The organism is Ensifer sp. Root1252 (assembly GCF_001425885.1).
GTDB lineage: Bacteria > Pseudomonadota > Alphaproteobacteria > Rhizobiales > Rhizobiaceae > Ensifer > Ensifer canadensis.
The window spans coordinates 1-112,932 of the sequence record NZ_LMDT01000004.1 but is presented as its reverse complement, the minus strand read 5'-3'; the positions used below and the strand labels follow the sequence as shown (position 1 = coordinate 112,932).

At 61.9% G+C, this 112,932-nt stretch carries 108 protein-coding genes and 1 pseudogene (1 of these 109 only partly in view); 32 read left to right on the top strand and 77 right to left on the bottom strand.

Annotation, left to right across the window (positions count from 1 at the left end; translation table 11 throughout):
* Positions 1-423: the final stretch of an LLM class flavin-dependent oxidoreductase gene (locus tag ASD02_RS06940; RefSeq protein ID WP_057205908.1), read on the top strand. The gene continues 600 nt to the left of window position 1, outside the view; the window shows 423 of its 1,023 coding nt (coding positions 601-1,023); its start codon lies beyond the left edge, outside the window; it ends in the stop codon at positions 421-423.
* Positions 424-615: 192 nt separating this feature from the next.
* Here the strand turns inward: ASD02_RS06940 and ASD02_RS06935 are convergent, their stop codons facing one another.
* Positions 616-1,047 (bottom strand): OsmC family protein, encoded by a 432-nt coding sequence (locus tag ASD02_RS06935; protein ID WP_057212719.1) that lies wholly within the window; start codon positions 1,045-1,047, stop codon positions 616-618.
* Between the two features lie 72 nt (positions 1,048-1,119).
* Positions 1,120-1,413: a hypothetical protein gene (locus tag ASD02_RS37995; RefSeq protein WP_107027870.1), complete on the bottom strand. Its 294-nt coding sequence runs from the start codon at positions 1,411-1,413 to the stop codon at positions 1,120-1,122.
* Here ASD02_RS37995 and ASD02_RS06930 point away from each other — a divergent pair.
* Positions 1,370-2,728 carry a dicarboxylate/amino acid:cation symporter gene (locus ASD02_RS06930; protein WP_057220394.1) on the top strand — a complete coding sequence of 453 codons (1,359 nt, stop codon included), beginning with the start codon at positions 1,370-1,372 and terminating at the stop codon, positions 2,726-2,728. The two genes, ASD02_RS37995 and ASD02_RS06930, sit on opposite strands and share 44 nt — an antisense overlap.
* A 466-nt stretch (positions 2,729-3,194) precedes the next feature.
* Entirely contained in the window at positions 3,195-3,662 is a 468-nt protein-coding gene (locus ASD02_RS06925; protein WP_025429703.1) for a GNAT family N-acetyltransferase, read from the top strand.
* 213 nt (positions 3,663-3,875) lie between these two features.
* Here the strand turns inward: ASD02_RS06925 and ASD02_RS06920 are convergent, their stop codons facing one another.
* The 3 genes from ASD02_RS06920 to ASD02_RS06910 all read right to left on the bottom strand — a co-directional run bounded on the left by ASD02_RS06920 (position 3,876) and on the right by ASD02_RS06910 (position 6,937).
* Positions 3,876-4,094 carry a hypothetical protein gene (locus ASD02_RS06920; protein WP_057205904.1) on the bottom strand — a complete coding sequence of 73 codons (219 nt, stop codon included), beginning with the start codon at positions 4,092-4,094 and terminating at the stop codon, positions 3,876-3,878.
* A gap of 33 nt (positions 4,095-4,127) precedes the next feature.
* Positions 4,128-6,080 (bottom strand): hypothetical protein, encoded by a 1,953-nt coding sequence (locus tag ASD02_RS06915; RefSeq protein ID WP_057212717.1) that lies wholly within the window; start codon positions 6,078-6,080, stop codon positions 4,128-4,130.
* Between the two features lie 521 nt (positions 6,081-6,601).
* Positions 6,602-6,937 carry a hypothetical protein gene (locus ASD02_RS06910; protein ID WP_025429700.1) on the bottom strand — a complete coding sequence of 112 codons (336 nt, stop codon included), beginning with the start codon at positions 6,935-6,937 and terminating at the stop codon, positions 6,602-6,604.
* A gap of 223 nt (positions 6,938-7,160) precedes the next feature.
* Between ASD02_RS06910 and ASD02_RS06905 the strand changes: the two genes are divergently transcribed.
* Positions 7,161-7,598: a hypothetical protein gene (locus ASD02_RS06905; protein ID WP_057212715.1), complete on the top strand. Its 438-nt coding sequence runs from the start codon at positions 7,161-7,163 to the stop codon at positions 7,596-7,598.
* 117 nt (positions 7,599-7,715) lie between these two features.
* Here ASD02_RS06905 and ASD02_RS06900 read toward each other — a convergent pair whose 3' ends face one another.
* On the bottom strand, positions 7,716-9,050 hold the full coding sequence (locus ASD02_RS06900; RefSeq protein WP_057212713.1) for a PLP-dependent aminotransferase family protein: 1,335 nt from the start codon (positions 9,048-9,050) through the stop codon (positions 7,716-7,718).
* A gap of 86 nt (positions 9,051-9,136) precedes the next feature.
* On the opposite strand from ASD02_RS06900, the gene ASD02_RS06895 reads away from it, so the two are divergent.
* Positions 9,137-10,153, top strand: a complete 1,017-nt coding sequence (locus tag ASD02_RS06895; protein ID WP_057205899.1) for a threonine/serine dehydratase — start codon at positions 9,137-9,139, stop codon at positions 10,151-10,153.
* A gap of 2 nt (positions 10,154-10,155) precedes the next feature.
* Positions 10,156-10,569, top strand: coding sequence for a VOC family protein (locus ASD02_RS06890; RefSeq protein WP_057206150.1), 414 nt, complete (start codon positions 10,156-10,158; stop codon positions 10,567-10,569).
* Positions 10,570-10,606: 37 nt separating this feature from the next.
* On the opposite strand, the gene ASD02_RS06885 is transcribed toward ASD02_RS06890, so the two are convergent.
* The 8 genes from ASD02_RS06885 to ASD02_RS06850 all read right to left on the bottom strand — a co-directional run bounded on the left by ASD02_RS06885 (position 10,607) and on the right by ASD02_RS06850 (position 20,648).
* Positions 10,607-11,824, bottom strand: coding sequence for a CoA transferase (locus tag ASD02_RS06885; RefSeq protein WP_057212711.1), 1,218 nt, complete (start codon positions 11,822-11,824; stop codon positions 10,607-10,609).
* Entirely contained in the window at positions 11,821-12,876 is a 1,056-nt protein-coding gene (ugpC, locus tag ASD02_RS06880) for a sn-glycerol-3-phosphate ABC transporter ATP-binding protein UgpC (RefSeq protein ID WP_057205894.1), read from the bottom strand. The genes ASD02_RS06885 and ugpC overlap by 4 nt, the downstream gene beginning before the upstream one ends.
* 78 nt (positions 12,877-12,954) lie before the next feature.
* A complete protein-coding gene (locus ASD02_RS06875) occupies positions 12,955-15,063 on the bottom strand; it encodes an ADP-ribosylglycohydrolase family protein (RefSeq protein ID WP_244494184.1) in 2,109 nt (702 codons plus the stop codon).
* 17 nt (positions 15,064-15,080) lie between these two features.
* The gene (locus tag ASD02_RS06870) at positions 15,081-16,265 is read right to left on the bottom strand and encodes an ADP-ribosylglycohydrolase family protein (RefSeq protein ID WP_057212708.1); all 1,185 of its coding nucleotides are present in this window, start codon (positions 16,263-16,265) and stop codon (positions 15,081-15,083) included.
* A complete protein-coding gene (locus ASD02_RS06865) occupies positions 16,252-17,676 on the bottom strand; it encodes an extracellular solute-binding protein (protein ID WP_225906381.1) in 1,425 nt (474 codons plus the stop codon). Before ASD02_RS06865 ends, ASD02_RS06870 begins: the two co-directional genes overlap by 14 nt.
* Before the next feature lie 49 nt (positions 17,677-17,725).
* A complete protein-coding gene (locus tag ASD02_RS06860; protein WP_025429690.1) occupies positions 17,726-18,622 on the bottom strand; it encodes a carbohydrate ABC transporter permease in 897 nt (298 codons plus the stop codon).
* The gene (locus ASD02_RS06855; RefSeq protein ID WP_057212705.1) at positions 18,622-19,599 is read right to left on the bottom strand and encodes an ABC transporter permease subunit; all 978 of its coding nucleotides are present in this window, start codon (positions 19,597-19,599) and stop codon (positions 18,622-18,624) included. The genes ASD02_RS06860 and ASD02_RS06855 overlap by 1 nt, the downstream gene beginning before the upstream one ends.
* Positions 19,600-19,601: 2 nt before the next feature.
* Positions 19,602-20,648, bottom strand: a complete 1,047-nt coding sequence (locus tag ASD02_RS06850) for a LacI family DNA-binding transcriptional regulator (protein WP_057220393.1) — start codon at positions 20,646-20,648, stop codon at positions 19,602-19,604.
* Positions 20,649-21,410: 762 nt separating this feature from the next.
* On the opposite strand from ASD02_RS06850, the gene ASD02_RS06845 reads away from it, so the two are divergent.
* The 4 genes from ASD02_RS06845 (at position 21,411) to ASD02_RS06830 (ending at position 25,383) form a co-directional block, all read left to right on the top strand.
* Positions 21,411-22,229, top strand: coding sequence for a hypothetical protein (locus tag ASD02_RS06845; RefSeq protein WP_057212703.1), 819 nt, complete (start codon positions 21,411-21,413; stop codon positions 22,227-22,229).
* 50 nt (positions 22,230-22,279) lie between these two features.
* A complete protein-coding gene (locus tag ASD02_RS06840; protein WP_057212701.1) occupies positions 22,280-23,377 on the top strand; it encodes a carboxynorspermidine decarboxylase in 1,098 nt (365 codons plus the stop codon).
* Between the two features lie 143 nt (positions 23,378-23,520).
* Positions 23,521-24,762, top strand: coding sequence for a saccharopine dehydrogenase family protein (locus ASD02_RS06835; protein ID WP_057212699.1), 1,242 nt, complete (start codon positions 23,521-23,523; stop codon positions 24,760-24,762).
* Between the two features lie 369 nt (positions 24,763-25,131).
* Positions 25,132-25,383, top strand: a complete 252-nt coding sequence (locus tag ASD02_RS06830) for a hypothetical protein (RefSeq protein ID WP_156407905.1) — start codon at positions 25,132-25,134, stop codon at positions 25,381-25,383.
* 132 nt (positions 25,384-25,515) lie between these two features.
* Here ASD02_RS06830 and ASD02_RS06825 read toward each other — a convergent pair whose 3' ends face one another.
* On the bottom strand, positions 25,516-26,424 hold the full coding sequence (locus ASD02_RS06825; protein ID WP_057212742.1) for a LysR family transcriptional regulator: 909 nt from the start codon (positions 26,422-26,424) through the stop codon (positions 25,516-25,518).
* A gap of 171 nt (positions 26,425-26,595) precedes the next feature.
* On the opposite strand from ASD02_RS06825, the gene ASD02_RS06820 reads away from it, so the two are divergent.
* Both ASD02_RS06820 and pepT read left to right on the top strand, forming a co-directional pair.
* On the top strand, positions 26,596-28,131 hold the full coding sequence (locus tag ASD02_RS06820) for an MFS transporter (RefSeq protein WP_051509261.1): 1,536 nt from the start codon (positions 26,596-26,598) through the stop codon (positions 28,129-28,131).
* Positions 28,132-28,339: 208 nt separating this feature from the next.
* Positions 28,340-29,572 (top strand): peptidase T, encoded by a 1,233-nt coding sequence (gene pepT / locus ASD02_RS06815; protein ID WP_057212695.1) that lies wholly within the window; start codon positions 28,340-28,342, stop codon positions 29,570-29,572.
* Between the two features lie 134 nt (positions 29,573-29,706).
* Here the strand turns inward: pepT and ASD02_RS06810 are convergent, their stop codons facing one another.
* From ASD02_RS06810 to ASD02_RS06690, 25 genes are all read right to left on the bottom strand, one after another.
* Positions 29,707-31,329 carry an ABC-F family ATP-binding cassette domain-containing protein gene (locus ASD02_RS06810; protein WP_025429680.1) on the bottom strand — a complete coding sequence of 541 codons (1,623 nt, stop codon included), beginning with the start codon at positions 31,327-31,329 and terminating at the stop codon, positions 29,707-29,709.
* 143 nt (positions 31,330-31,472) lie between these two features.
* Positions 31,473-33,497 (bottom strand): beta-N-acetylhexosaminidase, encoded by a 2,025-nt coding sequence (locus tag ASD02_RS06805; protein ID WP_038577992.1) that lies wholly within the window; start codon positions 33,495-33,497, stop codon positions 31,473-31,475.
* A gap of 20 nt (positions 33,498-33,517) precedes the next feature.
* Positions 33,518-33,994: a GNAT family N-acetyltransferase gene (locus ASD02_RS06800; RefSeq protein WP_025429678.1), complete on the bottom strand. Its 477-nt coding sequence runs from the start codon at positions 33,992-33,994 to the stop codon at positions 33,518-33,520.
* 22 nt (positions 33,995-34,016) lie between these two features.
* Positions 34,017-34,946: an ABC transporter ATP-binding protein gene (locus tag ASD02_RS06795; RefSeq protein WP_025429677.1), complete on the bottom strand. Its 930-nt coding sequence runs from the start codon at positions 34,944-34,946 to the stop codon at positions 34,017-34,019.
* A 5-nt stretch (positions 34,947-34,951) separates the two neighbouring features.
* Positions 34,952-35,767, bottom strand: coding sequence for an ABC transporter ATP-binding protein (locus tag ASD02_RS06790; protein ID WP_025429676.1), 816 nt, complete (start codon positions 35,765-35,767; stop codon positions 34,952-34,954).
* Entirely contained in the window at positions 35,764-36,666 is a 903-nt protein-coding gene (locus tag ASD02_RS06785; RefSeq protein ID WP_057212692.1) for an ABC transporter permease, read from the bottom strand. Before ASD02_RS06785 ends, ASD02_RS06790 begins: the two co-directional genes overlap by 4 nt.
* A complete protein-coding gene (locus ASD02_RS06780) occupies positions 36,663-37,646 on the bottom strand; it encodes an ABC transporter permease (RefSeq protein ID WP_025429674.1) in 984 nt (327 codons plus the stop codon). Before ASD02_RS06780 ends, ASD02_RS06785 begins: the two co-directional genes overlap by 4 nt.
* Positions 37,647-37,666: 20 nt before the next feature.
* On the bottom strand, positions 37,667-39,295 hold the full coding sequence (locus ASD02_RS06775; protein WP_244494183.1) for an ABC transporter substrate-binding protein: 1,629 nt from the start codon (positions 39,293-39,295) through the stop codon (positions 37,667-37,669).
* 545 nt (positions 39,296-39,840) lie between these two features.
* Positions 39,841-41,196, bottom strand: coding sequence for an aspartate aminotransferase family protein (locus ASD02_RS06770; protein WP_057220392.1), 1,356 nt, complete (start codon positions 41,194-41,196; stop codon positions 39,841-39,843).
* A 41-nt stretch (positions 41,197-41,237) separates the two neighbouring features.
* Entirely contained in the window at positions 41,238-41,681 is a 444-nt protein-coding gene (locus tag ASD02_RS06765; protein ID WP_057212688.1) for a GNAT family N-acetyltransferase, read from the bottom strand.
* Positions 41,682-41,736: 55 nt separating this feature from the next.
* On the bottom strand, positions 41,737-43,692 hold the full coding sequence (locus ASD02_RS06760) for a hydantoinase B/oxoprolinase family protein (RefSeq protein WP_057205873.1): 1,956 nt from the start codon (positions 43,690-43,692) through the stop codon (positions 41,737-41,739).
* A complete protein-coding gene (locus ASD02_RS06755) occupies positions 43,685-45,724 on the bottom strand; it encodes a hydantoinase/oxoprolinase family protein (RefSeq protein WP_057212686.1) in 2,040 nt (679 codons plus the stop codon). Before ASD02_RS06755 ends, ASD02_RS06760 begins: the two co-directional genes overlap by 8 nt.
* A 125-nt stretch (positions 45,725-45,849) precedes the next feature.
* Positions 45,850-46,821: a helix-turn-helix domain-containing protein gene (locus tag ASD02_RS06750; RefSeq protein ID WP_057205869.1), complete on the bottom strand. Its 972-nt coding sequence runs from the start codon at positions 46,819-46,821 to the stop codon at positions 45,850-45,852.
* Positions 46,822-47,061: 240 nt separating this feature from the next.
* Positions 47,062-48,429, bottom strand: coding sequence for an amidase (locus ASD02_RS06745; protein WP_057212684.1), 1,368 nt, complete (start codon positions 48,427-48,429; stop codon positions 47,062-47,064).
* Positions 48,430-48,440: 11 nt separating this feature from the next.
* Positions 48,441-49,661: an extracellular solute-binding protein gene (locus tag ASD02_RS06740; protein WP_057212682.1), complete on the bottom strand. Its 1,221-nt coding sequence runs from the start codon at positions 49,659-49,661 to the stop codon at positions 48,441-48,443.
* Entirely contained in the window at positions 49,658-50,737 is a 1,080-nt protein-coding gene (locus ASD02_RS06735) for a GTP-binding protein (protein WP_057205863.1), read from the bottom strand. The genes ASD02_RS06740 and ASD02_RS06735 overlap by 4 nt, the downstream gene beginning before the upstream one ends.
* Positions 50,730-51,062 (bottom strand): hypothetical protein, encoded by a 333-nt coding sequence (locus tag ASD02_RS06730; protein ID WP_025429664.1) that lies wholly within the window; start codon positions 51,060-51,062, stop codon positions 50,730-50,732. Before ASD02_RS06730 ends, ASD02_RS06735 begins: the two co-directional genes overlap by 8 nt.
* Positions 51,063-51,121: 59 nt before the next feature.
* Entirely contained in the window at positions 51,122-52,003 is an 882-nt protein-coding gene (locus ASD02_RS06725) for a polysaccharide deacetylase (protein WP_057212680.1), read from the bottom strand.
* A gap of 91 nt (positions 52,004-52,094) precedes the next feature.
* Entirely contained in the window at positions 52,095-53,201 is a 1,107-nt protein-coding gene (locus tag ASD02_RS06720) for an ABC transporter ATP-binding protein (protein WP_057205859.1), read from the bottom strand.
* Between the two features lie 74 nt (positions 53,202-53,275).
* Positions 53,276-54,508, bottom strand: coding sequence for an extracellular solute-binding protein (locus ASD02_RS06715; RefSeq protein ID WP_057205857.1), 1,233 nt, complete (start codon positions 54,506-54,508; stop codon positions 53,276-53,278).
* An 80-nt stretch (positions 54,509-54,588) separates the two neighbouring features.
* Positions 54,589-55,362: an SDR family NAD(P)-dependent oxidoreductase gene (locus ASD02_RS06710; RefSeq protein WP_057205855.1), complete on the bottom strand. Its 774-nt coding sequence runs from the start codon at positions 55,360-55,362 to the stop codon at positions 54,589-54,591.
* A gap of 14 nt (positions 55,363-55,376) precedes the next feature.
* Positions 55,377-56,123: a glucose 1-dehydrogenase gene (locus ASD02_RS06705; RefSeq protein WP_057220391.1), complete on the bottom strand. Its 747-nt coding sequence runs from the start codon at positions 56,121-56,123 to the stop codon at positions 55,377-55,379.
* A complete protein-coding gene (locus ASD02_RS06700) occupies positions 56,123-56,968 on the bottom strand; it encodes an ABC transporter permease (protein ID WP_025429658.1) in 846 nt (281 codons plus the stop codon). Before ASD02_RS06700 ends, ASD02_RS06705 begins: the two co-directional genes overlap by 1 nt.
* 2 nt (positions 56,969-56,970) lie before the next feature.
* Entirely contained in the window at positions 56,971-57,870 is a 900-nt protein-coding gene (locus tag ASD02_RS06695) for an ABC transporter permease (protein WP_025429657.1), read from the bottom strand.
* 60 nt (positions 57,871-57,930) lie between these two features.
* Positions 57,931-59,007 carry an ABC transporter ATP-binding protein gene (locus tag ASD02_RS06690; protein ID WP_025429656.1) on the bottom strand — a complete coding sequence of 359 codons (1,077 nt, stop codon included), beginning with the start codon at positions 59,005-59,007 and terminating at the stop codon, positions 57,931-57,933.
* A gap of 563 nt (positions 59,008-59,570) precedes the next feature.
* On the opposite strand from ASD02_RS06690, the gene ASD02_RS06685 reads away from it, so the two are divergent.
* Positions 59,571-60,581 (top strand): GntR family transcriptional regulator, encoded by a 1,011-nt coding sequence (locus tag ASD02_RS06685; RefSeq protein WP_057212678.1) that lies wholly within the window; start codon positions 59,571-59,573, stop codon positions 60,579-60,581.
* 94 nt (positions 60,582-60,675) lie between these two features.
* On the opposite strand, the gene ASD02_RS06680 is transcribed toward ASD02_RS06685, so the two are convergent.
* Genes ASD02_RS06680 through ASD02_RS06660 form a run of 5 tightly spaced genes read right to left on the bottom strand, consistent with a single transcriptional unit; the run spans position 60,676 to position 64,929 of the window.
* Positions 60,676-61,647: a biotin-dependent carboxyltransferase family protein gene (locus ASD02_RS06680; protein WP_057212675.1), complete on the bottom strand. Its 972-nt coding sequence runs from the start codon at positions 61,645-61,647 to the stop codon at positions 60,676-60,678.
* Positions 61,637-62,512, bottom strand: coding sequence for a carboxyltransferase domain-containing protein (locus ASD02_RS06675; protein ID WP_057212673.1), 876 nt, complete (start codon positions 62,510-62,512; stop codon positions 61,637-61,639). The genes ASD02_RS06680 and ASD02_RS06675 overlap by 11 nt, the downstream gene beginning before the upstream one ends.
* Complete coding sequence (locus ASD02_RS06670; RefSeq protein ID WP_057220390.1) at positions 62,512-63,897, bottom strand: acetyl-CoA carboxylase biotin carboxylase subunit; 1,386 nt, start codon at positions 63,895-63,897, stop codon at positions 62,512-62,514. Before ASD02_RS06670 ends, ASD02_RS06675 begins: the two co-directional genes overlap by 1 nt.
* The gene (locus tag ASD02_RS06665) at positions 63,894-64,136 is read right to left on the bottom strand and encodes an acetyl-CoA carboxylase (protein ID WP_057205843.1); all 243 of its coding nucleotides are present in this window, start codon (positions 64,134-64,136) and stop codon (positions 63,894-63,896) included. Before ASD02_RS06665 ends, ASD02_RS06670 begins: the two co-directional genes overlap by 4 nt.
* Before the next feature lie 16 nt (positions 64,137-64,152).
* On the bottom strand, positions 64,153-64,929 hold the full coding sequence (locus ASD02_RS06660) for a 5-oxoprolinase subunit PxpA (protein ID WP_057212669.1): 777 nt from the start codon (positions 64,927-64,929) through the stop codon (positions 64,153-64,155).
* Positions 64,930-65,215: 286 nt separating this feature from the next.
* Here ASD02_RS06660 and ASD02_RS06655 point away from each other — a divergent pair, with 286 nt between their 5' ends.
* Positions 65,216-66,142 carry a LysR family transcriptional regulator gene (locus ASD02_RS06655; protein ID WP_057212667.1) on the top strand — a complete coding sequence of 309 codons (927 nt, stop codon included), beginning with the start codon at positions 65,216-65,218 and terminating at the stop codon, positions 66,140-66,142.
* Positions 66,143-66,166: 24 nt separating this feature from the next.
* On the opposite strand, the gene proC is transcribed toward ASD02_RS06655, so the two are convergent.
* The 6 genes from proC to ASD02_RS06625 are packed head-to-tail and all read right to left on the bottom strand — an operon-like array spanning position 66,167 to position 73,349.
* A complete protein-coding gene (gene proC / locus ASD02_RS06650; RefSeq protein ID WP_057212740.1) occupies positions 66,167-66,988 on the bottom strand; it encodes a pyrroline-5-carboxylate reductase in 822 nt (273 codons plus the stop codon).
* A gap of 48 nt (positions 66,989-67,036) precedes the next feature.
* Positions 67,037-68,569: an AMP-binding protein gene (locus tag ASD02_RS06645; RefSeq protein ID WP_057212666.1), complete on the bottom strand. Its 1,533-nt coding sequence runs from the start codon at positions 68,567-68,569 to the stop codon at positions 67,037-67,039.
* Between the two features lie 21 nt (positions 68,570-68,590).
* Positions 68,591-70,357, bottom strand: a complete 1,767-nt coding sequence (locus ASD02_RS06640) for an ABC transporter permease subunit (protein ID WP_057212664.1) — start codon at positions 70,355-70,357, stop codon at positions 68,591-68,593.
* Positions 70,354-71,433, bottom strand: a complete 1,080-nt coding sequence (locus ASD02_RS06635; protein ID WP_025429645.1) for an ABC transporter ATP-binding protein — start codon at positions 71,431-71,433, stop codon at positions 70,354-70,356. The genes ASD02_RS06640 and ASD02_RS06635 overlap by 4 nt, the downstream gene beginning before the upstream one ends.
* Before the next feature lie 11 nt (positions 71,434-71,444).
* The gene (locus ASD02_RS06630) at positions 71,445-72,521 is read right to left on the bottom strand and encodes an ABC transporter substrate-binding protein (protein WP_057212662.1); all 1,077 of its coding nucleotides are present in this window, start codon (positions 72,519-72,521) and stop codon (positions 71,445-71,447) included.
* A 57-nt stretch (positions 72,522-72,578) separates the two neighbouring features.
* Positions 72,579-73,349: an enoyl-CoA hydratase/isomerase family protein gene (locus ASD02_RS06625; protein ID WP_025429643.1), complete on the bottom strand. Its 771-nt coding sequence runs from the start codon at positions 73,347-73,349 to the stop codon at positions 72,579-72,581.
* 148 nt (positions 73,350-73,497) lie between these two features.
* Here ASD02_RS06625 and ASD02_RS06620 point away from each other — a divergent pair, with 148 nt between their 5' ends.
* Positions 73,498-74,322, top strand: coding sequence for an IclR family transcriptional regulator C-terminal domain-containing protein (locus ASD02_RS06620; RefSeq protein WP_025429642.1), 825 nt, complete (start codon positions 73,498-73,500; stop codon positions 74,320-74,322).
* 22 nt (positions 74,323-74,344) lie between these two features.
* On the opposite strand, the gene ASD02_RS06615 is transcribed toward ASD02_RS06620, so the two are convergent.
* On the bottom strand, positions 74,345-74,842 hold the full coding sequence (locus ASD02_RS06615) for a substrate-binding domain-containing protein (protein WP_057212661.1): 498 nt from the start codon (positions 74,840-74,842) through the stop codon (positions 74,345-74,347).
* On the opposite strand from ASD02_RS06615, the gene ASD02_RS38920 reads away from it, so the two are divergent.
* The 3 genes from ASD02_RS38920 (at position 74,841) to ASD02_RS06600 (ending at position 78,075) form a co-directional block, all read left to right on the top strand.
* Complete coding sequence (locus ASD02_RS38920) at positions 74,841-75,239, top strand: hypothetical protein (RefSeq protein ID WP_057212658.1); 399 nt, start codon at positions 74,841-74,843, stop codon at positions 75,237-75,239. The two genes, ASD02_RS06615 and ASD02_RS38920, sit on opposite strands and share 2 nt — an antisense overlap.
* A 242-nt stretch (positions 75,240-75,481) precedes the next feature.
* Positions 75,482-76,636: an amidohydrolase gene (locus ASD02_RS06605; protein WP_057212656.1), complete on the top strand. Its 1,155-nt coding sequence runs from the start codon at positions 75,482-75,484 to the stop codon at positions 76,634-76,636.
* Positions 76,637-76,896: 260 nt separating this feature from the next.
* Positions 76,897-78,075, top strand: a complete 1,179-nt coding sequence (locus tag ASD02_RS06600; RefSeq protein ID WP_057220389.1) for an IS110 family transposase — start codon at positions 76,897-76,899, stop codon at positions 78,073-78,075.
* Between the two features lie 369 nt (positions 78,076-78,444).
* Here ASD02_RS06600 and ASD02_RS06595 read toward each other — a convergent pair whose 3' ends face one another.
* The 4 genes from ASD02_RS06595 to repA form a co-directional block, all read right to left on the bottom strand.
* Positions 78,445-79,599 (bottom strand): RHE_PE00001 family protein, encoded by a 1,155-nt coding sequence (locus ASD02_RS06595; protein WP_025429638.1) that lies wholly within the window; start codon positions 79,597-79,599, stop codon positions 78,445-78,447.
* Between the two features lie 1,333 nt (positions 79,600-80,932).
* Positions 80,933-82,240, bottom strand: a complete 1,308-nt coding sequence (gene repC, locus ASD02_RS06585) for a plasmid replication protein RepC (RefSeq protein ID WP_057212653.1) — start codon at positions 82,238-82,240, stop codon at positions 80,933-80,935.
* A 155-nt stretch (positions 82,241-82,395) separates the two neighbouring features.
* On the bottom strand, positions 82,396-83,400 hold the full coding sequence (gene repB / locus ASD02_RS06580) for a plasmid partitioning protein RepB (RefSeq protein WP_025429635.1): 1,005 nt from the start codon (positions 83,398-83,400) through the stop codon (positions 82,396-82,398).
* A 3-nt stretch (positions 83,401-83,403) separates the two neighbouring features.
* Positions 83,404-84,600 carry a plasmid partitioning protein RepA gene (gene repA / locus ASD02_RS06575; RefSeq protein ID WP_025429634.1) on the bottom strand — a complete coding sequence of 399 codons (1,197 nt, stop codon included), beginning with the start codon at positions 84,598-84,600 and terminating at the stop codon, positions 83,404-83,406.
* 402 nt (positions 84,601-85,002) lie between these two features.
* On the opposite strand from repA, the gene ASD02_RS06570 reads away from it, so the two are divergent.
* A complete protein-coding gene (locus tag ASD02_RS06570; RefSeq protein WP_025429633.1) occupies positions 85,003-85,182 on the top strand; it encodes a hypothetical protein in 180 nt (59 codons plus the stop codon).
* Between the two features lie 447 nt (positions 85,183-85,629).
* Here ASD02_RS06570 and ASD02_RS38915 read toward each other — a convergent pair whose 3' ends face one another.
* The gene (locus ASD02_RS38915) at positions 85,630-85,911 is read right to left on the bottom strand and encodes a hypothetical protein (protein ID WP_057220388.1); all 282 of its coding nucleotides are present in this window, start codon (positions 85,909-85,911) and stop codon (positions 85,630-85,632) included.
* On the opposite strand from ASD02_RS38915, the gene hutC reads away from it, so the two are divergent.
* On the top strand, positions 85,801-86,529 hold the full coding sequence (gene hutC, locus ASD02_RS06560) for a histidine utilization repressor (protein ID WP_057206141.1): 729 nt from the start codon (positions 85,801-85,803) through the stop codon (positions 86,527-86,529). The genes ASD02_RS38915 and hutC overlap by 111 nt on opposite strands.
* A gap of 39 nt (positions 86,530-86,568) precedes the next feature.
* Here hutC and ASD02_RS06555 read toward each other — a convergent pair whose 3' ends face one another.
* The gene (locus ASD02_RS06555; protein WP_057212650.1) at positions 86,569-86,994 is read right to left on the bottom strand and encodes a low affinity iron permease family protein; all 426 of its coding nucleotides are present in this window, start codon (positions 86,992-86,994) and stop codon (positions 86,569-86,571) included.
* A gap of 117 nt (positions 86,995-87,111) precedes the next feature.
* Between ASD02_RS06555 and ASD02_RS06550 the strand changes: the two genes are divergently transcribed.
* Both ASD02_RS06550 and ASD02_RS06545 read left to right on the top strand, forming a co-directional pair.
* Positions 87,112-87,753, top strand: a complete 642-nt coding sequence (locus tag ASD02_RS06550) for a hypothetical protein (RefSeq protein WP_025429629.1) — start codon at positions 87,112-87,114, stop codon at positions 87,751-87,753.
* Between the two features lie 153 nt (positions 87,754-87,906).
* Positions 87,907-88,545, top strand: coding sequence for an alpha/beta family hydrolase (locus ASD02_RS06545; RefSeq protein ID WP_025429628.1), 639 nt, complete (start codon positions 87,907-87,909; stop codon positions 88,543-88,545).
* 45 nt (positions 88,546-88,590) lie between these two features.
* On the opposite strand, the gene ASD02_RS06540 is transcribed toward ASD02_RS06545, so the two are convergent.
* The 12 genes from ASD02_RS06540 to ASD02_RS06485 form a co-directional block, all read right to left on the bottom strand.
* Positions 88,591-89,811 (bottom strand): adenylate/guanylate cyclase domain-containing protein, encoded by a 1,221-nt coding sequence (locus tag ASD02_RS06540; protein WP_244494186.1) that lies wholly within the window; start codon positions 89,809-89,811, stop codon positions 88,591-88,593.
* Between the two features lie 213 nt (positions 89,812-90,024).
* Complete coding sequence (locus tag ASD02_RS06535; RefSeq protein WP_057212646.1) at positions 90,025-91,488, bottom strand: HAMP domain-containing sensor histidine kinase; 1,464 nt, start codon at positions 91,486-91,488, stop codon at positions 90,025-90,027.
* Positions 91,485-92,159 carry a response regulator transcription factor gene (locus ASD02_RS06530; protein WP_057212644.1) on the bottom strand — a complete coding sequence of 225 codons (675 nt, stop codon included), beginning with the start codon at positions 92,157-92,159 and terminating at the stop codon, positions 91,485-91,487. Before ASD02_RS06530 ends, ASD02_RS06535 begins: the two co-directional genes overlap by 4 nt.
* 87 nt (positions 92,160-92,246) lie before the next feature.
* Complete coding sequence (locus tag ASD02_RS06525; RefSeq protein WP_025429624.1) at positions 92,247-92,630, bottom strand: hypothetical protein; 384 nt, start codon at positions 92,628-92,630, stop codon at positions 92,247-92,249.
* A 101-nt stretch (positions 92,631-92,731) separates the two neighbouring features.
* The gene (locus tag ASD02_RS06520; protein ID WP_025429623.1) at positions 92,732-93,037 is read right to left on the bottom strand and encodes a hypothetical protein; all 306 of its coding nucleotides are present in this window, start codon (positions 93,035-93,037) and stop codon (positions 92,732-92,734) included.
* 425 nt (positions 93,038-93,462) lie between these two features.
* Positions 93,463-93,651, bottom strand: coding sequence for a hypothetical protein (locus ASD02_RS06515; RefSeq protein WP_057212641.1), 189 nt, complete (start codon positions 93,649-93,651; stop codon positions 93,463-93,465).
* 83 nt (positions 93,652-93,734) lie between these two features.
* Positions 93,735-93,953, bottom strand: coding sequence for a hypothetical protein (locus ASD02_RS06510; protein WP_128090555.1), 219 nt, complete (start codon positions 93,951-93,953; stop codon positions 93,735-93,737).
* A gap of 173 nt (positions 93,954-94,126) precedes the next feature.
* Entirely contained in the window at positions 94,127-94,606 is a 480-nt protein-coding gene (locus tag ASD02_RS06505; protein ID WP_025429620.1) for a DUF1801 domain-containing protein, read from the bottom strand.
* Positions 94,607-94,617: 11 nt separating this feature from the next.
* On the bottom strand, positions 94,618-94,830 hold the full coding sequence (locus ASD02_RS06500) for a hypothetical protein (RefSeq protein ID WP_025429619.1): 213 nt from the start codon (positions 94,828-94,830) through the stop codon (positions 94,618-94,620).
* 76 nt (positions 94,831-94,906) lie between these two features.
* Entirely contained in the window at positions 94,907-95,317 is a 411-nt protein-coding gene (locus ASD02_RS06495; protein WP_025429618.1) for an SRPBCC domain-containing protein, read from the bottom strand.
* Positions 95,314-95,640 (bottom strand): metalloregulator ArsR/SmtB family transcription factor, encoded by a 327-nt coding sequence (locus ASD02_RS06490; RefSeq protein ID WP_025429617.1) that lies wholly within the window; start codon positions 95,638-95,640, stop codon positions 95,314-95,316. Before ASD02_RS06490 ends, ASD02_RS06495 begins: the two co-directional genes overlap by 4 nt.
* Before the next feature lie 144 nt (positions 95,641-95,784).
* Positions 95,785-96,189, bottom strand: coding sequence for a VOC family protein (locus ASD02_RS06485; protein WP_025429616.1), 405 nt, complete (start codon positions 96,187-96,189; stop codon positions 95,785-95,787).
* A 214-nt stretch (positions 96,190-96,403) separates the two neighbouring features.
* Between ASD02_RS06485 and ASD02_RS06480 the strand changes: the two genes are divergently transcribed.
* On the top strand, positions 96,404-97,243 hold the full coding sequence (locus ASD02_RS06480; protein WP_057212639.1) for an APH(3'') family aminoglycoside O-phosphotransferase: 840 nt from the start codon (positions 96,404-96,406) through the stop codon (positions 97,241-97,243).
* A 129-nt stretch (positions 97,244-97,372) separates the two neighbouring features.
* On the opposite strand, the gene ASD02_RS06475 is transcribed toward ASD02_RS06480, so the two are convergent.
* The 4 genes from ASD02_RS06475 to ASD02_RS06460 all read right to left on the bottom strand — a co-directional run bounded on the left by ASD02_RS06475 (position 97,373) and on the right by ASD02_RS06460 (position 101,335).
* Entirely contained in the window at positions 97,373-97,633 is a 261-nt protein-coding gene (locus tag ASD02_RS06475; RefSeq protein WP_063978395.1) for a hypothetical protein, read from the bottom strand.
* An 893-nt stretch (positions 97,634-98,526) separates the two neighbouring features.
* Positions 98,527-99,015 (bottom strand): heme-binding protein, encoded by a 489-nt coding sequence (locus tag ASD02_RS06470; protein WP_057212636.1) that lies wholly within the window; start codon positions 99,013-99,015, stop codon positions 98,527-98,529.
* 116 nt (positions 99,016-99,131) lie between these two features.
* Positions 99,132-99,731, bottom strand: coding sequence for a response regulator (locus tag ASD02_RS06465; protein ID WP_025429612.1), 600 nt, complete (start codon positions 99,729-99,731; stop codon positions 99,132-99,134).
* Positions 99,728-101,335: an ATP-binding protein gene (locus tag ASD02_RS06460; RefSeq protein ID WP_156407904.1), complete on the bottom strand. Its 1,608-nt coding sequence runs from the start codon at positions 101,333-101,335 to the stop codon at positions 99,728-99,730. The genes ASD02_RS06465 and ASD02_RS06460 overlap by 4 nt, the downstream gene beginning before the upstream one ends.
* A gap of 431 nt (positions 101,336-101,766) precedes the next feature.
* On the opposite strand from ASD02_RS06460, the gene ASD02_RS06455 reads away from it, so the two are divergent.
* Positions 101,767-102,075: a hypothetical protein gene (locus ASD02_RS06455; RefSeq protein WP_025429610.1), complete on the top strand. Its 309-nt coding sequence runs from the start codon at positions 101,767-101,769 to the stop codon at positions 102,073-102,075.
* A gap of 140 nt (positions 102,076-102,215) precedes the next feature.
* On the opposite strand, the gene ASD02_RS06450 is transcribed toward ASD02_RS06455, so the two are convergent.
* Complete coding sequence (locus ASD02_RS06450) at positions 102,216-102,755, bottom strand: ribonuclease H (protein ID WP_057205818.1); 540 nt, start codon at positions 102,753-102,755, stop codon at positions 102,216-102,218.
* Between the two features lie 210 nt (positions 102,756-102,965).
* Positions 102,966-104,525 (bottom strand): ABC transporter substrate-binding protein, encoded by a 1,560-nt coding sequence (locus ASD02_RS06445; RefSeq protein ID WP_057220387.1) that lies wholly within the window; start codon positions 104,523-104,525, stop codon positions 102,966-102,968.
* Between the two features lie 635 nt (positions 104,526-105,160).
* Here ASD02_RS06445 and ASD02_RS06440 point away from each other — a divergent pair.
* Positions 105,161-105,550 carry a hypothetical protein gene (locus ASD02_RS06440; RefSeq protein ID WP_057220386.1) on the top strand — a complete coding sequence of 130 codons (390 nt, stop codon included), beginning with the start codon at positions 105,161-105,163 and terminating at the stop codon, positions 105,548-105,550.
* A gap of 297 nt (positions 105,551-105,847) precedes the next feature.
* Here ASD02_RS06440 and ASD02_RS06435 read toward each other — a convergent pair whose 3' ends face one another.
* Positions 105,848-106,867 carry a substrate-binding domain-containing protein gene (locus ASD02_RS06435; protein ID WP_025429608.1) on the bottom strand — a complete coding sequence of 340 codons (1,020 nt, stop codon included), beginning with the start codon at positions 106,865-106,867 and terminating at the stop codon, positions 105,848-105,850.
* Between the two features lie 362 nt (positions 106,868-107,229).
* Between ASD02_RS06435 and ASD02_RS06425 the strand changes: the two genes are divergently transcribed.
* The 7 genes and pseudogenes from ASD02_RS06425 to ASD02_RS06400 form a co-directional block, all read left to right on the top strand.
* Positions 107,230-108,492 carry an ABC transporter substrate-binding protein gene (locus tag ASD02_RS06425; RefSeq protein ID WP_057212624.1) on the top strand — a complete coding sequence of 421 codons (1,263 nt, stop codon included), beginning with the start codon at positions 107,230-107,232 and terminating at the stop codon, positions 108,490-108,492.
* 186 nt (positions 108,493-108,678) lie between these two features.
* Positions 108,679-109,665: a sugar ABC transporter permease gene (locus tag ASD02_RS06420; RefSeq protein WP_057212622.1), complete on the top strand. Its 987-nt coding sequence runs from the start codon at positions 108,679-108,681 to the stop codon at positions 109,663-109,665.
* A complete protein-coding gene (locus ASD02_RS06415; RefSeq protein WP_025429604.1) occupies positions 109,665-110,495 on the top strand; it encodes a carbohydrate ABC transporter permease in 831 nt (276 codons plus the stop codon). Before ASD02_RS06420 ends, ASD02_RS06415 begins: the two co-directional genes overlap by 1 nt.
* Before the next feature lie 11 nt (positions 110,496-110,506).
* On the top strand, positions 110,507-111,535 hold the full coding sequence (locus ASD02_RS06410; protein ID WP_057212620.1) for an ABC transporter ATP-binding protein: 1,029 nt from the start codon (positions 110,507-110,509) through the stop codon (positions 111,533-111,535).
* Positions 111,536-111,649: 114 nt separating this feature from the next.
* A pseudogene (locus ASD02_RS06405) lies at positions 111,650-112,302 on the top strand (ThuA domain-containing protein); the annotation flags it as partial.
* 1 nt (position 112,303) lies between these two features.
* Positions 112,304-112,534, top strand: a 231-nt coding sequence (locus tag ASD02_RS39550; protein WP_210178306.1) for a ThuA domain-containing protein, incomplete at its 5' end; no start/stop codon positions are given.
* 5 nt (positions 112,535-112,539) lie between these two features.
* Positions 112,540-112,932 (top strand): Gfo/Idh/MocA family oxidoreductase (locus tag ASD02_RS06400; RefSeq protein ID WP_162255901.1); only part of this gene is annotated, 393 nt, incomplete at its 3' end.

The following is a 112,932-nucleotide window of genomic DNA, read 5'->3' as shown; positions in this document are numbered from 1 at the left end:
ATGAACCTGCAGAGTTCGACCCTGAAGGACGATGAGACCGGCGAGCCGTTCCACGTCCAGCAGGCAGCACAGATCCGCGCCTACCGGGAGGCGTGGAAGGAAGCGGGCCACACCCGCACGCCGAGGGTTTCCGTCAGCCGCAGCATCTTCGCCATCGTCGATGATCGCGACCGCGCATATTTCGGCCGAAGCGGCAAGGAACAGGATACGATCGGCTTCATCGACGAGAACACAAGGGCAATCTTCGGCCGGTCTTATGCGGCCGAGCCTGATGTGCTCATCAAGCAGCTCGCCGGGGATGAGGCCGTCGCCGAAGCCGATACGCTGCTGCTGACGGTGCCGAACCAGCTCGGCGTCGACTACAATGCGCACGTCATCGAGGCGATCCTGAAGCACGTGGCGCCCGCACTCGGCTGGCGTTGAGCGACAAGACGCGTTCGTTCGCACCGGCGATCGAATTCGACTGGCATGAAGATATCCGCGTGCGCCGACCTACCGCATGTTTCCTTAAATCCAATTCGATTTCAGGATAAAGTTGCGGCCATTCAAAGTGCTGCAGTGACCTTTGCGCGTCCAATAAGACGCGCGGCGCTGTCGTCGGCGCACACGGGCTTCTCATGCCAAACTGACGTCGAGTGTTATCGGAACCGCACCAAGTGCCTTTGACACCGGGCATCCCGCTTTCGCCTTGTTTGCCAGCTCAGTGAATTTTGCCAGATCCGCGCCCGGCACACGGCCCTTCAACGCCAGGTGGATAGCCGTGATGGCAAAGCCATCGGCGACGGACTCAAGCGTGACCTTGGCGGTCGTCTCCATGCTGTCGGCCGTCAGGCCAGCCTCCCCAAGGATCAGTGACAACGCCATGGTAAAGCAACCGGCGTGAGCCGCACCGATGAGTTCCTCCGGGTTGGTACCCGCGACGCCTTCGAAGCGCGTTGCAAAACCATACGGATACTCCTTGAGCGCGCCGCTCTGCGTCGAAATCTGACCCTTACCGTCCTTGAGACCGCCGGCCCATTTCGCCGATCCTGTGCGATTGATCTGCATGCTCTTCTCCTCAGGGTGAAATCCACAGGCACCAGATAGAGCAGTGGCGTCGGATTGGTATGTGTGGATAGCTTACGCTGCTACCCGCCAGCGCCCGAATACACGGCTTGCGGCCCAGCAAACGGGCGCAACGTAACGGATTGCCGGTTTCGCCCCTCCGCCATGCACCGTGGCCAAGCGTTCAACCGGGAAAATTATTCCACCTATGATTGGTCCCGAGCCAAACGGTTGCTTATCCTCTGTCACAACCTTGACTAATTTGTCGCCGTTGCGGAAGTTTCCTCCCGAACGCTCTGCTCCATCAATCAATCGAGTGTGAATCGTGTCCCAAGCCACTATCAAATCCCCGCCGAAGCCGTTTTTCATGTCCTTCGGTTTCCAAGTTCTGGCAGCCATGGTCATTGGACTGCTGCTCGGCCTCATCGCCCGAAACATGGGCGTCGATGCGGCCGGCAACCCCAACTGGTTGACCGTGACGCTCCAGACGATCGGCTCCATCTTCGTGCAGCTTCTGCGCGCGTTGGTCCCGCCGCTCGTGTTCACGGCGATCGTTGCCTCCATTGCCAATCTGGCGACGCTTCAGAATGCAGCGAAGCTCGTCTGGCAAACCCTCCTCTGGTTCGCGATCACCTCGTTCATCGCTGTCATCATCGGCATCGCGCTCGGCCTCATCATCCAGCCAGGCGTCGGCTCGGCGGTGTCGCAGGAGGCTGCCAAGGCGCCGTCCTATGCCGGCTCATGGCTTGATTTCCTCAAGGGCCTGGTTCCCGGCAACATGCTGGGCCTGGAGGCAAGCACCAAGCTGACGGAAGGAAGTGCCAGTACGTCGTTGAATTTCAACGTGCTGCAGATCCTCGTTGTTTCCATCGCCTTTGGTGCCGCCGCGCTGAAAGCAGGCGAAGCGGCCAAGCCCTTCCTTGCCTTCAACCAGTCGCTTCTCGCGATCGTCCGCAAGATCCTCTGGTGGGTCATTCGCCTGACGCCGATCGGCACCACCGGCCTGCTCGGCCGCGCCGTGGCGCAATATGGCTGGGGAACGCTGGCGCAACTCGGCTGGTATGCAGCTGCTGTCTATATCGGCCTCGCCATCGTGCTCTTCGTCGTCTATCCCGCGCTGCTGATCGCGCATGGCCTGAAGCCATCGCGCTTCTTTGCCGGTGCATGGCCGGCAATCCAGCTCGCGTTCGTCTCGCGCTCCTCTGTCGGCACCCTGCCTGTCACCGAAACCGTGACGGAGAAGAGCCTCGGCGTGCCGCGCGAGTTTGCCGCCTTTGCCGTCCCGCTTGGCGCTACGACCAAGATGGATGGTTGCGCGGCGATCTACCCGGCAATCTCGGCGATTTTCATCGCGCAATTCTTTGGCGTACCGCTCGGGCTGCAGGAATATGTGCTGATCATCTTCGTTTCCGTGCTCGGCTCGGCCGCGACTGCCGGCCTGACGGGGGCGACCGTCATGCTGACGCTCACCCTGTCGACGCTTGGCCTTCCGCTCGAAGGTGTCGGCCTGTTGCTTGCCATCGACCCGATCCTCGACATGGGCCGCACTGCCGTCAACGTCGCCGGACAGGCGTTGGTGCCAACGATCGTCTCCAAGCGCGAAGGCATTCTCGACGAGACCGTCTACAATGCCGGCAAGTCCATAGAGGATCCGGAACCGGCTGTAGGCCTCCAGACGGCCTGATTGGATTCACACCCAGAGGAAGCCGGCATCTCGCCGGCTTCTTGCTAAACCGCTCGGTGCCTCGGATCATTTGCGGCAGTCTCGTTCTCACATGAGTGCTGGTTCAAGCTTCCACCGGCACGGTTTGGCGCGCGCCAGCCAAACCGCCTGCATTATCCTGAGGTTGAGCAGCGCTTGTCGCACGACCGCGATGTTGCAGTTCGAGGAACCTGCGCACGCACCGGCTTCTAAGGTGGCTGCAACGCCTCGCATCGATAGCGTCAGTGAAGCAGGACCGAAGGTCGGCTACCCCAAATCGTGGCAGATCATTCCGAACTCAAGACTGGCGGATTGCCGGTAATACTCGCGCTTCAATCAGCGCGTTTGAATTACTATCAGCAATACCGTAGAGTTGTTATCTGCCAGCGATTGGAATACTGAATGGCCGTGATTTCTGCCTTAACAGCACGTGACAAGCGGAGCTTGAATGCCGGTCATCTTCCAACGGATAAATGAAGACCACGCGTTGCGGGCGGCGGCCATCATCGTGAAGGCATATATCGGGCCGCCTTGGAACGAGGCGTGGACCTTGGAGAGAGCGACGGCACGGATGGGCGAGTTGTCGACCACTCCCGGTTGGCTCGGCGTCGGGGCATTGGAAAATGGCGCGTTGCTTGGCTTTGCGATCGGCCTCCCCCATACGTCGGCGGCCGGCAGGGGCCTGTACATTCCTGAAATCGCGGTTCTGCCTTCTCACCAGGGACGTGGCATCGGCAAGCAACTGCTAAGATTTCTTGAGGCTGAAGCCTTGAGTTCCGGCTTTTCGAGCGCGTGGCTTTTGTCGCAAAGTGAGGGCGCCACTGCCGAATACTATAAGGCGAGCGGCTACAATCAGGCTACGAAGCTCAGGATTTATTCAAAGCCGCTAAAGTGGAGTCCTGAGTCAGCGCGCTGATGATTTGTGATGTAACCGGCCCGTGCCTGAGTTCGCTTGGATGATTGCTAGGCATCCCCCGCGCTGCATACGCTCTGGCGCCAGCAGTCCAAACTCGGGGCGTACCAAGTCACGCCGAGGCTTCACACCAGCATTGCGCTGCACCTTGACCCCATGGCCGAGACAATCCACGCCTTCAGCCAGGCTTGTGCTGCCGTTTTTTAAGCCGGCGCCCTACCCTTCGTAGTGCCCCGACGACGCGGCGGCAGCCGACTTGACGACCAACGCCACGTCGGCCCCCTTGATCACGCTCACCCCGGCGGCACGTAGATCGGCAACCGTCTTCAGTCCCCCGGCCTTCGGTGAATCCAGCGGCTCGACGCTGCGAGCCTTCAGATCGACAATCCAAAGGCCGTCCTCACCTTCGATACCTATCACAACAACTTTGGCCATCCGTATTCCCCTCTCACTATGGATCTGCTCGGTCTAAAATCCTGCCCTCTTCAAGCCTTCTCTGTAGAGGTCCTTGTGCCATTGTTCCTTGCTGGGAACGGCGGCAAGCCACGTGTCCAGGTCGAAATTGGGGTTGGCTTCGCGCACCCGGCGAACAAAGACACGCGCTCTGTCCCTATGGCCCAACATCGCCCAGTTCGCGGCCGAGAGCCTGTCGGCCAGGCTCGGATCGGCCATACGTCCGATGTAATCCAGCGATGTCTCGAATTCACTCAACGCGTAGTTCGCACCTGCGGCGGTCCAGAGATAGGAGTCCGGGCTCAACGGATTGAGCTCAATCGCATGTTCGATCTTTTCCAACGCCTTGCCGGGAAGCGAGCAATGGACGAGTGTATCGGCATGGTCGGCAATGATATCGGCATAATGGGGACCAAGCGTCTCCGCGAGTTCCATTGCTTCCGCGCTTTCATCGAAAGCCCCCTGCAACAGCTTGGCCACGCCGAACTCGCGATAGCCGTCTGCCAGATTCCGGCGGGCCCCGATGGCACGCGTAGCAAACACCTCGGCCGCCTTCAGCAGTTCGAGGTCGCCACGTGCCGTCAGCAGCCATTCCTTTGAGTAGGTCCTGGCGATCGAACTCAGCGCCGGCGCAAAATCGGCGCTCGCATGGAGTGCGGTCTTCATCTCCTTGCGGGCGCGCCGCAGGTCCGGCAGCGTCAGCCGGTTCAGGTGCCGTCGTCCCACGAGATAGCTGTGGTACGCTGCCGGATTCAGCTCGCGATAAAGACGCGCCGCCTCATGCCGCTCGATCTCGCTTGAAACCGAAAGCGCGATGTTTCGTGCGATCACACGCCGGGTGGCGACGAGTTCCGGATGGCTCAGGCTGAACCTTTCCGCCCACACGACTTCATTATCGGGAAAGAAGATGAGCTGGACGAACAACGTCCCTTCGCTTGTCTGACTGCTGATCCGGCTGTCGAGGATGTAGTTCAGAGAAAATCGCTCAAAGAAATCAGCCTGGTCCTCAAGCTGGCGCCCGATCCGGACGGCAGAATGGTGGGCGATCACCTGAAGGCTGTTGAAGGCGCAAAACCCGATGGTGATGTCCTCGATCAGGGCGCTCGCGATGAAGCCAAAGTCCGGGCGCCCGACATAGTCGCTTGGAGGCAACAGCACCAGACGAGGGATTGCATGACGGTGCGTTTGTCCAGATCCAGTCTGAAAATCAGGTTCGGACATGCTGGCGGCACGAGCGTACGGCCGTGCGACCGGTCCAGGTCCGGCATCCCGGCTCGCCAAGGTGTTCACGAGATCGGCACCTCGTGCAAGCGCATCGCGTCGCCTCTCGAGAATTTTCCTGAGGTGGTCGACTTGCTCTTCGGCTTGAAAGATTTCGACAAGCAACTGCAACGTATCGGGATTCGGATCCGCGTATTCCGCCTCGATGAGCAATATCCCCGCATCCTTGAGAACGTCAGCCTCTTCCTCCGAACGCGGCGCGCGCGCCGCTTTTCGCAACAAAGCTTTGAGAAGGGTATTTTGGCGGTCTTTCTGTTCCGCGAGCCAGCCATAAAAAGCGCGGCTCTGACAGCCGACCGCCCCCAGGAATGACCTGTGCATCAGCGTTGCAAGGCTGCGGAGCTGGGGCAAGGGATCGGCTATTTCGCTATCGGTCGCCGGATCCATGTCCGATGACAACGACGCGCGATCCATATGGATCATGCTACTGGTAAAGGAGAGGAATTGCGCTCCAATTTCGTCCTGGCGGACCTTTATCCTGGAAATCAACTTGCGCATGTTCACGAGCGGAACGGCACTGTCTTCGTTGCCCCACAAGAATGCGGCCATCACCGTTCGGTGTTCGGCTCCATCTTTGGTCGTGAGCAAATAAGCGAGAAGTAACAAACCTTTCTCGGGATAGGCAACTTGCCTTCCCTCTGAATCGACGAGCCTCAAGCCCCCAAAGGTTTGCAGCAAGAAAGCCATTTGTACCTTTAAGCCGTTCCGCCAATATTGATTGGCATCCGCGTGCCGAAAAAAATTCAACAGCAGTATCTAAGCCCTTCGGCCACTAATCTAGGAAGCGATTGGACAAACGATTGCGCGACAGAGTTTGTCTTAATACCTCACGCAATTCAACCGGGAATTTACTGTGGGAGAAGGGAGTTTCCATAGCTTACCAGCACCAATGGGTAATCGACAGGCGATCTATTCTACGTTCCACTCCAGGTTTTATTCCAATTTTTGACGCAACGACAGGGAATCGCGGCCGATGTCCCGCGGCGAAGGCCCTGATCGCTCTCTGCGTTCATCGAAAGCACCAATGCTGCAGCGGGGCTTGGCTGCTTGGCGCCACGGCTTGACCGAAGACCGCCAATGCACGCTCAGGGTGACTTGGCGCTCCGAGCCTATCGCGCTTGCGCAGTTACGGTTGTCATGCCGGCGGCATGTCCCTGTATCCGGGCACGCGTCAAGGCTCTCGGCACGCCCTCAGGGTTGGACGGCGCTTATTCGATACCGGATGCAGCCGGCTCATCCGTTGGATCCGGTTCGGATTGCAACTCCTCCGCCGGCAAATCTCGTCTCAATGTCGCAATCTCTTGTCTGCCCCAGGCTTCGGCTCGATCCATCAGCGAGCGCATCTCGCTGTTGAGAGCATGCGAACGCATGACGTCGTCTGCATGGCTGGTATTGGTGCGCGGATCGTAAAAGCTACCGATGTCCGCACCGGCGGCGCGTCTGGCCTGCTCCAGCTGCGCTCGTAGCTCGGATAGCTCAGCCTTTGCCGCGAAATATCGTCTCATCACGTCGATGAGTTCGCGGTCGCGTGCCTTTGTCTTCATGGAAGCCTCCCTCAATACGCAGCCTGAGTGATCCCACAAGATGTCAAAATCTGGGTACTTCGCCCATGCGGGCGTGTTGCCTGTGGACGGATTGTCGCGGCGCCGGATTGGCAGCGGGTCACGAAGCATCATCGTGATTGGACTTCGCGCCCAACAAGAGTCACGCTTTCGGTAGGGTGAAATGGGCTGGCGCAGAGCATCTATCGTCTAAATGGAGGCCACAATGAAGCACCATACACGCGAGCAATTGCAAGTCTTTGCACAAATCGAACCGGAATACCGGCCGCTGAGCATGTCTCGCAGGGAACGCCTCGAACGTTGGGCGGAGGTTCTCGAGCAGAGCCCGTCCCGACACCTGGCGACATTGTATGAAACCGAACACCAGTCCGCTGCCGTGCGCGATACATTGCGCAGCGACGGCTCGCCGATCTCCGTCGCGTTCGAAGATACCGTACTGCGTGCCGCAGGCATGGAAAACGACACCTACGGCGAGGCCCTCAGGTTCTTCGAGTTGCGCGACTGGCAGCTGCACGGCGTGATCTGCTACTGCCACTTCGGTGCAACGGTGAACGCGCAGACGGCCGCAGAACTCGTCAGGTCGATCTCGACTGGCGAACGCAGCGGCCTATTCGCCCGGCTGCGCGCGCTGTTCGTCGGCTGACGCGAGCCGCATTTCACTGTTGTGAGATGCTGCGCGGCAGGATGGTAGTTCGCTGATGTAGAGATGTTGGCGAGATTAAAAGCGCCGGGCCATGCCCCCGCTTGCTTCAAGTCTTCGTCACTCGATCTCGGCGTCGCCAGGCACCGAGGCCAGCAGGGATCGGATCACGTGAAGCCCGCGCTCCAGGTCCTTGAGCGGCGGAGCGGAGATCGCGACGCGCACCGCGTTTGGTGCACGCCCTGGGATGGCACTAAACACGCCCGCAGGCGTGATGGCGACGCCTTGTACAGCGGCCGCCGAAACGAACGCCCCGGCACTCCAGATCTCCGGCAGTTCGAGCCAGATATGAAAGGCGTTGCTTTCCGCCGACGGCGACACGGGGCCGAGAATGCGCGCCGTCAGCAACTGCCGATCGCGCCCATCCTTCCGCTTCAGCTCCGAAACATGGGCGGCTGTGCCGTCAGAGATCCAGGATAGCACCAAGCGCATTGATAGGGACGACGCCATCCAGCCTCCGGCACGCATGACCGCGGCAATGCGATCCTTGACCTGCGGCGGCGCGACGACAATGCCAACGCCAACGCCCGGACCAAGCCGCTTCTGCATGCTGTTGACGTAGACGACACGCTCCGGCGCATAGGCCGCAAGCGGTGCCGCGTCGGAAAGGAATGCAAAGGCAGCGTCCTCGATGCAGAGCAGCCCGGTCTCCTCGAGCGCCTCGGCGAGGGCAGTTCGTCGTGCGTGCGACATCGAAAAGCCGAGCGGGTTATGGATGGTCGGCTGGATGTAGATCGCATCGAGCGGCTTCGCGCGAAGCACCCTGATAAGCGCCGCAACGTCGACGCCGTCACCGTCGATCTCAAGCGGCACGAGCTGCAAGCCGAGCCGAGCCGCCATGCGGATGACCGACGGATAGGTCAACGGCTCGACACCGATGCGATCGCCAGGTTTGCAGACAGCTGCCATGGCGCATGCAATCGCTTGGCGTCCTCCACCGGCAAGAAGGATGCCGTCAGGCCTCGGGGACCAATGATCGTGCGCGAGATAGCGCGCGACGATCTCGCCGACGCCCTTTGGCCCGAAGGGACCGAGAGCGTCCATGGCGTCAAAGAGTGTTGCCGGGTTGGCCATGTTCTTGAACGCCGGCGCCATCAGGGCCGCCTGCTCCAGGGAACCCGATGTCGCCAGTTGCAAATCGATCGGCGCGTCGGCGATCTCGCTGATCCGCGCAGATTGCAGCCGGTCCGGCGTCCTGACGAAGGTCCCACGCCCGACTTCGCCGATAACCAGACCGCGGCGAACGAGTTCGGCATAAACACGGCTGGCGGTCGAGACCGCTATTCCTCTCTCATAGGCAAAGGTTCTTTGCGGCTGCAGCCGCGAACCGGGCGGCAGCTTTCCAGAGGCGATCTCGCCGGCGACAACGTCGGCGACGGCGCGGTAATCCAGCATCTCAAATGCTCCGAGGGCAATAAACCAATTGAACTCTTATGGCATCGGTGCATTTGTAAAACAAATTGCAGCGCCGGATCAATGTCATGCCCTTCTCCACCGTCCCGACAACTTCCCTGCCAACTCTACACGATGTCGAAGCGGCCGCCCGCCGTATCGGCAAATACTGCATCGAGACGCCCCTGCTGGAATCGCCATATCTCAATCAGAAATATGGTGGCCGGTTGCTGCTCAAGGCTGAAAGCCTGCAGGTCACGGGTTCGTTCAAGCTGCGTGGCGCGGTCAACAGGGTAGGGTCGCTGACCGACGACGAACGGCGGCGTGGCGTCGTCGCCCGGTCTTCCGGCAATCACGGCCTTGCGATTGCCTATTGCGCCGGCCTGATGGGCACATCAGCCGTGGTCGTCGTGCCGGAGACCGCACCGGCGGCAAAGGCCGAACGGATCGCGGCCTATGGAGCACGCGTCGTGAAGGTTCCGATGAAAGACCTCGCCGACGTGGCAGCTGAAATCACGCGTCGCGAGGATCGGGTGCTTATACCGCCGGCCGACGATTTCTGGGTGGTTGCCGGTGCCGGCACCGTCGCGCTTGAAATGGCGGAACAGGCCGCGAGGCTGAATGCCCAGATCGATGTATTGCTGACCTGCTGCTCCGGCGGCGGACTGACCGCCGGTTGCCTGCTGGGGTTGAGCAAGGCGTCTCCGTCCACCAAGGTTTATGGCGTCGAGGCCGTTGGGTTCGAGAAGATGGCGAAATCGCTCGCAGCCGGCAAACGCATCAACCTGGCACCAGGCGGCCATTCGATCTGCGACGCCATCAGCGGGCTCTACATGGCAGAGATTCCCTTCGAGATCATCAGACCTGATCTGGCCGGTACGCTTGCTGTCACGGATGACGAAGCAAAGGAGGCCATGCGCGTGGCCTTCAGCGAATTCGGCTTGGCTCTCGAGCCTGGAAGCGCTGTCGCGTTGGCGGCTGTGCTCGCCCGCAAGATACCGCTCGAGGGACGTACGTTTGCCGTCACGCTATCCGGCCGGAACGTCGATTTGGATCTTGCCGGCGCCATCCTGGCGAGTGGAGAGCCAACGGTCGGCAGGGCATGAACATGTTCAGCCACGTCACGGTTGGTTGCAGCGACCTTGATCGTGCCTCCGTCTTCTACGACGCCGTTCTCGCGCCTCTTGGTCTTGTCAGGCGAACAGTTGCTCCGGATGGCGGACCGGCTGCAGCGTGCTGGATCGCATCAGGTCAGGCATTGCCGCGCTTCTACGTCTATGAGCCGTTCGACAGGAAGCCTGCCAGTGTGGGAAACGGTAGCATGGTCGCATTTCTCGCGCCGACACCTGCGGCGGTCGACCAGGCCCATGCTGCCGGCCTTGCGGCCGGCGGTACGGACGAGGGCGTTCCCGGTCCGAGGCCGCACTATGGAGATGGCTACTACGGTGCATATCTGCGCGACCCCGACGGCAACAAGGTGCATGTCGTCTGTAGAGATGACCTTCTGCCCCTTTTACCGTAACGGTCCGAATGGCCGGCGCGTAAAGCGGGACGCAGCCTTATCGGCCTGCTCCGGCAACGATCGCCGCCGCTATCGTGGCATTAAACCCCACTTCTGCCAGCACCTCGGCCGTATGTTCACCAAGCGCCGGTGCCGGACGCCGGAAGCGTCCCGGTGTTTCGGACATGCGCGGCACGATGTTGTGCATGGGCAGCGCACCGTGCTCCGCATCATCCAGCGATACGATCACCTCGCGCTCGGCAAAATGTGCGTCCTCGGTGGCGTCGGCAATGTTGTAGATCGGCCCGACCGTTGCGCCACTGTCGCGCATGGTGGCAAGGGCTTCGTCATGCGAGCGCACGGCAAACCAGGCTCCGATGGCGTCATCGACCAAATCGCGATGCTTGAGGCGTTCGCTGTTGGAGCGGAAGCGCGGATCATCGTTCATGTCGGCCCGGCCGATGATCTCGAATATCCGCCGGGCGACCGCCGGCGTCGAACCGGAGAGCGCGACGTATTTGCCATCGGCGCAGCGGTAGACGTTGCGCGGGCATGCGGTGTTCGAGGCGCTGCCGATGCGTTCCTTGACCGTGCCGTTGAGCGCGTAGATGCCGGCCTCGGGGCCAAGCACGGAAAAGATCGGCTCCAGCAGCGACAGGTCGATGACCTGCCCGCGCGCTCTGCCCTTTTCGCGCGCAAAGAGCGCCGTCATCGTCGCCGACATGCCGTAGACACCGGCGATCATGTCGGCGAGCGCGAGCGGCGGCAGCACAGGTTCGCGGTCGGGAAAACCGGTGCGGTAGGCATAGCCGCTCATGCCTTCGACGATGGTGCCGAAGCCGGGAAATTCCGCATAGGGGCCTGTCTGCCCGAAACCGGATATGCGCACGACGACGAGATCGGGATTGCGCGCGAGCAGCGCCTCCGGGCCAAAGCCCATCTGTTCGAGCGTTCCCGGGCGAAAATTCTCGATGAAGACGTCGGCGCTCGCAACCAGCGCCCAGAGTGCCTCGCGGTCGGCCGTTTCGCGCAAATTCAGGACGACAGAGCGCTTGTTGCGCCCATAGGTCTTCCAGAACAGCGACAGGCCTTCGTCTTTCCATTCGCGCAGCGGATCACCGGCCGGCGGTTCGATCTTGATCACGTCGGCGCCGAAATCGGCAAGCTGCAGCGACAACATGTTGCCGGCGACGAGACGCGAAAGGTCGAGAACCTTGACCCCTTCGAGAGGCCCCTCGGCGTTCGGATCCCAGTGTTTCCTGGCAAATTCGCTCATTGGATGCGCCCGCCGGTCTTGTCGTCGAACAATAGGATATTGGCGGTGTCGAAGCCGATCGTCACGTTCGCGCCCGATTGCAGTAATGCGCTTTCGCCGAGAACCACGGTGATATCCGTGGTCTCGAGTCGCAGCATGACCTCCTGTGCCTCCCCGGTCGGCTCGACCAGCACAACCTCGGCGGCGATGCCGTTGTCGGCAAGCTGGATGTGTTGCGGGCGGATGCCGTAGACGACCTTGCGCCCCTGTGCGAGCCCATGGCCCGAAGGCAGCGGCAGGCGGGCGTCGTCGGCAAGCCGTAGCATCTGGCCGTCGACCTCGCCACGCAAGAGGTTGATCTCAGGCGAGCCGATGAAGCTGGCAACGAACAGGTTCTGCGGGTTTTTGTAAAGCTCCAGCGGCGGCCCCATCTGCTCGATCTTGCCACCGTTCAGAACCACGATCTTGTCGGCCATGGTCATGGCCTCGGTCTGGTCGTGGGTGACATAGATCGTGGTCTTGCCCAGCCGCTGGTGCAGCTTCTTGATCTCGCCGCGCATCTTCACCCGGAGCTTGGCGTCGAGATTGGAGAGCGGCTCGTCGAACAGGAAGGCACGCGGATCGCGCACGATGGCGCGCCCCATGGCCACGCGCTGACGCTGACCGCCCGACAATTCGCGTGGAAGCCGTTCGAGCAGATGCCCAAGGCCAAGGATGTCGGCTGCTTCATCGACGCGACGCTTGATCTCGCTCTTCGAAACGCCGGCGAGCTTCAGCGCGAAGCTCATATTGTCGGCCACCTTCATGTGCGGATAGAGCGCATAGCTCTGGAACACCATGGCAAGGTCGCGCTCCTTGGCCGGCATGTCGTTGACGATCCGGCCGCCGATGGTGATTTCGCCGGCGCTGATGTCTTCCAGCCCCGCGATCATCCGCAGCAGCGTCGACTTTCCGCAACCGGACGGGCCGACCAGCACCACGAATTCGCCGCTGCCCATGTCCAGCGAAATATTATCGAGCACCGGCAGGCTGCCGTAGCTCTTTCCCACATTCCGCAGTTCGATCTCGGACATGGTTTCTCCTCCCAATTGATAGGCCGATGCGGTTCTGGCCCGCCGGCCCGTTGGACCGGCAGGCAGGATCAAACCCGCTCAGGCGGACTCGATAATCTCGAACGTTCCGACGCTCATGCGACCGAGCGCGCCGAGGCGAAGGCCGGCCATGCCATAGGCAAACTGGTCATCGCTCGCCTCGATCAACGGCTTGCCGTCGATGGCAAAGGACAGCGCATCGCCCTTTACCGAAAACGCGAAACCGTAGCTCTTGCCGAGCTCACGCTTGAACGGGGCGCGCGCGAGAACGGTGGTGCCGAAATCCTCCTTGAGGATGACGACGTCGTCGCCGTCGAAGCCTGCGGCATAGAACCGGCTGGTGCCCTGCACGCGGGCCGTCACCAGTTGCGACGGCCCGGTAAGCGGCTTGATATCCGCCAGGACCTCGACGTCGCGGGCGTAGTAATGGCCCGTCCACATATCGGCATCGCTGGCCGTATGGGCGTGAATGCGGCCGTCCTGCAGCGTCCAGTGACCACGGTTCCAGGTAAAGCGCGAGATCGCACCCCACTCCTGCACTTCGGTCTTGGGGTCGATGACAGTCTTGCCAGCACCCTCGATCTTGAAATCGGCGAGGAACAGGCGGCCGAGGAATTTCAGACGGCCGAAATACTCGACCTGGATGCCGACCTCGTCGATCGCTTCGGCACCTTCCGGCACGGTGAATGCGTAGTCCTGCCAGCCTTCGTGGTTGGGAACGTGCCACGCACCGGTCTCTTCGATCGCGCCTGACATCGCGCGGCGGATATAGGGCGCGACGCGCAGGTTGCCGTCACCGTTCCACGGATCGAGCCATAGCTTGAACGACACCTTCTGGCCGGCATCGACCAGCGGCGAGAACATCGGACGATAACGCTCGTCGTCGAAATCGGAGCGGCGATAGAACGGCTTCCAGAAGATCCGACCGCCCTGGCCGCGCTCAAGCCGGTCGAGCTGGATTTCGAGCGAGCCGCGCGAGCCTTCAGCCTGTCTTTCAACCGAGCCCTTGAGGCTGATCTGGTTGAAACCCTCGGTGCGGAAACCATGGGTCGAGCCCGGCAGGTCGAAATCGAAGCGGACGCCGCGGCGGGTAAAATCCGCAAGCCAAAGGGCCGGCACATCGTCTTCGCGCAGTTGCAGCGCCAGCACGGTCAGTTCCCGGGCAAAGGAGGGAATATCGACGATGTTGATCGAGCCGACGACGCCGGAGGCGACGATGAAGTCGTTGATTGGCTTGCGGTACTTGTCCCAACCCGGCTGCAGCCCTTGGAACGTGCCTACGATGGCACCGGCATTGCCGGCGTTGCAGTCGGTATCCCAGCCGGCCATGGTCGCGATCTCGGCGGTGCGCGGCAGATCGCCTTCACCGTAGAGGATCGCCATGACGGTGACACCGGCGTTCGGGATGATGTGGCAGACGCCGGGATAGCGATCATAACCCCATTCGGCTGTCAGCATGTCACGGCAGGCGCGCCAGTTGCCGGGGTTGGCTTTGTGAAAGTCGATGACGGCCTGCACTACCTGGGCATAGGTCGAATTCGCGTCGATGGTTGCCATGGCAGCGTCGATCACCTCGGCGATCGACGTCGCCTCGAATGCCTTGGCGATTGCGGCGGCGCAGAAGCGCGCGCCATTCAGGCCGTCGCCGTCATGGGCGACGCTTGCCGCACGGGCAGAAGCGTCGGCCGCCTTCTGCGGCTCGCCCGGATGCACCCATCCCCAGCTGTCGATGAAGATCTGGCCGCCGATCTGTTCGGCAACGGTTGCGCCGTTCTGGGCGATCGATCCTGACTGCGGCGCGGGGATGCCGGCGCGCAGGTTGCGGTAGGCGGTGTGTTCGGTCGAGACGCCGAAACCGCCCCACCAGTACATGCCATGCTCTTCGGCGGCATAGTTCACCCAGGTCTTGCCGACATCGGCGGCACTGGCCTTGAGGCCATAGTCGCGCAGAGCACGGATGAAGTAGACCGGGCCGTTGGTGTCATCGTCGGCGGCAAAATTCTTGAAATCGCGCAGGTACTGGGTGACTTCGCCATAGGCCTTCTGGACGCGCTCATAGCTCCAGATCGTCGGTTCGACCGGTGCGCCAAGGCGAACGCCAATGGCCTTGCCGATGAAACCGGCATAGATCTTCTCGTAAATCGTCTCTTTGCTGAGCTTGGGCATCATGCGTCTTTCGTTATCAATCAGAATGTGAGGGCGGCGCGGAAGCTGGTCCGCCGGTCGGCGGCCGCCTGGTCGGCGGCCTGGATGGTTGTCGCCGTTTCGGTGAACCGATCGGCGGCGGCGGTGAGGTTCAACTTATTGACCTGATCGAGCAGGGCGTGGTCGGCAATGTCGATGACGCCTTCGCCGTGCATCGCGCCAAGAATCGCGCCGGCCATGACGCCGATCGAGTCGGTATCGCGGCCGGAATTGATGCCATCCTCGATCGACCGGCGGAAATCGCCGTCGTTGAACAGGCAGAATCCAAGTGCCAAAGGCAGTTCCTCGATCGAGCCGAGGCGGCTTGGCTGATAGGCGGCAGTCAGCCGCCCTGCCTTGGCGGGCGTGTGGTTGACGTCGTCGCCCATGGGAGAATAGGGCGCGATGGCCGCATGAAACGCGGCAACGACGGTCTGATAGTCCGCACCCTGCGCCTTGAGCTTGCGGGCAACCTCGGCGATGTCAGCAATGGCGTTGCGCGTGCCGTCCTTGGCCAGTGCCAGAACCGCTTCGATCACACCTTCGATATCCGTTCCCGGGATGAAGGCCGCGGCGACTGCAGCGGCAAACGCGCCCGCTGCCTCAAGCCCGAAGCTTTCCTGATGCCCGGAGGCAAACGCGATCGCCTCGTCATAGGCGGCCTTCGGATCGCAGGCATTGACGACGCCGATCGGCGCCACGTACATCGCCGCGCCGCAATTGACCATGTTGCCGATGCCACCTTGCCGCGGATCGCACGAGGTAAGCTGGTGGCGCTGGAATATCCACTTCTCGGGATAGAACAGCCGCTCGATCAGCATCGCTTCTCGCTGCAGTTCCGGCACGTAGCGCGGCACCCAGGCGATCTGCTTGACCATGCCATCGGCCATGTCCCAGGCATCGAGATGCCTGCGGACCTCGCCATAGATATCCATCAGGCAGAGCGTCATCAGCGTGTCGTCGGTGACGATGCCGTTGCCACGCACCCGGCCGTTGCGGGCCGTGGCATCCAGCGACATCTTGTGCCACTCGGTGTTAAGCGACGTCACCCGCCCATACTTGGCCGCGATCTCCGCGGCCGGCAGCTTTTCGACCGGCGCCCCCATGGCGTCGCCGAGCGCGACGCCATGGATGAGCGCGCGGACCCTCCCCTTCAGGGAGAGCCCTTGAACGCTACTTTTCTGCATCTAGAACTGTCCTTGCATACTCGTTGAGACGTTTTCCCCCTGCCGCTTCCCACTCCGCGACATACTGGTCCCACTGATCCATCTTGGCGGCGCCGGAGATGAACTTGTAGACCCAGGACCGATAGACGTTTTCGGTCGCGTCGAGATCGGCCGCGTAGTCCGCCGGCCACACGAAGGTGTTGTCCGGCTTGAAGTCCTTCTGGATCGTCGCCAGCGACTGCTGCGCCGCTTCGGACTGCCAAACGACGGGTGGGGTCCAGTTGGCCGCAACCATGAAACGGGCGTACCAGGTCGCGATCTTGTCGGTGACTTTGTAGCTGTCGCCGTCCTTGGTGTATTCCTGACCCTCGAAGCCGAGGCGATCGAACATCTGGCCTTCGGGGCTCGCCATGAAGTCGAGCAGCTTCATCACTTCGGCCTTGTGCTCGGAGATGGCGGAAATCGCCAGCCCGCGCGATTCCTTGGAGACGTCGACCGCTGCAAGGCCCTGCCCGCCCGGTCCCTTCGGTGGCGCCAGAAGCACCAGTTCGGTACCCGGATGGACCTGGCGCATCTTGCCGCCATAGATGTCGATGACTTCGCCGGAGGAGCCGAAGATCACGCCCGCCCGGCCGGTGTAGAACTTGTCTTCCTTCACGTCGAACTTGGTGGTGATGTATTCGGGATCGTAGAGGCCCTGCTCGCGCAGCGAGGCGTAGAAGGCGATCTTATCCTTCTCTTGGGAGGTGATGCGCGACTGCACCCACTCACCGCCTGCGTTCTTCATCCAGGTTCCGGTGATGCCGAAGGCCTGGTTGAAGATCGAATCGAGCTCGTTGGTGTTGTCGGCCGTGGTCACGCCGTAGCTGTCGGCGACGCCATTGCCGTCGAGATCACCGTCCTTGATGGCCTTGAACAAAGTCACATAGTCTTCGACGGTTTCGGGCGCCTTGAGGCCGGTCTTTTCCAGCCAGTCCTTGCGGATCACCGGCTGGGGTCCGCGCACCGGATAGACGTAGAGCAGGTAGGGATAGTTCTTGAGGCGCTCGACATTGTGCGGCCACAGCGCGTCCTTCAGGTACTTGGTGTCGGCCAACATCGGGCCGAGGTCTTCAAGCACGCCCTGCTCGACCATCTTGGCGTCGCCACCCTGAAAATAGATCAGGTCGGGGATATCGCCAGAAAGCAGCATGACCGACAGCTTGTCGGCATAGCCGGAAGACGGCAGGTCGACGAGTTCGATGTCGAGATCGGTGCCCTGCGCCCGCAACGCTTCCTCAATACGCTGCAGGTGCTTGACGTCGTCTGGGTTGGACGGGGTGAAGTCCTTGGACACAACCCGGATCTTGACCGGTTCGGCCATTGTCGGGGCGGCGGCACCAAGGCTGAGCGCCAGGGCTGTCGATGCCAGCAGGACCATTTTTCTAAGCATTTCGTCTCCTCCGTTTAGATAGGCTTCTTTGTTGTGTCTCGTGTCGTCGTCAGCCCTTGAGCGCGCCGCTCATGGTTCCCTTAGTGAAGAATTTCAGGATCAGCGGGTAGATCGCCAGGATCGGTACGATGGTCAGAAGGATCATCCCGGCCTTGAGCGACCTCAGATCGATCTGGCTCGCGCCGGTATTGTTGCTGGCGTTGTTGGCGCCGACGATCGCAACCTTGTCGCCGTCGATCACGAACTGGCGCAGCACCACCTGCAGCGGCCATTTGCCCTGATCGTTCAGATAGATCATCGCGCGGAAGAACTCGTTCCAGTGAAAGACGAGATAAAACAGCGAGATGGTCGCGAGCGCCGGCTTGGCGAGCGGAAGGACCAGATGCCAGAACACTTGGAAAGGGTTGGCGCCATCGAGTTCGGCGGCTTCCAGCAGCTCCTTCGGGATTTCCTCGAAGAAGCGGATGAGGATGATCAGGTACCAGGCGTTGACCGCCTTGAAGAGGATGACAGACCAGTAGCTGTCGAGAAGGCCGAGGCGCTTGTTGACGAAGTAGTCCGGAATGATGCCGGGCTCGAACACGATGGTGACGAGAACGAAGATGAACAGCGCCTTGCGGCCCGGCAGACCGGGCCTCGAAAGCCCCCAGGCCATCAGCGCGGTACCGACGACGCCGATCACGGTACTGACGGCGGTGATGAAGATCGAGTTGAAGATGCCGCGCTGCACATTGGGGTGCTGCAGGAGAACGCTCCAGACCTCGAAGGAGAAGCCCCTGGGTATGATGGTCAGCCCGCTCATGCCCGGCACCTTTGCCGGCTCGGACAGCGAGACGGCGAGCAGGTTGAGGATCGGCTGGACCGTGACGACGACGAGCAACAGCAGCGTCGAAACGATGATCGCATATTCGATGCGTTCGATCGGGGTCTTGCGTGACAGGGCCATTACCAGACTCCCTTCCCGGTCAGGCGTTTGGAAACGAAGTGGGCAATCACGATCATCATCGTGCCGAGCACGGCCTTGAACAGGCCGGCGGCCGTTGCCAGCGAGTATTCGCCGGTCTGCAAACCGATGCGGTAGACATAGGTGTCGACGATATCGATCTTGCTGCGCACTACGTCGTTGGAGAGGTTGATCACCTGGTTGAGGTCGGCGTTGAGGAACATGCCGGCGTTGAGGATGAACAGCGTCGCGATCGTCGGCACGATGCCCGGCAGGGTGACATGCCTGATCTTCTGCCAGCGGTTGGCGCCGTCGATCTCGGCTGCGTCATAGAGCTGCTGGTCGATGGCGATGATGGCGGCGAGATAGAGCAGGCTGTCCCAACCGGCCGAACGCCAGATTTCCGTGAAGACGAGTACCCAGCGGATAGCGCCGGTATCGGTCATGAACGATCGGGGCGCCATGCCGGCCATGCCCATGAGATTGTTGACGGCACCGTCGGTCGGCGACAGCGCCGCAATGAAGATGCCGGCGATCACCACCCAGGACAGGAAATGCGGCAGGTAGATCGCCGACTGGATGAACTTGCGCAGCGACCCGCCGCGAACCTCGTTCAGTAGCAGCGCGACGATGATCGGCACCGGCAGGAAGAACACCATCTTCATCGCCGAGATGATCAGCGTGTTGGCCAGCACCTGCCAGAACACCGGCGAGGAGAACAGCACTTGGAAATGCTTGATGCCCACCCAGATGTTGGGCGGCACGATCCGGACCTGTTCGAAGGCGATGCGCGCCTCCCAGATCGGCAGGTAATGGAAGACGAGGAAGAACAGGATGCCCGGCGCCATCATGACGTAATAGGGCCACCAGCGCCGCCAGCCGTCGGCGGCGAGCGCAACGCGTCCCGTCCTGCGGCGTGCGCTTGATTTGGGAACGTTCCCAAACTTAGGCGAGATCACCGCCTCGTCACGATTGGTCATTCCTACCCCCTCCCGGAGCTTGCTGCGCGTCTGGGCTGGTCAAGCGACAGATCGGCCAACGAGCCGCGCTCGATCAGCCGGCATGGCATGAACACCCGGCCATGCTCGGGACGGCCGGCGATTTCATCGAACAGGCAGTCGACGGCGCGCACGCCGATCTCACGCCCGGGCTTGGCAACCGTCGTCAGTCCCGGCCAGGAAAAAGCGCCTGCGGGAATGCCGTCGAAACCGAGGATCGAGACATCCTCCGGGCAGCGAAGCCCGGCTTCGCGGACTGCGACCATGGCGCCAAGCGCCATCAGATCGTTGGCGGCGAAGACCGCGAGATGGCCGACCCGGTCGCGTTGCAGCAGCCGCATCATCGCCGTGCGCCCGCCTTCGACGGTATATTCACCGTCTTCCATTGGAAGTGCTGTCGGGTCGATGTCGCGGTCGACGCAATGTTCGTGGAAAGTCCGCAGAAACCGGGCCCGCGCGATACGCGACTTCGGCCCCAGGATCAGCGCCGGCGCATGATGCCCCTTGGAAACCAGATGGTCCATGCCGAGCCGTACCGCCTGGGCGATATCGGAACCGACACTGGAGGTCGCCGGAAAACGCTCGGCACTCGAGCCGATCAGCACGAAGGGCAGTCCGAACCTGTGGAGATCGTCGAAATTGTCGGCCACCGGATTGATAATCGCGCCATCGACGCGTGCCTGCCGCAGGGCCCGGAGGTGGCTGGCTTCGCGGCTGTGATCCCAATCGGAAGAAAACACCAGCAGCGAGGCCCCGTTTTCGACCGCGCGATCCTGCGCACCGCGCGCCACCTCGGCCCAGAACGGGTTGGTAATGTCAGGGATGACGAGACCAAGCAAACCGGTGCGGCCGGACCGCATGCCGACGGCGAGATCGTTGCGCTCATAGCCGACGGCACGGGCCGCATCGAGAACCCGCTCGCGCGCCTCGTCCGTGACATTGGACGCGCCGGAGAGTGCCCGGCCGGCGGTGCTCTTGGACACCCCTGCCTTGCGCGCGACGTCAATGATCGTCGGCCGCCTCCGCTGCATCAAACACGCCCTCCCATGGCATGAACTCGTGGGAACGTTACCACGGAGATTTCGGGTCCGCAAGTCCACCCCTTCGGATGCGGCTTTGCCAGCGGTCGAACACAGAAAAAGAAAAAGGCCACCGTTCAGGACGGCGGCCTCAAATTGAGAGGTGTATAACCTCCAGAGGGAACATCGCTATCGCAGCCGGGAGGATGGCTGCACGTCAAGCGACCCTGATAATGTGACAGCTCGGGCGCCGGTTCTCAATCAATGCAAAACCAGAACGGAAGCCAGAGCGGGATCGCTCTTCCAATAATCGCACGGCGGCCGCGATTTTGTTCCATCTCGTGAGGCTCCCGTCTCACCTTCAGATCCGAGCACGGCCAAACCAGCGTCCACCGTATTTCCGTTCAATTCGGCCGCTGCGCCGCAGTCAGCAACCTTGCTGGGCTGAGACCGGACGGGGGCGGCTGGCACCATTGGGCGGAAGGGCATGGGGAAAGTGCGGCGGTTCCGCACATCCGGCGCATCGCCTTGACATACGCGCCGTCGCAATTACGATAGTGGCATGCTGATCGTGACTTCATATGCCCTTCGAGAACCCGCGCGCCTGAAAACGGGATCGTAACCCGGCCGCGGCTTTTGTCGTACGCGACCGGGGTATGTCACTCCATCCCAGCTATCTCTCTTTTGGCTGAGACGATGAAATCGATCGCCGGCTCGTGCCGCCTTGTGCGGACTTCCTGATAGCGAGCAGGCCCTTAGTTCTCGACAGCGTATATGAAAAACATCCCGCAAATTGACAGCTGGCACTCGGGCCTGTTCACCGAGCTCGAAATCGTCACCGCATTCGGCGAAAGTCGGGCAGCGCTCGGCGAACTTTTCGATTGCGACATGCTGAGGGGCGCGCGACGCCCGGCCGACGCAGGCGATCCGGAGTGCTTCGACCTGTCGGCAACGGCGCGTGTCAGCCTTGCCATCCTCCACGCCCTCTGGCGCGCCGCTGGTCTGCCGCTTTGCGTAGCCGAGCAAGCGCTTTCGAACTGGCCGCAAATCGCGGTCTCGGTCGCACGTATTGTCGACTTCGAGCGCGAAGCTTGGGAGGACAGATGCGCAAGCCGCGAACCGGCATCCGCCGCAGATCCCTTCCAGTTCTTCGGGCCGTTTGCCGAAGAGCCTCTGCCCGTCGGCAGGATCGACGAATATATCGACGTGATCGACGGACGATATCTGCTGTGGCGCAAACCGAAGGACGATCCGCACAGGATCGGGACGGCGATCCACGCCAGCCAGGAACGCCTTCTTCTCGACCCGCAGGATGCGGCCGCTCAAGCCGACTTTCTTGAGGCCGCGGCCTTTCTCCGGCGACCCGCCGAGCACGAGCTGATCTGGTTGGGCTCGACGGGAGACGAAGTGTTCCAACCGACGTCGGCGCCAAGCGGTTCTCACGCTCCCGAGCGCTTGCCCACCTCCATCCTGTTGGGCGACGCTGGCAGGGCGGCGACATTGGCCACGAATTACCGCTCGAAGCGCTCGGTCAATATCTCGCTTGCCGCCCGCGCCATGAAACGACGGGCACTCGGGTTGCACATCAGATAGCCCTAGTCCTTTCACCGACACCGCGAGCTTTTGAAGACACAAGGCACATCATGATCCAGACCCCCTATTACTTGATCGACAAGGCGAAGCTGCTTCGAAACATGGAGAAGATCGCTTACGTGCGCGACAAATCGGGGGCCAAGGCGCTCCTCGCGCTCAAGTGTTTCGCCACCTGGTCGGTCTTCGATCTGATGCGCGAATACATGGATGGCACGACCTCTTCGTCGCTCTATGAGGTGCGGCTCGGGCGCGAGAAATTCGGCGGCGAAACCCATGCCTACAGCGTCGCCTATGGCGACAACGAAATCGAAGAGGTGATCGGCCATGCCGACAAGATCATCTTCAACTCGATCGGCCAGCTGGACCGTTTCGCGGACAAGGCATCCGGCCTCGCCCGCGGCCTGCGCCTCAATCCGGGAATGAGCTCATCCAGTTTCGACCTTGCCGATCCCGCCCGCCCCTTCAGCCGGCTCGGCGAATGGGATGCGGCCAAGGTCGAGGCCGTCATGGACCGCATCAGCGGCTTCATGATCCACAACAACTGCGAGAACAAGGACTTCGGCCTGTTCGACCGGATGCTGTCGGAGATCGAGGAAAAGTTCGGCGCGCTACTTTCCCGCGCCGAGTGGATCAGCCTAGGCGGCGGTATTCACTTCACCGGCGACGACTATCCGGTCGATGCCTTCTGCGAGCGCCTGAAGGCCTTTTCCGGCTGCCATGGCGTCCAGGTCTATCTCGAGCCGGGCGAAGCGTCGATCACCCGGAGCACGACGCTCGAGACCACCGTTCTCGACACGCTCAACAACGGCAAGGATCTGGCCATCGTCGACAGCTCGATCGAGGCGCATATGCTGGACCTCTTGATCTACCGCGAAAGCGCAAAGGTCGAGCCCAATGCTGGCCCACACAGCGTCATGATCTGCGGCAAATCCTGCCTTGCCGGCGATATCTTCGGCGAGTTCCGCTTTCCCGAGCCATTGAAGGTCGGCGACCGCGTCTCGTTCCAGGATGCGGCCGGCTACACCATGGTCAAGAAGAACTGGTTCAACGGCGTCGGCATGCCATCGATCGCCATCCGAGACCTTGACGGCAGCGTCAGGCTTGTCCGCGAATTCACCTTCGCCGACTACGAACAGAGCCTTTCCTAAAGCATCCCGCCTTTAAGTGGAATCACTTAAGGCGGATAAGATGCTTTAGAATCAAAGGGCTATAGCGCCCTTAGCGCGTTCGTCTGAACGCACGGCGCTCTAGGCTCGTCATATCCCCAAGGGAAAAGGAGACATCCCCCGAAATGAAAAAGAACGTTCTCATCATCGGCGCCGGTGGCGTGGCTCAGGTCGTGGCGCACAAATGCGCACAGAACTGCGATGTACTGGGAGACATCCATATCGCATCCAGAACGGTCGAAAAGTGCCGCGCGATCGTCGATTCCGTGCGCGAGAAAAAGAGCCTGAAAACCGAAGTGACGCTCGAGGCGCATGCGCTCGACGCCATGGATGTCGAGGCGACAAAGGCGCTGATCGAAAAGACCAGGGCCGGCATCGTCATCAATGTCGGCTCCGCCTTCGTCAACATGTCGGTGCTGCGTGCCTGCATGGATACCGGTGCTGCCTACATGGACACCGCGATCCATGAAGACCCGAAGAAGATCTGCGAGACGCCGCCGTGGTACGGAAACTACGAATGGAAGCGCGCGCAGGAATGCAAGGAAAGGGCCGTCACCGCCATCCTCGGCGTCGGCTTCGACCCGGGCGTGGTCAACGCCTATGCGCGCCTCGCCAAGGATGAGTATTTCGACAAGGTTACCGCCGTCGATATCGTCGACATCAATGCCGGCAGCCACGGCAAATATTTCGCCACCAACTTCGATCCGGAAATCAACTTCCGCGAATTCACCGGCGTCGTCTATTCCTGGCAGAACGGCCAGTGGCAGACCAATTCGATGTTCGAGGTCGGCAAGGAATACGATCTGCCGGTGGTCGGCAAATGCAAGGCCTACATGACCGGCCATGACGAGGTTCATTCGCTGGCAAAGCATATGGACGGCGCCGACGTCCGCTTCTGGATGGGCTTTGGCGATCACTACATCAACGTCTTTACCGTCCTGAAGAACCTCGGCCTGCTGTCGGAACAGCCGGTAAAGACGGCCGAAGGCCTCGAGGTCGTGCCGTTGAAGGTGGTCAAGGCGGTGCTGCCGGATCCGTCGTCGCTGGCTCCGAACTATCAGGGCAAGACCTGCATTGGCGATTTCGTCAAGGGCCTCAAGGACGGGCAGGAACGCGAAGTCTTCATCTACAACGTCGCCGACCACAAGGACGCTTTCGAAGAAGTCGGATCGCAGGGCATCTCCTACACCGCCGGCGTACCGCCGGTCGCCGCCGCCATGCTGATCGCCTCGGGCGAGTGGGACGTGAAGCAGATGGTCAACGTTGAAGAACTGCCGCCGCGCCCGTTCCTCGACATCCTCAACCGGATCGGACTTCCGACCCGCATCAAGGATGCGGACGGCGACCGCGCATTGACGTTCTCCTGAAACAATAAGTCGAACCATCTCCGGTCGGTCGTCATTTAGGGCGGCCGGCTGGCATATGGACGAAGCCCAGTCATCGCCAGGTGATTGGGCTTCCAACGTTTCTACAGATTTCTCGGCGCGGCACGTCGATGAATCGACCCGGCGAGCGAAACGCTTCGTTAACGCGATTCACTTAGCTGCCCGTACCCCGGCGTCTCGCCGGCCAACCACGTATGAGTTCCAACTGACATGCCCCCATTGACTGCCCCGGTTCACAGTTTTCATCAAAAGATTGCATCGTTTTGCGAGCTCCGGCTTGCCCGCGCCCTTCCCAAGCACGACTACGACAACCTCCGTCACTACATGCTTGATTTCGTTAACCGGCGGGCAATGCCGCCTCAGACCGGCAACAAGCTCGACTGGAAGGAAATCGGCCTCGCCTGCGATCTCGACGACGACAGCCTGCGGATCACCAAGCGCCTGGCCAAGCACGGCTTCGAGGCCATCATTCGCTGGCTGAAGGGGCCGAGCGCCAGCAAGCCCGACAGAAAGGCGCCGGCCGCCCAGGGCTGGGTCAAGGCGCCTGCGGCACCGGCGCGCAGGATCGGCTTGGAGCAACGGCGTTTCGCCACCACGCGGTAATTTCCGCCCATGGCGTCCCCGAAATCGCTTTTGATTCAGGCCGGTACGCTGCAGACTTCAGCGCTGTGGCTTTTTGAACCGTTACATAACGGCAGCGGGCAGGGCCTCCACGATCAGTCTCGCCCGCCGCACTCAGCATGCCGAAAGCTCGATCTTCGGCCAGGTCTTTTGGACCGATGGGTCGGTCTCGATCGCTACCGAATGCCGCTCGCGGAAGGCGGCAGCAAGGGTTTGCAGGGCCTTGCGGGATCGCGCGTCGGTCAGGGTCGAATGCAGAACGATCTCCGAGGACGGAAGCGGCGGCAGGCCAAACTGTTTGCTGACTTCGATCGTGTCGGAGGGCGCAAGGCGACAGGAGAATGGGCCGACGGCGAGCCCCGCCGAGACTGCAGCGTTGACAGCGGTCGACACGCCGACGAACACCTCCACCCAGGGAACGCCGGCCGCGTCGAGCGCGCGCGTGGCGATGTCGCGCACGCCGCAGAGCGGCGCCAGCGCTGCCAGTCGCAGCGGCTCACCCGGCCCGCGCTTGAAGCCGGGTGAGGCGAACCAGCCGAAATGTTCCGGCCCAAGCGTCTCGCCATCGCGCCGGTCTTCGTCACGCCGGATGATGACGGCATCGAGCTCTCCGCGGTCGAACGCGCCAAGCAGGTTTCGCGATGTCTCGAGCCTGACCTCGATGCACAGGCCGGGGTCATGGGCATAGAGCCGCGCCAGCAATGTCGGCACTTCCGGGCCGGCGACGTGGGCAGCAATGCCGAGGCCGAAGCGGCGACGTGTCGACGACAGCCCTGCCAGCGCGCGCTCATGGGCGGCGAGGAATTCGCGCGCGCCCTCGATGAAGACAGCGCCCTGCGCCGAAAGGCGAACCTGCCTCGGCGTGCGCTCGAGCAGCCTGACGCCGAGCCGATCTTCGAGCCGTTTCAGCTTGACGCTGATTGCCCCTTGCGTGCTGCCGAGGAACTCCGCAGCGCGGGTAAAGCTTTGAAAATCGGCAATCGCGACAAAGGCCTGAACCGCGTCCACATCCAGAGTCGTCATCGCAACCATCCGATTTTGTTATCTCTGAAATACTTAACCATCCAATTCAGTTGTGATCAAGGCCAGACTATGGTGCCCCGGTCCCCAAGCGATTTCAATTCGGGCGGAGCGCGTGGAAAGGCCGGAACCGGTTTTCCGCGATGCCCGCCAAAGCATCGAAAGACCGTGAGCATGAACCAACCCATAACCCGCCGCAGTGCGCTGGCACTGGCAGCCGTCTGCCTCTCCTCGCTGATGTTCGGCCTGGAGATTTCCAGTATTCCAGCAATCCTGCCGACGCTGGAGCAGGTGCTCGGCGCAGATTTCAAACAGCTGCAATGGATCATGAACGCCTACACCATCGCCGTCACGGCGGTTCTGATGGGAGCAGGCACATTGGCCGATCGCTACGGCCGCAAGCGCATCTTCGTCGCCGGCATCATCGCCTTCGGCATCGCCTCGCTGATCTGCGGGCTGACCGACAACATATCAGTATTGATCGTCGCCCGCTTCCTCCAGGGTATGGCCGGCGGCGTGATGCTCATCTGCCAGATCGCCGTCCTATCGCAGCAGTTCCAGTCCGGCCGCCAGCGCGGGATCGCGTTTAGCTGGTGGGGCATCATCTTCGGGATCGGCCTCGGTTTTGGTCCGATCGTCGGCGGCGCGACGGTCGCGCTCTTGAGCTGGGAATGGGTGTTTCTCGTCCACGTCCTGCTTTCAGGCGTGACGGTGGCGCTTGCGCTCGCAGGCGTCAAGGAATCGCGCGATCCTGGCGCCGAGAGCCTCGACGTCGCCGGCATCGTGACGTTGTCGGCCGCGGTCTTCTGCATCGCCTATTTCATTACCCAAGGCCCCGAACTCGGTTTTGCCAGCCCGACCGCACTGTCAATCCTCGGCATTGCCATCGTCAGCCTGATCGGCTTCGTGATTGCCGAAAAAGTCAGCGCCCGGCCGATGTTCGACTTTTCGGTGTTCCGCATCCGCAGCTTCTCAGGTGCGCTGTTCGGTTCGGTGGGCATGAACATCAGCTTCTGGCCGTTCATGATCTATCTGCCGATCTGGTTCCAGGCGGGCCTCGGCTATGACGGCGTCACCGCCAGCATCGCCCTGCTCGCCTACACGCTGCCCCCGCTTATCGTCCCGCCTTTTGCCGAACGGCTGATGCTTCGCTTTCGTCCAGGGATCGTCATCCCGGCCGGCCTGTTCACGATCGGTCTCGGCTTCCTCATGATGAAGATCGGCAGCAGCGTTGAGAATGCCAGCTGGCTAACGATGCTGCCGGGGTGCGTGCTGGCCGGCATTGGCCTCGGCTTCACCAATACCACGGTGACCAACGCCGCGACCGGCGCGGTCGCCGCGGAGCGCGCCGGCATGGCCTCGGGCATCGACACCAGCGCGCGGATGATCTCGCTGGCGATCAACATCGCGCTGATGGGGCTGATCCTGGTCGAAGGCGTGCTGTCTTCGCTGCAAAGCTCGCTTTTCGGGCGAGTGACCGACACCGAGCTGCGTACGCTCGCCGAGAAGATCTCGGCCGGCGGCATGCTGACTTCGGACTATGGCCTGTCGGAGACGGTCATCCATACGGCGCTCGGCGAGGGTTTCGGCTGGGTCATGCTCTATGGCGCCATCGGTGTCTGGCTGTCGGCCGCCGCAAGCCTGCTCGTCTTCGGTCTCCGCGCCAAGACGGAAGCGGTGCTTGCGTGTTCGACGGCGAAATCGTCGTAACACACGTAGCCGACTAGTCACCGAGGGCAAGGCAGCGCATCGGGCCAGATAGACTGGCCCGATGGACCATGGATGGCGGTCCGCGCCGTAATCCGACCTCTGCCTCGCCGACAAAACGCGTCGGCGCGGCGAAAAGTCCATTCACGGGCACGCCGGCGACGGTTATATCGTGACCATCGTTGACGCAGATATATTGGACACGTTGCTTATGACCGACACTGTTATCGATCGCTTCCTTCGTTACGTCGTTATCGACACTCAATCGGATGCCAAGTCGAAGACCACGCCCACCACCGAGAAACAGAAGACGCTCGGCCGACTGCTGGTCGAAGAGCTGCTGGCAATGGGCGTATCGGACGCGCATCTCGACGAACACGGCTATGTCTACGCAACAATTCCCTCAAACGTCGACAAGCCGGTTCCGGTCATCTGCTTCTGTTCTCATATGGACACGGCACCGGATTTCACCGGTACCAACGTCAAGCCGCAGATCGTTAGGAATTACCAGGGCGGCGACATCCGGCTAACGGGCGACCCGCAGCAGGTCATTCGCGTCAGCGAGCATCCTGTGCTGCTCGACCAGATCGGCAATGACATCATCACCACCGATGGCACGACGCTCCTGGGTGCCGACGACAAGGCCGGCGTTGCCGAAATCATGTCGGCAGCACAGTTCCTGATGGACAATCCCGACGTCAGGCACGGCACCATCCGCATCCTGTTCACCCCCGACGAAGAAGTCGGCCGCGGTGCCGACAAGGTCGACCTGAAGAAGCTCGGCGCCCAGTTCGGCTATACCATCGACGGCGAAACCGCCGGCCATATCGAAGACGAGACCTTCTCCGCCGACGGTGTCGAGATCGCCATTTCAGGCGTTGCCATCCATCCGGGCTTTGCCAAGGGCAAGATGGAGAATGCCATCAAGATCGCCGGCGCCATCATCGATCGCCTGCCAAAGGACATCGCCCCTGAAAGCACGGAAGGCCGCGAAGGCTTCATTCACCCGACCGGCGTCACCGGCACGATGGAAAAGGCCAGCCTCAGCCTGATCGTCCGCGAATTCGAGGACGAGGGCCTGGCGACCAAGGAAGCCATGCTCGAAGGCATCGTCAAGGACGTGATCGCCGCCTATCCGGGGTCATCCTACACCTTCGAGGTCAAGCAGCAGTACCGCAACATGAAGGCCATTCTCGCCCGCAACCCCGAGATCGCCGACAATGCGCTCGAAGCGGTGCGACGTGCGGGCATGACGCCGGTGCGCGGCAGCATTCGCGGCGGTACCGACGGCTCGCGCCTGTCGTTCATGGGCCTGCCCTGCCCCAACATCTTCGCCGGCGGCCATGCCTTCCACTCGCCGCTGGAATGGGTGAGCCGCCAGGACATGGAACGGGCGGTCAAGACATTGGTCGAGCTGGCAAAGGTCTGGGAAGAGCGCGCCTGAGGCTGGTCATCCGAGCGAGCGCAGCTTTTTTCGAGATAGGATCGTCGGAAGCAGAAAGAGCCGAAGCACGCGCAACGTGCTTCGGCTCTTGTCGTTTCGGAGATTCGTCACGGCGACGCCGCGACACAGCGAAGTCAGCTGCGCAGACCCGGCGCTTCCTGGCCGGTGCGGGCGACATATTCGGTGTAACCGCCGCCATATTGATGCACGCCGTCCGGCGTCAGCTCCAAAACGCGGTTTGACAGCGCCGCCAGGAAATGGCGGTCGTGCGAGACGAACAGCATCGTGCCCTCGTACTGCGCCAACGCCTTGATCAGCATTTCCTTGGTGTCGAGATCGAGGTGGTTGGTGGGCTCGTCGAGCACCAGCAGGTTCGGCGGATCGAACAGCATCATCGCCATCACCAGCCGCGCCTTCTCGCCGCCCGAAAGCACCCGGCATCTCTTCTCGACGTCGTCGCCTGAAAAGCCGAAGCAACCGGCCAGCGCCCTGAGCGGACCTTGCCCTGCCTGCGGGAATGCATCTTCCAGCGACTGGAAGACCGTGCGCTCGCCATCGAGCAGATCCATCGCGTGCTGGGCGAAATAGCCCAACTTGACGCTGGCGCCGAGCGCCACACTGCCCTCGTCCGGATCGGTCGAGCCTGTCACCAGCTTCAAAAGCGTGGACTTGCCGGCCCCGTTGATGCCCATGATGCACCAGCGCTCGCGACGACGCACCATGAAGTCCAGACCCTCATAGATGCAGCGCTCGCCATATTTCTTGTGCACGTTCTTGAGGTTGACCACGTCTTCGCCTGAGCGCGGCGCCGGCCGGAACTCGAACGTCACGGTCTGACGGCGCTTGGGCGGTTCGACCCGGTCGATCTTTTCGAGCTTCTTGACCCGGCTCTGCACCTGGGCTGCATGCGAGGCGCGCGCCTTGAAGCGCTCGATAAACTTGATCTCCTTGGCGAGCATCGCCTGCTGACGCTCGAACTGCGCCAGCTGGTGCTTTTCGTTCTGCGCCCGCTGCTGCTCGTAGAAGGCATAGTCGCCGGAATAGCTGTTGAGCGAGCCGCCATCGATCTCGATCACCTTGGTGATGATCCGGTTCATGAACTCGCGATCGTGCGAGGTCATCAGCAGCGCGCCTTCGTAGCCCTTGAGGAAGGCCTCAAGCCAGATCAGGCTTTCCAGATCCAGGTGGTTGCTCGGTTCGTCGAGCAGCATCACGTCAGGGCGCATGAGCAGAATGCGGGCGAGCGCGACGCGCATCTTCCAACCGCCAGAAAGCGCGCCGACGTCGCCGTCCATCATCTCCTGGGAGAAGCTGAGGCCCGCCAGCACTTCGCGTGCACGGCCTTCCAGCGCGTAGCCGTCGAGTTCTTCATAGCGTGCCTGCACCTCGCCGTAGCGCTCGATGATCGCATCCATCTCGTCGAGACGGTCGGGGTCGACCATGGCGGCTTCAAGCGCGTGCAGCTCGGCGGCAACCGTGCTCACCGGCCCGGCACCGTTCATCACCTCGGCAACAGCGCTGCCCCCCGACATCTCACCGACATCCTGGTTGAAGTAGCCGATCGTCACGCCCTTATCGACGGCGACCTGGCCTTCGTCCGGCATCTCTTCTCCGGTGATCATCCGGAAGAGCGACGTCTTGCCCGCACCATTGGGGCCGACGAGGCCGACCTTCTCGCCCTTGTTGAGGGCTGCGGATGCCTCGATGAAGAGGATCCGGTGGCTGAGCTGCTTGCTGATATTCTCGATACGAATCATATTTTAGGGGCCCGAAACGTTGCGGCGCCCTTATGTCACGGGTGACAGTCGCGCCGCAAACGTTGATTCGCGACGTCTGCCCACCCAAAAACGCACGGGAAACGGGGCATCAAACGGCTTTGACACCCCGTTCAGCCACAGGATTACTGGTCGGAGTAAAAGCCGTAGAGAACCGGCATCAGCCCGACCAGCGCCTCGAAGCGTTTGAAATTCTTGCGCTCCGGGCGGGTCCAGCCGGTTTCGGCCAGCGCCGACAGCCGCGGGAACACCAGGCGGTCGAACACACCGCGGTCGGTCATCGGCTCTGACCAGATGCAGCATTGCAGCCCGCGCAGATGTTTCTTCTGGGCGTCGGTCCAGCCTTCGATCGGGTCGAACAGGTAGAGTTTTTCCGGGTCCGACCAGCCGGCCCAGCTGCCGCCGGGCTCTGACCAGGCCGGGCTGTTGGCCATGTCGAGATAGTAGACCTGTCCCGGGCAAACGACGATGTCGTAGCCTTCGCCGGCAAGCTCGGCATTGGCTTCGACCGTTCGCCAGCCGAAGAGCAGCGACTTCTGCTTGTCGATGACGTTGCCATGGGCCGCCTCCTGCCAGCCGCCGGTAACGCAGCCACGGCTTGCGAGGAACCCCTGGACGCGCGCCAGGAACTCCGCCTGCAGCACGGCGGCACCCGATCCGTCGATCTCGTCGGCCCCGTGGGTGTTGGTGACGACATTGAGCCGCTTGGCGTGGGTCGTCGCCACCTCTTCGCCAGCCACCGCCCGCAACCGCTCAAGTGCCTCTGGCGAGCCCGACCAGGCGCCGAGCGGCACCTCATCGGCACCGACATGGATGATCTTCGACGGGAAGAGTTCGATCAGTTCGTCGAAGACGACTTCGAGCACACGATAGGTTTCTTCGCGCGCCGGGTTGAGGCAATTGTCCGGGAAGCCCTGCACGGAATAATAGCTGCCGGCTTCGTTGGGATCGCGCAGCTCCGGAATGGCCTGCAGCATCGCGAAGGAGTGTCCGGGCACGTCGATCTCCGGCATCACCTCGATCCCCAAGGTTTCCGCCAATGCAACGATCTCGCGAACGGCTGCCTTGGTGTAGTAACCGCCCGTCACCTGCGGGCCGGAGCCGAGCAACGGCGGGATCTTGCGGCCATGGCCGCGCCAGGCACCGACCTCGGTCAGCGCCGGATAGGCGTCGATCTCGATCCGCCAGGCCTCGTCGTCCGAGAGGTGCCAGTGGAAGCGGTTGAGCTTGTTCCAGGCCATCAGCCGCAGGAACCGCGAGACCTCGGCGGTGCTGTAGAACTGGCGGGCAACGTCGAGATGCGTGCCGCGCCAGCCGAGCGCCGGCTCGTCCCGAATCTCGCCGCCTGCCGGAAACAGGAATGTGCCGGGATGAAGCTTAGCACCCCGCAGGATCTGCCCGAGCGTGATCAGGCCATAGAGGAGACCGGTGCGCGTGCCGCCGGTCACAGCGACGCCAGCTAGCGAGAAGCGGATGACATAGGCTTCCTCCGCAAGGTCGCCCGAAAGCGATAGCGCGGCCGGAAGGCCGCCTTCCGCTACCGGCCGAACAAGTCCTTCGACCGGAAACAGGCTCCCCGTCAGCTCGGCAAATGCGCGTGCTGCGGCTTCGGCTTCTGCCCCTTCCGGCGCAAGGTCGAGCCCTGATGGCGGCGTCAGGCGGCCGGAGACGGATACGTCCTGCGGCCAGGGCACGACCGAAACGGCAACCGGTGCTACCTTTGGCACGGGATAGATGACCGCGCCACGTTTCAGCTCGGCGTTGTCGCCGTGGGCGCGCGACGGCACGACCGAGATCGGCGCGGTGCTGCCGTCGGCAAGGACGAGATAGGCGGAGTTGGCTCCGTCGGTCCAGTGCTGCGGCTCGAAGCTCATACCGTGCGCCTTCACGATCCACACGCTTCCCGGCTGAAGCACCAGGTCAGCCGGCGGCGCGAACTCGGAATAGTTGGAAAGCCGGCTCAACAACTCTCCGCCTTCGACGGCGGCGGCAGGGTCGATGCGTGCAGGTCCCGAAACGCAAAGTCGAAAATCCCGAAGCGGGCGATCGGAGGCGTTCGTCAGTGTCAGCGAATAAACCGCTGGGGTGTCCGTCTTTGCCGGCGTCCAGAGCGTTTCCAGACGGAATACCGGTTTCGTAGCGATCGTCATCATCATCATCTCCAGAAGGGTTAGTCGTCGATCTTGAGCATGCCTGCATAAATGCCGGGCGCGGAATTCGGGATTGGCATGGCGCCGACGGTCCGCTCGTAAAACGCCGACGGACCAACATCGCCGATGATGGCATAGGCGTAGCCCATCGTCTTCAAATCGAGCAAAGAAGCAAGCAGCAACGCGTGGCCTATTCCTTCGCCGCGTGCTGCTTCATCGACGCCGGTCGGGCCGAAGAACCCGCGCGCGATCGCCTCGTGACAGGCAAAGCCGATGAGCTTTCCATCACGCGTGGCGAGAAGGCAGGTTGGCGGCTGGCGGGTGAGCGCGACGGCGGTCTCGCCGGCCCAGCCCGATCCGAATTTTTCCCGGACCCACGCGATCACCAGCTCGAACTCGGGTGCCAGGGCACGCCTGATCGTCACCCCTGCCGCATCCATCCGCTGGTCGAGGTCGGGCTTTGGGCGAAGCAGAGACAGATTGACGAGATAATCCATGAGCAAACCTGTGATGTTGGAATTAGGCGACGCCGAGTGCGCGCACGAAGTGGTTGGGACCGACCTGTTCGACCACGCTCGAGACCGGCCGGCTGATGCGGCGAACCTCTTCGGCGTGACCGAGAAAGCGGGCGCTGGCGCCGGGCACGAACGGGCGATCCGGGTCGGGCACGGCGGAGAGCAGCAGCTGCGTATAGGGGTGGCGCGCATCACCGATCACGGCTTCCGTCGCGCCCCACTCGACCATCTGGCCCGCAAACATGACGACGACGTCTTCGGCAATATGCGCGGCGGTGGCGATATCGTGGGTGATGTAGAGCATGGCGAGATCGCGATCGCGCTTGATGCCGGCCAAGAGTTCGAGGATGTCGAGGCGGATCGAGACGTCGAGCATCGATGTCGGCTCGTCGGCAACCAGAACGTCGGGCCGAACCGCAAGCGCCCGGGCGATGTTGACGCGCTGGCGCTGTCCGCCGGAAAGCGCGTGCGGAAACTTGTGTGCGGTCAAGCCGGGATCGAGGCCGACATCGCTCAAGAGCGTGTCGACCGCTTCGCGCAATTGCGCCCTGCCCCTGGCATGCCCGTGAAGGGCGAGCGGTCTTGCCAGATGATGATAGACCGTGAACACCGGGTTGAGTGAGGCGAATGGGTCCTGAAACACCATCTGCACCGCGCGGCGATAGGCCTTCTCTGCAGCCGCACTACCGGTGGCGGTGATATCGCGGCCACGAAATTGCATCGACCCCGCCGTCGGGGCGTCCATGCGCGCAATGATGCGGGCGCATGTCGTCTTGCCGCAGCCGGATTCGCCAACCAGCGCCAGCGCCCGCCCCGGTCTCAACGCCAGCGAGATACCGCGCAGCGCCTCGACGTGACCAAAGCTGCGGGTGATCGCATCGAGCTGGACGATGGCGTCCGTCGGCACGGGCGCAAGAGGGGAAGCAACGGGCATGACGTTCATTCTACGGCCCCCACTCTCTTGACGGAAGCAGGCAGCTGCGGAATGGCGCCCCAGAGCTTGCGGGTATAGTCGTGAGCCGGCGCACGGCTGATCTGACGGACGTCGCCGACCTCGACCAGTTCGCCTTTCAGCATCACACCGATGCGATGGCAGAGCTGCGCCATCAGATGCAGGTCGTGGGTGATGAACAGGACAGAGAAGCCATGGGTGCTCTGAAGATCAACGACCTGCTCCAGGATTTCGCGCTGCACCACCACATCGAGCGCCGTCGTCGGCTCGTCCATGATGATCAACTGGGGCCGGAGCGCAAGGCAGATGGCAATGACGATGCGCTGTCGCATGCCGCCGCTGAACTGGTGCGGATAGTCATCGAGCCGGCTGGCCGGGATGCCGACCAGGCGAAACATCTCCTCGGCCCGCGCCCGTGATTGTGCCCGGGTCGCGCCGGTGTGCCGGTGCAGCACGTCATGGAACTGCGCCTCGACCCGCATCAGCGGGTTGAGCGAGTTCATCGCGCTTTGGAACACCATGCCGATGCGCCGCCAGCGTACGTCCTGCAAGGCCGTCTCCGGCATCTGCAGCAGGTTGCGGCCCTCGAGCAGGATTTCGCCGCCGGCCACCCAGGCCGGCGGTTTCGACAGGCGGGTGATCGCGTAGGCAATCGTGCTCTTGCCGCAACCGGACTCACCGGCAAGTCCGAACAGCTCACCGCGGTTGATGTCGAAGGAAACGTTCCTGACCGCACGAAAGGCGCCGTCGTCGAGCAGGTAATCGACATCGAGATTGCGGACCTGCAGCAGCGGCTCGCTCATCGTCCCACCTCCGGCGCGCGGTTACGCCGCCTGTTGAGCCGCAGCCAACGGCTGAGCGCAGGGCCGGAACGAAGCTGCGGATTGGCAATCTCGTCGAAAGTGAAATTGAGAAGCGCGAGGCCGAGCCCGACCAGCGCGATCCCGGCCGCCGGCGCACCGATATCCCACCAGGCGCCGATGATGATCGCCGACGAGTTCTGGGCGTTGTAGAGCATCGTGCCCCAGGTGACGCGCAGCGGATCGCCGAAGCCGAGATATTCGAGCGTCGTCTGGGCGACGATGGCGTAGATGATGCTGCCGACGACGTTGATGCCGATCAACGGCACGAGGTTGGGCAGGATCTCGACAAAGATCACCCGCCAGTGCGGCTCGCCGACCATGCGGGCGGCAACGACGAATTCGCGGTTGCGCAGCGCCAAAGTCTGCGAGCGGGTCATGCGGGCGCCCCAAGGCCAGGAGGTGAGCGCGATGATCGCCATGATCGCCAGCGGCCCGACCGTGCCGGCGAAGGACGCGAGCAGGATCAGCAGCGGTATGTTGGGAATGACCAGCACGGCGTTGGTCGCGAGATCGAGCGTGGCATCGGTGCGCCCGCCGAAATAGCCGGCCACCAGCCCGACGATCGTGCCGAGTGCTGTGATCGCAAGGCCGGTCGCAAAACCGACGGCGAGCGACGGACGTGCACCCCAGACGAATTGGGAATAGACGTCGCGCCCCATCTTGGTGGTGCCGAAGACATGCTCGACCGTTGGCGGCTGATGCGAGCGCCCGACCCGTTCGCCGGGATCGCCGGGGGCGATCAGCGGCGCCAGAAGCGCCATCAGGCAAAGCGCGACGATGATGGCGAGACCGGCAACGGCCTTCTTCTGCCGCCATAACAATGTAAGACCCGAGGTCATGCGCGCCCCTCCCGGATACGCGGGTCGACGACGCCGTAGAGAATGTCGACAAGCAGGTTTGCCCCGAGCGTGGCCATCGTCATCAACAGCAGCTGCCCCTGGATGACGGGATAGTCGCGCGCGACGCTGGCGGTATAGAGCGTGAGGCCGAGGCCGGGATAATTGAAGACGATTTCGGTCACGATCGATCCGCCGAACACGGCGCCGAGCATCAGCGCGAGGTTGGTCAGCACCGGCAGCATGGCATTGCGGGCGGCATAGCCGAACATGACAGCGGATTCGGACAGCCCCTTGGCGCGACCCATGGTGACATAATCCTCGCCGAGCACGGAGATCATGCTGGAGCGCATGGTCGTCTGGAACTCGCCGATCAGGTAGGGAGAGAGCGTCAGCACCGGCATGATCGCATGCAGAAAGACACTGCCGAAGTAAGTGAAATTGAACCCCGGATCGAGGCTCGGATCGTAGGCATAGCCGACCGGCAGCAGGCGAAGGGTGACGCCGAAGATGAACAGCGTCGCCAGCGCGATGATCACGGGCGGCACAGCGATCATCACCACCGAGAACGGCGAGACGAAGCTGTCGAACCGGCCGCCGCGACGCCAGGCTGCCAAGGCTCCAAGCGAGACCCCGATCGACAGCGAAAAGACGATTGCGGTTACCACCAGGAACGCCGTCCAGCCGGCCGACCGCCCGAGAACCTCGAGCACCGTTTGCGGGTAGTACTTCACCGATACGCCGAGATCGAAATGCGCCAGCCCGACTATGTAGTCGACGAACTGTTGCCACATCGGCTGTTCGATGGCGCCGAACCGCGCCTTGATCGCCTCGATCGCCGCGGGCGTTGCCCGCGGTCCGAGCTGGGCGATCATGCTGTCGACGGGGCTACCCGGCATCAACCGGGGAACCGCAAAGTTCATCACGATCGCAAACAGGAACGCGACGCAGTAGACGGCAAGCCGTCGGCGAGGAAGTCGCATCAGTCAGCCCTTCCCTGAGCCTATTCGGCCGGCTTCAGCCGCAACAGATGCATCAACCGCATGCGGTTGTTGTCGTGATCCTCGGGGTTCATCGCGGGCTCTTCCTTCGAGACCCATCCGGTGAAGCGCTTGGTCGAGAACTGGTACCAGGTCGGACCGTTGAAGACGGGAACGACGGGCAGATTGTCGGCAACGATCAGCTGCACCTGGTCGAACAGCTTCTTGCGGTCCTCGTCCGTCGTCGCCCGGCGATATGCGTCAAACACCTTGTCGAGTTCCGGATTGGAGTAGCGCGAAGGCGCGCTGGTGATCCGTCCGCCGAAGGCGGTCGACAGCGATTGGAAATAGCCGCGGAAGGGGGTCGGCCCGTCGGCGCGCGAATTCATCACGGCCTCGAATGAGCCGTCGAGGATCTGCTTCTGCCATTGCTCGTATTCGGGCGTGGCCACCGAAGCATTGATCCCGATCTTGCGCAGGCCTTCGGTGGCGATCTGGACCGCATCGATCCAGTCGGTCCAGCCGTTGGGGACGATGATCGGGAAGGTGATGGGTTTGCCGCTCGGCGTCGTGCGGAACCCTTCGCCGTCCTTCTTGTAGCCGGCATCGTCGAGCAGCTTGTTGGCCCTGTCGATGTCGTAGGCGAGCCATTCGTCCTGGGCGCCCTCGGCCGCCTTGTTGCGCCAGCTATCAAAGCGAGGCGGCAGGCCGCTCGCATGCGCATTGACGACGGGATAGCCGAAGCCGGCAATGTCGACCATGGAAACGCGATCCATCGCCAGGCTGAAGGCGCGGCGGAAGGTCATGTCGTTGAAGGCTTCGGCGTTGCCGGCATTGGCCGACTTGAGGTTCATCTGGAAGGAAACCGTTTCGGCCGGTGGCTGCCAATAGGCATTGTGCTCCGGGTCGAGGCCGACATAGGTCTTGTCGATCTGCGGCAGGAACGAGCCGAACCAGTCAAGGCCCCCCTCGGGCAGAAGCGCCAGCATCTGGTCATTGCCGGCAATCTGCGGCAGTTTCAGGCAATCGACCTTCAGGGTCGCTGCGTCCCAGTAGTTGGGATTGCGGCATTGCTCGTAGACCTGCGGCGTGAAGCGGCGGATCTCGGTCATCGGGCCGGAACCGACAGGCTTCTCGTTCTTGAAGGCGAGCGGATCGGCAACATCCTTCCAGATATGCTCGGGCACGACAGGAAAGTCGGCGAGCGATTCCGGGAAATGTGTATCGACGCCCTTGAGGTTGATCTTAACCTCCGTGGGCGACACCGCCTCGACCGAAGCGACACTCTCGCCGACGCCGACGATGTCGACCGCCGGGTTCTTGAGCATCAGTTCGAGGGTGAATTTCATGTCGGCCGATGTCAGCGGCTTGCCATCCGACCACTTGACGCCATCGCGCAGCGTATAGGTGATCGACTTCAGATCGTCGGCAAACTTGTAGCCGGTTGCCAGCCGCCAGACCGGCTTGCCGCTGTCATAGTCGTTGAAGATCACGAGCGGCTCATAGACGAAGTCCATGGTGCTTTGGCGCCGCCCGCCCAGGTCGAACGGGTTGAAGTTCTGCACCCAGCTCGTCTGCTCTTCGATATGCATGGTCAGAACGGACTCGGCCTGCGCCTGGCCCGCTGCAAGCATGGCGAATGACGCGGCCATGACCCCGCCGAACACCCTTGCCGAAACTCTGCTGATGATGTTTCCGGTCCCCGTTACAATTGGTCTGGACCGCATTTCCTCGACTGCCGGCATGACGAACTCCCCTCCAGGTTTCGATGACGCATTTAATAAGTCAAGTAATTTGACTTAATGATATGTCCAGGATTGAACGCGTGTCAATCTGCGTCTTTTCGCTACGACTAAGGATGAAGAAGCGGTCGAGGACAGGCATCATTGCTGAGGCTTCGATCGCCGGCGGCGCGGATGCCAATGGCTGGAAGCCGGCTCAATGAAGGCATCGCAGCCATCAAGATCTCTGCGATTGCAGCGACTTGGGGGTACGGCAAACGGGACTGTCGAGCGCGAGCTGCAGCCGACCGGGTCGCTGTTCGTCGGATATCGGTTCTGATCGAAGGGCGATGGCTCACAGGTATGGTCGCCACGTCATGGCGGCCTCTGGCGTTCCTGATTTCGTCGTCGTGAAGACGCCCGCAGCCCGGCGTACCGTGAGCCCGCACTATGATGCGGGCCCGATGCCGGGATGCTTATGCCGCCGCCTGCCTACCGAGTTGCTCAAGGCTCGCCTCGACGATATCGAACATCTCGTCGATCTCGGCGGCGGTGATGATCATCGGCGGGCAGAAGGCGATGGAATCGCCGATGTTGCGGCAGATCAGGCCGTTCCTCTGCAGGATCGCACCAACCCGCGCGCCCGTCGCGCCTGCGGCCGCCCCATCCGCCGCCTCGAGTTCGAGCGCACCGATGAGGCCGACGCCGCGCGCTTCGACAGCCAGCGGATGCCGTTCGAGCGCATTGAGCCGACCGAGGAAATGCGGCGCAAGACGGCGGACATTGCCGACCAGGTCCTTCTCCTCGATGATCGCCAGGTTTTCGAGCGAGACTGCAGCGGCGACCGGATGGCCGCTGGCGGTAAATCCATGCCCGAGCGCACCGATCCGATCTGCCTCATTGGCGATCGGCTCGTAGACGTTGTCGTTGATCATGAGAGCCGCGATCGGCTGATAGGACGATGACAGCTGCTTGGAGAGCGTCATGATATCCGGCCGCATGCCGAAGGTCTCGGATCCGAACATGTTGCCGGTGCGCCCGAAACCGCAGATCACCTCGTCGGCAATCAGCAGGATATCGTATTTCCGCAGCACGTCCTGGATGGCCACCCAATAGCCCTCCGGCGGAACGATGACGCCGCCGGCCCCCATAACCGGCTCGCCGATGAAGGCGGCGATCGTCTCCGGCCCCTCCTCGAGGATGAGCGCCTCCAGCTCTTCTGCACAGCAGCGCGAAAAGGCAAGCTCATCCTGCCCCGGCTCCGCACCGGTGCGATAATGCGGGCAGGTCGTGTGCAGGATGTTGGGAAACGGCAGATCGAACGATCGATGGTTGTTGGGGAGGCCCGTCAGGCTGGCGCTCAGCGCCGTCACGCCGTGGTAACCCTTGATGCGCGAGATGATCTTTTTCTTTTCCGGTTTGCCTAGCGCGTTGGAGCGATACCAGACCAGCTTGATCGCTGTATCGTTCGCCTCGGATCCGGAGTTGGCGAAGTAAACCTTGGACATCGGCACCGGCGCCATGCCGACCAGCTTCTCCGCCAGATCCGCCACCGGCCCGTGCGATTTCTGCGAGAAGGTATGATAGTAGGGTAGCCTCGCCATCTGGCTGCGCGCGGCTTCGACCAGCCGTTTCTCGCCGAAGCCGACGGCCACGCTCCAAAGCCCGGCCATGCCCTCGATATAGCGCTTGCCGCTGTTGTCGAAGACGTGGATGCCCTCGCCGCGGTCGATGATCAGCGGCCCTTCCCGCTCCAGCTTGCGCGGATTGGTGTAGGAATGGAGATGGTAGGCCATGTCCCGCGCTTCGGTGGAATTAGGCTGTGCGGTCATCGGCGTCTCCCGTTTTGATGCATGATCACTCTGGTGCGTGGTTACAAGGCGATATCATAGGTCAGCCAATCCGTTCTGGTGGCCAGCTGATCATAAAGGCCGCGAGCCCGGTAGTTGTTGTCGCGCGTGATCCAGCGGATGACGGACCAGCCGCGCTCTCGCCCGATTTCGGCAACGGCGCGGATCAGCGCCGGTGCTGCGCCGCTGCCGCGCGCCTCGGGCGCAACGAAGAGATCGTCGAGAAAACCCCCGCGCGCCGCCATCAGCGGCCGGATATATTCGCGAAAATGGGTCAACCCGATCGGGCGACCCGAGCCATCGAGCGCCAGCCGGCATTCGAGCTGGCCGTCGCGGATCCAGCTCCACACCCGATCCCGCATCTCGTCGGTCTGATCAACCCCGTAGAAGGCGGCAAATCCCGCATGAAGCTCGTTCCATGCGGACCTATCGGCCTCAGCGGCCGCAACGATCGTAACACCCGCCATGACATCCCCCCGTATTCGGGTAGGCGAACCGCCCACCCACCAAGCATTTGCGTTGCTACTGCCAGGCAGCCACTGAGCGTTTGCGATACATGTTGCGAAACTGTTCGGTGGAGACGGGTAGCAGATCGCCCGTATCCCAGTCGAGGATCACGGCATAGCGGCGCACCGCGTCGAGCGCATTGATTTCCCCCGCCTTGAACTTTGCCGAGACCTCGGCCGGATCTGCGCCCAGCCAACCCAACCGGTCTGCCCGGATCTGTCGCCGCAGTTCGGCCGTCGCGGTGGCATCGATCTCGTAGGCGCAGATTTCCGGATCGACGGGATCGATGACGACGCCATAATCCTTCGCCGCCCGCTCGACCGAGACGTAGTCGTCGATGACATCGGCCAGCACCCGTTGCGGATCGCGCTCGAGCGGATCGCCGAAGCCGCCGCCGCCCGCGGTCGGGCGCGAGAAGACGTCCCCCGCCTCGATTGCCACATCGGAGAAAGTAGCGCCGAGCCATTCCGTCTTGCCGGTCTTTTCACGGGTCAGCGTTAGCCCGTGCGGCATCGACGGCAGCCCGCCCTCGATGCCCCAAACGATGGCGCGCTCGCGGTCGCAGATATAGGAAATGACGGTATTTTCGGCTTCGAGCATGCGGGAAGTCTTGAGCACACCGGCACCGCCGCGCCACTTTCCGGGGCCGGCAGAATCCGTCAGCACCTCGAACTCGGTGGTCAGGATCGGATTTGCCCGTTCCTGTCCCTCGACCGGCTGGGCCATCAGGCCGGTTCCGAAGCAGGCCGTCGTCACATTGCAGCCGTCCATGCCGTTGCGCCCGCCCCAACCGCCGGGAAGCCAGTCGTAGAACATGAAGATCGGCTTTTCCGCGGCGCGTGCATCACGCCCGCCGGTCAGCAGGTATTCGAGGTTGAAGGCACAGGCGATGGCGCGCTCCGGGATGATCTTCGACCAGATCTCGTAGATCGCGTTCATGATCTTCTCGAAGGGCATGAGGAAGCCGGTGACGGCCACCGGCCACTTCGCATCGACGATCGAGCCTTCGGGCGCGATGATTTCGAACACCCGGTAGAAGCCGCTGTTGAGCGGCAGGTCGGGGAAGAAGGTCTTCATCCCCGCGGCGACCGCCGAGAAGGTCGCGCCGAAGGCGGAATTGTAGATCGAGCCGATGGTCGGGTGGCTGCCGGTGAAGTCGTAGATCGCCCGGTCACCCCTAATCGTCAGCTTGACCTTGATCGGGATCATGCCCTCGTTGCCCGCCGGATCACGGTCGATGAAGTCCTGCGTTTCCCATTCGCCGTCCGGCAGTGCGGCGATCCGCTGGCGCATGGCGCGCTCGACATAGTCCTGCACGGCGCCGAGCCCCTGTTTCACCGTGCCCTCGCCGTATTTGCCGACCAGCCGCAGGATCTCGCGCTCGCAGACCTGGGTCGCCTGCGCCTGGGCATGGATGTCGCCGATGATCGAGGCGGGGTCGCGGGTGTTGGAAGCGATGAGGTGGGCGACATCCTTGCAGAACCGCCCCTTGTCGAACAGGCGGATCGGGGTGATGCGCATCCCCTCCCTGAACATCTCCTTGGCGGCGACATCAAAGGAGCCTGGGACGCTGCCGCCGAGATCCGACCAGTGTCCGTTCGACTGGCTGAAGGCGATGATCCTGCCGTCGACGAAGATCGGCCGGATCAGCCGGACGTCGTTGAAATGCGTGCCGCCGGCATAGGGATCGTTGATGGCGTAGACGTCGCCGGGATGCATGTCGCCATCGAAGGCGCGGATGACGTCCTTGCAGGTGAAATGCAGGGTGCCGACATGGACCGCAATATCCTGGTTACCTTGAGCTGCCGAATTGCCTTCGGCATCGTGAAGGGCACTGGAGAAGTCGCGGTTGTAGATGACAAAGGAATAGCAGGTTCTCAGGATCTGCTCGGCCATCTGATCGACGCTGGTGATGAAGGAGTTCTTCAGGACCTCGAAGGTCACCGGGTCAAGGTTTTGCTGTTCAGACATTCGCTTCACCTTCGATGCGGATGATGATGTTGAGATAGGTGTCCACTTCCGCGGTCGTTCCCGGCGGGACGACGACGGTCGAATCGAGTTGCTCGACGATGGCAGGGCCCTTGAAGACGAACCCTGCGGGCAAGGTTTCGCGATCGTAGACGGGCGTATTGAGCGCGGCCTCGGCTTCAAACCATACGCTCCGCCGCGTCTTCGGCTCGGGGATCACTCCCGTCGGCTCGTGGCGTGCCAGCGACGCCTTCGGCACCATGCCGACGGCCTTCAAGTTGATGCGGAACAGGCTGACCGGCGTTTCGTCGCGACGGAAATTGTATTCGCGCTGATGCTCACGGTGGAAGGCTTCGACCAGCGGCGCGATGTCGGTGACCGGCGCTGGTGCGGTGACGGAGAGCGAACGCCACTGCCCGAGATACATCATGTCGATGCTGCGCTGGAGCACCACGTCCTTAGCCGCGACACCTTCATGGGCGAGCCGCTCCGATGCTTCCTGTTCGAGGCGGAGGAAGGCCTCTTCGATCGCCGTTGCGTTGGCGTCGGCGGCCGCCTTCAGGTAGCTTTCGGAAAAATCGTGCTGCATGTCGACGAGCAGGCAGCCGAGCGCCGAAGTGACGCCGGGGTTCGGCGGAACGATGACCGCGGGGATCGAAAGTTCGCGAGCGATCGCCGCGCCATGCAGGGCTCCGGCACCGCCGAAGGCGACGAGCGCAAAATCGCGTGGATCGTAGCCACGGCTGATCGAGATCAGCCGCACCGCGTCCGACATATTGGCATTGGCAACACGGATGATCGCATCGGCGGCCGCATGCGGCTCTAGCCCGAACGGCTCGGCGACCCCTTCGCGGACGGCCTCGAGGGCAAGGTTCGCGTCAAGCGTGATCTTGCCGCCGGCAAGGCTGGTACCGAGGCGACCGAGCACGACATTGGCATCGGTGTTGGTCGGCTGCCGGTTGCCCTTGGCATAACAGGCAGGGCCTGGATTGGCGCCGGCCGATTGCGGACCGTTGCGCAGCGATCCGGCCTCGTCAGTCCAGGCAAGCGACCCGCCGCCGGCACCGATCGTCAGAACCTCGATCGAGGAGAAGCGGATCGGATAGCCGAATTCGATGAACCAGTCCTTGGTGATGCGCGACTGGCCGTCATAGGCGAGCGACACGTCGGTCGAGGTGCCGCCCATGTCGAGCCCGATCGAATTGCGGAAGCCGCAGAGCTCGGCGATGTATTTGCTGGCGATAGCACCGGCAGCAATGCCGGAACCGGCAAGCCGTGCGGCAAAGTCCTCGACGCTCTTCGGGGTCATTACCCCACCGCCTGTGTGCAAAAGCAGAAGATCGCGTTCATAGCCTTCCTGCTGCAGCCGCTTGCCGAGCCGCGATGTATAGTCGACGACAACGGGGCTTAAGGCCGCATTGGCGACGGTCGTGGAGAACCGCTCATGCTCGAAGATCTCGGGCAGGACTTCCGACGAGGTCGACACCGGCACGCCGGGCATCACCTCCATCAAGATTTCCTTCATGCGGCGCTCGTTGGCGCCGTTCATGAAGGCGTTCATGAAGCAGACGGCGACGGCCGCGACATTGCGGCGCTTGAGAATGCGTGCGACCTCCCGGGCCTCGTCTTCGTCGAGCGTGGCGACGATCCCGCCCTGCGCGTCGACACGCTCCGTCACCACCAACCGGTCGCGCCGCGGCACATAGGGCGGCACTACGTCCTTGTAGGTATCCCAGAGGTCTTCCTTGTTGGCGCGGCGGATCTCGATGACGTCGCGGAAACCTCTCGTGCAAACCATCGCCGTGCGCGGCAGGCGCCGCGTGATCAGGGCGTTGGTGGCAACGGTGGTGCCATGCGAAAACAGCGCCACCTTCGACAGGTCGATGCCGGCTTTTTCGACGCCAGACATGATCCCGTCGATCGGATCGGCGGAGGACGACGTCTTTTCGACCCGGATCCGGCCCGTGGTCTCGTCCATGATGCAGATGTCGGTAAAGGTGCCACCGACATCGACCGCAACTCGAAGGTTCTGCAAAATCCGTCTCCTGTCTTTCATCCGTTTAAAAGCGGGCATCCGTTGAAAATCGGGCAAGGCTTCGCCCTTCGCCCGGTCGGGCGTGCGACCGCCTCACGTCTGTCTGGGGTTTGTCGCCGTCCGGCTCAGCCGGGGCTGCTCGGGCTCGTCAGATGGGAGCGCTCGCGCGCTTCGCTCGGGCTGTAGCCGAAATGCGCCTTGAAGTGGCGGCTCAACTGCGCGTGGTCGCTGAAGCCGAGTGCATAGGCGATTTCCGAAACCAGCTTGCGGCAGGTGGGATCGCGCAGCATCTCGTCGCAGCGCAGAAGCCGCTGGACCCGGATCCAATGGCACACGGACGTGCCCTGCCTCTTCATCAGTTGGTGCAGGTAGCGCACCGAGATGCCGCAGGCATCGGCGATCACCTGCGGACCGAGATCGGCCCGGGCGAGATTGGCGCGAATGTAGCTCTCGACGCGATGCAGGTGGCCGACCTGAACCGAGCCTGCGTCCGACGTCAGCATGCGTTCGTCGGAGATCAGCGACATCGCGAGGATATCGACCAGGTGCTTGCCGGTCATGTCGCGGGCGGGCGCATCCATCTCGACAAGCCGCGGCGCAACAAGCCGGATCATGTCGACGAACAATGCGCCGGTGCCACGGGTGGAATCGAAGCTGAGCGACGCGATACGTTCGGGAAGGCCGACACGCGGACGCAGCGTGGCAATCGGCACCTTCAGCACCCAGAGCGTGTTCTTGGCCGTATAGCTGAATTCGTACGGCAGATGGCTGCGCTCGACGAGGAAGGCCCCCGGCTTGCAGCGCACTGCCTTACCGGCCTGCTCGAAGCTGATCTCCGCCGTCTCCGGCACGGTGATCAGATAGCTTTCTTCGCGCTCATGCAGCAGGTGCCGTTTCTGTCGGCGATAGAGCAGCCCGTCGGATTCAAGCCGCGACAGCGATACCGCGCCGAGATCCCAGACGTTCAACTCGCCGGAAAACTCCGCCGAGTTCTGGAAGCGCAGATCGAGCGGGAAGTAGGTGCTCGATACCGCCTCGTCCCAATAGCGCTTGCGCTCGAACGCAACCGTGCCTGCCGTGGAATAACTCACGTCCATGCGAAGCTCCCATCCAGTCCGCCGTCCGTCTGCTTCAGCTGTTCCCGTGTTGCCAAGGCGACGGCCGATCGCGGCCTATTCTTCCTGACCGGCTGCCTTGAATGTCGCGGCCTCTTCAGGGCCTTTGCGACCGGCGTTTCCGGAAGGTCGTCAAGCAGTAGACTATCTCTTTCCCGCCCCGGCTAGTCGCAAAGTGCGCTCGCTCTTGTCGGTAGGCGTAGTTTCCGAGCGACCTGCCCCTCAATCGGCACGAACGATTGCCTCGGCCGCAAGCGCCATCGACAACAGATGCGCATCGTGATGCGGCTGGGCGGAAAGCAGCAGGCCGACCGGCATACCGGCGGCGCCAATGCCGCACGGTAGAGAGACGCCGCACCAGTCAAGGAAATTGCCGATCGAGGTGTTGCGCAGGGTCCGGGCGTTGGTTTCGACGAACAGGGCGTCGTCATTGAGAAGCGGCGCCGTGGGTGGCGCCACATGGGCAACGGTGGGATAAGCGACAAGCTCGTTCGACCCAATATGGGCGGCGATCTCGGCGATCAGCGCCTCCCGCGTGTTTAGCGTCTCGACATAATCGGAGAGGCTTATGTTTTGCCCGAGCCGGGCCCGTGCCACGACGCGCTGGTCCATCGATGCCGCCTGCGACCCTTCGAGCCGGTCGCGATGGAGCGCGAAGGCCTCGGCCGTGACCAGCGGTCCGTGCCGCGCCATGGTCTCGAAAATGCGCTCGAATGCCGGAAACGGCTGGCGGCGCACACGGGCGCCGGCGCGCTCCAGCCGCCCGAGTCCGGCTTCGAAAGCGGAAACGACACCGTCTTCGGCACCGTCGAAAACCACCGTTGTCGGCACCACGAGCGACAGGCCATCGAGACTGCCCCGCCGGATTTCCGGCGCGGGCAGACCTCGCATCGCCGCATCGACCCAGACGGCGTCCTGCACCGTCCGGCAGAGGGGACCGAGCGAATCGAGGCTCTTGGCGAGCGGAAAGACGCCACGCATGGAATAGCGGCCGCGCGTCGCCTTGTAGCCGACGATACCGTTGAAGGCGGCCGGAATGCGGATGGATCCGCCCGTATCCGTGCCGATCGAAACCGGCACGAGGTCGGCGGCTACGGCGGCACCGGAGCCGGAGGACGAACCGCCCGGCAGGCGGTCGACATCGCGCGCCCGCGGATTGCGCGGCGTGCCGTAATGCGGGTTGATGCCGAGCCCGGAGAAGGCAAATTCGCTCATGTTGACGCGACCAACGCTGACCATGCCGGCATGGCCGAGCGCGGTCACCATCGCCGCGTCCTCTTGTGCCGCCGGCGCGTCCTTCAGCACCACCGATCCCGCCGTCGTCGCCACGCCTTTGATGGCAAACAGGTCTTTCCACGCAACGGGAATTCCGTCGAGCAACCCAAATGAACGGCCGGCGGCGATGCGCCGGGCGGAGGCCTCCGCCTCCCGCATCGCCCGCTCCGGCAGAATCGTGGTGAAGATCGCTTGGTCGTCGTGACTGCGGATCCGCTCAAGCGTCCAGCGTGTCAGCTCACGCGGATCGAGCGCACCGGACTGCAGCAGCACTGACAGCTGCGCGATCGACCGTCCACTGAAGTCCTGCGTCATCCCGTTTCCCTCTATCGTTCGACCAGCTGCATCCAGCGGCGAACCAGATAATTGTGCTCGTCCATGGTGGTATTCCAGACCGCGATGCAGTTGGCGCGCTGCCAGTAGGAGCCGCCGCTCCTGACCGATCCTGCCCGAATGCGTATGGTGCCGTCCGGGCCCGGCAGGTCGCATGCCGCCGGCAGGCCGCCGTACCAGTAGTCCCATTCGGCCACCGACATGAATTGCCTCGAACGCTCCGGCGTCGAGATGTAGTAGCCTTGCCGCGCCACGACCGAGCCCGGCCAGCCGGATATCCACCAGTTGAGATACTCATAGGCGACGTCGCGCATGCGGCCCGACAGATGGCGTGCGAGACACAGGCCGCCATGCCAGGCACGATATCCCTCAGCCGGCACCGCCTGTTCCACCGGAACGCCCTGGCCGTTGAGGATGCTGATGCCCGTCGACCACATGCTCTGGATATCGGTCTCGCCGCGCACCATCAGCCGCGCTGCATCCTCGGCCGTCCGCCAGAAGGCGCGGAAATAGCCGTTCTTCTTGCGCTCCTCAAGCAGACCGATCAGCCGGTCGATCTCGTCAACAGTCATGGCGCCGATATTGTCGAACGACATCAGGCCGGATGCCTGCGCGGCAAGGGCTGCATCGAAGATACCGATCGCCGGCTCGTCGACGAGGGCTGCGCGTCCGGCCCAGCGCTCGTCGAGCAGCGCCGCCCAGCTGTTCATCGAAACCGTATTGGGGGCAACGTCGGTCCTGTAGGCGAAGCTGTCGAAATTATGCGTCGTCGGCAGCATCGAGATCGTGCTCGACGGCGTGTCGCCCAGTTCGAGATTGGGCTGCACGAACAGCTTCTTTACCGGCGCATCCCCCTGCCCCAGCCTGGCATTCGGGCCGATATGGCCGGTCTTCGTCAGATCGTTGATCTGGTCCCAGAGCGCGATGCGGCCAATCTCGATCGGCTGGATCGCCCGCCAGTACCAGACGATATCCAGATTATGGAAACACTGGTCGTAGATGTCGTAACTATCCGGCTCCTGCGCCGCCTTGTGCTGAGTGGTCAGGAAGTCGTTGTTGTCGAATACGACCTCGATGCCGAGATCGGCCTCGGCGCGAACCCGCAACTCCTCGAGCAGAGAAATCGCCGTGCCAAGCACGCGCAGGCGTGGGCGACCGGAGAGATGGAGGGATGGCGTCGCCATCGTCGCTTGGTCAGGCAGGTGCTTGTTCATGAAGACGACTGACGTTCCTGAAGACTGCGTTTCGGGACGGCCGCATCCTCGACGGAGGACCGGTCGAGGGCAAAAGCCTCGAACGACCGTTTCAGCAGTTCGACATCCAGACCGTCAACAATAAACACGATGCGCGAGCGGCGATCTTCGTCCGGCCAGCGCTCCATATGAACAGGCGTGTGGACCAAATGCTGAACGCCATGAATGGCGACAGGGCGCTCCTCGCCTGCGATGTTGAGAATGCCCTTCACCCGCAGCACCTTCTCGCCGTGACGGTTGAGCAGCATTGTCAGCCAGAGGCCGAAAGCCGTCCAGTCGATGGCGCGCTCCACGGTCATGACGAAGGAGGTCACCGCGGACTGGTGCACGGAGCCTTCCGCCGTTGCCAATTGAACCGGCGCCTCGCAATAGAAACCGCTGGTCGATTGCAGCGCGGCGGCGCGCAGGCCGAGGTTCTCGTCGACAAGCTCGGCAACGGCGAAGGACAGATCGGTCGCCATCAGCAGCGGCGCGTCCGGATTGATGTTGCGCAATTTCTCGACAAGACGGGCGACATCGGCCGGCAGCGCCAGATCGGCCTTGGTGACGACCAGCCGGTCTGCAACAGCAGCCTGCCGGTTGGATTCGACATAGGTGCCGAGTTGGCCGAGCCCGTTGACGGCATCGACGGTGGTGATGACGTTGCCCGGGCGGAAATGGTGGCGCAGCACCGGGTCGGATTTGATCGTCGACAGCACCGGGAACGGATCGGCAAGCCCGGTGCTTTCGACGACGATGCGGCGGAAAGGCGGAACCAGCCCGCGCTCCCGCTTCGAATGCAGATCCTTGATGGCATCGGCAAGCTCGCCGCGCACCGTGCAGCAGAGACAGCCCGATTGTAAGAGCACCATGGTATCGTCGATGCGCTCGACAAGATGATGGTCGAGCCCGACCTCTCCGAATTCGTTGATGAGGACCGCTGCATCCGAAAGAGCCGGATCGGCGAGCAGTCGCGCAAGCAGAGTCGTCTTGCCGGAGCCGAGGAAGCCCGTGAGCAGGTTGATCGGGGTCAGCAGCGGGATCTGCGGCTCAGTCATCGATCGCGGCCTCAGCAGCAGTAACCAGGGCCACATCGAGCGGATCGCAGGGACGGCCGCAAAGCCGTTCGGCGGCCGGCCAGAGATGACCGAGATCCTCGATGATCTCAGTCTTGCCCGTCCGTGTGGACAACACGAAGGACGCGCCCTGCCAATCGGAGATGGTCAGACCGAAGCGCGCCAGCATTGCATTGGCGATGCGCACCCGGTTGGCGCGCTCGCGCCTTCGATCGATGCGCTCGACATTGCGGGTATAGACGCCTGGCCGCGCCACCGCATCGGCCCAGTGTTCGTTGCCTCCAAGGACGCCGCAGAGAGAGCACATCGTTTGATCCAATCGGTGTAAAAAGCGGGGACGGCGCTCGGACCGCCCCCGTCAGTCGCTCACTTCTTGCGCGGGAAGCGCTTGGCGAAATCGTCGGCGATCTCGTTCATGGTCACGAACTTCACGCCCGGATGCTTGATCATGTGGGCATAGAGCCGCTCCAGCATCATCAGCACCTGCGGCCGCCCGGCAACATCAGGATGGATCGTAATCGGAAAAACCGCATAGTCCATCTCGCGATAGACCCAGTCGAACTGATCACGCCACATCTGCTCGATGTCGCGCGGATTGACGAAGCCGTGGCTGTTCGGGGCCTTCTTCATGAACATCATCGGCGGCAGGTCATCGAGATACCAGGAGGCCGGAATTTCGATGAGATCGGTCTCCTTGCCGCGCTGCAGCGGCACCATCCATTCGGACGGCTTCTTGGAGTAGTCGATCTTCGTCCACTTGTCGCCGACGCGGACATAATAGGGCGTGAAGTCGTCATGCATCAGCGAGTGATCGTACTTGATCCCGCGTTCCAGCAGCAGCTCGTTGGTGACGTTGGAGAACTCCCACCATGGCGCGACATAGCCGGTCGGGCGCTTGCCCGAGAGCTTGGTGACGAGATCGATGCTCTTGTCGAGGACTTCGGTCTCCTGCTCGCGCGTCATGGCGATCGGGTTTTCATGGGTGTAGCCGTGAATGCCGATTTCGTGGCCGGCGTCCGCCACAGCCTGCATCTGTTCCGGGAACGTCTCGATCGAGTGGCCGGGAATGAACCAGGTGGTCTTGATGCCGAAGCGTTCGAACAGTTTCAACAGTCGCGGGCTGCCGACCTCGCCGGCAAAAAGGCCGCGCGAGATATCGTCGGGCGAATCCTCGCCCCCGTAGGACCCGAGCCAGCCGGCGACCGCGTCGACGTCGACGCCGAAGCTGCAGAGGATTTCCTTGGCCATGGTATGTCTCCTTCGTGTTTTCTCTTCTCGTAAGTCAGAGCGGGATGCGGGCGGAAAACCGCACACATTGTTCCTCATCCCGCTCGCGTGATCAGGCTGGGATGACCGTGGCTTCGCCCGGCTGCCAGCTCAAAAGAATGTCCGCGCCTACGGGGAAGGCGTCGGGCTGGTACTTGTCGACATGGGCTTCGAGCGAAACGGTGCGTCCGTCCGCAAGTCCCGCCGTCAGGTGGGATACATGGCCGACCACGTCGAAGCGGCGCACACTGGCGCTGACGACGTTGCCGCCGACCGCATGGGCAATCTGGTCACGCGAAACCAGGGCCGCCGGATGCACCTCGATCGCTTCGGCCGGGATGACGACATTGACCCGTGACCGCTTGGAAAGGGCCCCGTTCGGCCGGCCGGAAAGCTGCCCGAGCGGCGTCGAAACCAGCGTCCGGTCGTCCGATGCGCCTTCGACTTCGCCCTGGAAGATCGTGTTGTTGCCGATGAACTGGGCAACGAAGGCGGTGTTTGGCCGGGTGTAGAGCTGGTGTGGCGGGCTGATCTGCTCGACCCTGCCCTGGTTCATCACCACGATACGGTCGGAAAGCGCGAGCGCCTCGGACTGCGCATGGGTGACGAAGACGAAGGTGACGCCGAGCGTTTTCTGCAGCAGCTTCAGTTCGTTCTGGATCGCCTTGCGCAGATTGGCGTCGAGCGCGCCCAGCGGCTCGTCGAGAAGCAGAATATCCGGTTCAACGACAAGACCGCGGGCAAGCGCGATGCGCTGGCGCTGGCCGCCGGAGAGCCGGTCCGGCTTCTTCTCGGCGATGTCCTCGAGCCCAAGCGTTGCCAGGATACGATCGACCTTGGCGTCGCGTTCGGCTTTGGCCATGCCCTTGACGTCGAGCCCGTAGCCGACATTGCGGCGCACGGTCATGTGCGGAAAGAGCGCGTAGCTCTGAAAGATCATCGACGTCGGCCGGTGTTCCGGCCGGATGTCGTTCATACGCTTGCCCTTGATCAGCATCTCGCCGGAAGAGATCTGCTCGAAGCCGGCGATCATGCGCAGCGTCGTCGTCTTGCCGCAGCCGGACGGGCCGAGGAACGCGATGAACTCGCCCTTGGAAACCGACAGGTTGAAATCGATCACGGCGGGGGTGCCGTTGTCGTAGACCTTGCCGACATTGTTGAGTTCGAGGTCGAAGATCACGGTCGTTCTCCGGTTCTAATAGCGGATGCGTTGGGGGAAAGGCCGGGGCGGGTTTGCGCCCCGGCCGTCCTTCATCAGGCGTTGAGGAATTCGTCCCACTTCTGGATCAGGTGGTCGTATTCGTCCGGCCACTGGTGCCAGTAGGCGACGTTCTTGGCGCGTTCTTCGAGCGAGCCGCCGTCGCGCAGGTCGCCTTCCTTGATGCCGCGCTCCTCGGCGCCGACCCAGGGTTTGCCCTCGTACCAGAAGGCATATTTCTCCGGCGCCATGACGTTCTTGATGTTGGTCGACGGCGAGTAGTAGCCCTGCTCGGAGACGGTGATGCCCGGCTCGCCCGAAAGCCAATAGTCGGCATAGGCAATGACCGCCTCCTTGTTGGCAGTGCCAGCAATCATCGCCGGACCAATCGCCCAACCGCGATAGCCTTCCTTCGGCACGGCGTAGCGGCAGGGCTTGCCCTGCGCCTTGACCGCCATGACCGCCGGCTGCCAGGCGTCGCAGACGACCATTTCGCCCGACGCCATGAGGTTGACGAGTTCACCGAAATCGCCCCAGAGCGCGCGGAACTGGCCTTCCTTCTTCTTGGAAATCAGGAAGGCGGCAGCCTCGTCGATTTCGGCTGCGGTCGCATTGCCCGGGTTCTTGACGTCGGAAAGGCCGAGCGAGTTCATCGCCATCATCGCCTGGCCGATCGCGATCAGCGGGTCGGTGTTGATGCCGGACTTGCCCTTCCACTTCGGATCGAAGATCGCGGTCCAGCTGTTGGCTTCCTCGGCCGAGAGCACATCGGGATTGTAGCCGATGGAATCGTAGTTATAGACGGCGGGCACCATGTTCAGCGCCGTCTGGCTTTCGTCTGTCCAGATCTGGCCGATGATCTGCGCGCTACGGTCCCACTTGTCACTGGCGGTCGTGAAGGTATCCCGGATGTTGGCCCAATTCTTCAGCGCCGAGGCCGGGATGGGCTCGACATTGTTGGTCATGACGATCGACGGCAGGCGCTCGGCGATGATCTCCCAGCAATCATAGTCCTTGGAGCCGGAGAGGATCTTCGTCTGAGCGTCCGGGAAAGTTGCTGCCGTTCCGGACGTGCCGCCGACGCCGGCAGCAGCCTTGAACTGCTCGAGGATGCGCTCCTGAACGGTGACCGAAAGGCCGATGGTGCGCAGCTGCTGGCCTGCGAGGTCGGCGGCCTGCGCAAAGGCAGCGCGCGACGACAGGAACGGCGTGCCGCCGCCCATCGCCAGCGCCATCATCCCGGCGGATCGTTTGAGGAGGGAGCGGCGATTGATTTCCATATTTGGCATTGTCTCTTCTCCAGTTGTTGTTGTTCCCCGGAGCCCGTTTGCCACGCGCCCCATGTTCATTCGCCGCATCGCGCAGCGTTTCAGTAACGCCCCACCAGGAGGCCCCCATCCACAACCAGCACCTGACCGGTCATGTATCTCGCGCTGTTGGATGCCAGGAACGCGATCACGTCGGCGATATCCTCAGGCGTTCCGAGCCTTTTCATCGGGATGAAGGCGGCAGCGGCTTCCGCGCCGTCAGGACCGAGCGAGTTTTCCTCCGAAAGCAGCTGGGCTGTGCGGATGTAGCCAGGCGCAACGCCGTTGACGCGAACCCCGTCGCCGGCAAGCTCAACGGCAAGCCCACGCACTAGACCGACGACGCCGGACTTGGCGGCGGAGTAATGCACGTGCTCGTCCCAGCCATAGGCAACGCCCATGATCGAGGAGAGCGCGACGATGCTGCCCTCGCCGCGCTGGCGCATGCCGGGTGCGACGGCACGCGCCAGTCGGAAGATGCCCTTGAGGTCGATGTCGAAGGTCAGATCCCACTTGTCGTCGGTCAGCCTGGCAAGCGGGGTGCGATGGGCAATGCCGGCATTGGCGACGACGACATCGATGCGACCGTGGCGTTTTTCCAGATCAGTGACCAGCGCGTCGGTCGCCGACGTCGAGCGGACGTCGTAGTAGGCGAACTCGGCGGAGCCGCCGGCATGCCGGATGGCGTCGACCGTGGCCGATGCCTCACGCTCGAGAATATCGGTCACGACGACATGGTCGCCTTTGGCGGCAAAAGCTCTGGCGGTCGCCTGGCCAATGCCGATGCCGGCACCGGTGACGATGACAATGCGGGACGTCTTGGGAGGATTTGGCATTTTCATCTTTCCTGTCAGAGCATCACGTCGCCGGAGTTCGGTCCGAGCGTCTGGCCGACGAACAGGCTCGCCGACGGCGAGGCCAGAAACGCGACCGTCGCGGCGATTTCGTCCGGCTCGCCGAAACGCCCGAGCGGCAGCTGCGCCTTCTTGGCCGCGCGCCAATCCTCGGACAGCCCCATGACCAGCGGCGTATTGATGGGGCCGGGCGCGACCGCATTCACCCGCACGCCGCGGCTCGAAACCTCGCGCGCCAGCGCCTTGGTCATGCCGATGATCGCGGCCTTGGCCGACGAGTAATGCACGAGTTCGACGCCACCGATCTGGCCGAGCTGCGAGGCCATGTTGACGATCACACCCTCGCCGCGGGCAAGCATGGCCGGCAGCACCGCCTTGGTCATCAGGAAGGTGCCGCGCACATGCACCGCAAACATCCGGTCGAAATCGGCGACCTCGAGATTCTCGAACAGCGCCTGATGGGCGATGCCGGCATTGTTGACGAGCAGCGCCACGGGGCCGTGGAATTGCGCTGCCTTCTCGGCCGTCGCGGCGGCGTCGGCTTCGCTTGATACGTCGCCTGATATCGCGAGCGCCACTCCGCCGGCAGCAGCGATCTCGTCCGCAACCGCTTCGCAGCGCTCCGGCGAGAGATCATTGACGACGACGGCATAACCGTCGGCCGCCAACCGCAGCGCGATGGCGCGACCGATGCCGGAACCGGCACCGGTGACGATTGCCGAACCAAGAGCAGAGCTGGCCATCACGCCTCCTCCTGGATCGCCATACGCTTGGCGCGGCGCACCGAAAGCATCATCAGCGCCGCATAGGTGCCGAGCAGCGCGAAGGAGAACAGCGTCGTCAACACGCCGAAGGCAAAGACGTTCGGATGCACTTCGACGGAGAAGGTGCCGTAAATTGCCAGCGGCAGCGTCAAGTCGCGGCCGGAAGCGAAGAGCGTGCGCGAGAACTCGTCATAGGAGAGCGTGAAGGCAAAGAGCATGGCGGAGAGCACGCCGGGGAAGATCAGCGGGAACGTCACCTTGCGGAAGGTGCGCGCCGGCGTGACGCCGAGCGACCAGGACGCCTCCTCCATGCTCGGATCGAACCGGTTGAAGATTGCCAACATCACCAGGAATGCGAAGGGGAAGGTGTAGACCACGTGCAGCACGAAGGCCGTGCTCCACCAGTGACGGTCGACGCCGAGCGTATTGGCGACGAGCGCCATGCCGAGGCCGACAAGCACGCCCGGCACCATCATGCCGAGAACGATCAGGTAGAAGACCACGCCCGAGCCGCGGAACTTGCGGCGGAAGGCCTGGGCCGCCGAGACACCCAGCACCGTCGAGACGATCATGGTCATCACCGCAAGCCCCAATGAGCGGACCAGCGCCTGCTCGATCGGCAACGGTGCGATGCGCGACGGCGGCGTCAGGCCGAAGAGGTGCTTGTACCAATAGGTCGACCATTCGATGATCGGAAACTGCGGCCCGCCTTCCGGCCCCGTCTGGAAGGACAGGATGGCAAGCACGACGAGTGGGCCATAGAGGAAGACGAGGAAGAGCGCTGTGTAGGCGCCAAGGCTGAGTTTCATGCCGCTGGCATTCATGATCAGAGCTCCTTCCTGAGATCGACGACCCTGAGCAGCGCGGCCACGACCGCGCCCATCAGGATGGTAAGCACGACCCCGGCGACCGCCGCGAAGGCCCATTTCAGCGAACCGACCTGGGTGACGATGATGTTTCCGAGCAGGTTGACCTTGCGGCCGGAGAGGGCGGCCGAGGTTGCGAATTCACCGAGAACCATGACGGAGACGAAGATCGCCCCGACGACCACGCCCGGCATCGACAGCGGCAGGATGATCGTGCGGAAGATCCGCCAGAAGCCGGCACCGAGATCCTGCGCGGCCTCGATGATCGAGGTGTCGATACGGCCGAGCATGAAGGCGATCGGACCGACCATGAAGACGCAGTAGATCTGGGTCATGCCGATGATCACCGACAGTTCGGAAAACAGCAGCACCTCGATCGGCGCGTCGGTGATGCCGAGGTTCATCAGGATCATGTTGATCGCGCCCTCCTTGCCGAGCATCGGCCGCCAGGCGAGAACGCGGATCAGGAACGAGGTCCAGAAGGGGATGACGCACAGCACCAGAAGCACCGTCTGCAGCGCCTTGTTCTTGACGAACAGCCCGACGAAAAGGGCTGCGGGATAACCGACCAGCACGGTGGCAACGAGCACGATCAGCCAGATGCGCACCGTCGTCCACAGCGCCCCAAGATAGGTGTCGCTGGTGAAGAAGGTAATCCAGCTTTTCAGCGTCAGCGTCGGTTCGATCGTGAAGGTCGTCTGCGTCCAGAAGGAGACGTAGACCATCATCAGCATGGGCAGGACGAGGAACAGGGTCATCCAGATGACACCGGGTGCCAGCAGCCAAAGCGCTTTTCCCGGTGGTTTCTTCTCGGCGACGGTCTCTGTTTCCGTCTGCTCCGCAACGGCCATCATGCTCATCTCTCATTCTCCGGGCAGGAACGGTGCGGCGCGCAGGCGCCGGGTTTTTCCAAAAGGATTTCAGACGTAGACAAGGGCGTCCTCCCGCTTCCACACGAGCGCGTAGCGGCCCTTTTCGGCATAGGTCTCGGGCGCTGCATGGCTGAGATGGCTTTCGACCTCGAAAACCCGGCCGTCATCGAGCGCGAAGAAGGAATTGACCGCCGCGCCGGAATATTCGCTGGCGACGAAATTGGCCTCAATGCGGATCTCGTCCTCAGTGATGGCTGCCTCGGGCGGCCGGACCGAAACACGATCGTAGCGGATCGCATAGGCCGGCGACGTCGCCCGCGTCGGCGCCGCTGCCCCAAGCGCAAACCGGCCGACGCCGCCGACGAAGGCGCCGCCTTCGATCCGCCCGGGAAAGAGATTGTAGCAGTTGAGAAAGCGGGCAACCGCCGGAGAGGCGGGCCTGTTGTAGACGGTGTCTGAATCCGCCGACTGGGCGATGCGGCCGCTTTCCAGCACCAGCACCGTGTCGCCCATGGCCAAGGCCTCGGCCTCGCTGCCGGTCACATGCAGGAAGGTGACGCCGCAGCGCTCGCGGATAGCCCTCAACTCCGCCCGCATCCTGGCGCGCAGATTGGCGTCGAGCGCGCCGAGCGGCTCGTCGAGAAGCACCATGCGCGGCTCGGTGACCAGCGTGCGCGCCAAGGCGACGCGCTGGCGCTGGCCGCCGGAGATCTGGGTGACGGCCCTGCCTTCCAGACCGGAAAGGCCGACGAGGCTGATAATGTCGCGCACCCTGGCTTCGACGACGCGCCGGTCGGTGACCGGCTCGTCCTCCCTGTTTTCCAGGCCGAAGGCGATGTTCTGCGCGACGGAGAGATGCGGGAAGAGCGCGAAGTTCTGGAAGACGAAGCCGATGCCGCGCTTGTGCGGCGCCACGGTGTCGATGCGCTTGCCGTCAAACAGGATGGCGCCGCCATCCGGATGTTCAAAACCAGCAATGACCCTCAGGAGCGTCGTCTTGCCGGAGCCGCTCGGCCCCAGAAGCGAGATATAGGCGTCGCCGGGCAAGGCAAGATCGATGCCGTTGAGCGCGCGCATGTCGCCGTAGGTTTTGGTGATGTTCTTGAGCTGAAGGACCGTCGACATTGGTTTCCTGCCAGTTTGCCGTCCGGACGTTCTCCACCCAAAGCTTCGCCGTCGCCGGAGCCGACGAGGCATCCGAACGGACATGCGATCGCGTTCGCGCATGGTCACATGCGCGTCGGGGATGAAGGTCCTTTGCGGTTCAAAAAATAAGTTCCACCTGCACGCTTCTTCTGAGCGCTTGCATGTCACGAACAATGACATGAATGATTTTTGTATGCAATAGACTTTTATTCGTCATTTAGACCGGAATGAAATACGGCTTCGCTCCGCTGGCAGCCATCCAGGCTAGAATACGCATCAAGCCGCCCTAAACACCCTGCAATCCCGAAGGTAGAACGATTCCACCCTTCCGTGTGGGCGCTACCGGATTGCGCCTGACTCACCGAAAATCCATTCACCGGCAGCCGGCATCCACCCCATCAACACCAGATGCCGCAAACAAATGCACATTTAATTTGCCAACGTGTATGCAAAATGCATTTATTTTCAGCTGTCACATTCCCCGGCAAGTGGCGTAAAGAAAGAGGACGAAATTGCCAGCCAAACGGAAGACGCCCGACCGCATGAGCGAGCCACGCCTCGGCCAGAATACCCAGCGCCGCTACGAAATTGCCGAGGACGTTCTGCGTAGCAACATCGCCGAAGGCATCCTGCCGCCCGGCCTCGTTCTTCTCGAAGGGCCGATTGCCGAGATCCTGCAGATATCGCGTGCGCCGGTTCAGCGTGCGCTCTTGCAACTGGAAAGCGACGGGCTCGTCCACCGCTTCAAGGGGCGCGGCTATCTCGTCGGCCCACCCGGCCGCGCGATCGAACCCAACCGCACCGACATCAAATCGCTCGGGCTCACCATCCCGCAACACGCCGACGAGGCGCTGCAAAGCCGCTCGTCCTGGGAGCGCATCTACACCGAGATCGAGAACGACGTCGCCGGCTGCGTCATCTTCGGCCAGTATCGCATCATCGAAAACGAACTCGCCAACCACTTCAGCGTCAGCCGTACCGTGGTGCGCGATGTGCTCACGCGGCTGCGCGAGCGCGGGCTGGTGCGCAAGAACCAGAGTTCGCACTGGATTGCCGGCCCGCTGACGGCACAGACCGTCAAGGACCATTTCATGCTGCGCCGTCTGCTCGAACCGCAGGCGCTTGCGCTCGGCGCCGGCCATATCGATCGCAACCGACTTGCAGCCCTCTTCGCTCGACTGTCGGAACTCGACGGCCCGCAAGCGGCAGACACCTGGCAGAGCCTCGAGGACATCCGCACCCAGTTTACCGAATGCTGCGTGCTGGCGATGCCGAACGAACGGCTGCGTGAACTGATCCGCAACAACCTGCTTCCCGTCACCGCGACCGAACGGCTGCTGCGGCAACTGGGCCTTCCCGGCGATCCCGCGGTGATCGCCGAAATCCGGCTGATCGTGGAACTCATGACGCGCGGCGCGACCGCGGCCGCAGCCGCGATGCTGGAAAACCATATCGACGCCTCGATGAACCGCACGATCGCGCAGATGAAGATCGTCGCAATCATTCCGGGCCCGAGCGTCACCGCCGCCTATCTGACACGCGTGGTCGAATAGCCGCTCGCAATTGCGACCCGAGACATTGAGCGCGGCTGCCGATCTCTTGCTTCGATGCCCGCGCTCCATCTTTCCCTCCGTTTTCCCTGAACCGTCAGCTCAGCGACGCGCGCAGCGCTTCCAGCCGCGCGGTTTCCTCAGCCCGAGCCGCCAATGCCTCATCCATCGTCACCTCCACGAACCTGGTCGGTGTATGCGGCTGCATCTGGCCGATCAGGTCCATATCGGCGGAGATCACGGTTCCGAGCATGAAATAGCCGCCGCCGGAAACCGCATCGCGATGCAGGATGATCGGCTCGGTTCCGCCGGGGACCTGGATCGAGCCATAGGGATAACAACTGTCGACGATGTTGGACGGGTCGGAACCGGCACCAAACGGCTGTTCGCGCTCGACGAAGGAGAGCTTGCGGCCGCCGCGGAAGCGGTACCCCATGCGGTCGGCTTCCGGCGCCACCTTCCATTCGTCGGCAAAGAAGCTCTGTTTCGCCTCGTCGGAAAGACGATCCCAGTAGAGACCGGGCAGGACACGCAGGGCGACGGGTGCGGCCGGCAGCCGCCGCAACTGCGCGCCGACCGAGCGACCCTTACCGGAGCCATTGCCGGCACCAACCGGCAGTTCGTCACCCGGTGCCAGCGGCCGGCCGTTGTAGCCGCCGAGCGCGCCGATCGGGTAGGTCGAGCGACTGCCAAGCGCCAGCGGCACATTGATGCCGCCGGCAATCGCGATATAGATACGGGCGCCGGACTTGAGAAAATCGAACGTCAGCGTCTGGCCGGCGCGAACGGGGAAAGCCGTCCACCCGGGTTGCTCGACCCCGTCGACCTTTGCCGGCATGTCGGCTCCGGTCACCGCAACCAGCGTGTCTTCGGTAAATTCGAGCTTCGGGCCGAGGAACACCGCTTCCAGGCCGGCAGCCCCCTCGTCGTTTCCGACCAGCAGGTTGGCGGCCCGCATCGCATAGCGATCCATCGCTCCACCGAGTGGAATGCCGAGATGGAAGTAACCGGGACGGCCAAGGTCCTGGACGGTGGTCGCAAGACCGTGATGCAGAACCTTAATGGCCATTGATCATGCCCTCCAGCCGGGTGTTGTAGCCAGTGATATCCTTCTGGAATTCACGCAGGTCGAAGCTGACCTCACGGACCGGCGGACTGAAACGCCCCTTGTCGACATCCTCGACCGCCTGATCATAGGCATCGCGGTCGATCGGCTTGAACTTGACGATGTCGCCCGGCCGGAAGAACACCATGAAATCGCGGAGATAGCTGGTGGTCTGCGTCGGGTCGAAGATCGGCATCGGCGTGATGCCGAACATCTGGTAGCCGCCCGCACCGCGCACCGAATAGATGCAGCCGAAGCAGCCACCATGGCCGACGGTCAGCCGCGGCGTGTCGGTGCGCGGGCGCAGATATTTCGGCACCTGGATCTGCCGCTGCCGCTCGACCATCTGGTACATGAACGGCAGGCCGGCAACGAAGCCGACCATCGACACGAACCAGGGCGAGCCGGAATGGGCGGCGACGAAATCGTCGACGTCACCGTAGCCGTTGATCCGCGTGGCATAGTCGAGGTCAGTTCCTGACGGTTCCTGGTGGCGCTCGCGAAAGCGCATCAGCGTCTCGTGCGTCCAGGGGTCGTTGTAGAAGACCGGGATTTCGACGATACGGGTGCGGATGACGGGTTCGGCCCGCTCGGCCGCGCCCTCGATCGCCCGCACTTCCCTCAGCACGTCATCGGGCTTGATCTGATCCGGGTCGAATTTAATCTGGAAGGACGCATTGGCCGGGCAGATCTCGGTGATCCCCTTGACGCAGCTCTCCTTGACACCGTTGGCCATAGAGAGGCTCTTGAAGAAGGCTTCCAACGACATCTCGTCGCTGCATTCGACGAACAGGTGCTCGTCGCCTCCGAACGTGTATCGTGTCGGCATCACGCGACCTCCGCGGCACAGCCGCCATCGGCGGCAAATTCAGTTTCAAGCCATGTCTCGAGAAAGCGCGTATGGAAGGCGCCCTTGGCGATCTGCGCGTCGGCAGCCAATGCCCGATGCAACGGGATCGTGGTCGGCACGCCCTCGATCGTGAGCTGCGCCAGCGCCTGCGAAAGGCGGGCGAGGCACGCCGCTCGGTTCTCGCCCCAGACTATCAGCTTGCCGAGCAATGAATCGTAGAACGGCGGGATGACGTAGCCTTCGTAGAGCATGGTGTCGAAACGGATGCCTTCCCCCTCAGGTACGTCGAGCCTTTCGATCCTGCCTGGCGCCGGCATGAAACCGCGCCTCGGATCCTCGGCATTGATCCGGCATTCGATGGCGTGGCCCTTGACGGCAATGTCGGCCTGACGGACCGAGAGCGAAGCGCCGGCAGCGATGCGGAACATCTCCTCGACCAGATCGATGCCGGTGATCATCTCGGTCACCGGGTGCTCCACCTGGATGCGGGTGTTGACCTCGATGAAGTAGAACTCGCGGGTCTCGTCGTCGTAGAGATATTCCACCGTTCCGGCCCCGCGGTAGCCGACGGAGCGCGCCAACGCGACGGCGCTGTCGCAGAGTTTCTGCCTGACCTCGGGCGGAAGCAGGAAGGACGGAGCCTCCTCCCAGACCTTTTGCCGGCGGCGCTGCAGCGAGCATTCGCGCTCGAAGCAATGCACGACGTTGTTGCCGTCGCCAAGGATCTGGACCTCGACATGGCGGGCGCGGGTGATCACCTTTTCCAGATAGAGCCCGCCGTCGCCGAAGGAGGCCAGCGCCTCGGCCGATGCCTGGGGAAACTGTGTCTCCAGCTCGACCGCATTGTTGACGATGCGGATGCCACGACCACCGCCGCCGGCTGCCGCCTTGATCATCACGGGAAAGCCGGTGCGCTCGGTCACTTGATGTGCATCGGCAAGGCTCGAGATACGGCCGTCGCTGCCGGGAACGGTCGGCACACCGGCCTTCTCGGCAACGGCACGGGCGGCGACCTTGTCACCCAGAAGGCGGATCGCATCGCCTGATGGCCCGATGAAGATCAGGCCGGCGGCAACCACGGCGTCGGCGAAGTCGCCGTTCTCCGACAGGAAGCCATAGCCGGGATGAACCGCATCGACATTGGCGCGTTTGGCCGCCGCAATCACGGCCGCGATGTCGAGATAGGATTTCTTCGGCGCCGGCGGTCCGATCTCGATCGCCTCGTCGGCAAGCTTGACGGCCAGCATGTCGGCATCGGCGGCGCTATAAATCTGAACCGTGCGGATACCGAGCGCCTTGGCGGCGCGGATGATGCGGACGGCGATTTCTCCGCGATTGGCGATAAGGACCGAGCGGAGTTTCATTGTTCGACCTCGGCGATCACCTGGCCTGCCATCACAGGTTCTTCGTTGTCGACGAGAAAGCGGATGCTGCCGCCCGCGACACCGGCCTGGATCTCCTGAAAGGTCTTCATGACTTCGATCAGGCCGATGGCATCGCTGGAAGAAACATCGTCGCCATCAGATTTGAAGGGCGGGACATCCGGAGCAGACGAGCGATAGAAGGTTCCTGGAAGGGGCGATCGGATTTCGTGCTTGCTCATGGTTGCCTCCGCTATGTTATCTGGTTTTGACCTGAGAGACGGGAGCGATGCGAATGCCCTCGGCACTCAGCCCCTCCCGCATGAGGCGCACGATATCGAGCGCGCCGAGCGTATCGGAATGAAAACAAATGGATTCGAACGGAACCGCGATATCGGCGCCCGTGACCGTGCGCACCCGCCCTTCCCGACAGGCGCGAACGACCTTGCGGGCGATCGCCGCGGCATCGGGCCGGCCGGCATCGCGGGTAAAGACGATCGAGCCGCTTTCGTCATAGTCGCGGTCGGCATAGAACTCGCGAATGACTGGCTGGCCGACTTCCTGAGCTGCAAGCTCCGTCGCCGATCCGGCCATGCAGAAGACAAAAGCATTGGGCGCGACCGTGCGCATGTATTGCATGAAGATCTGGGAGAGTTCGCGGTTGACGGCCATCTCCATGTAGAGCGCTCCGTGCGGCTTTACATGCTGCAGAGGGGCACCGTGCCGGCGGGCGAATTCGCGGATCGCGCCGACCTGGTAGACCATGTCGTTGACGAGCTCGCGGGCAGTGCCTGCTATCTTGCGGCGGCCGAAACCCTGCAGGTCGCGATAGCCGGGATGGGCGCCGATGCCGACGCCATGTTCGGCGGCGAGCCGGACCGTTTCATCCATCAGATTGGGATCGCCTCCATGGAAGCCGGCAGCGATATTGGCGGAGCTGATCAGCGGCATCAGAGCCGCATCGTCGGTATCGCCGATGCGCCAGCGGCCGAATGCTTCTCCCATATCGCAATTGATATCGACGACGTCGAGCAATGCCTCATCCCTCTGTTGCAGGTCGCTCTCCTGGAGATTGCTCTCCCGGCAACCCTGACCTCCAGGGAACGCTAGGGTGAAACAGAGCATTTGAAAAATTCTATTTTCACATGCCGAGTATCTGAATTTCAGAATTCGCAGTTGCAAAAAACGCCTGCGAAAATTAGCGTGTTTAGAGCGGCTTACGGTGAAATGCCTGAGGGATGACCAGACGACTGCTCAAAGACGTGGCAGACTTTCTGATTTTCTGAGCCGCTGTATAAAATAATCAGATGGGAGATGGGCTTTGTCGATCAGTCTTCGCCAGCTTCGCTATTTCGTCGCGACGGCAGAACTTGGTCAGATATCCCAGGCGGCGGTCGATCTCTCGATCTCCCAGTCCGCGGTGACCACGGCGATCAAGGAGCTGGAGCGCATCGTCGGCACCAACCTGTTCCTGCGCACGCCAAGCGGCATGGACTTGACGATGGCGGGGCGGCAGTTTCTCTCCCATGCCTACGAGATCCTGAAGAAGGTGGACGAAGCGACCCATCTGAACATCGTCAGCAGCGCCGTCGAGGGTACACTCGCGATTGCCGCCACCTATACCGTCATCGGCTACTTCCTGCCGCAACATATCGAGCGGCTGCGACGGCTGTTTCCGAAACTCGAGCTGCAACTGTTCGAGCTCAAGCGGGAATCGATCGAAGAGGGTCTGCTCACCAACCGCTACGACATGGCGGTTCTTCTGACCTCCAACATCCTCAACCCGGCGCTGACGACCGAAAAGCTGATGAGCTCGACGCGACGGCTCTGGGTTCCGGCCCAGCATCCGCTACTGCAACGCGACAGCGTCGGTTTTCGCGAGATCGCCGAGGAGCCCTACATCATGCTGACGGTCGACGAGGCCGCGCATTCGTCGCTGAAATACTGGAGCACGTCGACCTACCAGCCGCGTGTCATCCTCAGGACCTCGTCGGTGGAGGCTGTGCGCTCGCTGGTCGCCAATGGCCAGGGCGTTGCCATACTCTCCGACATGGTCCATCGCCCCTGGTCGCTCGAGGGCCGGCGCATCGAGACGATCAACGTGCGCGATCCTGTGCCGGCCATGGACGTCGGCCTTGCCTGGCGGCGGGGAGCGGAATTTACGCCGCCGATGCAGGCGCTGCGGTCCTATTTCCAGCAGACGTTTCACATTCCGGGCGTGCGCGACGCGTCGTTTACCACGGCCTGATGCGGAAACATCCTCGGCTGGCGATCAGTTAGCGACCGCCAGCTCCAACGCCCGGCGATGCGCAGCCGCGGCCGCCCGCTTCACCAGATCGGCCAGACTTGGCTCAGCCGTCAGGACCTCGAGCGCGGCGGCGGTCGTGCCGTTCGGGCTGGTCACCTGTTGGCGCAGCTCCGCCGGCGAAAATGCGCTGGTGCTGGCAAGAATAGCGGCGCCACCCACCGTCTGTTTCGCCAGGGCAAGAGCGGTTCCTGCCGGCAGGCCGACGGCAATTCCCGCGTCGGTCAGACACTCGATGAAATGGAAGAGATAGGCCGGCCCGGAACCGGATATCGCCGTTGCCGCATCGACAAGCCGTTCCTCCGCCAGCCAGTGAACACTGCCGACGGCCGCCAGAAGATCGGTGACAAAACCCGTCTGATTGTCGTCGATGTGAGTGCTGCCAAAGGCTGCAATCACCCCCATGCCGATCGAGGCCGGCATATTGGGCATGGCGCGCACGATCGCGGCGTTGCCCAGGGTATTCTCGAAGGTCGAGATCGGCACGCCGGCGGCGATGCTTACAAACACCGCCGTGTCCCTGAACCGGCGGTAGGCGCCAAGCATCGAGCCGACGACCTGCGGCTTGACGGCGATTATGACGGCGCGCGGCCGCAAGGCAGCCGGCAAGCCGGCCGCATCATCATAAACCGTTGCGCCACGCGCGGCGGCGCGGTGGCGAAGAGATTCCGCAGGCTCGACCACATGAATTTGGGCTGCAGGAATACCGGCCCGATCAAGCCAGCCTTCGAGCAAGGCAAAACCCATGTTGCCGCAGCCGACCAACACGATTTCCTCTGACTGTTCCATCTCGTCGCCTCTCTTCATTCGCCGTGTTCGCCCTAGGACACCTCGGTCCTACTGTCGTGCCAGCCGATCCCAGCAATTGTCGAGACCGGCGGGCAGTCGGTGTTTCATGATGCGCTGGCTCGGCGTGCGCTCGAATTCGTCGACGACGGCAATGTAGCGCGGGTTCTGGTAGGGCGCGAGCCGATGGGCCAGCCATCCTGACAGATCGATCGGATCGATGGCGCTGCCGGGCTTCGGCTTGACGAAGAGCTTGATGTCCTGCTCGCCGACATCGGCGGCAACGCCGATCATGGCGCAATCCTCGACCGCTGGGTAGGCGGCGGCAACATGCTCGACCTCCCAGGCGGAGACGTTTTCGCCCTTGCATCGCACACTGTCGGTGAGCCGACCGTGGAACCAGAGATTGCCGTCGACATCGAAGGAGCCGGAATCGCCAGTATGAAGCGCACCGTTGCGAAGGGTCTTTTCCGTCGCTTCCGGATTGCGCAGATATCCCTTGAACAGTGCGCCCTCAAGCGAGGTGCGCACGACGATCTCGCCCTTGTCGCCTGCCGGCACCGGCTCGCCCTTTTCGTTGAGAATAGCGACCGAGAACCAGGGCATCGGCTGCCCGACGGCGCCGACGACGCCGGTGGCGTTGCAGGTGGTGATGCTGGAGGCCTCCGTCATGCCGTAGCATTCGCGCATTTCGACACCGAAGCGTTCCTTGAACTGCGGCCAGACCTCCTTCGGGCAGCCGCCGCCCCAGGCGATGCGCACCGGATGCTTGCGGTCATCTTCGCTTTCCGGCTGCTTCAGCAGGATCTGCAGAATGCCGCCGAGATAGTGGATATGGGTGGCACCATAGGTGCGCACCTGATCCCAGAAGCGGCTGGCGCTGAACTTGTCGACCATGGCGAGCGACAGGTCCTCGATGATCGGTAGCACGATCAATTGGGCGCCACCGATATGATAGAGCGGCTCCCAGACGAAGAAGACGTCGCCCGGCCCTGCCACCGAAAGCGTGCGCACCGCCTCGCCCGCAAGCCGGATCATGCCGTGGGTCACCAGCACGCCCTTCGGCCGGCCGGTGGTGCCGGAGGTATACATGATCGCAAACAGATCATCTGCGGCCGGCGGCTCTTCGCTGAATGCCGCACCCGAAGCCAGAATTGCTTCCAGCGACGCCGGGCCAGCCTGTTCGCCTGCAAGGATTATCCCGGCAGCGGGCACAGCAGCACCGCTTTCAGCGATGGTTTCGGCAAGCTCGACATCGCAGATGACAGCGCCCGGTTCGCAATGTTCGAGGATATAGCGCAGGCCCTCACCGCGAAGCTGGGCGTTGACCGGGACCCAGACGACGCCGGCCTTGGCAAGGCCGAAGAGCACGGCCAGCGACAGGCGCGAATTGCGCATCATCACCGCGGCGCGGTCACCGGATTTCAGGCCGCGTTGGCGCAGCTCGGCGGCAAGTGCTGCCGACATCGTATCGAGGGCGGCAAAGGTGATCGGCTCGCCATTGAAACGGGCGAACACCTGTTCCGGTTTGCGGGCAGCCTTGGTCGTGAAGCTTCCGAGGAAGCCTTCGAGAGATACGGTCATGGGAGGATCTCGGATGGGGTGTCAGGAGGAGCGGCGGAGTTTTTCCGCCGCCAGGAGAAGTGTTGTCACGACGATGAAGACGACGACCGAAACCGCCGCGAGCGTCGGGTTGAGCTGCAGGATCATGTCATCCCACATCTGCTTCGGCAGGGTCGTCTTGACGCCGCCGCTGACGAAGATCGCCACGGTCAGCTCGTCGAACGAGGTGATGAAGGCAAAGAGGAACGCTGCCGTCAGGCCGCTCTTGATCAGCGGCACGGTCACGAACCGCAGGGCCTGAACCCGATTTGCCCCAAGGGTTGCCGCAGCCTGGTCGAGCCGCCAGTCGTAGCTCTTCAGCACAGCGGCAATGGCGACGAAGGCAAAGGGCAGCGCCAGCACCGTGTGACCGATCACCAGGCCAAGGTCGGTGGCAACAAGTCCCATCTGGGCAAAGAGGTAGAACAGGCCGACGGCAATGACGATACGCGGCACGATCATCGGCGCCAGGAAGAAGGCGAAGATGATGCCGCGCCAGCGCGAACGCGAACGGGCAAGCGCCAGCGCCGCAAAGCCACCGATCACCGTTGCAACGATGGCGGTCGCGAAGGCGACGCCGAACGAGCGGATGGTGGCCGCGACCCAGAGGTCGGAGGTGAAATAGGTCCGGAACCATTCCAGGCCATATCCCGGCGGCGGGAACTCGAGGAACTGCGAACTGGTAAAGGCGATCGGCAGGACGACGAGCGTCGGCAGCATCAGGAAGGCGAACAGCAAGACGCTGTAGATGCCGAGCATGCGGCTTGAAACCGCCGCTCCCAACAGCCGGTGGCTGCCGGACGCAATGGCGCTGCTGATGCTCGCCACCCGATCGAGGATCGCCAGGCCAAGGGCGCGCAGGAAACCGGTTTTGCCGGTCTTGCCGTCGGACGGCTCGCCCGAAAGGCTGGAGAGCCCGAACACCCGATCGTAAACCCAGCACGTCACCAGTGCCGCCAGCAGCATCATCGCGGCAAGAGCCCCGGCGAAGGCCCAGTTCAGGATTTCCTGAACCTGGACGATGATCAATTGAGCGAGCATCGTCTGCTGACGCCCACCAAGCAGGGCCGGAACAATGAAGAAGCCGAGCGAGGAGATGAAGGTCAGCAGGCCGGCAGCCGCCGCACCCGGAAGCGAAAGCGGGAAATAGACGAGCCAGAAGCCCTTCGCAGGCGTCGCGCCCAACGTTGCCGATGCTTGCGTCAGCCGGCGGTCGATGCCGGTCATGACAGGCAGCATGGTGAGGATGGCGAGCGGCACCATGGCATGAACCATGCCGATCATAACGCCGAGTTCATTGTGCAACAGCTCCAGCGGCTGGCTGAGCACACCTGATCCCAGGCCGATCTGGTTGATGATCCCGGTGCGTCCCAGCACGATGACCCAGGCAAAGCTCTTGACGAGGTAGCTCGTCCAGAACGGCACCATCACGAGCAGGATCATCGTGCCGCGCGTCCGATCCGGCAAGCGCGACAACCAGTAGGCCAGGGGATAGCCGAGAAGCAGAGAGAAGAGCGTCGTCAGTCCGGCGATGCGGAAGGTGATCAACAGAACGCGGAAATAGACGTCGGTCTCGAAGATCCTCGCATAGTGGCTGGCGGTCATCGCGCCGGTGTCGGCGTCCTCGAGACTGAGGCCCATCAGCCGGGCGACGGGGACGAGGAAGAAAATCAGAAGGAAGGCAAGGCCGGGCGCTGCCAGCCAAAGCGGCCCAAAGCGGAAGCGGTTGGAGCGCACAGAGCGCGGAGTGGAGACAGCCGCCGCGGTCATGGCGTCACCAACACGGCGGCTTCCGGCGCCCAGTTCAGCGTGATGTTGTCGCCTATACCAGGCAACGGCTTACCGGGAAGGACACGAACCGTGACCAGCTCACCGACAGAGATGTCGACGAGCAGTCGGGTTTCAGAGCCGGCATAGACGACCTCTGCGACGCGACCACTGATCTCGTTTGCGCCGGTCGAGCCGAGTTCGAGATGCTCCGGCCGCACCACCAGCGCCATCTCGGCATTGTTGGAAAGGCCGGTGCCATCGATCCGGAAGCGTCCACTCGGGGTCGAAAGGTGCGCGACACCGCCCGAGCCAAGCTCGACGCGGCCGCGGAAGATGTTGGAGATGCCAATGAAATCGGCGGCAAAGGCGGTGCGTGGCCGGGCGTAGATTTCCTGCGGCGGACCGATCTGCTCGACCATGGCATGATTCATCAGGCAGATGCGGTCGGAGAGCGCCAGTGCCTCCTCCTGGTCATGCGTCACATAGATGATCGTGGCGCCGGTCTGCCGGTGCAGCCGCTTGATCTCGAACTGCATATGCTCGCGAAGCTTCTTGTCGAGCGCGCCCAGCGGCTCGTCCATCAGGATGATCGACGGCTGGTAGACGAAGCAGCGGGCAAGCGCCACGCGCTGCTGCTGCCCGCCGGAAAGTTCGCGCGGGAACCGCCCGGCCAGATGGCCGAGCTGAACCATGTCGAGTGCGCCTTTGACCTGCCTGTCGATCTCGGCAGTGCTCTTGCCGCGCATCTTCAAGGGAAAGCCTATATTCTCGGCGACCGTCAGATGCGGAAACAGGGCGTAGTGCTGGAAAACGAGGCCGATGTCGCGCTTGTGTACCGGCGTTTCCGTCTCATTGCTGCCGTCGATGAACAGGCGGCCCTCCGTTGGCAGGACCAGCCCGCTGATCATCTGCAGCAAGGTGGTCTTGCCGGAGCCCGAAGGCCCGAGAAGCGTCAGGAACTCGCCGGTCTGGACCGCGACGTGCGTGGGCTTGAGAGCAACGGTGGCGCCGTAGCTCTTGGCCAATCCGTCGACGAGAAGTTTTGGGCGAGTGGCTTGTTCGGGCTTCGCGAGCATCAGATTTCCCCTTAACCCAGGATCCAGGCGTTGAAGCGCTCGGTCATTTCGGAACGGTTGGCGCTCCACCAGTCTTCCCGCGCAATGGTCATGACCTTCAGATTGGCCTCGGAGGTGGGCAGGGCGGCAGCGCGTTCTGCCGGAATATGCTCATAGGCCTTCAGGTTCGTCGGGCCGTAGGCGAGGAACTCGGTAAAGAGCGCCTGCTGCTTCGGATCGGCGCAGAACTTGACGAACTGCCGGGCGATATCGGCGCGCGGCGAGCCCTTCGGAATGCCCCAGCCCTCGATCGAGTAGAGCCCCTGGTTCCAGCCGATCTTGACCGGCGCACCACCGTCGATCACCGCCTGGGCCCGGGCGTTCCAGAGCGCGATCAGGTCGACTTCGCCGCTCTGGATCAACTGGCTCGACTGGGCGCCGCCTGTCCACCAGACATCGACATGCGGCTTGATCTTCTCGAGGCTGGCATAGGCGCGCTCGATGTCGAGCGGGTAGAGTTCGGCGATCGGCACGCCATCGGCAAGCAACGCCTGCTCCAGCGTATCGATCGGGTTCTTGCGCAGGGCACGCCGCCCCGGGAATTTCTCGACATTCCAGAAATCGGCCCAGGAACTCGGACCGTTGGCCGCGTCGAAGTGGTCGGTGCGATAGGCCATGATGGTGGAATAGACGTCGACGCCAAGCCATAGCTCGGTCAGGGCGTCGGGCATCAGCCCGGGAACGTCGGCTGCCGGCAGGTTGATCGGCTCGAGCAGGTCGCGCTTCTCCAGAATGTCGCGGGCGGAAAGCGTCAGCGTGCAGACGTCCCAGCTATAGGACTGGGTCTCGACCATCGCCCGGAACTGGGCGGTCGGTTCGGCGTCGCGGGCAACATTGATAACCTTGATACCGGTCGCCTGTTCGAAGGGATCGTAGAATGCCTTGCGGTAACCGGGGCTGTAGGGGCCGCCGGGATCGGCGACGGTCAGGGTTTCGGCGGCAAATGCGGACCGCGTGAAGACGGCAGGCGCGGCCAGGGCGACGCCCAGGCCTCCGCCGATTTTCAACAGGCTGCGGCGGTCAATCAGTATGTCTTTGTTGTTGGTCATTGTTCTACCCTCTTGTTTTGGATTGCGCGCCGCCTCCCATAAGCGGCCTGGCCCTTGTCAGGCCTTGCTTGCCGCACGCCGTGCGAGAAACTGTTCCATCATCCGCGCCGGTTCGCCGGAGGCGTAGGCTTCGCGCTGGATGCGAGCGCCGGCTTCGAGGCAGTCGCGGAAACCAGCCTCTGTCATCTCCCTGAAGCGCTGTTTGTCAAGCCGCATGGCGACCGGTGGCTTGGCGGCGAGTTCACGGGCCAGCGAGAGGGCTTCATCCATGACGTGTTCCTGCGGCACGATGCGGTTGATGATGCCGATGGCCTGGCATTCATCCGACTGCATCAGGCGCCCGCTAAGCGTCAGGTCGATGGTGCGGGAAAGACCGATCATCTCGCGCATCATCCACGGGCCTGTGGTGCTGGCGATGCCGGAATTGATTTCCGGCTGCCCCATACGCACGCCCGGATGAGCGACGCGGAAGTCGCAGAGAAGTGCCACCTGAAACGCAGAACCGGCGGCAACACCGTTGAGTGCCGCGATCAGCGGCTTCGACAGCGAGCGCATCGCATCATAGAGCCGTTCCCATTCGCCCACCCACTCCTGCCCGCGGGCACCGTCGAACGTGCGGGTCTCGTTCAGATCCTGGCCTGCGCTGAACGCACGATCACCGGCACCGGTCAGGATAATGGCGCGGACCGTCTCGTCTTCTTCGAACGACGTGAAGGCAGCAACCAGCTGCTGGCGCATCGGGCTGTGCCAGGCATTGAGGATTTCGGGGCGGTTCAGCGTGATGACGCCGACCTCGCCACGCCGTTCTGTCAGGATGAAGCGGTCCATGATTTTCTCCGTTGCAATTAAACAACTATTGCCATGCGATAATTGTTATGTCATAGTGTGATTATGTTTATTTTAGCTGTCAAGCGCCTTTTCCGATGCTTGGCGATTCTGTTATCGATATGTGGGAAACCGCAGGGACCGGGGATACATGGCGCGCAAGGCGAACAAGGCTGCGACAGACGAAAACGAAACGCCGGGAGAAGACCGCGATCCCTTGCTGGTTCAGTCGGTCGAGAAAGCCTTCAGGGTTCTCAGAGCCTTTGACGGTCGCCGCCCGAACCTCAGCCTGTCACAGATCGCCGAGGAAACCGGGCTCGACATGAGCGCCGCCCAGCGCTTCACGCACACGCTCGCCAAGCTCGGCTATCTCGGCAAAAACGCCGATACGAAGCGCTTTGAGCTGACGGTGAAGGCGCTTGATTTCGGCTATCACTACACGCGCGCCAGCGGCTTCGTCGAACGGGGCATGCCCTATCTTCTGCACCTGAGCAAAGCGACCGAAGAAACCGTCAACCTGACCGTGCTCGACGATACCGACATTGTTTTCGTGTCGCGCTTCATGAGCCGTCACGTGCTGAACAACGACGTCATCACCGGCACGCGACTGCCGGCCTATTGCACGGCTCCGGGGATCGCCATCCTCTCGGGCCTGCCGGAGGAGACCGCCCATGCAATCCTCGAAAAATCGGATCTCTACCCGTTTACGCCGCACACGACATGGGACATCGATGCGCTGAAGACAAAGCTGAAACAATCGGCGACCAAGGGCTATGCCACCGCATTCGAGGAATATTTCCACGGCGACCTGTCGATCGCCGCACCGGTGCTGGATGCCAATGGCACGCCTTACGGCGCGATCAACATCGCGGTATCGCGCAGCCGCTACACGCCGGAGGAAACGGAAGAACGCTTTGCTCCGCTGGTGACCGCCGCGGCGCGCTCGATCTCGCTCGTTGGTGGCGCCCGAAGATAGCTGTTCGACCCAGGTCAATCGCTCATGCGACGCCCTGTGCAGCGTGGATGATGATATCGCCCAACCGGCGGGCGCCCGGTCCGGCACCATCAGGATCGGGATAAACCAGATACATCGCGCCCCAGCGCTCCGCCCCTTCCCTGAGCGGCAAGGGCTTGAGCTGGCCTGCGGCCAGTTCTTCGCGGATCCAGTCTTCCGGATACCAGGCAAAACCCATGCCAATGCAGGCCGCCCGTATGGATGTTGATTTGTGGCTGACTGTGAGCCGCTGTTCAGTCACATTCCAGACGCTATGGCGCACGCGTTGCAGCCCGCTGTCACGGATGACGAGGTGGCGGTGCCCTTTCAGATCCTCCATTGCCAGTTCGCGGCCGATCTGATGCAGCGGATGGAACGGGGCGGCAGCCGCGATCGCCCGATAGCGCATCAGCACCTCGCCCCTGTGGCCGGCCGGCAGGGTATCGGCGCAGATCGCAAGATCGACGGCGCCCGAGAGCAGCATTTCGTCCGTGCCGCCCATGACGGTTTCGAAAATCTCGATCCGCGTCTCCGGGTATTCGGCTGCGCAGCCCCTCCACCGCAAGGCGAAGTTCCTGCTCCTGGCCCTTGGCGAGGTTTCTCGCCGCACGCTCCAGTCTTGTGGCTTCGTCGACGAGCGATTTGCCGCGCCGATAGAGCACATGGCCCTGGCGCGTCAGCAGGGCCTTGCGGCCCTCGATCTCAAAAACCGAGACGCCCAGGCGCTCCTCGATATGGTCGGTTGGCTGAAGGCGGGGCAGGTCAAAATCCGCGAAACCGTGGTCGACGGTCTCGAAAATGCTCCCTCCGCCTTCATCGACCTCTTCAGGGGTGCCAACCACGGCAAGATGCTGGTGCGTCTGGTGGCGGACGCCGCCTCGGGAGAATGGGGACCTTAGCGGCCCTCCTGGATCTCTCCACCGCCTGCTTTCCGGGCGGTGGAGAAAGTCGATTGGGTTACAGCGGTCCCGACCGATATCGTCTTCCAACACTACCCGGCACTCGCGGTCTCGATGCAGACACTTCGCCGACTTGCACTTTCCCGACTAGACAGAGCTGGAGCGCCGCTTCACATTCCCCACCGATACCGGGGCTCGATCGACACGCCCCACCGAGGCGGACACTGGTTGGGATATTGCGCATGTTTTTGAATGGTGGCGAACTGGACGAGATCACCGCGTTTCGGCGTGAACTCCATCGCAAGCCGGAGCTATCAGGCGAAGAGGTCGAGACGGCCAGAATGGTCGCACGGGCGCTGGGGTCGAGCCAACCGGACGAGATCGTCACTGACCTCGGTGGGCATGGGGTGGCGGCCGTTTATCACGGAGCGACCCATGGTCCGACCGTGATGATCCGCTCCGAACTCGATGCCTTGCCGATCGAAGAACTTTCAACTTCGCCGCACCGATCCGAGATCACCGGCAAGGGGCATCTCTGCGGACACGACGGCCACACGGCAATCCTAATGGCGCTCGCCAAAGGGCTCTCCCGGAAAAGACCGGCACGCGGGCGGGCGATCCTGCTTTTCCAACCGGCCGAAGAGAATGGTGCCGGTGCCGCCGCCGTGTTGGCGGATCCTAAATTCGAGCCGCTGAAACCGGACTTTGTGTTTTCGCTGCATAACTTTCCCGGCCTGCCGCTGGGGCACGTTGCGTTGGCCGAAGGGCCGGTCAATTGCGCCTCGCGCGGCATGAGGTTCGTGCTTTCGGGCAAGACCGCGCACGCGTCCTGCCCGGAAGATGGCGTCGCCCCGACCTCCGCCATGGCTCATCTCCTGAGTGAGTTGACTGCACTTGGCGCCGGCGGTTCGCTCGATGCCGATTTCACGCTGGTAACCGTGACCCACGCGCGCCTCGGCGAACCCGCCTTCGGCATCAGCCCCGGCCATGCCGAGATCTGGGCAACATTGCGCACGCTGACGAACGAGCGGATGGGTGAGCTGGTGAGGCGTGCCGAAGCTCTCGTCCATAAACATTCGACGGCCGGCGGGCTCACATCGTCGATCAGCTACGAAGATATCTTCCATCAGTGCAGCAACGCGCCGGGGGCCGTCGACCATTTGCGCCGCGCTCTTGGCGAGGAGCGGATCAGCCACGACGCGGGCCCGACCGCCCTGCCGATGAAGGCATCGGAAGATTTCGGCCTTTTCGGCCGCGTCGCCCCCTCAGCAATGTTCTTCCTCGGTGCAGGTGAGGACCACCCTCGCCTGCACAATCCGGACTACGACTTTCCCGATGCACTGATCGAGGTGGGCGCTCGCGCCTTCATGCGGACGATCCGCAACCTGCTAGGCTGATTGCCGACAGGGAGCAGCGAGCGGCAGGCATTCGTTGCCCCCCGGATCAAGACTGTGGTCTGGATCACCTGTAGGACTATGCCGAATAATCGGGCTGCGCTGCGATCTTTGCTGCCCGCCGTCGACCGTGGCACCGTCGTTCAAGGATCAAGAGCTGACGCCTGAGTTGACCTACAAAGATTCCATGGGGAGTGAATAGCGGCCGGCGCTCTGGCAGAGTGAGGCTGCAATAACGCACTCACCTCATAGGAGACGCCGTTATGGAAGCTGGAACTTCCCAACCGCATTCGCCGACCGCTATCCGCACTGATCTTGCCGCAATTTTCGTGTCGTTGGAACTCTCTCGCTCAACCTGGCTGATCACATCGTTGTCGCCGGGAAACGGCGAGAAGATGTCGAAGCACTCTGTGGTTGGCGGCGATGTGACGGCATTGCTGGGTCGTTTTACTCAGCTCCAGGAGAAGGTGCGATCTCGTACGGGCAATCAGGTTCCGATCGTGAGCATTCAGGAAGCCGGGCTTGACGGCTTCTGGATCGATCGTGTGCTGAAGGCGAACGGGATAGAAAGTTACGTCGTCGATCCAGCTTCGATAGCAACCTCGCGCAGGCGCCGGCGAGCGAAGACGGACAAATTGGATGGTGAGGCGCTGGTCCGAGCGCTGTTGGCTTTCAAACGCGGAGAGCCGCGGGTGTGCGCCATGGTCAATGCGCCAAGCCCCGAGGAAGAAGATCGCCGTCGCCTTTGCCGGGAGCGCAAGGTTCTGATCGCCGAGCGCGTCAAACATGTCAATCGCATTAAAGGCCTGCTCTTCGGTCAGGGCATCAGTGGTTACGAGCCGCTGCGCAAGAACCGGCGCAAGCAACTGGACGAGCTTCACACGGGTGATGGCCGTCCTTTGCCGACCCACCTCAAAACTCAAATAAGCCGTGAACTTGATCGCCTTGAATTGTTGCTAGAGCAAATTACAGCGGTGGAAAACGAGCGCGATACGCTCCTGGCGGCGCAAAAGGACAGCGTGGCGGCAACGCTGATCCCAACTGGGGCGATGTTGTGCGAAGTCAAAGGCATTGGTCTGGAATTCGCGGCTGTTCTCTGGACCGAAGGGCTGTTTCGCCATTTTGACAACCGGCGACAGGTTGCTGCGTACGCGGGGCTGGCACCGACACCCTGGCAGAGTGGAACCATCGATCACGAGCAAGGCGTCTCGAAGGCGGGCAACCCGCGCCTGCGTACCACGATGATCCAACTGTCGTGGTTGTGGTTGCGCCATCAGCCGCAATCAGCGTTGAGCCAGTGGTTTACGGCCCGCGTGCAATCCAGCGGTGGGCGCGCGAAGAAGAGCGCGATCGTGGCGCTGGCACGCAAATTGTTGGTTGCTCTATGGAAATATGTGATCGCCGGCGTCGTCATCGAGGGCGCGGTGTTAAAGACGGCCTGACAATGCACACAAGCCACATTCTCTAATCTTCCAGGAGCGATCAATCCTGGCGGATCCAGGGGGACGAACCGATCCGCGACATGGCTTCAAACGCCGCTACTAAGAATGGTCTCGTCCTCCTGAGCCTTTGCCGCAACGCAAGCGGAATGATGGTGCAGCCGCTCGGCGCGGCGACCGAATGTGAGTTTGAACCGGCGATGGAAACAGGCCCGTTCACGCGAACAGGCTCAGCCTTGGATGCCGAAAGAGCGACCGAAGGAAACATGCGATGGACCTTTAAAAGTTCTTGACCCGAAGTTCCCCATGTGAGCCGCGGTGAGCCGAACATCCGGTCAAGACCGTTTGCCGCCCGTGCAACTGCGCAACCGGTTACAATATCCCCCAACCGCGGTAACGCCCCCTGCCGGTCATTTCCTTGGCCCCAAGTTCGCGGACAAGATTGAGCGCGCCCCGCTGGGTGACGCCGACATGACGCGCCACCAGCCCGGCGGAAACGATCGGCCGAGACAGCAGAAGCTCGATCAGGCCTGGCAGGCTGCTATTTGAGCGACGGTCGCGCACGCGCATTTCCATCTGGGTCTTGGCGAGAAACAGTCGATCCAACTCCTTGAGGCCAAGTTCGCCGGTGAGGACTAGAGCCTCCAGAAACGCCCTCAGCCGAACCTCCTGATCTCTTGCACGACGCCGTTCGTGGCGAATTGTCTTCAGGCCCGTATGGAAGCTGATGAGATGCGACGTCACTTTACCACGCGCGCGCAGGTAGGCGCCAACGAGCAACCCTCCCAGCCAATGCTGCCTGCGAAGCGGCTCGATCTGCTCCCAGGCATCGAAGAGCATCGCCGCGCCAAGGCAGGCCGGCATTCGGTCCGCAGCCGCAATCAGGGATCGCCACGCCTCGAGCCGCGCGCCCTCGTCCCATTCGTCATCGAAAAGCAGCCCCAACTGTCCCTTGGGCTCTGAGGCGGACGGGCGCTCTGTCCCCCCAAATCCGCTGTCACCGACTTCATCCGCCTGTTCATCGAGCAGACGTTGCGATCGCGCGATCGCAGCATCGATCTCCGCGAACTCGAGGGAAAGCGGATTGTCGTCGTCATCGCCGTCAGCGATGACATTATCGTCATCCGCCGTCCCCGGCGGAACGCCTCGGTCCATCTCGATCGACGGTGTCTCGCCGCCGACTTGTTCGCCGCGAAGGACCGCCAGACCGGCGGACGATAGCGCCCAATCAGGGTCGGACAACCAGATCCTCCGGCGCGCACGCAAGACTGCATGCGCGATCGTCAACTCGTGTGTCGGCGCACGGGCATCCATATGCGCATCATGCAGCACCAGATCCTCGACATGGACCAACTCGCCGGCAACCCAGAGGGCACCGGCCGCATCGAAGAACTGACCACGCTCGCGAAAGCCTTCGGCGACGGGATGGCGGCCGGCACGCTCATCCAGCCGCGCCAACCGATCTTCAGCTTCGATCGTTGCGGAAAACAGCGTCTGCAGCACTAATTCCGGGATTTGGTATCGCATTACAATCACACGCTATTTCTGGCAAACGGAAGGAAAACGGACAGTTTTCTTCCGACACACATGACATGCCGTTTTAGCGGATACCGGGATGTTTGTCGTCGGGTTTCTGCGTTGACCAGTACGGAAGGCTAGAATGGCCTTCTTAGCGCTTCAAATGAGCGCAAACCGGATTCGAATCGACGAATTCGACCATCACATTGTACGCTCTTGAGGGCCATTCGCAACGCAGGAAGGCCAGCATTGCCAACATAGCAGCATTTCCTTTCCATTCGGCTAACGTCTCGAAAGACGGTCGTGAAGGGATTTTGGTCATCGAAGTCGACAGGTCAGGCCGGACAGGATTGCGGACGGATAGCGGTTCGAGCTGGGGATGCCAGACGAACGCCTGCGTGTTGACAGCTGTCAACACGCGTCTATGCGACAGGTGGCCCCTGCCCTTCTCTGGGCCGAAAAGGCATTGCGCAACCTATCACGCAGGCGCTTTCTCGCTCTGGCGAAACTAACTCGCCTTAGCATCGCGATGGGCATGGCGCCCACGCAGCAGCTTGCGTTCGTTCATGCTGCCGAATGTGTAGGAGCGATACTTTCCGACAAAACGGCCCGTCACGCGTTGACAGCTGTCAACATCGGCCCCGCCAGAGGGTAACAACAAACTCAGGCCAGCGACCAATCACATCTATCGACGGTTTATAAGGCAACCCTCCGGCATGTCCGGAGCCTCAATGCATTAGAACTTTGCCGGATCGCGTTTCGCCCCGTCACACCCCGAGCGCGTGGGGAAAATCACCCAATGCAATGCCTGACAGAATAATGCTCGTCTGAAGGTGCGGTTGGGCAGCTTCATGCCTGCACGGCCTCAGGACGCGGTTGAGGTTGTGACCGCTTGCGGGTGTAGACACCTTGCAGCCTCAGCGTTTGTGCCATCTTTCTGCCGGGGAGGACAGGAGCCGGTGGGGCAGACCTTGATCAGAAGTCCGCGAACTGGACGACCCTCTCGTCGATAGAGGTTAAGTGTACGGATCTGCAGCGGGCTGGTGGTTGTGGTATTTTCCATTCGAATGGCCTGACGTGAAACCGTTGACAGCTGTCAACTCACCAAGGGACCGATCTAACGTTGCCCGTCGCAAGCCGGTACTCAGCGCCGCGCACGCTGCAATTTGGCAGGGATCGGGATCAGCTGCTGCGAGGTGTTGGACCCGGCAAACTCGATCTCAACATCCTGCACAGGTCGGCCACCAGTCCGCCTCATTGGACATTGATTGCCGAATGAGGCGCACAACTAGCCGCAGTTGACAGCTGTCAACGTCCGTCGAAACAGCCGCGTTGTTCTAGCTCAGCTGGCTAGCGCCATACTGCCGGGATTGGCACGCAACAACGCCATGACCATCGGCCCAACCACGAACTCCTGTCGCATAGATCGCCGCGTCAGGTCCCGCAGGTAACCACCGGCAGACGCGATGTGCGGCGAGCGCTGCAGGATACATGCGAGCACCGTCGCGGCCGCTTCTGGGCCAAGCACCCGGCACGCTTCATCATGCGCTCCCTGACTGACATTGAGCATGGAACGGACCACAGCGGCAGCTATCATCAGATCACGCCAGGACTGCACCTCCCCGCCAGGACCATAGTCGACGATATCAGGGCAGGCTTTCAGCACGGTTGATAGCGGGAAGGTTTGCGGAGGTCGATGCGTTTTACCCCGGGTTACCTCCGGTGTTTCGGTCTGGGAGGCCGCGTCTGTTGCAATTGCCGTCCGATTGCTTGCCTGCACAACGGCCATGCTGTCGGACGTTTGGCGTGAGTTCGAAAACGTCACAGCTTCACTTCCAAAGCCCGGTTCAGATTCAGTAGAAGAGTCTGGATGTGAACTCTGTATGTGGCAGCCATTTTGGCTATCATTGGTGTCCGAATTTTCAAGATTTACCAGTTTTTCCAATTGGTTGAGCACTTCCGCGCGCAACGCGTCCAGTTGCTTGAGAACAGGCTCGATTTCAGCGAGGCCAGGTTTCCGCGGAAGGGTGTCGACGGCGAGAAGATAACGGCTTTGAAGGTCGTCCCAGTTGGACGTTTGGTCGGTTTCGCGCAACACGTCTATGAGCTTGGTCAGATCGCGACGGCAAAGGCTGAGACGCTCACGGGCAAGCTGCGCCTCCTGTCGGGCCAGAGCGACTGCGGCTGCGGCCGTTTGCAATTCATGGGCGCGTGCAAGCAGCGGTGACAGATCGAACCCGAAGGCGTCGCCGATGGCGCCCTTTGTATCTCTACGGGCGTAACGCTTGCCATTTGGGCTATCCTTGCGAAGGATAAGGCCGGCCTCCACCAATGTTGCCAGGTGGCGACGCAGTGTGGTGCCTGCCATGCCATGGGTGCGCAGGGCCAATTGGTTGTTTGATGGAAACACCACCAACCCCTTGCCTGACGTCAGCTCGACCTTAGGGTAGAAGCTGAGCAGCGCATTGAGTACGGCCAAAGCACGGTCGGACACGCCGACGACAGCCTTGGCTTCACAGACGGTCCGAAACAGTTTCCATTTATCGATCGGCTGCTGCGAATCGATTTCGCTCGCGATGACTTGGCTTGCGAACATGCCAAGCGTCATCGCGCGCCGCCCAAAGGGCGTCGTCACATTTCCACGCTCCATCTCTCTTCACCTTTTCAAAGGCAAAAGAAGTCCGTTCGCCGAAACGACGTTAAAAACGCTTGACAGTGATTCGCGGAAATGGGATTCTCTAGTTGCTACACGAGAGAAGGGTTTCCGCTGCGCTAGTCGTTCGGAAGCCTTTTTCTTTTGCTCTGTTAGTCTCCTGTTTCCTCTTGATATTCGAGGTACAGAGATTTGAGCCTCTGCCTCACGAAATCTGCAAAACCGGGCGCGACCTTCTTGTTGAAGGAAAGCGTCGTTTCGCTGTTTGTTTCTCGAATGCGCACCGGGCGCGTATCATCTGGCGCCACCCAAGGAACTGCCTGGCTCCGGGCCTTCACAGTGCTCAGGAAGGAAAACAGCGTCTCAAACCGTTGATCGCTCTCCCTTGCCAGGAATTCAGTGCGCCCTAAGAACGCGTTGGTCTTGATGAGCGCATCGTCGTTCTCAACAAGCTCTGCAAGCTCCGCCCAGCGCCGCCGTCCGATGGCCGGCGCGGCACCGATTGCCTCGATCACATCGATGGGTAGCCGGCGCACGATCGCAATCATCTTCGACAGGGCCGCCTTGTCGACGCCAAGCGATGACATGATGACGTCACGCGAGAATTCGCGGTCTTCGAGACGGGTGGCGAACAGCGACCGCTCGATGAAGGACAAGTCCGTCCGAGCGTTGTTTTCCTGCCCTTGCGAAATCACCAGCTGTTCGTCGCTGAGGTCGCGGACGACAGCTCTGACCTTGCTGCCAAGCTCACGCGTGGCGGCAAGACGACGATGGCCGTAAGCGACCTGATAACGCCCGTCCTCGTTGGGATGCGGGCGCACGAGGATCGGCACCTGTTGTCCGTGATCCCGGATCTGTTCGAGCAGCGAGCGTTCGACATCGGCCGCGACGCCGAGGCGATCGACGACGAAGGAAACGTCAACCAGATCCGGGTCGAGCTCTATCACCGCCAGGCCTTCTGCAAGCTGGCGTTCAAGTTCTTGAGCTCGCTCCACCTTCTGCGTGATGTTCGACAGAGACCGGGTGATGCCGCCGATCGGGCCGTGTGGTCGCTGGCCGGGATCGAGGCCGATGATCGGCCGTCCGGCCAGCGGACGATTATCCTCGCCATCTGCAGCATGACTGTCTGAAACACCGATCAGGTTCTTGCGGGCCATGGGTTACTTCCTTCCCCACACCTTGCGCAGGAGGTCCTCGATCTCGCCATTGACGAGCGTCAGGGAATCCATCGCGCGGTCATAGGTGCCGCGGACAAACTGCGAGCGTTCCACCTCATATAGCGTTTGCTTGGTCACGCCGGCGTCGGAAACGGCCGTCGATTTGACCATGGCGTTGTGCAGCATGCGATTGCCGAAGATGGAGCGCATGAAACCGGTCATCTGGCTTTGCGGACCGTCATTGGGTTCAAACCGGGTGACGAGGTAGCGCATCCAGTCATAGCTGGTCCGGCCGCCGGCGTTCTCGACGACGCGCATCAATTCGCTGGTCATCGAGAGAAACTGGGACATGGACATGACATCGAGCATCTGCGGGTGCACGGTGATCAGCACCGATGTCGCCGCGCACAGCGCCGACATGGTGAGAAAGCCAAGCTGCGGCGGGCAATCGATGATGACGATGTCGTAAAAGCTCTCGATATCGGCCAGCACGTCGCCGATACGCGCAAAGAACATGGTTTCCGCCGAACCGCTGGTCATGGCCTTCGGCGTTTCGTGCTCGAATTCCATCAGTTCGAGGTTGCCGGGGATCAAATGCAGATTGGGCAAATGGGTGGAACGGACAATCTCTGCGATCGGGCGAGGGTTCTCATAGCGAATGGCGCCATAGATCGTTTCCGCCTCGCCAACGTCCAGTTCCGGCTGGTGACCGAACAGGGCCGAAAGTGAAGCCTGCGGATCAAGATCGATCGCCAGCGTGCGGTAACCGCGAAGTGCGAGGTATTGCGCAAGATGCGCCGAGGTCGTCGTCTTCGCCGATCCGCCCTTGAAGTTCATGACCGAGATGACCTGCAGCCGCTCGTCGCCGCGGCGATGCGGAATGTATTTTCCCGACTTGCCACCTTCGTCGAGAACACGTCGAATGCGCTCGATATCCGAGATCGCATACATGCGGCGTCCATTCGGTAACGGCTCGGGCCCATGGCCCTCCGAGGCGATCTGGCGCAGGTAGCCTTCGGCGATCCCGATAAAGGCGGCCGCCTCGGCCGGACTGAAAAGTCGCAACGTCTTTTGCGCTTGCGGCGGGAAGATTTTCTTCTGATGCTGCTGGAGTTGGTGCGCAAGTTCCATGGCATCGGCAGCCAGGAGCGTTGGCAAATGCTCCTGTACATCGAGGCCGTGGATTTTCTGCTGCAACATCGAGTTCTCCAAAAACTGCGCAAATATTGTCATATCGAGGCAATATGCGCAGATGCACTATGATCCGATTCGGCCTGAATGTACAAATGGATAGCCGAATGGCCGTGTTGCCGGCTCAAGCAACGGAGGGCGCGCAATGGCGCCAGTTGTCCGCGGACAACTCGTGCGACGGCCGACCAGGTTGTTAACATGTCGGCCCGATTCCAACCAGCAACTACAGCTCCCCGCGAACGGCGCGCGCACCTGTTTTGCAGCCGAGGGGGAGAAGAACGCTGCCTTGATGCTCCATCGCAAACTGTGGCTATTAAAATATGGATTTAGTCGACTATTGACAGCGAGTTGAATTGTGGCAAGATCGTGGTGCGATGACGATGATGTCAGGTGGACTGGAAGGGATGCAGCATGTTCTATCTCGGCGGGATGACACTTGGTTACCTCGAGCCGCCAGCGCCGAAGGCCGTCGTGCAGTCGGTAAAGCCGCGCATTGAATTGACGCCACACGAACCGGCTGACGATCGTGAGCGCGAGCGCGATCAGGAATGGGCCCGCGCCTTCCTGACGCCCTGGCATCTGTTTTATTGATACGACCCTGGTTGCCCAAAATGTGCGGTGGCCAATGCAGCCGTCGCACAGGGTCCGGCCCGAACGCCGCTTTGCCGCTGGACCTCTTTTGATTGCGTCTCCTCGTTGCGAAACAGGGAGCTTATGACGCGCCCAAAATGATTGGCCGTCAACGTTGACAGCTGTCAACCGCCCGCGCTCTTCCTGTCCAAGAAGCGATATCGAGCCAACTCGGCGGCAACGGCTGAACGCTCGGCTTCGAACAATGCCGAACACGAAAATAAAGCCATAAATTACAATAAGTTAGTATGGTGGAGGCCGGCGCCGGAATGGGCGAGCCGCGGGGCAGTTATCGCCCAGCTTGGGGTGGACGCCGCCGAAGTGAGGCTGATCTCGGCAAGCGTCATTGGTGCTGCCGTTAGCTGTGTCGCGAGGATTTGCGTCCGCGGTTGGAAGTGCGTGCGCCGCTTACATAAGCTGCAGCCACCCGTCGCGTAACCCGACGGCCGAGGAAGCTTTGGCGAAAAAGCGGGAAAGGGCGAGGGGAGGGCTGTCGCGGCGCCGGGAAATGTTTAAGCTTGCCGGCAACAGCAAACCATTGAGGGTGCCGACATTCCGAGCGATCAGCCAGCCGACGAAGTGGGCAACCAGCCCCAGTCGCTTTCGTTGCACCAGAGAATCCTCGGGGATGTGGAAGGTTACATTCTTTCCGGCGCGTGGCCACCTGGACATCGCATCCCGTTCGAGCATGAATTGACCGAGCAATATGGCTGTTCGCGCATGACCGTGAACAAGGCGCTGACCGAACTGGTCAAACGCGGACTGATCGAGCGGCGGCGCAAGTCGGGGAGCTACGTCACTTTCCCGCATGTGCAGTCGGCGGTGATGGAAATCCACGATGTCAAGCTGGAGGTTCAGTCCCTTGGACTGGATTACAGTTTTCACCTGGATGAACGCAGCATCCGCAAGGCCGAGGGCAGCGATGCCGGTCGGCTCGACCTGCCGCCGTCTGCAAGACTGCTCGAAGTGAGTTGCCGGCATTTCGCCGGCGGTCGCCCCTTCTGTTTCGAGGAGCGGCTTATCAGCCTGGCGGCTGTTCCCGAAGCCGAGACAGAGCTTTTCGAGACGTCAGCGCCCGGTTCCTGGCTGCTCGGAAAGGTACCGTGGAGTACGGCCGAACATCGCATCCGGGCCGTGGCGGCAGGACGCAACGCGGCGCAGGCGCTCGACATTTCGACAGGCGCCGCTTGTCTCGTCATCGAGCGGCGCACCTGGAGCGGTCGCGCCCCGGTCACCCATGTGCGATTGACTTATCCGGGTGATCGACATGAATTGGTGGCGCAATTTGCGCCGAGCCCGCTCGGTTAGATCGAGCGCCGCACGGTTGCCGCGACACGACGCGCTGTCTCACGCCGCTGGGTCGGCTCGCCGTTTGCGTTTCTTGCCGACGGCATTTGAAATTTTCTGGTGAAGCGCGTGATCGTGCGCATCTCGCGCATGCTGCTTCAGGAGTTCCGTCAGTCGTTCCAGCTCATGTTCCTCAAGTCTCTCGATCCCGATATATTCGTTTTCGGCCGAGCTGGTCAGGATCAGTTCGTCGAGTTTGGCCTGAAGGGCGGCGCTGTCGCGGTTCTGAGAGTTCTGAAGGACGAAGACCATCAGGAATGTAATGATCGTCGTCGCCGTGTTCACCACCAATTGCCAGGTCTCGGAAAAATCGAAGATCGGACCTGTGGCCGCCCACAGGAGAACGGCACCGACTGCGAATGCGAATGTGCCTGGCTTGCCGGACTGTTTCGAAACGGCATTGGCAAATCGGGAAAAGGCATCGATCTTGCCGGACGTCTGAGCACCTGAACGGCTTTCAACTGTTCTTTAACAGGCAAGTCACGAAGAAAGTTCCGTTCAGTGTCACAGCGGCCAGAATAGCAAGACGGGAATGATCTGCGGATGAAGGAACATGAAAAACCGTGGGAGCCGCTGTTGCCCGAAGACATCGCGGTACTCTTCGCGCCCGCACCCTTTCCCTGGTGGATCGCTGGTGGGTATGCGATCGAGCATTTCGTCGGTCGCCCTTTTCGCAGTCACGGCGACATCGATATCCTCGTGCTGCAGAGAGACAGCGCGCACGTTCGTTCCTTTCTTCGGCAATGGGATTGCTGGGCTGCGGATCCGCCGGGGCATTTGCGCCGGTGGAGCGAAACGGAAAGCCTGCCGAAAACGGTAAACGATGTCTGGTGCCGTGGCGAGCGGCAAGGGCCATGGCGCTTTCAACTGATGTTCGACCACAGTAATGGGGAAAGCTGGCGTTCGCGCCGAAATCCTCTGGTGACCCGGCCGATCAGCGCGATGGCGGCTGGCGGGGATCCACCGTTCCTCGCTGTTGAGGTCCAGTTGTTCTACAAGGCAAAAACGCCCCGACAAAAAGACGAGTTCGATTTCGGGGCCTGCCTACCGCTATTGAGTGCGTTGCAGCGCGACTGGTTGCGGCAATCGATCGTGACTGCTTATGGTACGCTGCACCCCTGGCTCACGGCGCTCGACATGCTACAGCGCCGCGCGTCTTATTTAGACGCGCAAAGGTTGCTGTAGCACTTTGAATTGCTGCATGTTTCCTTAAATCGGATACGATTTAAGGAAACATGCAGTAGAAAACACGTTGACCCACGAGCCACGTCGACCAAAAGACGCTGGCGCAGCATAAAAGTCAGCATTTCATTGGCGGATACGCCGGATGGTGTCGAGATGGAAAAGACGATGTTGTTTGATGGGCCAGAGAATGCGCCGGTGACCATCTTGCTGGCGCATGGTGCCGGCGCGCCGATGGATTCGGCTTCGATGACCGCATCGGCCAAAGCGCTGGCTGCCGAAGGCTTTCGTGTGGCCCGGTTCGAATTCGACTACATGGCGGGGCGTCGATCAGGCGGCCGCAAACCGCCACCGCGCGCCGAAACGCTCAATCCGGAGTTCAGGGCCGCCGTGGCGTCTCTTGGTGCGGTCGGCCCGTTGCTAATCGGCGGCAAATCGATGGGTGGGCGTGTCGCCAGCATGATTGCTGACGAGCTCTATGCCGAAGGCAAAATCATCGGCCTGCTTTGCCTCGGCTATCCGTTCCATCCTCCAGCAAAGCCCGATCAGCTGCGCACCAAACACCTCGGGGAGTTGAAGACGCCGACGCTGATCTGCCAGGGCACGCGCGACGAATTCGGCACGCGCGAGGAGGTCCCCGGATACCCCCTGTCCGGTGCAATAGAAATCCTTTGGCTCGAAGATGGCGACCACGATCTCAAACCACGCAAGACGATCTCCGGCTATTCCGCTGCAGATCATCTGAAAACGATGGCGCAGACCGTCGCGCGTTGGGTCGGCGAGCGGTTGCCTTAAACGGTCGCGCCCGCCCGATTAGCAAAAACCAAGACTCTGCACCGATCATTCCGCCGCCTGAGCGGTGCCGGACGAAAATGCGAAGACGTCAATCGGATCGTCGAGGCCCTTCACGGGAAAGGCGCCCAAATGCTCCATGTCGCGCGTGCGTCCCGCCAATTCGACGAAGGCGCGTGACAGCAGCACCGGGCGCTTCGCCTGCTTTGTCAGGTTCTCTAGGCGCGAAGCGATATTGACGGCCGGTCCGATCACTGTGAAGTCGAGCCGCCGGCGAGAGCCGATGTTGCCGTACATCACATCGCCGACGTTGACCCCGATGCCGTAGCCGAGGGCCTCGCGCCCCCTTGCCAGATTTTCCTGGTTCAGGGTGGCGATCGCGACCTCCGCCTCACCGATTGCCTGCAGCAGGTTTTCGCAGGCCCGCGGATTGCTGAGCGGGAAGATCGCCAGCAGGCCATCGCCCATGAATTTGAGGATCTCGCCACCATGCCGCTCGATCGGCTCGGACATGGCATCGAAGTAACCGTTGAGCAACTCGATCACATCATCGCGCGGCCAGAGGTCGGATAGTTTGGTGAAGTCGCGAAGGTCGCAGATCAGGATCGCGGCGCTGACGGTCACGCCGCTCCCCCGTGTCGTCGCACCGGCAAGGATCTGCTCGCTTGCATGCGGCCCGACATAGGTTTCGAGCAGCGTTCGCGCCATCCGGTTCTTCAGCCGGATTTCGCTGACAAGGGCCAGAACCGGCAACAGACTGGTGAGAACCTCGAGATGAACAGTCTCGAAGCCGCCCTTGCGATCACTGGCGAAGGTCACCACGTGGCGCTTGCCGAGCGTGTGTTCCAGCGGCAAGGCGACGTAGTCGGTGAAGCCGTCGGCACGGAGTTCTTCATAGAGCGAGTTCGGCACCTCATCGTCGGTTGCCGCCTCGAGGTTCTTGCGAACCTGGCTGGCGCCGTTGTTGACGGCATAGAGCGGGCTGTTGAGATACTGCGTCGTGTCTTCGACACCATAATCGAACATGCGGATATCCGCCTCCGTCAGGCCCTTGCGCCAAAGGATGCGGGCGCCGAGCCACTGCGGGTGATGGATCCGGAAATGCAGGGTGGCCCGCGCGAGCGGAACGCCGGCCTGGACCAGTCGTTCGCACAGATCCACGAAAATATTGTCGATGAAGCGCTGGTCACGGGTCTCCATGATCAGCCAGTCGAGAATTCCCTTGCTGTCGATGGGACGGGCGCCGCTGTCGTGCAGCGGTCCGGCCATTGCCTCGGATGAAGTCTGCATCGCAATTCTCCACTCTGTTCTGACGGCCTTGCTGCTCTCGAAGCGGAAGCTCCGGAGAACGCTGACCTCGAAACGCCGAGACATATGTGGACCATCGGCCGACCGTTGATAAGGGCTAAGGCGAAAAGTGATCTGAAAAGTTGCAAAGCCGTTGACGCCTTGTTCGACCGACCGACTGCCGCCCGGTGCTGTTCAGGCGGAGGTGGTCGAAAGCGCCGCGAGGTGATGCCCGTCGACCACCGGCAATTGCAGCCTGATCCGCGCGCCGGACCACGAACCGTAGAGGATATCGATACGACCGCCATGCAGCCGGGCGATTTCGCGGGCCAGATTGAGCCCGAGGCCAGCGCCGCTCGAACGCGGGCGCAGGCGGTAGAAGGGTTCGAAGACACGGTCTCGCTCGTCCTCAGGAATACCGGGACCCTCGTCATGGACCTCGATCCCGCCGCGGGCGTCGACCAGTACGGTGATCGTTCCGCGATTGGCGCTATGCTCGACGGCGTTGCGCAGGAGATTGGCGACCGCCTGCTCGATTTGCTGAACATGAATGCTGACCGGCACTGGCCGCGTCGCATTCGTCTCGAAGGCCAGTTCGTAGCCGGCCTCGAAGGCGAGCGGCGCGAAGTCGGCGGCCAACGTTTTGGCGAGCGCCACAAGGTCGACGACCTCGCGGGTGCCGCTGCCGTGCTCAAGCACCTGGCGTTCCAGAAGCTGTTGGGCCAGATGCGACAGCCGCTCGATATCTTTCCTTAGCCGCGCACTCTGCGGATCTTCCTGCAGCAATTCGGCGCGGGTGCGAAGGATGGCGATCGGCGTGCGCAATTCATGGGCCGCGTCTGTCAGGAACCGATTGCGTTGGTCGTAACCCTCGTCCAGACGAGAAAGCGCGTTGTTGAAGGCATGCACCATCGGCGCGATTTCCGTCGGCACCTGGGCGGTTTCGAGCTGCACCGCGCGATTGTCGATATCGATCCGCCCGGCCTGATCGGCTGTCGCAACGAGACCGGCAAGCGAGCGGCGCACAACGGCCGGCGTGGTGACCAACGTGGCGACGCCCATCACCAGGATGATCGGCAGCAGCAGGCAAAGGATAAGCAGCGCCAGGACCGGCAGCACGCGAAGCCAGTCCGGATTGCCATTGGCATCCTTTGCCATCTCGGCGTTCACGTTGATCTCGACTTCGAGCCCATCGTTCTCGTCGCGCGACGAGATCGAGGAGGCAAGGATCTGCACTCGGCCGACATCGGTGTCGACATTGGCAAGGGCGGCTTCCGGTCGAAGGTCGCCCTGATCGAACCGCAGCGTCGCGCGGCCGATATTCTTCAACAGCTCTCCACCAGCCGCTTCATAGGCGGCCGGAATGCTGCCTTGCTCGACCACATGCCCGTCGGCATCGCGGATGATGAACCAGAGATTGGGGAAGTCTTCCCGGAACGCACGAAGCTCCTCGGTGTCGCGCACAATGAGGCCGCCGCTCTTGTCGTGCGCCACCGCCTCGGACAGGTGCTTGATGGCCGCCTCGTTGTCGATGATCAGCCGAGGCTGGGCGATCGTCAGGATCGCAGCCAGCAGGGCGATGAAGGCGACGAACGTTGCCGCCTGCAGCAGGATCAGGCGGCGCACCAGGACCCATTGAAGCGAGCGAGGTTTTCTCATGCCGTTGCGCGCAGGAGATAGCCGAGGTTGCGGATTGCCCTGATCTCGACGCCGGCCGCGACCTCTTCGAGCTTTCGTCTCAGCCGCGAAAGGTGGGAATCGAGCGCGTTGGAATCGATCTCGTCTTCCATGGCATAGACGGAATCTTCCAGCGTTGCGCGCAGGACCGTGCGGCCCGGGCGGCGCATCAGCGCCTCCAACGCCAGCCTTTCCCGCCGCAGAAGGTCGAGCGGCTTGTCGTCGACGACCGCTTCGCGATGGCGGAAATCATAGGTCAGGCGGCCAACCATGATCTGGTCGGACTTGAGCGTGACGGGACGGCGACCAAGTGCACGAAGGCGCGCCATCAGTTCCTCGACCGCAAACGGTTTGGCGAGATAGTCGTCGGCACCGCCATCGAGACCGGCGACGCGGTCGTTGATGGCGCCGAGCGCCGTCAACATCATGATCGGCGCTTCGACGCGCAGCGCGCGCAGCTTCGGAATGAGGCTGAGGCCCTCGCCGTCAGGAAGGCGGCGATCGAGTACGATTACGTCGTAGGACCAGAGCTCGACCACGGCCTCGGCGTCGGCGAGCGTCGAAACATGATCGACGATCACCTGCCGACGCTCGAGCGCGGCCTTCAGGGCCGACGCCATTTCGGGCTCGTCCTCTAGCAGCAGGATGCGCATGCCGATCTCTCCTGAATGCGGTTCCGAAAGCGCCGGAGCCGCGGTGTCGAATGCATCATTTCTCAAATCGGGGGCGAGTTGAAGCGCTCACTCGCATTCGAGCTTCGGTTGACGGAAGTTCGTCACATACCAGCGGCCGCCCTGCTGTCGGGCGTAGAATGTATAGAAGCACTCCTGCTCCTCGACATAGCCCGGCGTTACGGTCTCTTCATAGCGCTGGCCGCGCCGCGTGTCGCGAATCTCACCGCTCGTCGAGCCGGAAACGACGTTGGTGGAGATCTTGCGCCATTGGTAGGCGCGCTGATCCCATCCGAGGTCAAGAACGGCGGTCGGCGGTCCGTAGTCGATGACGACCGATTCCACCGGCTGGCCGATATAGTTCTTCATCACGGTGGAGGCGCAGCCGGTCAGAATGAGGGCTGCGGTGATAGCGATGGCGGCGAAGGTGCCGCGCGCTTTGCAAAAGGGCATGTTCGATCCCGGGTTCGAATTGTCTACCCCGGAGCTAATCTGCCAAGATTACATAGACATTGCGGTCCTATTCGATAGCTTCCCCGACACTTCGACCGGTGTCAGGCGGCGCGGTCTGCAGAAGCGACGACGTCGTCGCCGATACTGGCATAGACCAGCCCCGGTTGAACGATCCATTCGCCCTTGCGCAGCGACTGTACGTCCGGACCTCCGGCAGCGTTGCGCGCGGCGACGCCGACGAACTGGTATCGAAGCCCGCCGCCGTCGGTCGCTATTTCGCGGATTGGCCGTCCGGCGAGGTATCCGACGACCTGCCCTTCGAAACGCACATTCGCCAGAATGAAATACTCGGTGGGCAATCTCCGGCTCTGTTTTGGCGCAAGCCTGAATGCGTTTCTCATCTTCATCGTCTGATACTCGTCATAGGATCTGTCGTTTGCTCCTTGAGGCATCGCTGCTGGCCGTGACGCCGCAAAGGAAAGGGGGCCGGCGTCTCAAGCCACCCGAAAGCGGCGCAAGCATGGCAGTGGCGTTCGAGCGCTGCCTCGGCCGATATTTCATTGGCGCACCGACTGATCACGCGTCGGGGCGCGGCAACACTTAGCCCAAGCGTGCATAGAAAATCGCTTGGGAAGAGGGAGTTTGGGAATAAGGAAACCGTAAAGCGCGGTGCTGCATACCATCCGTGTCAACGGGCCAAGTGGCCTCGTGGCCTTGGCGCGCGACGTTGACGGGACGCCATCAGGGCTGTTTGCGGCGCTGGTGTCGCCGCACATGTCTTTGCGCGACATGATACGGCCGGCATCGCTCAACAGATTCGATCGGACGTGCATTAGGATTGCTGGACGCAGAAGATCGCGAAGTTGAGAATGAACAGCACAAGAAGGCTCGCGAGAAAGCTTCCGAGGGAGACGAGCGCCCTTTCGCCGGCGGCTTTGCCACGGTGCTTTTGGGAGAAGATCGTGATGATCGCAACGCCCAGGGATATGCCGGCGACAACCGGCATGGACATCAGCTGCATCGTGAATCCTGTTTGGCGGTGCGGAACCTATCGGGCGCGCGCGGTGATCTTGAACGGACCGCCGTGGATGGGACCTACGGAATTCATCCGTTCACCGGCCGGCCGGTGGTCCGACCGCGGATACGCAGAGCGCCTTCGAGTGCATCCTTGACCTGCATCGCGCGGCGAAGCCCCGGAGACTGGGTCTCGCCCGCGGCCTCGATCGCGTTCTGTGCGTGGGAGATGGCGATACTGATTTCGGCATCGCTGACCGAACGGTCGAGCGCCAGCGCCTGGGCGGCTGCCTCATTTTCCATTGACATCATGTCACTCCATTCAATCACCCAGCATCGGGTGAGGAGCGTGTACTTAGGTGAAGCTGTGCGCGTCCCCAAGTGCATCGGGCGGCCCGATTCAAGCTATGCTTAATGAACCTTTAACGCGCGCGGTGAACTGCCGAAGATCGGCGGAGTCGGGCCACGCAGCCTCATGGCCGTCACATGCGTTCGCCGGGCAGTTGGCTGGCTTGCCCTACCCAGTCGGTGAACTGCTCTTCATCGAGTTGGTCGTCTTCGCGAATGTCGAGGTAGCGAACCTCCTTGTGCTTCGACTGGCCGGGCGGCATCGGATTGAGAGAGGAGCCGCGGAAGAACGCCACCTTGACGTACTTCGTGAAGACATGGATGCCGAGGAACCAGCCCTCACCCTCAATGCCATAGAGCGGAGAGTTCCATTTGACGGCCTTGTAGACGCCGGGGACTGTGCGTTCGATCAGCGCGTCGAGGCGCCGGCCGACATCGCTCTTCCAGCCCGGCATCGCGGTGATATAGGCCTGGACGGGGGCGTCGCCATAGCCCTTGGCGATCTGCGGGTTGCCACCGGACAGCAGGGGCACGTCGCCGGCCTGAGCCGGTGCCGCGGCGCGTGGTTTGTCTGCCTTTGCCGCCGCCGGCTTCTTGGATGTCTTGCTGGCCATCGCGCTTTCTCCTATCCGGCGGTGCGTCGCCCGCTAAGGTAAGGCAGCACGAACATGTAGAGACCGGTGGGCACGAGAATGGCGAGTGGGAACAGGGGTAGGAAATAGACCCATTCGGCGGGCTGCTTGCCTACGCCCAAGGCGATGAAGATGGCGGCGACCACCACTGCGAAGACAAGCGACGTCCAGCGGTGAATTTGACGAATCCAGTTGTTCCAGTTCATTGGCACCTCCTCACAATACCAGCCGCAACGGATCGGGCGATCCGCGTGGCGCGAACTCAAAGAATAGGGTTGGTCTTCAGTCCATCCGGCCCAGGACCGCCTCGAGCGCCGAAAGGAATCTCGGCCATCCGGCCGTTGCACCCTGATAGTACGGCTGCTGATCTGGCCGGAAACCGGACTGCTCCATGCGCAGCCGGGTACCGGCGCCCGTCGGGGTGAGCGTCCAGGTCACGAGGCTCTTCAGATCCTTGGTGTCCCAGCTATAGGATAGCGATTTGTTGGGTTCGACCGCCTGCACCTGACAGTCGACGGCGCCCCAGTCGGCAGTCAGATTGAAGCGGTGCCCACGGTCTGGCTTGAAATTGTTCTTCATCAGCCACTCCTCGATCAGGTGAGGCTGGGTGAGCGCGCGCCAGATCTTCTCCGCCGGATAGGGCACCTCCCGTTCGACGATGACGGTGAGCGTTTCGGTTGATGTTTCGGTCATTGGTCCATCCTTTTGAGCAAGTCTTCGAGGTCGTCGAAGCGGTTGTGCCAGAACCCGGCCATCTGGTTTGCCCAGCCGATCAACGGGTCAAGCGCGCCGTGCTGCGCGCTATAGTGGGTCAGGCGGCCTTCGTGCCGATCTTGCACCAGGCCGGCGCGCTTCAGGATCCCGAGATGTTTGGAAACGGCCGGCTGCGATATCCCGGCGTGCGCCGTAAGTGCCCCGACCGTCTGGTCGCCGTCGCGGCACAGCCGCTCAAAGAGCGCCCGTCGCGTCGGATCGGCAAGGGTTTTGAACAGGATCTCGTGCGGCTGTGGCGTCACAATTCAATAACTCGTTGGCTATGGATTGGATCAATAACCGCCGAGCTATGGGTAGTCAAGCCCGGTTCTGACGTCGTCGACGTTAGGTACAGCGGCAAACCTTGCGGAAGTCCGCGGCGTTGGAACCCTTCGTGCTCGAGGGCCTCAGGGCCTGCCATCCGTAAACTGCACAAGATCCCAAAGGTTGCCGTAGAGATCCTTGAAGACCGCGACGGTCCCGTAGGGTGCATCCTTGGGTTCCCTGACGAATTCGACGCCGCGTGCCACCAGATCGGCGTAGTCGCGCACAAAGTCATCGGTCCGCAGGAAGAGAAAGACGCGGCCACCCGCCTGGTCGCCGATATAGTTTTCCTGGTGGGGACTGGAAGCGCGGGCGAGTAGCAAGGAGGTGCTGCCGTCGCCGACCGGTTTGACGACGACCCAGCGCTTGTCCTGTTCCGGTTGATAGCTGTCCTCGACCAAGGCGAACTTCAGCTTGTTCACATAGAAATCGATCGCTTCGTCATAGTCTCGAACAACAATAGCGATGAGTGCGAGCGTCTGGTTCATTTTACCCTCTGTCCTGTGCTGGAAGTGCGCGGCGTTGCCGGCGTCAGTTTGATCGAGCATCGGCCAGCGTTCTGTGGAAAGCCACCATCGGTGATCGGCGCGGCCGGGCATGAGGCAGCAGACGGCGTCTAATCTGTCGGATCTACGATGTTGCAATCTTTGCTGGCGGTACCCAGCTAACACAAGCACTTTTGAGGTCGCGGGAGTCTTCGCATTGAGTTTGTCACATGAATTTTTCGGGCGTTCGCCCTTCGAATGGGTGCCGGTCGTCACGGGAGAGTCCGGAGATTTCGTCTATCAGCGCAGCGACGGACGAGCCTATGCCAAGGTCGCGACGGCGGCCCGGTCGGCCGAGCTTTCCGGAGAGCGCGATCGGCTCCTGTGGCTGCAGGGCAAAGGCATCCTGACGCCTGAAGTGACTGATTGGCACATTGCCGACGAAGGTGCCTGCCTGATCATTTCTGCAATCGAAGGCATCCCGGCAGTGGATCTTTCGGCTGCCGACCTACTCGAGGCCTGGCCGTCCATGGCCTGGCAACTCGGCTCTCTCCACGCGCTCGATGTCGGCCAATGCCCATTCGACCGCGGTCTGGCGCCCATGTTCGCGCGCGCCGTGGACGTGGTGGCCCGGGATGCCGTGAACGCCGATTTTCTTGCGGTCGATGATCAGGAGACACCCGCCCACGACCTTTTGGCGCGCGTGGAGCGCGAACTTGCGGTTCGCCTCGAGCAGGAAACGGGTGACAGGGTCGTCTGTCACGGTGATCCGTGCATGCCGAACTTCATGATCGACCCTCGAACCCTTCGCTGCAGCGGCATGATCGATCTCGGTCGTCTCGGAACGGCGGACCGCTACGCCGATCTGGCGCTGATGACAGCCAACGCCCGTGAAAGCTGGACGAGTCCGGATCAGGAGCAGCGGGCTTTTGCCATCCTGTTTGATACATTGGGAATTGTAGCACCCGATCGTGCGCGTCTCGATTTCTACCTGCGTCTCGATCCACTGACGTGGGGCTTGATGGCGCCACCCGTCGATGGGCCGGTTCCAGCGTGAGCCTGATGGCTCGGCTATGATGTCTACGTCGCGTCCGCGCGGCAGGTCACGGGCACGACTTGCATCGTGCCCGTGTTGCGCTATGGCGACAACCGTCTTGCCCGCTGGGCTTGGCGGTTGCCTTCCACCTCAGTTGATCAGAACCGACGGGGCCCACCGAGGTGATCCCCACGCAGCGATCCAGGGATCGTCGGGCGGTTCGCCGATTTCGGGAAGCCCGATATCGCGGCGCATCCGGTTGGAGAGGCCGGTTGTCTGGTTGACCAGTCGATGATGCCGCCAGGCTGCCCTGACGAGGCCGCCTGTTGTTCTCCAGATGCCAAATGTACGGCACAGTTCGTCGAGGGCTGCCGGCAGAGTGCCGGCGGCCGGAAATGATGTTTCACGCATGTGTTCATCCCGATGCTGCGACGCGATCGGGTCCTCTAAACGTTGATTTGGGCTTGGACGCGAATGGTCTCGCGGTGGGCCGGTAGCGTTAGGTCAGTTGGGAAATGCCGAGCCGTCGAAGGTCAGCGTTTAGGCGCTTCGTGAACCCGATGGGTCGACGCAGGATGCGAGATGCATCCCGAGCACAGCAACGAATCCACCAGAAGTGCGCATATTAAAGAGAGTATATGTCATCTCACGCCTCCTATAGTGTGGGTTGCTGACAATGCAACGTCGCATGAGAGTATTCTCTTCGCAAGTCGCAATTGCGAATTGCAAATATTGATGTGAGATATGTTGCTGAGTTGCAACACCGTTCTGTTGCCCGGGCATCGATACACCAGCGCACGCTGGCTCTGCCGTTCTATGAGACAAGGCTGCTGCCGCAAAGACTGTCTCTGTGCTACGGCCGCGGGCGCCCGTCGCCTGGAGCGGTGATCGCGGAAGCGTTCCGCCGTTCTTCTCGCTGCCTTTGCTTGCCGAATTTCTTAGTGAAACCGGAGGACGAGGCTTGTCTGGTCGGGTGTGCTTTTCCGGAGCGTGGCACCTGTTGGCCGATTGATGGCGAGCGCATTTATCGGCCGGGACCCAAGGGGGATGATCCCTGCATTGGATGGCGACCGCTACCCGCGCCTAGACAGTGGCAGGCCAGGCCGGCTTCGCTGTTCGAGCGATGCCAGCCTGTCCGAGACCATGCATAGGAGTGTGAGCAAAGGCCGCCGATCGCACCGGAAGGGCCGGTCCTACCTGCGGTCGCCTAAGCGCGTCGCGATGAATTCAGTCGCTGCGCTCTGCGCCTTGTCTTTCCATGTCGCGCAAAACTGCTGGGCTTTTTTGCGCGACATGCTTCTGAATTACTTCAGCTGGCCGGCAGCCTTTTCGATCGCGGCCGCTGCGCAGGCCTCATCGAGATTGCCACCAGGAGCGCCACCCACGCCGATTGCGCCAATCGTGACGTCACCGGCCTTGATCGGTACACCACCGGCGAGCACGAGAAAGCCTTCGATGTTGACCAGCTCGGCTGCGACCGGGTTCTTGGCGACGTTCTCTGCCATTTTCGAGGTCGGTGTGCGCGAGGATGCGGACGTGAACGCCTTGGCGCGAGCCGCCTCAACCGTATGCGGTCCGGCGTTGTCGGCGCGCACGAGCGCGCGCAGCACGCCGGCGCGATCGACCACTGCTGCCGTCACGTTGTACTTATCGGCGGCGCAGGCCTGGACCGCATTCGTGGCGATCTCGACGGCGAGGTTCGACGGGATATTCTTTTCGGTCAGCAGTTCGGCCTGGGCGGTGCCGCTGACGATGACGAGCGCGGAAGCCGTTGCGAGAAGGGTCTTGATCATGGCGTGGTTCCTGTCCTTTTTCCGGAGGAAGCGTTTCGCTTTTCCGAAACCAGAACTATCCAATCGGCCCCGCCTGCAGAATCCGCGATGGCACCACCTGGCATAGGTAGGACAACCTATGCCGGTCCCTTATCCGCGAGCGTTAGCCGCACGAACTCGGCCACCGAACTGGTGCCAAGCTTCTCGGCTATCTTCGCCCGGTGCGCATCGATGGTTCGTGCCGATATGTTGAGCGCTGCCGCAATCTCCTTGCTTGCCCAACCCAAGGCGACCATATCGAGAACCTCGCGCTCGCGTTCGGTCAGCCGTGCGAGCTGCAGTCGTGCCTCGCGCTTTTCGAGCCGTGCATCGAAGCTGGCGAATGCCTGCTGCAGCGCCTCCACCAACACCTCGCCGTCCACCGGTTTGGTCAGGAAATCCTGGATACCCGCCTTGAACGCCCGTCGACAGGCTGCGACGTCGCCATGGCCGGTGATCATGATCGTCGGCCAATCAATGCCGCGCGCGGCCAGTTTCGCGTGCAGTTGCAGCCCCGAAACCAAGGGCATGCGCAGATCGACGATAAGGCATCCCGGCTTCTCCTCATCGATATGCGTCAGGAAAGTCTGGGGATCGCCAAATGTTTCGACATTGATGCCATAGGTGCTGAGCAGAAAGGCGATCGCTGTCCGTACCGCCTCATCGTCGTCGATCAGATAGACCCGGTATTTGCTCACTGCGGCTCCTGTTCCTGCGCACGTGGCAGCGTAATCGTAAACCACGCCCCGCCACCTGCAGCAATTTCCGCTTCTATTCGGCCGTCGACGCGCTCGATCAGGGTCGAACACAGCGAGAGCCCCAGGCCCATGCCATCGGGCTTGGTCGTAAAAAACGGTTGAAACAGCTTGGGAAAAGCATTTGCGGCGATCCCCGGTCCATTATCACGCACGATGATCTTTACCTCGTCGCCAATGGCTCGTGTCTCGATTTCGACCTGCGCGTCTTTGGTCCCTGCGCCCTCCAGCGCGTCGGCCGCGTTGCGGATCAGATTGTGCAGAACCTGCTCCAGCTCAATCGGGTCGACGTCGGCCGCAAGCGGCTCCTTCGTCAGGTCGAGGCTAAGCTGGATGCCGCGTCGCTGAAGATCGGAGCCGGTGAGGGCCGCGATTTCGGCAACGATACCGTTGATCGCGCTGGTGATAGGCTCCGGTGTACGGTTGGAGGCATAGTCGCGCATCCGCCGCAACATCTCGCCCGCACGCTTCGCCTCGCGGACATTGACTTCAAGTGCCTCCGAGATCAGCCCGATATCGGGCTTGTCCGTGCCGGCCAATCTGAGCGCTGCCTGGCTGCGGCTGAGCATCGCCGTCAAGGGCTGCGTCAGTTCATGCGCTATGCCTGACGCCAGTTCGCCCATGGCGTTGACACGCGAAGCATGAGCAAGCAGCGCCTGCCGCTCCTGCAAGAGCGCTCGGGCTTCGGCCTCTCGCGTCGACTTCTGGGATTTCTGGACGGCGGCGCGCTGGCGCAATGCGAACACCAGCGCGAAAGACGCCAGTCCGGCCATTGCCGCAAAGCCGATCAACGGTCTCAAAGGCAGGAGCGCCTCAGTCGGCATCGGCCGGTCGAGTGACAGCGAGATCCGTTGGCTCTCACTGTCGATCGTCGATTCGAAATGGGCGGGGGCGACGAAAGATGTGTTGCCACTGACGGCATCCTCGGCCGGCAGGTCGAGCAACAGCTGCTCGTTGAGCGTAAGCCTGACGTGCGCCCATCGCGGTTGTTCCTCCTGCTCCAGCAGATGGCGCGCGTCGATGGAAATCACCAGCGCGGTGTTCGAAGGCGCCTGTGCCCGCTTGGCCAGCAGATACCGGCCACTACTGCCGACATAGGCCCCGACCTTGCCGCGCTGTTGTCGCGTGATTGCGTCGCGCAACGGGGAAAGATCTTCGCCCCCGCCGGAGGGGACTTCGAGCAACAGTTTAGGTGCGCCGCCACTTTGTGCCGTTGCGGCGCCTTGCTGTCCGACCTTGTCATCGAGCGAAACAAGCGCGAGCCAGGCGATGCGCGGATAGAAGCGCGCAACACTTTCCATCACCTGCCGGGTGGCGTCCAATCGTGTGGGGTCCGTGTCGCCGGTTAATGCGATCAAGCTGGTCATGTGGGCGTCGTGCTGCGCGGCACGCTGGGATATCAAGCGGTGCAGGGTCCGGCCCGTCACCGCCAGTTCATCGGTCAGCCGCTGCCGCGACGTTTCGACGGAATAGAGCGCAAATGCCGAGACCGCAGCGAGCCACAACGCCACGCCGAACAACCAGGACTTCAAGAGGGTGTTGCTCACTCAAACTCAACCAGGGTCAAAGATGACGTGGCTGGTCTGCTGCCGATGTCTTCGGCCTGATCCAACACGCGCAGCGTAAAATGAGCACTCAATTCAAACATGTCTCTGCTTCGCCGGCTACCGCATCCCAATCTGATGATTGACCCCAAAACGTTGGGGCCGTGAGACGTCATACCACACGCACGTGATGATGAAACCTGGCGGAACCTGACGCGCGGTGGCACACACCGCTGCAGCCCCACAGCGCCGCGCGTCTTATTAGACGCGCAAAGGTCGCTGTAGCACTTTGAATTGCTGCGCGTGCCATGCAGCAGCCGCATGGCCGGCATGATTTGCTTATAGCCGCTGCGATTTCCATATGAGGTGCAACACCAGAATTCGAACGTGATACCAGCGCCGCGGCTCATCCTGCCGGGCGCGAAGGAGATAACATGGTCGGGATCCCAAAAACGCTTGAAGACATGAGCATGCGCGAACGGTGCTGCATGCTCGAAACGGTCGCCGGTGCGCTCGATGCTGTCGCCGAAGAGGCCGAAGACCTGGGCGACGCCCGTTTTGCCGCCAACTCGAAGTGTGTTGCAGGTACGATCCGCGGATATGCCGACAACCTCGGAACGCAGGATCTCAAATCTGCCGAACTTCTTCTCGAGCTGGGGATTACGCTCGTGCATCTGTCCTCGACGAGATCAACTGCTGCCGTGGCTGCTGTGATGACCCACACACCGGAAGCCTGCCATTAGAGGATTTCCAGGAAAAGCGCGAACGGTTTTCCGTCCGGAAATGGGTAAAACATGGCGTTAGAGCGTTTCGCGGAAACGCTCTGGCCGTCCTGGCAATGCCGTCATTGGCATCGCCGAATTGGCGAAAGACACTGACGGTTTCAACGGTCGCTGCACCGGGCAGATTGGCGCGCAAGTCCCGCAAGGGTATCCGCACGCTCGTTGCCAACGAGCCCGGAATGGCCCTTGCACCACGCGATAGCCAGTTGGGGATTGCGAGACAGCTGAAGATCGATCGCCATCCAAAGCTCGGCATTGGCTATTGTCCGGCTTCTGGCCTTCGCATTAGGGACAATCTTTTTCCAGCCGTTGTTCTTCCAGATCTGGCGCCAGCTGTTGCAGCCATTTACCGCGTAAACGGAATCGGACCAGACGATTGCGCGTTCGCCTGAGGCATTGCCGTTGACCCACAGCGCTGCCTTGAAGAGCGCGGTCAACTCCATTGTGTTGTCGGCGGAAGGTCGGGCGCCGCCAAACTCGGATGCTATTTCCGCGCCATTGCGATAGACGACGAATGCCCATCCGCCTTTGGCAGAGGTCGGTTCATACGAGCCGTCCGTAAAGACGTGAAGGCCCTCGGAAATGGGCAGTATCTCGGCGGTGTGATCGGGAGCACAGAGCTTGGTGAAAATGCCGTTCATCTTGCCATTTAATCCTGTCGCGTACATCTGCCTAACGTTTTACATTCTGAAGTGGGCTCAAGGCAGAAGCCGCCGTACGATCCATACGGGGTTTGTGGAAGCGGATGCCGCTCGAAATAGGCTGGCGACGCCACGACCGCGATTGGGACGCGCTGAAAACGCAAGTTGGGCAGGAGCTGGAACGCCTGTCGTTCCAGCTCCTCACGGCGGTTACTCGGCGAAATGAGTCAGCCAGTGGCGCGGCTTGTTGTCCGCCAGCTGAGCGACCCGGTCGATCTCATTGCTCATCGCCCAGGCCATTGGCTGCTGGTGCAACGGCAACATGATCATTTCGTCCTTGACCATCTGGAGTGCCTTGGTCTGCAATTCGAGCCGCTTCGTTCGATCCATTTCGGTCGATGCCTGGATGATCAGCCTATCAATATCTGGATAGCTCCAGCCACCCCAGTTGAAAACGCCCGCCTTGTCGCTCCTCGTCTCGATCATCTGGAGCAGGATCGAGTAGCTGTCGAGCATCGGCTCGTTCGCCCAGCCGATGAGGTAGACATCAGATAGCCCCCCCGTGCGCTTGGGCGCCTGTGCAGCCGTCGGGCCTATGTCGAGCTGCGGCTTGAAACCGGCGCGGCTCAGCATGTTGACGATACTCTGGCAAAGCTCCTCCTCGTTGATATAGGCCTCGTTCGTGCAGACGAGGGTGAAGGGGAGATCGCTGGCGCCGGCTTCGGCGAGCAGCTTTTTTGACAATTCGGGATCGAACGGCACCACCATGTCCAGTGCTTCGGCATACCCGGGAATCTCAGGCGCAATGATCGTCCCCGCGATCCTCGACTTGCCGCGCATGACCCGCTTCTGAATGAGGTCCTTGTCCAGCGCATGGGCGACAGCCTGGCGGACACGCAGGTCGTTGAACTTGTTGTCGACGCCGTTGGCCAGGTTCGGTTTGCGGTTGAAACCGACCATGATGGTGCGCAGGTCGGTGCGCTCCATGACCTTCAGGTCCGGCTGCGCGACAAGGCGCGGGATATCCTGTGCAGGCGCATTCTCGGTGAAGTTGATCTCGCCCGACAACAGCGCGGCTACTCGCGTCGCTGCCGAGATGATCGGTGTGAACTCGATGCGATCGATGTTGGACTGCGACGCGTCCCACCACTCGGCGTTCTTGACGAGAACGGTTTTGCTGTCGGGCGCGCGGCTCTCGAGCTCGAACGGACCCGTGCCGTTGGTGTGGTAGGTGGCGTAGCCTTCGATCCTTTTGCCGACATCCGTCGGCTTCAGCGAGTTGTTGTCGGTGAGCCAGGTAGCGTCGAAAATGTGGATATTCGTCAGGTCGTTCAGCAGCAGCGGGGAGGGTCCGACCAGTTCGATATCGACAGTGTGGTCGTCGACCTTCTTCGCCGACTTGTAGGCCGGAAGGTTGCCGCGGAGCGGGGACGCCGGATCGCTGACCCGAGTAAGAGAGGCGATCACGTCGTCCGCGGTGAAGTCGGCGCCATCATGGAACTTCACGCCCTCGCGCAGATGGAACCGCCAGACCGTATCCGATACGGTCTCCCAGGATATCGCCAGCGCCGGCTCGATCTTCAGTTCGGCGTCAAAGCGGACAAGCCCCTCATAGACGTGATTGAGAAAAGACAGCGTGTAGCTGTCGCCATAAGAATAAGGGTCGAGCGAATAGATGTCGCGCGAAGCGCCCCATTTGAGCGTTTCCGCGTGACCAGCCGCGGAAAGCGCAGCCGACATGACGGCCGCGAGGGTCAGTTTCTTGAGCATTCTGCAGTTCTCCCTGGTTGAGGTCACCTATCCCCTTGACGGGAATCTTTTTCGTAAAAGGCACGGACGGCTCGCAGGCGATACGTCGGATCGCCGGGTCAGCCAGTGGCGCGGCTTGTTGTCGGCGCGGACACGATCTGCTCAATCCTGACGGTCATCGCCCGAGACCACCGGCTGCCGCTACAGCGGGAACATGAGCAACGCGTGCTTGACCCGAGCGCGCCCGTTTCGATCGCCAGACGCTTTGGCGGTCGAGCTCCTTAGCCAGCAAGGTAATCAAGTTGTCAGCGTTGAAATCCGTATCGTTGCCAAACTCGCCACCTTGCGTAGCTTGAAACGCCAAATCTTGTTGTCGATAAGCTGCCAGTCGATAGCCAGCGCAAACACCATCTAAGACTGTCCCGTGCCAACCCTTCATAGACGTGGTTGAGGAACGTTCGATGCGGAATGGGGATAGCGTGAGAAGATGCACGCCGATCGGCTCAGCGGAGCGTGTTGGGTGTGCGCCACTCGCAAAAAGCCCAGCGGATACGCTGTCGCGACGGTCTTCCAAGGACCTTGCATCAACACTGCTCCTCCCTAGCTCGTGCCTGCTAATCGGGACCATCGCACACAGACAGCGTTTGTCAACGTAATTGTCGACAATACTGAGTACTATTTATAACGTATTTGTTCACAATCCGGGTCTTGGCATCGGCTTTGCGCCGGAATCGACGCTGGATCTTCCCAACCGCAATTTCGAGCTCAGGAAGGTGAGGGGTATCACGCTGACCGTGGCCCTTCAGCCGAGCGGTGCCCTCCTCGTCGCGGAGGCTTATTCCCCGCAGGACGCTCTGAACTGGTTCGGCGTCAAGGCCGCAAACGCCGCCAACCCGGTCCCCGAGTGCCTCGAACAATTTTCGCCCCATTCCTACGCCGCGGCCGGCAAGGAACTCCACTTCCTTCGTCACCCGGAAGCCCCCGGTCGTCTCTATGCGCACGACGGCATGCGAGCGACCCCTAAGACCACCCGCTTTTGGCTATGAGGGCAGCGCCGGCATTGTTATGTTGAGGTGGCTTAAGGGGCGGTGGGACAGTCTGTATTACGGTGATCGTTTGTTGCGGAGCGCTCGGAGCTCGGCAAGAAAGGAGGCATAACTGCCGTCTGGCGCAGGGACGAGACTGAGCCTTGGAGGTCCTGGTCCCAGGTTTGCGAATGGTTGTTTGGGCGGCGGCCTTCTTGCCTGGTCGAACCGCGGAGGGATAGCCGAAGATTGCAAGATGTAGCCTTCGAAGAAGCTGCCGAAGCCCGGCCTGTAGCAGCCGATGGCCAGCGTTCCTTGTTAGCTTTGGCGGAGGGGCGTGGTCGATTCACGAAGAATAAGCTCGACCGGCCAGAGTTCGTGGATCTCGGATGCGGGTCTGCCGGCGAGCAGTTGCAGCACGAGATCGGCGGTGCGCGCGCCGGCGGCGCGCATGGACGAACGAGTGGCGGAGAGCGAGGGGACCATGGTCTCGGGTGTCAGATAGGGAAAGACGTCGTCATGGGCGATCACGGAGATATCGCGTCCGATTTCGAGCCCGATGGAGCGCGCTGCCCGGTATACCCCAAGTGCCGTCATCATTGAGCCGGCGACGAACGCCGTCGGGCGGGGGGTCTGCTCGAGGAAGGAACGTGCGAAGCGGAAGCCAAGCTCGTCGGTAAAGTTGCCGTGGGCGACGAGACGCGGGTCAAACGGGATGCCTCGCTGTTGCAATGCATCTCTGTATCCCTTGTCGCGATGAAGCGAGAACGTTCGGCCCTCGCGCCCATTGATCATCGCGATGCGTCTGTGCCCGAGATCGAGCAGATGTGATGTTGCACGGTGAATGGCGCCCTCATTGTCGATATCGAGCCAGGCATGGGGCACGTCGGTTTCGGAACGGCCATGGACCAGGAAGGGCATGCCGAGCCTGTGCAGCAAGGTGATGCGTTCATCATTCGGTTCCGGCGAATGCACAATCACGGCGTCCACCCGGCCGCTTACGGCCAGCCGGCTGTAGAGTTGGATCTCGCCCTTGGTGGCTTTCTCGTCCATTGGGCTGACCAGGATGTCGATGTCCTGGGTTCCCAATCTCTCCGCCATGCCACTCATGAACTCGGAGAAGTGGAATTCGCCGGACCGCCCCATGACGACGCCGATGGCGCCGGCGCGCCCGGTGACGAGCCGTACAGCATTGATGTTCGGACGATAGCCGAGGCGGGCGGCTTCCTCGGCCACCCTTGTTCGCGTTTTCTCGCTGACCTCGGGATAGCCGCTCAGAGCACGGCTGACTGTCGTCGGCGAAAGGCCCAGTTGTTGCGCGAACTCCCTTAGCTTCATGCGATACTCGTATCCTCAGCCCTCATTATCCTGCAGGAATATACGCCTTCACCGCCGGTAACAATCCAATTGTCGGCGCGTTCCCACATGCATCTCCTCGCGAGCAAATAACCAAAGCGTTTTAAATTTTGACCGAACATGCGTAAATCCATATTTGCCGCTTGTCTCCATCATAAACGATCATGCACTCGGCAATATATTGAATCATAATAATAAAATTCTGAGTACCCACGTATTTGCAGGGGGTTTCTCGAAAGGGTTGACAGATTTTTCTGCTTCTGGCAGCTTTTTCCAACCAAACCGCTTTCGAATTACTGAGGAGTTTTCGAGCGGCATAGGGGAACCAGGAGGAGTCAACCGACATGAGAGCCATTCTCAGCGCCTTGAGTTTTTGCACGGCCATCGCCGCAGCCGATGTCGTCGTAGCCGCCGAGCTTTCGCTGGCGGCCAACACGACCGGGAAGAACGTCAATTTCATCCGCGAGCAACTCGACGTCTTCGAGAAGCAAACCGGCCACAAGGTGAGCCTGGTCACCATGCCGCCGTCGAGCAGCGAGCAGTTCAGCCAGTACCGTCTGTGGCTTGCCGCCGGAAACAAGGACGTCGACGTCTACCAGACCGACGTCGTCTGGGCGCCGCAGCTCGCCGACCAGTTCGTCGACTTGACGGAAGCGACCAAGGATGTCGTCGGTCAGCACTTCCCGTCGATCATTGCCTCGCAGACCGTCAACGGCCGCCTGGTGGCCCTGCCGGCCTTTACCGATGCGCCGGCGCTCTACTATCGCAAGGACCTCTTGGAAAAATACGGCAAGGCGCCGCCGAAGACCTGGGACGAACTGGCGGCGACCGCCAAGGAAATCCAGGAGAAGGAACGCACCGCCGGCCAGCCAGACCTCTGGGGCTACGTCTTCCAGGGCAACGCCTATGAAGGATTGACCTGCAATGCGCTCGAATGGGTCAAATCTTCAGGTGGCGGCCAGATCGTCGAGCCGGACGGCACAATCTCGATCAACAACGAGAAGGCGGCGGCAGCCATCGACCGCATCAAGGGATGGATCGGCACGATTTCGCCGCAAGGCGCGCTTGCCTATCAGGAAGAGGAATCGCGCGGTGTCTGGCAGACCGGCAACGCCGTTTTCATGCGCAACTGGCCCTATGCCTACGCGCTCGGCAATGGTGACGACAGCGCGGTGAAGGGCAAGTTCGCCGTCACGCCGCTGCCGACGGCGACTGATGGCGATCAACCGTCCTCCACGCTCGGTGGCTGGAACCTTGCCGTCTCTAAATATTCTGACGAACAGGAAGCGGCGATTTCTCTCGTCAAGTTCCTCGCATCCCCTGAGGTGCAGAAGCAGCGGGCCATCCAGCTCTCGAACCTTCCGACGGTTGCTGCTCTTTACGACGATGCGGAGATTGCCAAGGCACAGCCGTTCATGCCGGCTTGGAAGCCGATCTTCGAAAGTGCCGTGCCGCGGCCGTCGGCGGTCACCAAGGTCAAATACAATGAGGTTTCCGCCAAGTTCTGGAATGCCGTTCACAACACGCTGTCCGGCAACGGCACGGCGGCAGAAAACCTGGAACTGCTCGAAGTCGAACTCACGGAGATGAAGGGCGACAGCTGGTAATCCTCCCGGGGCGAGGGAAGTGCTTCAGGGCCTTCCCTCGCTCCACTGAGCCACTCCGGCGCGCTGGATTACAGGAAATTCCGGACAGAGAACAGTTTCACACTTTTCCCGGAATTGCCTTGGCGGCGCCGTTCCTCTCAGGCCAACCGCTCGGCCGTGCGCCGAATGGCAAGGGTGAGTATAGACATGACCGACCTTTCCCTAGCAGAGCCTCCTGGAACACTCGAGAGTGGTGCCAGAATCGGCTCCGACCTCAACGCCCAGCGCATTCGTTCCGCCTGGGTCTTTCTCGCGCCGACCTTGCTGGTGTTGGCGTTGGTCGCGGGCTGGCCGCTGCTGCGCACCATCTATTTCAGCTTCACCAATGCGTCGCTGACCAACCTTGATGGCGCCGAGTTCGTCGGTTTCAAGAACTATCTGAGCTGGATCACGCTGAAGAGCGGGCGCACGGTCTATAACGGCCTGCTTGCCGATCCCGCCTGGTGGAACGCCGTCTGGACCACGCTGAAATTCTCGGCGATATCCGTCACCATTGAGACGGTGTTGGGACTGGTTGTGGCGCTGGTGCTGAACGCCCATTTCCCGGGGCGCGGGCTGGTGCGGGCGGCGATCCTGATCCCCTGGGCCATTCCGACGATCGTTTCCGCCAAGATGTGGGCGTGGATGCTCAACGACCAGTTCGGTATTCTCAACGACCTGCTGCTCGGCCTTGGTTTGATCAGCCAGAAGATCGCCTGGACGGCCAATCCGGAGACCGCGATGGTCGCGGTTTTGATCGTCGACGTCTGGAAGACGACACCGTTCATGGCGCTGCTGATCCTCGCCGGGCTGCAGATGGTGCCGTCGGATATCTACGAGGCGGCCAAAATCGACGGGGTTCATCCCGTCAAGGTCTTCTGGCGGCTGACGCTGCCCCTGATCCGGCCCGCTCTGATGGTCGCCGTGATCTTCCGCATGCTCGATGCGCTGCGCATCTTCGATCTCATCTATGTGCTGACGCCCAACAATGCGCAGACCAAGACCATGTCGGTACTGGCGCGCGAAAACCTGTTCGACTTCGACAAGTTCGCCTATGGCGCCACCGCCTCGACGATGCTGTTCCTGATCATTGCGGCGATCACCGTCGCCTACATGTGGTTCGGCCGGGTCAATCTCGAAGGAGGAGAGCGCTGATGATCGCCACTCTTACCAGACGCACGGCGTTCTATGCCCTCGTCGCCGCCATTATCATCATGGCCGTCTTCCCGTTCTATTACGCGGTCCTGACGAGCTTTAAATCCGGAACCGCGCTCTTTCGGGTCGATTACTGGCCGACTGAGATCTCCTTCGAGAACTACGCAGGGATCGTCTCGAGCAGTGGCTTCCTGCGCAACCTCGCCAACTCCCTGCTGGTCGCAACCGTCGTCGTCGCGGTGTCGCTGCTGCTCGCGGTCACCGCTGCCTATGCGCTGGCACGGGTGCGGTTTCGCGGACGCGGGCTTTTGCTTCTAACGATCCTGTCGGTGTCGATGTTTCCGCAGATCGCCGTGCTTGCCGGTCTGTTCGAACTCATCCGCTCGGTCGGGCTTTTCAACACGCCGCTGGCGCTGATCTTTTCCTACATGATCTTCACGCTGCCCTTCACGGTCTGGGTGCTCACCACCTTCATGCGGGATCTGCCGGTCGAGATCGAGGAAGCGGCGATCGTCGATGGCGCCACACCCTGGGTGATCATCACCCGGGTGTTCATGCCGCTGATGTGGCCGGCGCTGGTGACGACGGGCCTGCTCGCCTTCATCGCCGCCTGGAACGAGTTCCTGTTTGCGCTGACCTTCACGTCTTCAGACAGCCAGCGCACCGTGCCGGTCGCGATCGCGCTTCTTTCGGGCAACAGCCAGTACGAAATTCCGTGGGGCAACATCATGGCCGCATCGATCATCGTCACCGTGCCGCTGGTGATCCTCGTTTTGATCTTTCAGCGGCGGATCATTTCCGGGCTCACGGCCGGCGGCGTCAAAGGATAGGGGAGAAAAACATGGCAGAGCTTCAATTGCGCAACGTGCGCAAGTCCTTCGGCGCCTTCGAGGTGATCAAGGGCGTCAGCATGGATATCCGGGCCGGCGAGTTCATGGTCTTCGTCGGACCCTCCGGCTGCGGCAAGTCCACGCTGCTGCGCTTGATTGCCGGGCTCGAGGAAATCACGTCCGGCACGCTTTCCTTCGACGGGCAGGTGGTCAACCAGTTGACGCCGTCGAAGCGCGGCATTGCGATGGTGTTCCAGTCCTACGCGCTTTACCCGCATATGACGGTCTTCGAGAACATGTCTTTCGGCATGCAGCTTGCGGGCAAGGACAAGGAGAGTTGCAAAAAGAGGGTGGAAGCGGCGGCGGAGATGCTGCAGCTCACCCCCTATCTCAAGCGACTGCCCCGGCAGCTCTCCGGTGGCCAGCGGCAGCGCGTCGCGATCGGCCGCGCGATCGTACGCGACCCCAAGGTCTTCCTGTTCGACGAGCCGCTCTCCAATCTCGATGCGGCACTTCGGGTCGCGACCCGGATCGAGATCGCCAAGCTGCATCGCAGTATGCACAAGACGACGATGGTCTATGTCACGCATGATCAGGTCGAGGCGATGACATTGGCAGATCGCATTTGCGTGCTACGGGATGGCGTGGTCGAACAGATCGGCACGCCGCTCGAACTCTACGAGAGCCCGAATTCTGTGTTCGTCGCCGGCTTTATCGGCTCGCCGAAGATGAACTTCCTCTCGGGCGCTCTTGCTGCTCCCTACGACGCCCACACGATCGGCATCCGGGCCGAGCATCTGGAAATCAGGGCGGGTGACGGCAAATGGTCCGGGACGGTGGTGCATTCCGAGATGCTGGGGTCCGACAGCTACATCTATCTCGATATCGGCTCCGCCGAACCGGTCATCGTCCGGGAAGGTGGCACCTCGCTTCACCAACCGGGAGAGATCGTACAGATCTCGCCGGTCGGTGACAACATTCACCGCTTTGATGCGTCGGGGCTGGCCCTGGGCCGTGCGCCCATGAGAGGGGCCGCTTGACAAGCCCTGGTGAACACTGAGACGGCCTTAAGCTTCGGGGTCGCCAATTCATGGCGACCCGATCAATCGTAAGACGACATGCCCGTGACGGGCGAACACGCAGGGAGAATGACCGTGCCTATCAAAACAGTCGTATGGGGCGAGAACATCCATGAGCAGACCAACGAGGTCGTCAGGAGCATCTATCCGAACGGGATGCACAACACCATCGCGGCAGCACTGAACACGGACGTTTCGATCGAGGCAACGACGGCGACGCTGCAGGAACCGGAACACGGCCTGAGCGAGGAGCGGCTGGCCAAGACCGATGTGCTTCTGTGGTGGGGGCACAAGGATCACGGTGCGGTCAGCGACGAGGTCGTCGAGCGCGTTGCCAAGCGTGTCTGGGAAGGCATGGGCCTGATCGTCCTGCATTCCGGCCATTTCTCCAAGATCTTCAAGCGGCTGATGGGCACGCCATGCGCATTGAAGTGGCGCGAGGCCGGCGAGCGTGAACGGCTGTGGGCGATCAACCCGCGCCATCCGATTGCCGAAGGCATCGGCGAGAATTTCGTGCTCGAGAACGAGGAGATGTACGGCGAGCAGTTCTCCGTGCCGGAACCGCTGGAGACGGTGTTCATCTCCTGGTTTGCCGGTGGTGAAGTGTTCCGTTCGGGTCTGACCTGGCGCCGGGGCGCCGGCAACATCTTCTATTTCCGCCCGGGTCACGAGACCTATCCGACCTATCACGACGCCAACGTGCAGAAGGTGCTGCGCAATTCGGTCAANCGGGGCGCCGGCAACATCTTCTATTTCCGCCCGGGTCACGAGACCTATCCGACCTATCACGACGCCAACGTGCAGAAGGTGCTGCGCAATTCGGTCAAGTGGGCCTACAACGTCGACAATCGCTACACGGCGATCCATGACGCGCCGAACGTGCCGGTCGAAAACGCGCTGGAGCCGATCGTCGAGCGTGGGCCCAGGCTACATCAGGCCGGCGAAGCGGGTTACAGGTGAGCATCATGCGTCTTCTCGTTGTTGGAACCGGCGGCATGGCCAACAGCCATGCCCAAGCCTTCGCTCAGATCGAAGGCGTGGAAATGGTGGGAGCGGTCGATGTCGACCCCAAGCGCGCCAAAGGCTTTGCCGAGAAACACGGCATAGCCAATACGTTCACCTCGCTCGACGAGGCGATTGCCTGGGGCAAGTTCGATGCGGCGACGAACGTGACGCCGGACAAGGCGCATCACCCGACGACACTGGCATTGCTTGCTGCCGGCAAGCACGTGCTGTGCGAAAAGCCGCTGGCGGAAAACTACGCCAAGGCGGCGGAAATGGCCGATGCCGCGGAGCGATCGGGGCTGGTGACCATGGTCAATCTGACCTATCGCAACGTCGCGCCGCTGCAGAAGGCG

What these genes read in the sequence shown, in the direction of transcription:
- ASD02_RS06435 (WP_025429608.1), bottom strand. Translation starts at nt 106,867, where the DNA reads ATGAAGCTAAGGGAGTTCGCGCAACAACTGGGCCTTTCGCCGACGACA.
- ASD02_RS06570 (WP_025429633.1), top strand. Translation starts at nt 85,003, where the DNA reads ATGTTCTATCTCGGCGGGATGACACTTGGTTACCTCGAGCCGCCAGCG.
- ASD02_RS06455 (WP_025429610.1), top strand. Translation starts at nt 101,767, where the DNA reads ATGGTCGGGATCCCAAAAACGCTTGAAGACATGAGCATGCGCGAACGG.
- ASD02_RS06800 (WP_025429678.1), bottom strand. Translation starts at nt 33,994, where the DNA reads ATGGATTATCTCGTCAATCTGTCTCTGCTTCGCCCAAAGCCCGACCTC.
- ASD02_RS38920 (WP_057212658.1), top strand. Translation starts at nt 74,841, where the DNA reads ATGACGGTTTCGAAAATCTCGATCCGCGTCTCCGGGTATTCGGCTGCG.
- proC (WP_057212740.1), bottom strand. Translation starts at nt 66,988, where the DNA reads ATGGAACAGTCAGAGGAAATCGTGTTGGTCGGCTGCGGCAACATGGGT.
- ASD02_RS06820 (WP_051509261.1), top strand. Translation starts at nt 26,596, where the DNA reads ATGAACCAACCCATAACCCGCCGCAGTGCGCTGGCACTGGCAGCCGTC.
- ASD02_RS06740 (WP_057212682.1), bottom strand. Translation starts at nt 49,661, where the DNA reads ATGAACAAGCACCTGCCTGACCAAGCGACGATGGCGACGCCATCCCTC.
- ASD02_RS06645 (WP_057212666.1), bottom strand. Translation starts at nt 68,569, where the DNA reads ATGACCGTATCTCTCGAAGGCTTCCTCGGAAGCTTCACGACCAAGGCT.
- ASD02_RS06510 (WP_128090555.1), bottom strand. Translation starts at nt 93,953, where the DNA reads ATGTCAATGGAAAATGAGGCAGCCGCCCAGGCGCTGGCGCTCGACCGT.
- ASD02_RS06700 (WP_025429658.1), bottom strand. Translation starts at nt 56,968, where the DNA reads ATGAATGCCAGCGGCATGAAACTCAGCCTTGGCGCCTACACAGCGCTC.
- ASD02_RS06595 (WP_025429638.1), bottom strand. Translation starts at nt 79,599, where the DNA reads ATGCGATACCAAATCCCGGAATTAGTGCTGCAGACGCTGTTTTCCGCA.
- ASD02_RS06835 (WP_057212699.1), top strand. Translation starts at nt 23,521, where the DNA reads ATGAAAAAGAACGTTCTCATCATCGGCGCCGGTGGCGTGGCTCAGGTC.
- ASD02_RS06845 (WP_057212703.1), top strand. Translation starts at nt 21,411, where the DNA reads ATGAAAAACATCCCGCAAATTGACAGCTGGCACTCGGGCCTGTTCACC.
- ASD02_RS06850 (WP_057220393.1), bottom strand. Translation starts at nt 20,648, where the DNA reads ATGCAGCGGAGGCGGCCGACGATCATTGACGTCGCGCGCAAGGCAGGG.
- ASD02_RS06425 (WP_057212624.1), top strand. Translation starts at nt 107,230, where the DNA reads ATGAGAGCCATTCTCAGCGCCTTGAGTTTTTGCACGGCCATCGCCGCA.
- ASD02_RS06530 (WP_057212644.1), bottom strand. Translation starts at nt 92,159, where the DNA reads ATGCGCATCCTGCTGCTAGAGGACGAGCCCGAAATGGCGTCGGCCCTG.
- ASD02_RS06735 (WP_057205863.1), bottom strand. Translation starts at nt 50,737, where the DNA reads ATGACTGAGCCGCAGATCCCGCTGCTGACCCCGATCAACCTGCTCACG.
- ASD02_RS06840 (WP_057212701.1), top strand. Translation starts at nt 22,280, where the DNA reads ATGATCCAGACCCCCTATTACTTGATCGACAAGGCGAAGCTGCTTCGA.
- ASD02_RS06745 (WP_057212684.1), bottom strand. Translation starts at nt 48,429, where the DNA reads ATGACGCAGGACTTCAGTGGACGGTCGATCGCGCAGCTGTCAGTGCTG.
- ASD02_RS06920 (WP_057205904.1), bottom strand. Translation starts at nt 4,094, where the DNA reads ATGGCCAAAGTTGTTGTGATAGGTATCGAAGGTGAGGACGGCCTTTGG.
- ASD02_RS06625 (WP_025429643.1), bottom strand. Translation starts at nt 73,349, where the DNA reads ATGGACCGCTTCATCCTGACAGAACGGCGTGGCGAGGTCGGCGTCATC.
- ASD02_RS06420 (WP_057212622.1), top strand. Translation starts at nt 108,679, where the DNA reads ATGACCGACCTTTCCCTAGCAGAGCCTCCTGGAACACTCGAGAGTGGT.
- ASD02_RS06760 (WP_057205873.1), bottom strand. Translation starts at nt 43,692, where the DNA reads ATGTCTGAACAGCAAAACCTTGACCCGGTGACCTTCGAGGTCCTGAAG.
- ASD02_RS06410 (WP_057212620.1), top strand. Translation starts at nt 110,507, where the DNA reads ATGGCAGAGCTTCAATTGCGCAACGTGCGCAAGTCCTTCGGCGCCTTC.
- ASD02_RS06925 (WP_025429703.1), top strand. Translation starts at nt 3,195, where the DNA reads ATGCCGGTCATCTTCCAACGGATAAATGAAGACCACGCGTTGCGGGCG.
- ASD02_RS06620 (WP_025429642.1), top strand. Translation starts at nt 73,498, where the DNA reads ATGGCGCGCAAGGCGAACAAGGCTGCGACAGACGAAAACGAAACGCCG.
- ASD02_RS06915 (WP_057212717.1), bottom strand. Translation starts at nt 6,080, where the DNA reads ATGGCTTTCTTGCTGCAAACCTTTGGGGGCTTGAGGCTCGTCGATTCA.
- ASD02_RS06515 (WP_057212641.1), bottom strand. Translation starts at nt 93,651, where the DNA reads ATGCAGCTGATGTCCATGCCGGTTGTCGCCGGCATATCCCTGGGCGTT.
- ASD02_RS06545 (WP_025429628.1), top strand. Translation starts at nt 87,907, where the DNA reads ATGGAAAAGACGATGTTGTTTGATGGGCCAGAGAATGCGCCGGTGACC.
- ASD02_RS06910 (WP_025429700.1), bottom strand. Translation starts at nt 6,937, where the DNA reads ATGAAGACAAAGGCACGCGACCGCGAACTCATCGACGTGATGAGACGA.
- ASD02_RS06860 (WP_025429690.1), bottom strand. Translation starts at nt 18,622, where the DNA reads ATGGCCCTGTCACGCAAGACCCCGATCGAACGCATCGAATATGCGATC.
- ASD02_RS06475 (WP_063978395.1), bottom strand. Translation starts at nt 97,633, where the DNA reads ATGCGTGAAACATCATTTCCGGCCGCCGGCACTCTGCCGGCAGCCCTC.
- ASD02_RS06605 (WP_057212656.1), top strand. Translation starts at nt 75,482, where the DNA reads ATGTTTTTGAATGGTGGCGAACTGGACGAGATCACCGCGTTTCGGCGT.
- ASD02_RS06675 (WP_057212673.1), bottom strand. Translation starts at nt 62,512, where the DNA reads ATGCCGACACGATACACGTTCGGAGGCGACGAGCACCTGTTCGTCGAA.
- repB (WP_025429635.1), bottom strand. Translation starts at nt 83,400, where the DNA reads ATGGCCCGCAAGAACCTGATCGGTGTTTCAGACAGTCATGCTGCAGAT.
- ASD02_RS06790 (WP_025429676.1), bottom strand. Translation starts at nt 35,767, where the DNA reads ATGAGCGAGCCGCTGCTGCAGGTCCGCAATCTCGATGTCGATTACCTG.
- ASD02_RS06730 (WP_025429664.1), bottom strand. Translation starts at nt 51,062, where the DNA reads ATGTGCTCTCTCTGCGGCGTCCTTGGAGGCAACGAACACTGGGCCGAT.
- ASD02_RS06690 (WP_025429656.1), bottom strand. Translation starts at nt 59,007, where the DNA reads ATGTCGACGGTCCTTCAGCTCAAGAACATCACCAAAACCTACGGCGAC.
- ASD02_RS06505 (WP_025429620.1), bottom strand. Translation starts at nt 94,606, where the DNA reads ATGGCCAGCAAGACATCCAAGAAGCCGGCGGCGGCAAAGGCAGACAAA.
- ASD02_RS06865 (WP_225906381.1), bottom strand. Translation starts at nt 17,676, where the DNA reads ATGCTTAGAAAAATGGTCCTGCTGGCATCGACAGCCCTGGCGCTCAGC.
- ASD02_RS06670 (WP_057220390.1), bottom strand. Translation starts at nt 63,897, where the DNA reads ATGAAACTCCGCTCGGTCCTTATCGCCAATCGCGGAGAAATCGCCGTC.
- ASD02_RS06695 (WP_025429657.1), bottom strand. Translation starts at nt 57,870, where the DNA reads ATGAGCATGATGGCCGTTGCGGAGCAGACGGAAACAGAGACCGTCGCC.
- ASD02_RS06895 (WP_057205899.1), top strand. Translation starts at nt 9,137, where the DNA reads ATGCCCTTCTCCACCGTCCCGACAACTTCCCTGCCAACTCTACACGAT.
- ASD02_RS06500 (WP_025429619.1), bottom strand. Translation starts at nt 94,830, where the DNA reads ATGAACTGGAACAACTGGATTCGTCAAATTCACCGCTGGACGTCGCTT.
- ASD02_RS06725 (WP_057212680.1), bottom strand. Translation starts at nt 52,003, where the DNA reads ATGGCCAAGGAAATCCTCTGCAGCTTCGGCGTCGACGTCGACGCGGTC.
- ASD02_RS06770 (WP_057220392.1), bottom strand. Translation starts at nt 41,196, where the DNA reads ATGACCGCACAGCCTAATTCCACCGAAGCGCGGGACATGGCCTACCAT.
- ASD02_RS06445 (WP_057220387.1), bottom strand. Translation starts at nt 104,525, where the DNA reads ATGCTCAAGAAACTGACCCTCGCGGCCGTCATGTCGGCTGCGCTTTCC.
- ASD02_RS38915 (WP_057220388.1), bottom strand. Translation starts at nt 85,911, where the DNA reads ATGCTCGAACGGGATGCGATGTCCAGGTGGCCACGCGCCGGAAAGAAT.
- ASD02_RS06705 (WP_057220391.1), bottom strand. Translation starts at nt 56,123, where the DNA reads ATGGCCAGCTCTGCTCTTGGTTCGGCAATCGTCACCGGTGCCGGTTCC.
- ASD02_RS06775 (WP_244494183.1), bottom strand. Translation starts at nt 39,295, where the DNA reads ATGGCCGCGTCATTCGCCATGCTTGCAGCGGGCCAGGCGCAGGCCGAG.
- repC (WP_057212653.1), bottom strand. Translation starts at nt 82,240, where the DNA reads ATGGAGCGTGGAAATGTGACGACGCCCTTTGGGCGGCGCGCGATGACG.
- ASD02_RS06855 (WP_057212705.1), bottom strand. Translation starts at nt 19,599, where the DNA reads ATGACCAATCGTGACGAGGCGGTGATCTCGCCTAAGTTTGGGAACGTT.
- ASD02_RS06665 (WP_057205843.1), bottom strand. Translation starts at nt 64,136, where the DNA reads ATGAGCAAGCACGAAATCCGATCGCCCCTTCCAGGAACCTTCTATCGC.
- ASD02_RS06765 (WP_057212688.1), bottom strand. Translation starts at nt 41,681, where the DNA reads ATGGCGGGTGTTACGATCGTTGCGGCCGCTGAGGCCGATAGGTCCGCA.
- repA (WP_025429634.1), bottom strand. Translation starts at nt 84,600, where the DNA reads ATGTTGCAGCAGAAAATCCACGGCCTCGATGTACAGGAGCATTTGCCA.
- ASD02_RS06715 (WP_057205857.1), bottom strand. Translation starts at nt 54,508, where the DNA reads ATGCCAAATATGGAAATCAATCGCCGCTCCCTCCTCAAACGATCCGCC.
- ASD02_RS06795 (WP_025429677.1), bottom strand. Translation starts at nt 34,946, where the DNA reads ATGCCCGTTGCTTCCCCTCTTGCGCCCGTGCCGACGGACGCCATCGTC.
- ASD02_RS06780 (WP_025429674.1), bottom strand. Translation starts at nt 37,646, where the DNA reads ATGCGACTTCCTCGCCGACGGCTTGCCGTCTACTGCGTCGCGTTCCTG.
- ASD02_RS06810 (WP_025429680.1), bottom strand. Translation starts at nt 31,329, where the DNA reads ATGATTCGTATCGAGAATATCAGCAAGCAGCTCAGCCACCGGATCCTC.
- ASD02_RS06900 (WP_057212713.1), bottom strand. Translation starts at nt 9,050, where the DNA reads ATGCTGGATTACCGCGCCGTCGCCGACGTTGTCGCCGGCGAGATCGCC.
- ASD02_RS06635 (WP_025429645.1), bottom strand. Translation starts at nt 71,433, where the DNA reads ATGCTCGCGAAGCCCGAACAAGCCACTCGCCCAAAACTTCTCGTCGAC.
- ASD02_RS06525 (WP_025429624.1), bottom strand. Translation starts at nt 92,630, where the DNA reads ATGCCCTTTTGCAAAGCGCGCGGCACCTTCGCCGCCATCGCTATCACC.
- ASD02_RS06685 (WP_057212678.1), top strand. Translation starts at nt 59,571, where the DNA reads ATGAGCGAGCCACGCCTCGGCCAGAATACCCAGCGCCGCTACGAAATT.
- ASD02_RS06495 (WP_025429618.1), bottom strand. Translation starts at nt 95,317, where the DNA reads ATGACCGAAACATCAACCGAAACGCTCACCGTCATCGTCGAACGGGAG.
- ASD02_RS06875 (WP_244494184.1), bottom strand. Translation starts at nt 15,063, where the DNA reads ATGATGCCCAAGCTCAGCAAAGAGACGATTTACGAGAAGATCTATGCC.
- ASD02_RS06485 (WP_025429616.1), bottom strand. Translation starts at nt 96,189, where the DNA reads ATGAACCAGACGCTCGCACTCATCGCTATTGTTGTTCGAGACTATGAC.
- ASD02_RS06535 (WP_057212646.1), bottom strand. Translation starts at nt 91,488, where the DNA reads ATGAGAAAACCTCGCTCGCTTCAATGGGTCCTGGTGCGCCGCCTGATC.
- ASD02_RS06450 (WP_057205818.1), bottom strand. Translation starts at nt 102,755, where the DNA reads ATGAACGGCATTTTCACCAAGCTCTGTGCTCCCGATCACACCGCCGAG.
- ASD02_RS06550 (WP_025429629.1), top strand. Translation starts at nt 87,112, where the DNA reads ATGAAGGAACATGAAAAACCGTGGGAGCCGCTGTTGCCCGAAGACATC.
- ASD02_RS06905 (WP_057212715.1), top strand. Translation starts at nt 7,161, where the DNA reads ATGAAGCACCATACACGCGAGCAATTGCAAGTCTTTGCACAAATCGAA.
- ugpC (WP_057205894.1), bottom strand. Translation starts at nt 12,876, where the DNA reads ATGTCCGAGATCGAACTGCGGAATGTGGGAAAGAGCTACGGCAGCCTG.
- ASD02_RS06520 (WP_025429623.1), bottom strand. Translation starts at nt 93,037, where the DNA reads ATGAAGATGAGAAACGCATTCAGGCTTGCGCCAAAACAGAGCCGGAGA.
- ASD02_RS06640 (WP_057212664.1), bottom strand. Translation starts at nt 70,357, where the DNA reads ATGACCGCGGCGGCTGTCTCCACTCCGCGCTCTGTGCGCTCCAACCGC.
- ASD02_RS06600 (WP_057220389.1), top strand. Translation starts at nt 76,897, where the DNA reads ATGGAAGCTGGAACTTCCCAACCGCATTCGCCGACCGCTATCCGCACT.
- ASD02_RS06750 (WP_057205869.1), bottom strand. Translation starts at nt 46,821, where the DNA reads ATGGACGTGAGTTATTCCACGGCAGGCACGGTTGCGTTCGAGCGCAAG.
- ASD02_RS06680 (WP_057212675.1), bottom strand. Translation starts at nt 61,647, where the DNA reads ATGGCCATTAAGGTTCTGCATCACGGTCTTGCGACCACCGTCCAGGAC.
- ASD02_RS06630 (WP_057212662.1), bottom strand. Translation starts at nt 72,521, where the DNA reads ATGACCAACAACAAAGACATACTGATTGACCGCCGCAGCCTGTTGAAA.
- ASD02_RS06415 (WP_025429604.1), top strand. Translation starts at nt 109,665, where the DNA reads ATGATCGCCACTCTTACCAGACGCACGGCGTTCTATGCCCTCGTCGCC.
- ASD02_RS37995 (WP_107027870.1), bottom strand. Translation starts at nt 1,413, where the DNA reads ATGAAAAACGGCTTCGGCGGGGATTTGATAGTGGCTTGGGACACGATT.
- ASD02_RS06870 (WP_057212708.1), bottom strand. Translation starts at nt 16,265, where the DNA reads ATGCAGAAAAGTAGCGTTCAAGGGCTCTCCCTGAAGGGGAGGGTCCGC.
- ASD02_RS06540 (WP_244494186.1), bottom strand. Translation starts at nt 89,811, where the DNA reads ATGGCCGGACCGCTGCACGACAGCGGCGCCCGTCCCATCGACAGCAAG.
- ASD02_RS06830 (WP_156407905.1), top strand. Translation starts at nt 25,132, where the DNA reads ATGCCGCCTCAGACCGGCAACAAGCTCGACTGGAAGGAAATCGGCCTC.
- pepT (WP_057212695.1), top strand. Translation starts at nt 28,340, where the DNA reads ATGACCGACACTGTTATCGATCGCTTCCTTCGTTACGTCGTTATCGAC.
- ASD02_RS06615 (WP_057212661.1), bottom strand. Translation starts at nt 74,842, where the DNA reads ATGGGCGGCACGGACGAAATGCTGCTCTCGGGCGCCGTCGATCTTGCG.
- ASD02_RS06935 (WP_057212719.1), bottom strand. Translation starts at nt 1,047, where the DNA reads ATGCAGATCAATCGCACAGGATCGGCGAAATGGGCCGGCGGTCTCAAG.
- ASD02_RS06805 (WP_038577992.1), bottom strand. Translation starts at nt 33,497, where the DNA reads ATGACGATCGCTACGAAACCGGTATTCCGTCTGGAAACGCTCTGGACG.
- ASD02_RS06785 (WP_057212692.1), bottom strand. Translation starts at nt 36,666, where the DNA reads ATGACCTCGGGTCTTACATTGTTATGGCGGCAGAAGAAGGCCGTTGCC.
- ASD02_RS06825 (WP_057212742.1), bottom strand. Translation starts at nt 26,424, where the DNA reads ATGACGACTCTGGATGTGGACGCGGTTCAGGCCTTTGTCGCGATTGCC.
- ASD02_RS06890 (WP_057206150.1), top strand. Translation starts at nt 10,156, where the DNA reads ATGTTCAGCCACGTCACGGTTGGTTGCAGCGACCTTGATCGTGCCTCC.
- ASD02_RS06710 (WP_057205855.1), bottom strand. Translation starts at nt 55,362, where the DNA reads ATGCCAAATCCTCCCAAGACGTCCCGCATTGTCATCGTCACCGGTGCC.
- ASD02_RS06885 (WP_057212711.1), bottom strand. Translation starts at nt 11,824, where the DNA reads ATGAGCGAATTTGCCAGGAAACACTGGGATCCGAACGCCGAGGGGCCT.
- ASD02_RS06470 (WP_057212636.1), bottom strand. Translation starts at nt 99,015, where the DNA reads ATGATCAAGACCCTTCTCGCAACGGCTTCCGCGCTCGTCATCGTCAGC.